The sequence below is a fragment of the Corynebacterium sp. MSK150 genome, assembly GCF_030229215.1.
Lineage (GTDB): Bacteria > Actinomycetota > Actinomycetes > Mycobacteriales > Mycobacteriaceae > Corynebacterium.
This window is the reverse complement of record NZ_JASPHM010000005.1, coordinates 1-113,885: the sequence shown is the minus strand read 5'-3', so window position 1 is coordinate 113,885 and position 113,885 is coordinate 1. Positions and strand designations below refer to the sequence as shown.

Below are 113,885 nucleotides of genomic sequence, written 5' to 3'. Positions count from 1 at the left end.
AGGTGAGGTTTCGGCCACGGCAGATAACTCGCACTTTGTACCTACAGACGTAGAAGGAATAAGCTGAGCGATGTTGAAGTTGAACAGGACAGTATCTGGAAAATAGTCCGATCTGTCCATTTTTATTTTCAAAGGAATCTTTATGTCCCAACAAGAATCTTCGCGCTCCAAGCTTCCCGGCTGGGCCACGGGATTCGGTGCTCAGGTCATCGCGGGCCTCATCATCGGCCTTATCCTAGGCTTCATTGCCTCCGGCATGGATACCGACCCAGATAACCCGGGCTGGTTGACCACCCTGCTCACGGGCGTCGGCAGCGCCTACGTCCAGCTGCTTAAGGTGATGATCCCGCCACTGATCTTCGCCGCTGTTGTTACCTCCGTCGCTAATCTGCGCAAGGTCGCCAACGCCGCGTCCCTGGCAATTTCCACGCTTGTATGGTTCGCCATCACCGCATTCTTCTCCGTCCTGACGGGCATCATCGTCGCCGTCGTGATGAAGCCGGGCATCGGCACGAGCATCGATGCTGCCACCGCGCAGGATCCTTCCCACGTCGGCTCGTGGACCGCGTTCTTTGAGCAGCTTCTGCCCCAGAACTTCATGGGCCTTACCGCCTCGCTTTCCGACGGCGAAGTATCCCTCAGCTTTGGCGCCCTCCAGCTCCTCGTCATCTCGCTGGCCATTGGTATCGCCGCCGTCAAGACCGGCAAGTCTGCTGAGCCTTTCCTGCGCTTTACCGAGTCCTTTCTGAAGGTCATTCAGGTCATCCTTTGGTGGATTATCCGCCTTGCCCCGATTGGCACCGCGGCCCTCATCGGTAAGGCCGTAGCTACCTACGGCTGGGATGCACTGGGCTCGCTGGGCAAGTTCGTCTTGGCCATGTACGTCGGCATGGGCCTGGTATTTGCCGTGGTCTACCCGGCAGTACTGAAATTCAACAAGATCCCGGTCATCGGCTTCTTCAAGCGCGTGTGGCCCGTGACCTCCCTGGGCTTTGTCACCCGTTCTTCGATGGGCGTCATGCCAGCTACCGAGCGATTCAGTGAAAAGGCTATGGGCGTTCCATCCGAGTACGCTTCCTTTGCTATTCCGCTGGGCGCGACTACCAAGATGGATGGCTGCGCTTCCGTATACCCAGCCATCGCTGCCATCTTCGTCTCCCAGTTCTATGGCATCGACCTTGACTTCACCCAGTACCTGCTCATCATCTTCGTGTCCGTTATCGGTTCCGCCGCTACCGCAGGCACCACCGGCGCAACGGTGATGCTCACCCTGACGCTTTCTACGCTCGGCCTGCCACTGGCCGGTGTTGGTCTCCTGCTTGCCATCGAGCCAATCATTGACATGGGCCGTACCGCACTCAACGTCACCGGACAGGTGCTGTGCGCCACCATCGTGGCTAAGCGCGCCGGCATCCAGGACAAAGCAACCTGGGATGCTGCCGAGAACGGCGTCAAGCACATTATGGATTCTGACTCGGCCGAGACCATCGGAGTCAAGGCTTAAACCAGTCTCCTAAAAGGCAAAAAGAAACGCCCGCAAGGTAATCCTTGCGGGCGTTTAGCTATGCGCTTTTACTTCTTGAGGCCGTCAACACCATCGGTGTCGATCTGCTCCTTGCGCAGCTCCTCAGTGTGAGTCTCGGTGTCGCGAACGGTGTCCTTCTTCAGGTTGATCTTCTCAACCGGAACGGTCTCCTTGTTCACGTTTACGCGCTCCTCGTGCAGGGTGACGGAAGCTTCCTCGGAGTCACCGGAGATAGCGCCGTTGTAGTTCTTTGCATCCTCAGCGTTGATCGGAGTGCGCTCGACGCGAACCTCTTCGCGCTCAACCGGAACCTCGACGGTCTCGGTGTCGGTCACAACGTACTTGCGCAGGCGAGCCTCACCGGTGGCCACGCGCTCCTTGTTGACGTTGAGCTGCTCCTCGGAACGGATGAGTTCGCCATCGTTGTTGGTGCGTGCAGCCGCAGCGTTGTCAGCTACGCCAGCCTTTCGCTCGGTAGCAGCGGCGTCGGTGGTGTGGGTGGCTGCCTTCTTCTCGTCAGCGTGTGCACCGGCAACGCCTGCACCTGCAACACCTGCGCCAGCACCAGCAGCGCCAGCACCTGCGGTCAGGTTGTGATCCTTGTCAGCGCCAGCCTGAACGTCGCGCTTGGAGTCAAGGTTGGAATCCTTGTAGTCGGTTACGTCGTGTGCGCTTTCCAGACCGTAGTGCTTGAAGATATCGGACTGTGCCTCAGGGGTCAGCGGCTTATCGGAGTCGAACTCCGGAGCATCCTTGATGCGATCCTTGGAGAAGCCCAGCTTCAGGTTATCGCCGGAGAAGTCGTGCCCACGCAGCGGAACCAGGCTGGAGTTCATGCCGAACAGGCCGTGGTTAACCTCAACGAAGGTAGGCTGGCCGGACTGGTCATCAACGAATACCTCGTTAACGTCGCCCAGCTTCTCGCCGTTCTTGTCGTATGCGGTTGCGTTAAAGAGGTCCTTAATGTTCTTACCCATTGTCAGTAAATCCTTTCTGCTATTGGTATAGCTATCTTCAACCAAACAAAAGGACATTTTCTAACCCCGCCACGTGGAGTGTGGGGGTGAAAATCTCCAATTGCTTGCTGTGACAACCACCATACGGAGAAATCAAAATTTTTCGACCGCTAGCGGAGATTTTTCTCGATTTTGTTCACCATATCCAAGCTTCATGCAGCTCAGAACGGTTAGTAACAGTTCTGCAACATTGGAAAATCTGCACCATAAGCACCCGAACTGCGGAAACCGGATGTCGATTCCCTCGCCCGCAGTGCCCTAGACGCACCCCCTCACGATCTCCAAATCGTCCACTGTTCACCACACCCCCAAAATGCGGTGACAGCTACCCCACAGAGTTCTTTAACGAGGGTGTACTTTTTCTCCCAATATCCACAGGCGGTATACAGGACCGTACACCCGAACAGGCCTACACACATATTGGTCTAGTGCGCATTCACCTCAGCTGTCGGCAGAAAGCTGAGAAGATTAAGTCTTAGCGGAATAGGTACGGACGCCGATTTTCCAGGCCGGCTGGTTCCACATGGATGAACGCACTGCAGCCTGGGTAAAGCTCGTCGAGGGCAATTTCCACTGCGTCTGCAACCTCGTGGGAGTGCATGACGCTCCACTCCCCTGGCACCTCCATGGTCAGGTACACCAACCGCTGGCGGCCAGAGGCCACGGTGCGACGATCCGTGAAGTTTACCGAGTGTTCCTGCTCCAACCGAGCTAGGAGCTGCCTAATGTTCTGACGCTCGTCGTCGGGAAGCGCCTCAGAAAGCAGGCTACTCACCGAATCGCGCAGGAGGCTATAGCCCGTCCATAAGATATTGATGCCCACTGCGAGCGCCACTACAGGATCCAGCCACCACCAGCCAGTAAGGAATACGGCGGCGATGCCGACAAGGACGCCGACGGAAGTCCAGACGTCGGTAAGCAAATGGTGCCCATCCGCCTCCAAGGTGGCGGAACGGTAGCGCTTACCTGCATGTATGAGCGCGATGCCCACCGCGCCGTTGAGCACGGACGAAAGGGTTGACAACGCCAAGCCCCAGCCCGGCTCTTCAATCGGCTGCGGAACAAAGAAGCGTTGGATCGCCGTGTACACGATCATGCCGGCCGCAATAAAAATCATTGCGCCCTCTACCAAGGCGGAGACATACTCGGCTTTGCCGTGGCCAAACTGGTGGTTATCGTCGGCCGGCTTAGAGGCAATCCGGAGGGCATAAAAGCCGGCGACGGCCGCGACGAGATTCACGAGGGATTCGAAGGCATCAGAGAGGAAGCCCACCGAGCCGGTAAACCAAGCGGCCAAGGCCTTGAGGATGATGGTAGCCACAGCGGCGGCGATGGATAGCTGCATGAAGCGCTCAAGAATGCGCTGCTCTGAGCCTATGGAGGACATAGTCACTTCTCCCTTCGGTTCGGTTGCGGACCGAAGGTCTCGTTCACGGCCGCGGGCACTGCGGGCGCTGGCTGGCCGGGCTAAACGCCAGTATGTCGACCAGTCATCTCGGAATTAACCGAGGGAACTACTCCCCTTCTGGAAATCCTAACTTTATAGGGCATGTGACACCGACGCAAGATCGAAAAAAGCCACGGGAAACTCCCGTGGCTTAAATTCGTGAAGCTTTAGTGCTGGCCCTCTGCAAACTCTTCTACCAGCTTGGCGTTAAAGGCTGGCAGGTCATCTGGAGTGCGGGACGAGACCAAGCCCTGGTCGCAGTGGACTTCCTCATCTACCCAGGTGGCACCTGCATTGCGCAAGTCGGTCTGCAGGGACGGGAAGGACGTCAGGGTGCGGCCCTTGAGGGCGTCAGCATCAGCCAGGATCCAAGCACCGTGGCAGATGGCGCCGAGCGGTAGATCCTTGCTCATGTGGTTGCGCACGATTTCTACTGCGGCCTTGTCCAAGCGGATGAGGTCAGCATTATCGGTACCGCCAGGAAGAATGATGCCATCGAAAGACTCGCCAGTGGAGTCAGCGGTAGCGGCGTCAACGGAAATCTCCGTACCCTTCTTGCCGGTAATAGTGCCGGCCTCTGGGGCGAGGACACGCACGGTAGCGCCTGCGTTCTTCACGGCCTCCAACGGGGAGGTCAGCTCAGAGTCTTCGAAGCCATCGGTAGCGATGATGGCAATGGTCTTGTTATCTAGTTCAGCCATGTTGCAACCTCCTTTGTTCGGGTGCGCCGCCCACAGTAACGCGGAAGGTTTGTCTTCGCTACCTTCTCTTGCGCGCGAGTGGGTGGCGCCTTCCCCCTCTAACAAAGGGCCACTTCAGAGCGGTGTGGAATTAGCCGCCGATCTTAAAATCGCACACGTCACCGTCTTGCATGATGTAGTCCTTGCCCTCTTGACGGACCTTGCCATGCGCACGAGCCTCAGCCATGGAGCCGGCGTCTACAAGATCATCGAAGGAAACGATCTCGGCCTTAATAAACTTTTTCTCAAAGTCGGTGTGGATGACTCCAGCTGCCTGCGGTGCGGCAGAGCCTTGCTTAATGGTCCACGCACGGGCTTCCTTCTCCCCGGCGGTGAGGTAGGTCTGCAGCCCCAGGGTGGCAAAACCTGCCTTAGCCAGGGTGGCTAGGCCCGGCTCATCTTGGCCTACGGCCTCGAGCAGTTCGCGGGCTTCGTCTTCTTCTAGCTCGAGCAGCTCGGTTTCGGTCTGCGCATCGAGGAATACGGCCTCAGCCGGGGCGACGAGCTGGCGGAGTTCTTCCTTCTTAGCGTCGTCGGTAAGCACTGCTTCATCCGAATTGAAGACATAGAGGAAGGGCTTAGCCGTCATCAGGTGCAGATCGCGCACGAGTGCGAGGTCAATCTCGCCTTCCTTCGCCGCGGCGAAGAGGGTGCGATCATCTTCCAGAATCTCCTGGGCCTTCTTGGTTGCTTCCACCTCGGCGGCCAAATCCTTATTCTTGCGCGCATCCTTTTCCAGGCGCGGCAGGGCCTTTTCGATGGTCTGGAGATCCGCAAGAATGAGCTCGGTATTAATAACGGAGATATCGTTGCGCGGGTCCACCTTGCCATCGACGTGAATGACATTGTCATCAGAGAAGGCGCGCACTACCTGGCAAATGGCGTCTGCCTCGCGGATATTGGCTAGAAACGCGTTGCCCATACCTTCACCCTGGGAAGCGCCGGAGACGATGCCGGCGATGTCCACGAAAGACACGGTGGCAGGAAGGATGCGCTCAGAGTTAAACATCTCCGCCAGTTGGGTCAAGCGGGAATCCGGCAGCTCCACCAGGCCCACATTGGGCTCGATGGTGGCAAACGGGTAGTTCGCCGCCAGGATCTCGGAACGGGTCAGGGCATTAAACAAAGTGGACTTGCCCACATTGGGCAGGCCGACGATTCCTAGTGTAAGACTCACGGGGCCAATCCTAACGCACCCGCCTTCTTTTAAGGCAAGATGGTGGGGTGAATTCTGATAACCAACCGCTGCCCGATGACCCCCAGGCGGGCTTGGGCGATAAGTTTGATGAAAGCTTTGACACCAGCAAGCTGGAGGATGTATCCCCACATCCACCAGGCGATCAGGTTGACCGCTCGGTCATCGCCGGCGAGGTGATTAAGTCCGCATCCCTATGGGCCGTTCGGCTGCTCATCATCTGCGTTTTCCTCTACGCCCTCTACCGTTTACTGGGCAACTTCTGGCAGGGGCTTTTGCCGGTACTTTTGGCCCTTATTATTTGCACCGTTCTGGCACCAGTAGCGAAGAAACTGCGCGATATTGGCCTTCCCGCTGCGTTGGCAGCCGCCGTAACCATATTGGTTTCCTTCACGGCTGTCGGCGGCCTCATCGCGTTTGTTGCCCCAGATTTCATGCGGCAATCCCGGTCACTGTATTTGCAGACGGTCTCCGGCATCCAAAGCCTGCAACTCTGGGCCCAGGGCCCACCGCTTAACCTCGATAGCGATGACATGAGTAGCTACATTGACGAGGCGGCGTCCTGGCTGCAGCAACGTGCCGGCGCCATCGCAGGCTCGGTCTTTACCGGCATCGGCACGGCCACATCGATCCTGGTCACCCTCTTTATTGTGCTGGTGCTGACCTTCTTCTTCCTGAAGGACGGCACTAAGTTCCTTCCCTGGCTGCGCGATGCCACGGGCAAGCGCGCCGGCTGGCACCTTACTGAGCTACTTACTCGCGCCTGGAATACGCTGGGCGGCTTCATTCGCGCGCAGGCAGTTGTCTCGCTTGTCGACGCCGTCTTTATCGGCGTCGGCCTCGCCCTTATCGGCGTTCCGCTGGCCATGGCTTTGGCGATCATCACCTTTATCGCGGGCTTCATCCCCTTCGTCGGCGCGATCGTGGCCGGCGCCCTCTCCGTCACCATCGCGTTGGTCTCCCTTGGCGTAACCAAGGCTCTGCTCGTCCTCGGCCTGGTGTTGCTGGTCCAGCAGCTGGAAGGCAATGTTCTCTCGCCATGGCTGCAGTCCAAGGCGATGGACCTGCACCCGGTCATCGTCCTGGTTTCCGTAACGGTAGGCTCAGCTCTCTTTGGCCTGATAGGTGGCTTCCTCGCGGTTCCGACGGCCGCTATGTTTGCGGTAGCCTACCGCTACGGCCAAGACATGATGAAGCTGCAGTCGGGCGAAAAGACCGCCGCGGATCTGGACTTTTCTACCGTTGCTGGTTATCTCATCGGCCGTTACACCGAAGACCAAGGGCGTTATAAGCGCGAAGCATGGCTCAAGATGCCGGACTATGCAGCCCCAGAAGGCGCGTTTGCCGACGTCTCTGCGGACGGCGATTCCTATTCCCTCGACGCCGCCCTCAACGTGGAGTCCACCCCCAAAGAACATGAAAAGCCCGGCATGCGCGCAAACCTGCGCCGCGCCCGCGACGCCTTCGAAGGCCTTTTGAACGGAGATTCGAAAAAATAGTGGGCCGTGTCGGCAGCGCGTGCCATGCTGGAAGCCATGACTTCCACTTTGCCCGTGCTGCTACTTTTTATCGGCCTCATCCTCGGCGCGGTAATGGGCTGGTTGGCCCATTCTTACTCCGCTACTCGCTCCGCGCCGAGCGCCGAGCACCGCGCGCTGCAAGACTCGCAGCGCCGCCAAGCCGAACTCCAACCGCTAGAAAAGGCCATGGACCGCTTGGGATTTCGGCTCCAAGAAATTGAGGAAGACCGCACCGCGCTGCTCGCCTCCCTCTCCAGTCAGGTGCAGGCGGTGACCCGCACCTCCTCCCGCCTGACCGAACGCACCGACAAACTAGTGACCGCTTTGCGCTCACCCAATGTGCGTGGCCGTTGGGGCGAGGTGCAATTGGAGCGCGTGGTTGAGCTCGGCGGTATGACCAAACATGTGGACTTTGATTGCCAGGTCTCCGCCCCATTGGGCGGGCGCATCGTACGCCCTGACATGCTCATCCATTTGGCCGGTGGCCGCCACATCATCGTCGATGCCAAGGTTCCTTTTACCTCTTACCTTGACGCCCTGGAAACCGATGACCCGGAAGAGCACGCCGGCTTCCTCCGCCGCCACGCGCATTTAATGCGCGGCCACGTCCAAGCACTATCGCAGAAGAACTATATTGAGGCGTTTCAACCAACGCCCGAGTTCGTTATCCTCTTCGTTCCCGCAGACCCCTTCCTTGATGCCGCATTATCGGTGGACCCGGAACTTATTGAGTACGCCTTTGAACGCAATGTAGTGATCGCCACCCCCAGCTCGCTTTTTGCCCTCCTGCGCACGGTGGCCATGGGGTGGCACCAGGAAGACATTTCCACCAAGGCTAAGGAGGTCCAGCGCTTGGGGCGCGAACTGTATACGCGCCTGAATACGCTTTCTGATCACTACGGCAAGGTGGGCCATAACCTGGAGAAAGCAGTCGAGGCTTATAACGCCACGCTTTCCTCGCTCGATTCCCGCGTGGGCGTCACCGCCCGCAAACTGCATGAGATGGATATCCCGGGCCGCACGGATCGCACCCCGCGGGAGCCCTTGCCTATTGATACCTGGCCGCGCGGGAATTCGGAACTATAAATCCGCCGCTTTCGTGCGTGGAAATAGCCATGGGCCGGCGGCAACCGGTAGGATCTTCCGACGTGTCACAAGCCAAGCAAAGAAAGTCCTCCGCCGCCCAAAGCTCCGGCCTCCCCAGCATCTCGCTGGGCAAGGGTCTTGGGCTGCTCGCGGCAATCTTGCTCACGGGCGCGTTGATTTCCATCCTCATGGGTATCATCGGGTGGGCTTACCTCGCGTTCCTCGTCATCGGCTCACTGCTGGTGGCGCTCATCGTAGAAGAACGGGGGCTCTTCCTCACCGTGGCTTCTATCCCCATTGTGTATGCCATAACGGTGGTCGTGGCCGGTTTCTTTATCACCAAGGCCAACTTGCCAGAGGGCGCATCGGCGTTTTCCAAGACGGCGATCGTCACCGCGGCTTTCCCCCTTGTCCAGAGGTTCCTGTGGCTCCTCATTGCCCTGGTGGGCGCGGCAATCATCGCCTGGCTGCGCTGGGCACGCTACCGCAAGACGGCCAAGCGCACCGCCGAAATGGAAACCGCTTCCCGCCGAGCCGACGCCGACCAAGACCGACGCAACCGCGAGGAGCGCCTATCGGTTGCAGACTTGATGGCGCGCGATAAACCGGCAAAGAACTCCAAGCAGTCTCAAGTCGCTCCGCAGCGCGCCCGCGCCTCGCACACGTTGAAGAAATCACGCCCCGCGCCCAAGGATCGCTTACGTGGTCGCGACCGTGAAGAGCGTCGCCGAATGCAACAAGAGGAACGCAACAATCCACTGCGCCCGGATCCTGCCCGGCGCGCTGGCGATTCGGTTCCGGCGTCTCAGAAAGAGAAGGAACAGCCCAAGCAAGGTTGGGACGATAACCTCTACGACGAGGATTAAAGCACAAAGAAAGGCCCGTTTCCGGGCCTTTCTTTAGTTTTAACTGCCGTATAGGCCAACGCTACTTAGGTGCGTGCTGGGCGCAGGTCGCGCGGTAGGGCGAAGGTAATCGTCTCGGTAGAAGTCGTTACCTGCTCTACGTCGCTATAACCACGCTCGTCCAGGAACTCCAGTACTTCGCGTACCAGCAACTCAGGTACCGAAGCACCACACGTTACGCCGACCGTCTGGACGCCTTCCAGCCAGGCTTCGTCGATTTCCTTGGCAAAATCCACGAGGTGGGAAGTTTTGGCGCCTGCCTCGAGCGCCACCTCAACCAAGCGCACCGAGTTGGAGGAGTTCTTAGAGCCCACCACAATCATCAGATCGCACTGTGGGGCGATGGCTTTGACGGATTCTTGGCGGTTTTGGGTGGCGTAGCAAATATCGTCTGAAGGCGGGTTCTCCAGGTGCGGGAAGCGCTCGCGCAGCTTATTGACGATGGTGATGGTCTCATCCACCGATAGCGTGGTCTGGGACAGCCAAATAAGCTTCTCATCCTGCAGGAACTCTGGCAGCTTGGCGACGCCCTCGACGCCATCCACGAGGTGGGTGACCTCAGGAGCTTCGCCGGCGGTGCCTTCCACTTCTTCGTGGCCTTCGTGGCCAACCAAGAGGATGTGGTAGCCATCGCGCTGGAAGCGCTGGGCTTCCTTGTGCACCTTGGTTACCAATGGGCAGGTGGCGTCCAAAGTAAGCTGCTTGCGCTGCGTTGCCTCTGCGCGCACGGCTGGGGAAATGCCGTGGGCGGAGAAGACTAGGTGGGCGCCTTCTGGAGCCTCAGAGGCCTCGTCGACGAAGATGACGCCGCGTTCTGCCAGAGACTCTACGACGTAACGGTTGTGCACGATTTGTTTGCGTACATAAATGGGCGCGCCGTACTTTTCCAGCGCCTTTTCTACGGTCTCGACCGCGCGGTCCACGCCCGCGCAGTATCCGCGCGGGGCCGCGAGAAGTACATTTTTACCATCAGTCATGGCTCCCAGAGTATCGAAACACTACGCAAAACAATAGCGGGGCCTAACGTCACCTTTCTGGCCACCCCGAGCGGGACAATCAACTGCGCTGGCCCCTAAACTAGACGGAAGAACACGGCAGACTGAAGAAAGGGAGGCTGTGTGAATCAACCGGCAAATACTCCGGATACTCCCTGGCCCGTTGGCAAGGTCAATGACCAAGTCAAGGGCTGGATCGAGCGCCTGGGTTACCTGTGGGTAGAGGGTCAGTTGACCCAAATCAACTTCAAACCCACCTGGAAGCTGTCCTACCTCACTCTGCGTGACGTACAGCAGGAAAAGTCCGTGCAGTTAACCTGCCCATCATCGATGCTGCAGTCATTATCGGCGCCGCTGAAAGACGGCGACCGCGTCATTGTCCACGGTAAGCCCGCCTTTTACGCGGGACGCGGATCCTTTTCGCTATGGACCACCGAAATTCGCCATGTGGGCATTGGCGATCTGCTTGCTCGCATTGAAAAGCTGCGCCAACAGCTGGCTGCTGAAGGCCTTTTCGATCCCGCACGCAAGCGGCCTCTCCCCTACCTGCCACACAAAATTGGGCTGATTACCGGCCGTGGTTCTGCTGCAGAGCGGGATGTGATGGCGGTAGCCCATGACCGCTGGCCAGCGGTGCAGTTCCGCGTCCTCAATACTGCGGTTCAGGGTGCGAATACCGTGCCGGAAGTTATCGATGCCCTCCAGCAGCTTGATGCGGACCCTGAGGTAGACGTCATCATCATCGCCCGTGGCGGCGGCTCCGTGGAAGATCTGCTGCCCTTCTCGGAAGAAGCACTGCAACGCGCAGTGGCTGCGGCAGGCACCCCAGTAGTCTCCGCCATTGGTCACGAGCCGGATAGCCCAGTGCTCGATAACGTCGCCGACCTGCGCGCTGCCACGCCTACCGACGCCGCAAAGCGCGTCGTGCCCTCTGTGGCCGAGGAACGCGCCATCGTCGCAGAGGCTCGCTCTCGCATGGCGGCCGCGCTGCGCGGCTGGGTGGAAAGGGAACGGCGCGGCCTCGACAACATTCGTTCCCGGCCTGTCATGGCAGACCCGATGACCCCTATCCGTGCGCGCCGCGAAGAGGTGGAGCGCACCCGCGCTACCATGCGGCGAGAGATTGAAGTCATGGTGGAGCGGGAAACCCGCCACGTGGAATCGCTGCGCGCCCGTGTATCAGCATTGGGACCGTCGGCGACTCTCGCCCGCGGGTACTCCATTGTCCAGGTAGTGCCCAAGGACGGTTCCGGGCCCGAGGTTGTCACCTCTTATGAGCAATCCCCGCCTGGCGCTCAACTGCGCATTCGCGTGGGCGATGGATCTATTACCGCAGTTTCTATGGCCTCCCAGGCCGCCGATTAATCACGAGACGAGGAGAAAATCATGTCCGATGACACCATTGGTACCGGCCAGCCAGGCCAGGATGCTTTTACCCCTGTAGAAGAATTGAGCTATGAGCAAGCTCGCGATGAGCTCATTGAAACCGTCAAGATTCTCGAGCTTGGGCAGATGGGCTTGGATGAGTCGCTAAAGTATTGGGAGCGCGGCGAGGCCCTTGCCCGTGCGTGCGAGGCGCACCTCGACGGCGCGGCGAAGCGTGTGGAAGACGCGCTCGATAAGGCCGAGGACGCAGACGCTGAAGGAGACGAGTAGTGCAGATTTATGGGTATCCAGGCGAGCGCGTGGACTTTGTATCGAAATCCGCGGCCGCCGGTTCCATCATGGCGGGAGACTCCCGAGAATTCGTAGAAGAATTCTTCGGCCCTGCACACACCCGCGACGATAATGAGGTGAGCTACTTCTCCCAATCCGTGGTGCTGCGCTTTACGGACGACAAAGTACGCGAGATTGCCATTTATCCGCAGCGCTCGCAGCGCGAGCGCATCGATGTCTTTGCAGGAAAAACACGCCTCAGCGGCCTGGATGCGGAGGCTTTGGCGGAGGTTATTGCCCAGGCCGGCGACGGACTTAGCGCCACCGCCGCGGAAGAAGGCTTGGGCGAGGTTATTTTTCGGCTATAGGTGCGGCGTCGATAAACGCAGCGGTAGCAGCCTCAAAGTCACTGTCGTCCGCGGCGCCGGAGATGATGAGGCGGGCATCGCCCAAATCCGTAACCCACAGGCGGCGCACGGAATCATCGTCGCTTTCTAGCACCCGCACTTGGTGCCCCTTGACCTCGCGGGCGGATTCAATGCCGCGGTAGTTGGCATCGTACGCCTCGCCTGCCTTATCGGCCGCGACCTGCGTCTGCGTAGATTCCACAAACCCTTGGTCAGCGGTCACCCAGCTGACCACGGTGGCGTTCTCGCCGCCCATATCTACGCGGCGGGCAGCATTGGCCTCCCAACCCTCCGGCATTTCGGGATTGCGAATTGCACCGACCCCTGCGCGGGCTTGGGTGTCTAGGAAGGTTTGTTCATCCACTTCCTGCACCGCTCCCTGCTGAGTTTCGGAGTTAATTGAGCACAGGCCGGTCGCTCCCACGGCGAGCAGCATCATAATCACCACGACGGCGAGGGACAGGGAGATGTCCTTCGCGCCTTCAAAAATCTTTGGTCTTTCTTCTGCAGCCACGCGCCTTAGTATCGCACGGCCTGCTTTCAAAAAGCCACACGGCCCCTTTTGCCCCGAAAGATCTGTCAATCCCCCACAAATGGGGCGCAAAATCGAACCCATTAGAGCAAAAAAGTGCGAGAATGGAAAGGTAGAGCATCAAGGGGAACACCCCTCGATGAGAAAACTATGGAAGGCAACCACTACACATGTCCGAAAATACGTCTTATCTTCCTGACCGCAACCTGGCAATGGAACTGGTTCGTGTCACCGAGGCAGCAGCGCTCGCTTCCGGCCGTTGGGTAGGCCGCGGCCAGAAGAATGAGGGCGATGGCGCGGCGGTCGACGCCATGCGCAAGCTCATCAATTCCGTAGCGATGAACGGCGTCGTTGTCATTGGTGAGGGCGAAAAGGATGAGGCCCCCATGCTCTTTAACGGCGAAGAGGTAGGCACCGGCGAGGGTGCCGCCATGGATATCGCGGTAGACCCGGTCGACGGTACCCGTTTGATGGCAGAAGGCCGCCCCAACGCTATCTCCGTCATTGCGGCTGCCGAACGCGGGACCATGTATGACCCTTCCGCAGTCTTCTACATGGAAAAAATTGCCGTTGGCCCCGAGGCAGTTGGCGCTATCGACATCAACGAGTCCGTGGAATGGAATATCCAGTCCGTGGCAAAGGCGAAGAATATTCGCCCCACCGATCTGACCGTGGTGGTTCTTGACCGTCCCCGCCACGAACAGCTCATCTCTGAAATTCGCGCCGCAGGCGCCAAGGTACGCCTCATCATGGATGGTGACGTAGCTGGCGCCATCGCCACCTGCCAGGATTCGAACTCCATCGACATGATGATGGGCATCGGCGGCACCCCGGAGGGCATCATCACCGCCTGCGCGATGCGCTGCATGGGCGGCGAGATCCAGGGCAAGCTGTGGCCGAAGGATGAAGAGGAAGCAGAAAAGGCCCGCGCCGCCGGCCATGATTTGGACCGCGTCCTCAAGACCAATGATCTAGTCTCCTCTGAGAACTGCTACTTCGCTGCCACCGGCGTGACCAATGGTGACATGTTGCGTGGTGTTTCCTACCGCAATTCCGGTGCTACGACCCGCTCGTTGGTCATGCGCTCCAAGTCCGGCACCATCCGCTATATCGACTCCATCCACAAGCTGTCCAAGCTGCAGGAGTATTCCGTCGTGGACTACGACACGCCAACCAAGAAGTAGGGTTCACCCCCGAAGGCGGCCCTTCTTTTGGTTCTCCGCCATACTGGAAAGCACACACTACCCAATTAACTGAGGTGATCTTCACATGACTGAATACCGCATTGAACATGACACCATGGGCGAAGTTAAAGTTCCTGCAGATGCCCTGTGGCGTGCACAGACCCAACGCGCAGTAGACAACTTCCCTATCTCCGGCCGTGGCCTGGAAAATGCGCAGATTCGCGCCCTTGGCCTGCTCAAGGCAGCCTGCGCCCAGGTAAATAAGGATTCCGGCAAGCTGGATGCAGATAAGGCCGATGCCATCATTGCTGCCGCCACCGAAATCGCCGAGGGCAAGCACAATGACGCCTTCCCTATCGACGTATTCCAGACCGGTTCCGGTACCTCGTCCAATATGAACACCAATGAGGTTATTGCCTCCTTGGCACATAACAATGGCGTGGAAATTCACCCGAATGACCACGTAAACATGGGACAGTCCTCCAATGACACCTTCCCCACCGCTACGCACGTAGCTGCTACGGAAGCTGCTGTTAATGACCTCATCCCAGGCCTGAAGGTCCTCCACGAATCCTTGACCACTAAGGCCAAGGAATTCGCCGATGTGGTCAAGGCCGGCCGCACCCACCTGATGGATGCCACCCCGGTTACCCTGGGCCAGGAATTCGGCGGCTACGCCCGCCAGATCGAGCTGGGCATCGAACGCATTGAGGCCACCCTGCCGCGCTTGGGCGAGCTGGCCATCGGCGGCACCGCCACCGGTACCGGCCTGAATACCTCCGCTGACTTCGGCGCCAAGGTCACCGAGGAGCTGAAGAAGCTCACCGGTGTAAAGGAACTGAAGGAAGCAGAAAACCACTTCGAGGCACAGGCTGCCCGCGATGGCTTGGTGGAATTCTCCGGCGCCATGCGCTCGATTGCTGTTTCCCTCAATAAGATTGCCAATGACCTGCGCATGATGGGTTCCGGCCCGCTGACCGGCCTGGCCGAGATTCACCTCAAGGACCTGCAGCCGGGTTCCTCCATCATGCCGGGTAAGGTCAACCCGGTTATCCCAGAGGCCGTCACCATGGTGGCGGGCCAGGTGGTGGGTAACGACGCAGCCGTAGCCTTCGGCGGTGCTCAGGGCCACTTCGAGCTCAACGTCTTCATCCCGATGATGGCGCGCAACGTACTCGAGTCCGCTCGCCTGCTGGCTAATGCTTCCCGCGTCTTCGCCGATAAGTGCATCGATCACATCGAGGCCAACGAGGAGCGCATGAAGCACTTTGCGGAGTCGTCCACCTCCATCGTGACCCCGCTCAACTCTGCCATCGGCTACGAGAACGCAGCTAAGGCGGCTAAGCACGCCCTGCACGAGAAGATCACCGTCCGCCAAGCCGTTATTGACTTGGGCTTTGTCGACGGCGAGAACCTCACCGAGGAGGAGCTGGATAAGCGCCTCAACGTGCTGAGCATGACCAACCGCGACCGCGATAACTTCTAAGTAATCGCCGCACCGCTTCCCCGCCCGGGCAAGACTCGGGCGGGGTTTTGCATGTCTGGGGTAAGGGGCGTCGACAAGCGCTATGGCTTAGCACACATTAGGGGAAACGCACCTCTAAAATCACCACTTTTGCACTTGGTGCAAGTTTGCACTGAGTGTAAAGTTGCCTGGCGTGCAAGAAGAATTATCACTACGCGAGCAGAAGCGCCTCGAGACTCGCCTGCGCATTGAGGATGCCGCCACGAAGCTGGTGGATGAACAATCCTTTAGCGCGGTCACGATTGAGAGGATCTGCGAAGTAGCCGGTATTTCTCGGCGCACTTTCTTCAATTACTTCGACTCTAAGGAATCCGCCGTACTAGGTGCTCCAAGCACCGAGTTTACGGAGGAGATGCGGGATTTCTTCCTCACTGAGCCAACGACCAGCATGGTAGGACTCGTCCTCCAGTTGGTCAGGCAGCATATGGAAGGCCACCACATCAACCCGACCATCCGGGACCGCCGCAAGCGCATCTCTAATGATCCTGATGCGGCCGCGGCGGCAATAAGCCGGAAACGGGCAAAATCCATTGAGCTTATTGACCTCATTGAAGAACGCCTCACCTCAGAACCGGAGCTTCGCGTCCTCGATAGCTGCTCCTCGAGCACCGAGGCGATGCTCATCGCCAGCCTCGTCCGCGAGGCACTGTGGCTCGCGATGGCATCCCCCGATGCAGATTGCAGCGAAGACCTCGACGCGCGACTCGATACCTCCCTCACGCTAATAACAGATTTTATGAAAGGAATGCGATGGTAGATACGGCTACTAAGGCCCCCTCGCAGGGCCAAACCCGAGCCGATAACCTCGGGCTCATCTTCTCGGCTTTGATGCTCACCATGCTGATGAGCTCTTTGGGCCAAATGATCTTCTCTTCTGCTCTTCCAACCATCGTTGGTGAGCTGGGCGGCGTCGACCACATGAGCTGGGTCATCTCCGCCTTCCTTGTCACCATGACCATCGCCATGCCTATTTCCGGCAAGCTGGGTGACATGCTGGGCCGCAAGTGGCTCTATATCGGCGGTATCGCCACCTTTGTTGTGGGCTCCACCCTCGGCGGCTTTGCAGACTCCATGACGCTGCTGATCATCGCCCGCGCTGTGCAGGGCTTTGGCGCAGGTTTTATGATGATTTCCTCCCAGTCCATCATCGCCGAGGTCACCTCTTCCCGTGAGCGCGGCAAGTTCATGGGCATCATGGGCGGTGTCTTTGGCCTGTCCTCGGTTCTCGGACCCGTCCTCGGCGGCTGGTTCACCGACGGCCCAGGCTGGCGCTGGGGCATGTGGATGAACATTCCGCTGGGCATCCTCGCCATCATCGTGTGCACCCTCGTGCTGCACCTGCGCGTGGGTGATGCCGATATGAAGCGCTTTGACTGGCTTGGTGCTACCTTCATCGCCATCACCACCGCTTCCCTTATCCTCATGACCACCTGGGGCGGCACCGAGTACGAGTGGGGCTCTTCCATGATCCTCACCCTGGGTGCCATCACCATCATCGGCGCCATCATCACCGTCTTTGTGGAGCTGCACGCTAAAGAACCGCTCATCCCGGTCCGCCTGTTCAAGAACCGCAACATGGCCCTGACCACCCTCTCCGGCGTGGTACTTGGCCTGGCAATGTTCGGTGTTCTGGGCTACATGCCAACCTACCTGCAAATGGTGCACACCCTGACCCCAACCAAGGCGGGTCTCATGATGATTCCGATGATGGTGGGCCTTATCGGTACCTCCACTGGCGTGGGCTTTATCATCGCCCGCACCGGTCACTACAAGGTCTACCCCATCATCGGCCTGGCGATTACTGCCGGTGCCCTGTTCTGGATGTCCCACCTCTCCGTGGAGACTTCTCTGACGCAGCTGGGCTGCGAATTCCTGGTCTTCGGCATCGGTCTGGGCATGGTTATCCAGGTCCTCGTGCTCATCGTCCAGAACTCCTTCCCGCTGTCCCAGGTGGGTACGGCTACCGCGGCGAATAACTTCTTCCGCCAGATCGGTTCCGCACTGGGTGCGTCCCTGGTTGGCTCCATGTTCATCCACAATATGAAGGATGAGATGGCCACCCGCATGCCCGAAGCTTTCCAGAAGATGGGACCGGAGGGTGCCGCCTACGCGGAGAAGTTTGGCGATGCCAATGGCGGTGCCAATAGCCTCACCCCGGATTTGGTTGCCTCCTTCCCTCAGCCCATCGAGGAAGCAATCCTCAACTCCTATAATGATGGCCTGACCCCGGTCATCGCCCTGATGGTTCCGCTGGTTATCGTCGCCCTCATCCTCCTCCTGCCACTGCGCGAGGAGCGTTTGAAGGAAACGATTGACTAGTGTCACTTTCACCTGCAGAAGTACAGGCCACAAGCCGAGAGCTGCACGCCTTGCGCGATGCACTCCCGCTTGCCGACGCCCCCATTGAATCCGCCCTCGGCTATGCCCCGGCGGCCTTCACGCGGCGTTGGAAATCCAGGCCGGTCCCATCGAGGCGTGGCGCAAGCCCGCGCGCACTGTACCCCGATCCCGCGCTTTAGCCGCTTGAGCGAGGAAATGCGCTCACAAGCTCAGCGTTGGTTTGGCACCTGGGACGTTCCTGCAGTGTAGCGTTTCCCTCGTTCTAAGGCCTCAGCAAAAAGCCCCTGCCATCGTTACCACGAGTGTGGTTCGAGCAGGGGCTTGTATGCGCTGGGGAAGCTACCGCTTCTTTTCCTCCGGCTTGGGCAAAAGCAGCTCATATACGTCGGTATCGCGCCACTGGCCCGCAAGCTCGCCGTAGGTCATCTTCGCCATATGCGAGTAGGTGCCTACTTTCACGAAGCCACGCGACTTGTGCAGCCCCGCAGAACCTGCATTTTCAGGGAAAATCCATGAGTGGATGGCCCACTTGTGCAGGTCCTGGCACACCTCGATCAGGCGGTCTAGAAGTGCGCCGCCAATGCCGCGTCCTTGTGCCTCGGCTCCTAGGTAGATGGAATCCTCCACTACTCCGTGGAAGACGGTGCGGGTAGATACCGGTGCCGCGGAAACCCACCCCAAGACCTTAGAATCATCATCTGCTTCAACGGCCACATGCACCGAAGGCATGATCTTGCCAGCTTTAAATTCTTCAAAGGTCAGGGATCGGGTCTCATAGGTAGCGTGCCCAGTATTGAGCCCCTGTTCATAAATCTCTCGCATCTGCGGGTAGTCCGCCGCGGTAAAGGGGCGGATGCGGAAATCTTTCTTCTTGTCGTCCGAAGACGTCTGCTTAGCGTTCTCGCTCATATACAACATTATTACTGGGCTATGCCCAGCTTCGCCACGCTGTACGCATAAGGATCGCCAAACGCGAACGAACTCGAACTAGTTGCCGCCTTCCAATAGGTCAGTGACGAGCTCCGCAATGGCAGAGCGCTCAGAACGCTGCAGCGTAATATGCGCAAAAAGCTCATGTCCCTTGAGCTTTTCAATCACTGCTTGGACTCCGTCGTGCCGGCCCACGCGAAGGTTGTCGCGCTGTGCCACATCGTGAGTAAGAACTACTCGCGAGCCCTTCCCCAACCGGGAAAGCACAGTAAGCAAGACGTTTCGCTCCAAGGACTGCGCCTCATCCACGATGACAAAAGCATCATGCAGCGAGCGACCGCGAATATGTGTTAGTGGCAAGACCTCGATGAGGCCGCGCTCGTGCACCTCTTCCATAACGTTGTCAGACACCAAGCCCTCCAAGGTGTCATAGACGGCCTGCGCCCACGGGTTCATCTTGTCCGATTCAGTGCCCGGTAGGTATCCCAGCGACTGCCCGCCCACCGCATACATCGGGCGAAAGACCACAATGCGCCGGTGCTCGCCGCGCTCGAGCACAGCCTCCAAACCGGCGCACAGCGCAAGTGCCGACTTGCCGGTACCGGCGCGGCCACCGATGGAGACAATTCCTACGTTTGGGTCCATCAGCAAATCCAAAGCGATACGCTGTTCCGCGGAGCGTCCCTGAAGGCCAAAGGCATTGATATCACCACGTACGAGCTCGACCACGCCATCAGCACTCATGCGACCCAGCGCGGATTGCGCACCCGCCGCCAAGGTCAAGCCGCAGTGCACCGGCAGATCCTCCACGGCAGTACCCTTGCCAGTTTCGACGCCGTCTAGCGTGACTTCCCCATCACGATAGAGGGCATCGATGACATCCGAGCTAGTTTGCACCGTCGCCATTCCGGTATAGCCGGTCAAGACTACGTCCTGGGCGTGGTACTCATCCGCTTGCACGCCTACCGCACCGGCCTTTACACGCAGCGGCACGTCCTTCGTGACCAGCACGGTGTCCTTCCCTTCGTGCGCAAGGTTGAGAGCGCACGCCAAGATGCGGTGGTCGCCTTCTGGCCCGCGGAACGCGGTAGGCAGCAAGGATTGGTCTTGATGGTTCAATTCCACGCGCAGGGTGCCGCCATCCACGTTGACGGGAACCGGCTGGTCTAAGGCCTCATAGGTAGCGCGCAGCTCCTCCAAAAAGCGAAGAGCTTGGCGGGCGAACCAGCCAAGCTCCGGGTGATGACGTTTTCCTTCTAGTTCAGAAATAACTACAACGGGAAGGACCACATCGTGTTCTGCAAATTTGCGCAGGGCCCAAGGGTCAGACAGCAAGACCGAAGTATCCACTACATAGGTCTTGGTAGCGACGGTGTTAGCAGTAGCGGCAAGCGGAGTAGAAAGTACAGAGGGACGAGACATGATGGCAGGGTTCTCCCTTAGTGTGCGGTAGATCAGACTTCTTCCGAATCACCCCGAATCCCCGGGGTTGCCACCCAAAGTAGGCACCGAAGGTTGAAATTACATGGGTGCAAGATGAACATTAAGAAAACGAAAAATCCCTCCGCAGCACATGCTGCAGAGGGAGGAGCTCTAAAGGAGCTTTTTACTTCTCTACGGAAGAGGTGAACTTGCCGCTCTCGTCCTGGATCCAGGAGATTACGCCATCGTCGAACTGCTGGGTCCAGCCCTTGCCCTGAGCAGCCTTTTCCTCAGCAGCCTTAGGCAGGCCTACCTCAGAGTCCAGGCCGCCCTGCTCCTTCCAGGTTTCAGCAATCTTGCCGACGATAGGCTGAGCGCCCTCATCGTCGTCGAAGGTCAGCAGGTTGCCGTTATCGAAGTTAGCGAGGAACTCATCATCGTCACCCTGCTCGATGCTCTTTACGTCGCCCCACTCAGCCTTCTTCTCTTCAATAGCGGAAGCGAAATCAGCCGGAACGTCTACGTCACCGTTAGCGGTAGCGATGGACTTGGTAGCGCCGTCCTTGTCGTCGGCGTCGTCGGAAGCGTCCGCATCGTCGGCGTCATCATTGTCGTCCGCGTCATCATTGGAAGTAGCCTCAGCAGCAGCGGAGCCAGCAGCGTCGGTAGCGTCTGCTGCTACGGAGCCGGCGGAATCCTTAGCGTCGTTAGCTGCGTCCTCGGCATCGGAGCACGCTACGAGAGCAACGGACAGGGTTGCGGCTGCAAAACCACCTGCGATGCGACGGGTCATCTTCTGCATTACTGCATCATCCTTTCATCAAGAAAGTAAGTTAATTCTAAATGTATTGTTAAATCGCCCTTCATGACGAACGACGCCCACCGTAACGACGACTCCAAGCTGGTGCCACCCACCCGGACAGGAAGTAGACAGCAAACAGTAAAGGGCTACCTACGTTTGCGCTGCTTAGGGGCCTTCTTTTTCTTTTGTAACGAATTGTTAACGTTTCTCCTCGCCTGCTTCGCCTTCGCCTTTTCCCTGGCGCTGCGCCTCGGCTTCTCTTGGCGGGAGGAACGCGCCGTGCGGCCCTTAGCGACGCCCACGAAGTCCTGAATTGCCTCCCCGTCATCGTCCTTGCGCCACACCAATGCAATCTCCGTCACCGGCACGGACTCGTCCTTAAGACTCAACGGCACCACCTGCTTTTTGCTCAGGACCTTCAACAGGGGCCGCGGCGCAATCGCAATTCCCACATTGGCCGCCACTACCTGCAGGGCGTCGCGGACTGCGGGGACATCGACAAGCCCGGAATCGGCGAGGCGGTAGTTGAGGTGTTCATCGGCGACGTCGGCAAGCGCAAGCTCCTCGCCCACCTCCGCATAGACTGAGTCTTTGGGAACGGCAATGCCAGGAGCCTCTTTATAAAGTCGCACCACATGAAAGGTTTCATCCACCCGCGCATCCGGCAAGCGCGCAAGGGCTAGGTCCACCTCGCCGGCTACCAGCGGGGCTAGCGCATCGTCCGCATCAACGGTGTACAAGCCACCATGAGCAGTATTTTCCTCGAATCGGCGGAACCACTTTCCAGGTTCTGTACCGGTGGCAAAAGCTAAGCGCAGCATAGAGGACAGTCTACTGAAAGTGCTACGGTAAAAGCGTGACTGAAGAACAAAAGCAACCATCCGGCACCGCCATGCGTGCCCAAACCGCGGCGAAGAAGCTAGGCATCTACCTGCCCGCCGCGCCGGACGAGTTCCAAAATAGTGCCATTAGCCACGAAGAGCTGCGCGAATTGCAGCATAACCCACCCGAGTGGCTACAAACCTTGCGCCGCGAAGGCCCCCATCCCCGCCCCGAGGTTGCCCATAAGCTGGGCATCTCTGTTACCGCGCTCAAGAAGAACGATATGGATAAGCCGCTGACCACAGCGGAAATCAATCAGCTCCTCCAAGAGCAGCCGGAATGGCTCCAGCAGGCCCGCGCCACCATGGCGCAGGCCCGTGGCCATGAGGTGAAGGACTAGACCAGCTTCCAGTCCTCGAGGCCCTCATACAGCGGGTAGTGCTGGGCAATCTTGTCCACACGAGCACGCAGGGCCTCTACATCGGCATTCTTGCCCTGCACCAGAGCAGTACCGATAATATCTGCAACCTCGGTGAAAGCTTCGGCATCGAGGCCGCGGGTTGCTAGCGCAGAAGTACCAATGCGCAGGCCGGAGGTGACCATCGGCGGACGCGGGTCATTCGGTACAGCATTGCGGTTAACGGTAATGCCTACCTCGTGCAGCAGATCCTCTGCCTGCTGTCCATCCAATTCGGAATTGCGCAGGTCCGCCAAGACCAAGTGCACATCGGTGCCGCCGGTCAGCACGTCCACGCCAGCCGCCTTGGCATCTTCTGCGGTAAGGCGCTCTGCCAGAATGCGAGCACCCTCCAAGGTGCGCTCCTGGCGCTCCTTGAATTCCTCGGTAGCGGCAATCTTCATAGCAATGGCCTTGGCAGCGACCACGTGCATCAGCGGTCCGCCCTGCTGGCCCGGGAAGACGTTGGAATTGATCTTCTTGGCATAATCCTGCTTGGCCAAAATCATGCCGGAGCGCGGACCACCCAGGGTCTTATGCACGGTGGTGGACACGATATCCGCGTGAGGCACTGGGCTCGGGTGCAGGCCAGCAGCAACGAGGCCAGCAAAGTGGGCCATATCTACCCACAGGTAAGCGCCGACCTCATCAGCAATTTCACGGAAGGCCGCGAAATCCATGGTTCGCGGGTAGGCAGACCAGCCGCCGATAATGACCTTCGGCTTCTCCTTCAGCGCCTGCTCGCGCAGCTTATCCATGTCCACACGCATGGTCTCTGGGTCCACCTCGTAGGCGGCGACATCATAAAGCTTGCCAGAGAAGTTCAACTTCATGCCGTGGGTAAGGTGGCCGCCGTGAGCCAGGGACAGGCCCAAAATCTTGTCGCCAGGCTCAGCAATGGTGGAAAGCACCGCGGCGTTCGCCTGCGCACCCGAGTGCGGCTGAACGTTGGCGAATTCCGCACCAAAGAGTTCCTTAGCGCGGTTGCGGGCTAGGTCCTCCACGACGTCGACATGCTCGCAGCCGCCGTAGTAGCGGCGACCCGGGTAGCCCTCGGCGTACTTGTTAGTGAGCACGGAGCCCTGTGCCTGGAGCACGGCGCGAGGCACAAAGTTCTCAGAAGCGATCATTTCCAGGGTTTCGCGCTGGCGGGAAATCTCTCCCTGAATTGCGCCGAATACATCCGGATCGAGGTCGCGGAGGTCAGAGGTAAAAGAAGCCATAAAGGTGTGGTCCCCTTCTCAAAATCATGCGGTATGGGCTGCTGCATATCTTATCGTGCCATGCAGCCTTAGGGGGCATACTTTTACCCACGGATTATGCAAGTGCGACAATAGAGCCATGGCGCGCACATTGGATTCGAGTCCCTACCTAGATTTTGACCGCGAGACCTGGCGTGAACTGCGTAAATCCATGCCTCAGGTGCTCACGGAAACCGAGGTGGAGAAACTTCGCGGCCTAGGAGACCGCATCGACCTAGACGAGGTAGCTGATGTCTACCTCCCCCTCTCCCGTCTCATCCATATGCAAGTCATGGCACGCCAGCAGCTCACCACGGCTACCGAATCCTTCTTAGGCAATCCTCCGACGCACGTTCCCTTTGTCATCGGTGTGGCCGGTTCTGTGGCAGTGGGAAAATCCACCACCGCCCGTCTCCTTCAGGTGCTGCTGCAACGCTGGGAGTCCCACCCCAAGGTGGCCCTCGTTACTACCGACGGCTTCCTCTTCCCCACCAAGACTCTCAAGGAACGCGGCCTCATGCAGCGCAAGGGATTTCCGGAATCCTATGACCGGCGCGCACTCCTCCGCTTTGTCACGGACGTAAAATCAGGAAAGCCATTTGTCAAGGCACCGCTTTATTCCCACATCACCTATGACATTGTGGACGGTGAGTACCAAGAAGTTCACCAGCCCGACATCCTCATCCTGGAAGGGCTCAACGTGCTACAAACGAGCCCCACGTTGACCGTGGCGGACCTCTTTGATTTCTCGGTCTATGTTGATGCCCGCACCGACGATATCGAGCAGTGGTATATCGACCGCTTCCTTACTCTGCGCCACACCGCTTTCCGGGAGCCCAACGCCCACTTCTCTGCCTTTGCAGACATGAACGATGAGGAAGCCCGCGCCCAAGCCCGCGAAATTTGGCAGTCCATTAACCTGCCGAACTTGGTGGAGAATATCCTGCCCACCCGTGTGCGAGCCTCTCTCGTGCTCAAAAAGGGCTCGCATCACCTGGTAGAACAGGTGCGAATGCGCAAGCTCTAGAGCCTATTTGCCAAAGCGGCGCGAACGTTGGGAATAATCCCGCAAGGCGCGAAGGAAGTCCACCTTGCGGAATGCTGGCCAGTAAGTATCCGTGAACCAGATTTCGGAGTACGCGGCCTGCCACAGGAGAAAGCCCGACAGGCGTTGTTCACCAGAGGTACGGATCACCAAATCCGGGTCCGGAAGTCCCTTGGTATACAGGTGCTCCCCAATGGATTCTGCGGTGACGCGGTCCGCCATCTCCGCTGCGGTAGTTCCCTTCTCTGCTTCCGCACGCACCAAGTTCTGCACGGCGTCCACAATTTCTTGGCGCCCGCCATAGCCCACCGCCACATTGACGATGACACCCGTATTGTCCTCGGTTTCCGCCGCCGCCGTCACCATGCGCTGGCGAACATCATCCGGGAGTAGATCGAGGTGGCCGACCAAGCGCACCTGGCAGCCGACGTCGTTATGGGATAGGTGCGTGACCACGTCCGAGATGATGTCAAAGAGCAGCTCTACTTCGTGCTCGCTGCGTTTCAGGTTCTCCGTGGACAGCAAATAAATGGTGACCACTTCGATATCGGTATCGCGGCACCACGAAATCATCTCTCCGATTTTCTTCGCGCCTTGGCGGTGACCATGGCTGATATCGGTAAACCCAGCCTCACGCGCCCACCGGCGATTGCCATCGGCCATGATGGCGATGTGCTTAGGCTGCGGCTTGCCCTTGATCAGGTGCGCCAGACGCGCTTCATAAGCTGGGTAGGCCAGCTGCTTGAGAGAACTCACGCTCATCAGTCTATCCGCCTAGAAAATGGACTTCTTGCGGTTATCGTAAATGCCGGCTTCCTTCATCGCCTCATCCACGGCTTCCTCATCGAACGGATCGATTCCGTGATCCTCCGCAAACATCATGCGACGGCGAAAGCGTGAGTAACGGCGATGGAAATTCCAGCCCGCAAACAACACCGCAACTCCCATAAGCGCCAAGATCAGCAGACCAATGGGCGAAGCTTTGCCAAATTCAGGGCCCATTGGGCCGCCTTCGGCGCCCTCGGTTCCTTGGGCGAGTACAAATACGTCATGTGCGGCAAGCACGAAAGAGCCATACATGCTCATGTCTTAGGCCTCCTCTTCCTCTTTGATGCCGGCAAAAAGGTCATTTTCTGGCAGGGAGGTAGAAACGCGAGTCTTCGCCAGCTCAAACTCCTCGGTGGGCCAAAGGCGCTGCTGTACCTCCACCGACGTCGCCAAGAAGGCACCCGCCGGGTCGATCTGCGTAGCGTGCGCCCGCAAAGCCTCCTCGCGATTGCTGAAGTAATCCGCGCATTCCACCTGGGTGGTTACACGCGCCATGATATCGCCAAAAGTGGTATCCCAGCGCGCCAGCATCGGCCCATAGGGGCTGGTATTCCCCTCTTCTAACAGCAAATCATGGAACATCTTCATGCGCTGGTAGACGAAGCCGTGCGAGTAGTAGAGCTTCAGCGGCTCCCACGGCTTACCTAGCTCTGGGTGGTACTCGGCATCGCCCGCCTTCTCCCACGCGATCATGGAAGCTCGGTGCACCATTAGGTGGTCTGGGTGCGGGTAGCCACCATTTTCGTCATAGGTAACAATGACGTGTGGACGAAATTCGCGGATAACCTGGACGTATTCCTGCGCAACGGTGTCCTCCCCCAGCAACGCAAAACAGCCCTCCGGCAGCAATTCCTCCATAGTCTTGCCTTCAACCGGGTCCGGCAATCCGGAATCAACGTGGCCCAGCCAGCGATGTTGTACGCCCAGCGCCCGCGCAGCGTTAGCCATCTCTTCCCGGCGCACCTCGCCCATCTTTTCCTTGATTCCCGGGCGATCCATGGCGGGGTTAATCACATCGCCGCGCTCGCCGCCGGTACAAGTCAGCACCAAAACCTCATTGCCTTCTGCGGCATAGCGCGCGGTGGTTGCAGCACCCTTAGATGATTCATCGTCTGGGTGCGCGTGGATAGCTAGTAGGCGAAAATCGCTCACTGAAAATCCATCCCCTTATTAATCTAGGTTCTTTGAACAGATGATTATCCTAGTAGATAATTGGAAAACAGTGGTCCTCGGCTAGAGTGGAAGCTATGACTTCCGCCGGAAAATCTCGCTCAGCCGCTCGCTACGGCTCCCGCGGCTCCTCTGAAAAGAACTCTGGTAGCTGGACTAATAGGGCGCTGGTGCTCATCTTTGTCGCCATTTTTATCGCGCTTATTTTCTTCGGATTCCGGTACTTCCAGGAAAAGGAGCGCGTGAACGCACAGGTGTCCATCGTGACCCAGGAGGTTTTGAGCGATGATTCCACCCGCGTCTGGGTCGATGTCACCCGCAATCACACCGATGAAGATGCTTATTGCATTGTCCAGGCATTTGACTACTCCAAGTCCGAAGTGGGCCGCCGCGAATTCCCTGTTCCCGCGGGCGGAAACGAAACCCAGCGCATCGCTGTCGACGTCCCGACCAACGCTCGTGCCGTAGCCGGCGGGGCCTATGGTTGTTCCGGCAATATCCCCGAATACTTGGATATGGATAACCCTGACTACGCGGAAAGCCGCTAGCCGCGTGTGCTAGGATTTGTAGCGCCTAGAACTGGGCATATGCCCGGTTCCATTTTTACTTATAGCCCCAGGGATTAGCAGGGGCTTTGACCACAATTCCTATCTACGGAAGGTTGCAGAATGGCTGAGCAGCAAAAGCAGTACATCACCCCAGAGACCAAGGCAAAACTCGAGGCCGAGCTGCAGGAGCTCATCGACCACCGCCCAGTAGTCGCGGCTGAGATCAACGAGCGCCGTGAGGAAGGCGACCTCAAAGAGAACGCCGGTTACGACGCCGCACGTGAGATGCAGGACCAGGAAGAGGCCCGCATTAAGCAGATTTCTGAGGTTCTTGCGAATGCCACCACCGAGCGCGGTGCTGTTCAGGAGGGCGTCGCCCACACCGGTTCCGTAGTTCACGTTTACTACAATGGTGACAAGGACGATAAGGAGACCTTTCTCATCGGTACCCGCGCCGCTGCTTCCGATAACAAGGACCTAGAAACCTATTCCGAGCAGTCCCCGCTGGGCGCTGCCATCCTTGGCGCACAAGAGGGCGAGACCCGCGAGTACACCGCTCCGAATGGCAAGACCATTTCGGTCACCATCGAATCCGCAGCGCCGTATGATTCTGCTAAGGCCGCTGCTCCACGCGAGTCCTAAACTTTTAACCACATACCACTCTGGAGAAAGAGCACATCCCCATGAAGAAGTTCTCCCGTTTCGCCGCCGCTGGCCTGGTCTTCACCGCTGGCCTCTCCCTCGCTGCTTGCCACCCACCTAACCAGCAGGATTCTGATTCCAAGGTAGAAAATGCCTCCACCTTCACCGGTGAGGCCCCGATGCAGAAGGATGCTGAGACCAGCTCTTCCGCACCCGAGACCGTTATTGAAGAGGAAGCACCTGTAGTCCAGTCCGGTGTTCCAGAAGAGCCAGCACAGCCGCACTTGAACGGTACCGCCACCGAACTGCCACAGCAGTAATAAGGCTTGAAGGGCCGAGGGATTCCCTCGGCCCTTTTTCATGCTATTTTTCTGGGTCCACTTCCCGCACCCAATCCCCGATGACACCGGGTACGACAGCGGGCGGCTCTCCCAGGAGGTCCCGCTTATTTGGATCCCGTTCCACCTGCGTGGTGACGGACTTTACGCGCTTTTTCTCACTATCTTTGCCTCCGCGCATCCCCATCATTGGACCATAGGCTCGCGCCCCTCCGGTTGAGCGACCTGCATTGCCACCGCGCGATGCCGCAGCACTTTCACTGCTGCCTGTTCCAAGACCAAGGCCGCCACCCACGCCGGGCCGCATACCCGAACCACCGCCGAATGCATTGCTATGGCTAGCGCGCACGCCTGAACCGACACCGGCGTAGGGCGCTCCGGCTCCTCGTCCAAAGTGGTGGCCCGACTGCGCTCCTCTTCCGGCACGCGCAATATCGGCGCTGCCACTTACCTTTCCTGCGGCGGATCCAATTCCGCCTCGTGGCGACTGACCGCCGAGTACGCCTCGGCCTGCATCCCCGGGCCGTCCGGCTGCCATCATCGGCGCCATCCCAGTATTGGGGGACTGCGCTGTAGCTGTCGGCGATATCGCACCGCTGTTATTAAGCGCGCCTGCATGTGCTCCTGCGGCAACCGGGTGCGCTGTACCACCAGGAACCTGCCCTATCGCCCCGTTAGGCGCAGTTACACCCGGCATGGATGCGCCTTGGGTGGACACTTCATTTCCGTCGATGGCTACCTGGTCTCCCAGGCCAAGCTTTTCCAGCGCATTCCTGCCGCTAGTATGCATCTGCTGGTGAAAATCATTAATTTCTTGTGGGCTCATCCCCACTGCTTCTAGCCCGTCCACATTGCCATTGACGACGTCGAAGTTCCCCGGCCCCAAATCACCTCGCGCTATCGCTTCCGCAATCTTCTTTGGCCATACCACGGCATCGGTGGTGTAGCGCTGCCCATCACCGTCAACTCCGGAAAGGCCCGCGTCGACACCGCCGCCACCCGACGCCGGCGATTGTTCCATCAAAGCGTGCTGGTACGGCATTGCCTCTACCGCGAAGCGCTGCAAGTCAGGTTGCAATGCGGCCAATGCGGCCTTTTCCGCAATCTCGCGCTCGACCGGTTCTGGAATGGCCATCACTTCCATCGCCATGGCCATCGCAGTAGGCTGCATGCCCATCAGCTTGGCGTGGAATCCGGTTAGCTTCTCCCCCATTACCTTGGCATTTGCTACAAAGTGGCTTCCCGACGCCGCCACTTCCCTAATCTTTGCCGCCGCCCTCGACGTGGCTTCACTGTCGTTCTCGCCTTCCAAAGACCCGGCTGCTTCCTGTAACCCGCTAACGATATCGTCGACTTCCGATGCCAACGAGCTCCACCGCGCATTCGCCTCCGACACATTCCAGATCTGCGTCGACATCAGGTCCGTAGCCAGCTTCACAATGTCCGTACCGACATTCACCACCGGCATGGAAAACCCAAATGGGCTGTACCCCGGCTCAGGCTGGTTCATAATCGGCATCGACTCAATGCCAATATCCCCACCCGCATCCGCGATCTCCATTCCCCGACTATTCGCGTCCTCCTGCGCCTGAAATCCTCGAGCCTCCCGCCCCAAAGAATCAGAAAGCCACTCAACCTGTGCCGCAAAATTCAATAGCGATTGCTTTGCAGATCCCGGGTCACTATCCAACACACGTTCGTGAACATCGCCTACGTGATCAATTCCAGATACTGATGAAAAACTTGCATTTAGCGGGCTATTGGCATTGTTTCTTAATTCCTGTGATCTACGAAAGAGATCCCCGATGCTGCTCGTCGTTCTGCGAATACTTGAAATGCTTACGCGCATTATTCCCCCAAATTTAGCTAAGCTGTTTTATTAATGAAGCTGTAAGATTGCACCGCTCTTTAGTGGTTGACTGGGTGCCAATGTCATTTACGCCGACGATTACTGTTCCTCGTTCAGTCGAAACATATCCGTCACACTGGGTTTCTCCGAATATTTCCGATCTATAGATCTGTATTTGTTTGCCTTCCACCCCACGACTTTTATGCTGGAGTTCCTCATTCAAATTGAAAGTATCTATTGAATTCGAATCACTGGCCAGCGAAACGAGAACACCCTCCGAAAAATTTGTCCCATTCGACTCAAAGTTACAGAAAGTGCTCCCCGAGTCCTTTCGGTAGTCAAGTGGACTAGGCTTCAACCCAATACCTTCTAATTTGTTACCCGCAATTTCCGTACACGGATCAAAAAGCTCGAAGCTCGGGTCTGCCGGATCGAATTCCCCCAGTGGCGGTAGGACGCCGGAAGTGTCTCCCGACCCCGTGGCGCCGGCCTCCCCCGGTTGGCCGGCGCCGCCCGCATTCTTCTCGCCATTGGTGTGTACCGTTTCCCCCTGATTGCCTTCCGCATCATCCCCCTGGCCCCCGTTGGTTCCCCCTGCACCGTCGGCCGAACTAATGCCGCCAGCCTCGTCCACCTTGGTGGTTTCCTCTGACGCGCTCCTCGTACCGATGTCCGCAACGCAGCTACTCAACAAAACTGTGCTGCTGACCATCAACGTTGCTACGGTGACCTGACGCTTCACAACAATCCTTCGCGCACTCACTTCCTGACGAGAGGAACAAGAAAAGTGAAACAGAGAACTTTTCACTTCATACTTCCCGTTCCGGTACACAGCATGCATGAGACTCCAAGAATTTTCTACGCAACCACAAAGGTTAACGGCAATTTAACAAAATTATTTGTCCCATATGTCACATCCATAACGTTCAAAAGGCGAAGTTTCCTGCTCATTAGCTGTATCACCTCTGTGAGTGGTTTTGTAGACCAAATGAAGGTTAAACCCGCACTTTATCCCCCAGTACTACCCCAGAAATTACACGTTTGTAAGCGATGCTCGGCAGCAAAAAGGCCCGCACCGAAGTGCGGGCCAATACAAAAGGGTCAGTTAGTCTCGCTGCAAATAGCTCAGCAGACGGAGAATCTCAGTGTAGAGCCAGACCAAGGTAACTGCGAGGCTGAGAGCCACGCCCCAAGCGTTCTTAGAGGGAGCACCGGCGCGGATCATGCGGTCAGCCTGATCAAAGTCAGTCAGGAAGGACAGAGCACCAAGAACGATGCAGACGAGCGAGAAGATGATGGCAATCGGGCCACCATCACGCAGTGGATTGAAGTCAAAGAAAATCGCGCCCAAGAAGTTAACAAGGGCCATGACAGCAACGCCGGCAATCAGGCCGAAAAGGATCTTGGTGAACTTCGGAGTCACCTTCACTGCGCCAGTCTTGTACACAATCAGCATGCCAATGAATACACCAATCGTGCCGACAATCGCTTGGCCAATGATGGCCATACCGCCCTCGCCCTGGAAGTTGACGTTGGCGAACATCAAGGAGAACCCACCGACAAATAGGCCTTCAAAGACGGCATAAATCAGGGTGACTGCAGCAGAACCCCACTTCTTGCCAAAAGAGGCAACGAGCACGGTAATGAAGCCACCGATACCACCGACCAGGGTCAAGGCCATGGCGATACCTGGGCTTACCAGCATTCCCAGGGCGAAGTTGATGACTGCGGCGACGATGATAACGCCGAGGGTAATGCCCGTCTTGGTCACTACGTCATCCACGGTCATGGGACGGGTAGATACGTCCGCGTAACCAGAATTTTGGCGGCTACTATTTTCGGTCAGAGAACTCATTACCGGATTGCTTGAACGCACGGTTGTCCTTTCTAAGAGAGGTACAAATTAGCTATCTCACCCCATTCAACGAAACACCACCCCATAAAGTTCCATATTCTTTCCATTTAGCTAGAAGCTTTGTGGGTAGCTTCCGCAAAAAGTCTGTGGAGACCTGATGAACAGAAAAGTCTCGGGACACCGACCGGAACGATGTCTCGAGACTTCACAATGGTGCCCCCAGTGGGACTCGAACCCACACTGAATCGATTTTAAGTCGACTGCCTCTGCCGATTGGGCTATGGGGGCAAGGGCAAGGAATATTTTAGGCCACCTCACCCCACGGGAGTTAACGAGGGGTACCCTCCGCAGCCAGACCAGCGATAATGCCGTCGAGAATGTCCTTTTCACTGATGAAAAAGCTGCGTGCATCGCAATTTCGCTCGATAAGCTGCATGATGCCTTCGACGGCTATCGCCCCACCACCAATGACGTCGGCACGGCCGGGGTGGATGACGGGGTTGAGGGCGCGGACGTCGGAAGGCAGGCTAATAAGCTGCTGCAAAAGCACGCGCAGGGCATCGAAGCGGAGTTCAGACCCGTGAATGGCATCGGCGTCGTAGCGCTCAAGGCCCTGAGCCAATGCAGAAAGAGTGGTGAAAGTGCCTGCGCAGCCGACGATGGTACGGGCCTTAGAAATAGGTACTATCTTCTCCACTTCTGCCGTGCGCTCGCCGACGTACTCGGAAGCGATCTCAATCTCCGACTCGGTAGGCGGATCTGTTCGCATAATGCGCTCGGTTAGCCTGACGCACCCCATGCGAGCCGAGTGGGTGCCCAAGATATCGCCATCGGCCGTGCCTACGACGAACTCGGTCGAACCGCCGCCCAGATCGATGACACAGAATGGCCCGCGGTCTGGCTCCACATCGGCCACGGCACCATTAAAGGACAACAGAGCCTCTTCCTCGCCCGAGACGACCTCGGCCTGTGCGCCAGGCTGAATTTGGCCGAGCAACTCAGCGGTCATGTCGAAGAATTCCTGTTGGTTCTTGGCATCGCGAGTAGCGGAGGTAGCGACCATCCGCACGCGGGTGACCTTCTCAAACTTCATCTGGCGTACGTAGCCTTCCAAGGCCACGCGGGCGCGGTCTAGGGCCGCAGGGGCGATTTCGCCAGTGGCATCGACTCCTTCTCCCAGGCGGATGATTTCCATGGTGCGGGTAATATCGCGAACTTTGCCGTCATCCTGAATTTCAGAGATGAGCAAGCGAATCGAATTGGTACCGCAATCAATCGCAGCAACGCGAGTCATAGCAGCCCTCCTATTCCGCATTAGAGAAATCGAATTGGGCCAGGTCAATCCCCAGTTCCTCTACGCTGGGCCAATCTTGCGGGATGGCAGAGCCTCGAAGCTTGCCGTGGTCAGCGGCCATGGCCACCGCTTCAGTTCCCAATCGGAAATGCTGTGGGCCTTCAGCAAGCGCGTACGCGATGAGCACATGCAGGCACTTGACTCGATCGGGCATGCCACCACCGGAGAAATCGGTGCCAAGGTCTTCAATATCATTGCGCTTGGCCAAGAAATATTCGTGGGCGCGCTGATAGTCGGCAGCCAATTCCTCGTCCTCACCCAAGCGGGCTTCCATCCACTTCATCACGTGGGCGACCTCCAAGCGTGAAGCTTCGGCCGTAAGCCGTGGGTCGGTGAGGTAGTAGAGGGTGGGGAATGGGGTGCCGTCGGCAAGCTTGGGCGCCGTCTTAATTACCGCGGGCTGCCCATCCGGCGTGCGATAAGAAACCTCTAGGACCCCGCGTGGAGTGCGGCCCAATTGCTCAGTTACTACAGCGATATCTGCATCAGTGACGGTCATGCGGACAATTATCGCACATCCGGGTTCTCTTCCGGCGCCGGCTCAATCGGAAGATGATTTACCTGCTCGGATGGAGCTTCCTCCTCAGGGGGCTCAGCCACGGAATCCCACAAAACCTCGTACCATTCGCGGGAATCTTCTTCCTTCTGACCATCTGTAGTGAGCTGGTCATCTGGCTTTATCTGCGGGTCAATGATGCGGTAGGCGGTCTCGCCCTCATCGACGACCCCGAATCGGCGCCGCGCCTCCTGCTTGATGTACTCATCGGACTTATATCTATCAATCTTCTCCAGCAAAGCAGCTTTCTCATCCTGCTTGGCGGCGATTGACTCATGGAGGCGGGCAATTTCGGACCGGCCGTGGTAGTAATTGCGCAGCGGAATAGCGATAGCAAACAAAACCACAAGCACGATGGCAACGATCACGCCTACTCCGGCAATGCTCATCCGATCCGGCTTCTGTTTCTGCTTCAGCTGTGCACGCTGAGCTTTACGGATATCCGCAGCACGCGAGGCCACCGGAACCCTGTTTCGGCTCCGGTTTCGCTGCGTCTTCTTTTCGCGTGCCATAGGTCTTTAATCCTAGCGCCGTCACTCCTGTAACAGGGACGTGGCACGCGCAATTTGGATACACTGAAGGAAATTCTACCTCCAGGAAGGAAGTTTCATGTCCCTCAAGCGCATCCTCCCCGTTCTCACCGCAACCCTATTCCTCGCCAGCTGCAGCCCCTCCGCCCAAGACGGCGAATATCCCGTCTACGGTGATGGCTACGACCTGAACACCACCGACGGCATGACCGAGTACCTCAAGGAGTATAAGACCCTGCCGGACGATTACATCAACCATGATGCTGACGAGCTCGAGGGAGACGATCAGCCCGAGACCTTTGAAACCAACGCGGACTCCGTCAAGAAGGCCGGCGAAGCTACCTGCGAGAATGATGAATTGCTCGACATCTCAAAGGAGTATTTCCGAGGCAACACCGACAAATTTGGGGAAGCAGTAATGTCGTCGGTCGACGGCTCTGATGGTAAATACAGTGATGTTTTTGAAGCACTGAACATCCCCGATGACGCACCAGACAATGACAAGATCATGGCTGCAGCGATGTCCCCACTCGGTGCCGTGATGTCTTGCGGCGATGAATTCAGCGATGAGGAACTGGAAGAGGTCGCTGAGGCCATCCATTCCAGCTAGAACCTCGAATCATATTCCCCACTTAAGGAATAGTAATGCCACTCAAGCGTCTCCTCCTTCTAGCCGCCGTAGGCGCCCTACTTGCTGGGTGCAGCTCGACCGACCACAAAGAAGAAGCCACCAGCGAAGCGGAATCCCCCACTAGCGAAATCCCTACCAGCAGCGAAACCCCCACCACCACAAGCAGAAAACACGACCTCAATACCAAAAGCGGCTTCATTTACCATATAAAAGAACACGGCACTATCCCGGACTTTTACCTAGACGTGTTCGGCGCTGGGGCTTCCGAAGAGGACGACGGCCCTACAAGCTACGAGGTCAATGCCACGACCCTGAAAAAGGCTGGAGCTGTTGCCTGCGAGAATGAGCAAATCCTAGACGACGCCAAGTATTTGCTAACCCATGGCGACAGCGCATCTGAAGAACTCGTCCCTAACCTTGAGGAGTTTGACAGGAAATACGCTCCCGTCTACGAAAAGCTTGAGATATCAGCGGCTTCTCCCCTTCCAGATAAGCTTTTTACCATGTACATGGCTGGCGTGGGTTCCCTCGCCACCTGCGGTGACAAGTATGACGATAAGGAACTCGAAGCAGTGGCTGACAAAATTTTCAGCTACTAAACCTCTCCCGGAGTTTCGCACAATTTTTCGTTTCGAGGCTTGCGCAAGCCAGCAGGGCGGCTTATACTAAGGGCAGAAATTCGATTGGGTGTGCGATTTATTCCAGAGGGGGAACTTTCCGTGACAGCCAGCGACGCACCACTAAAGAAAGCTTATTTTTCTACCAATAACCTCGACGATACGGTTTGCGTTTTGGGCATGCTCCAACGCATTCAATCCTGGCAGCTATACCAATCCGTACTTCCGGGATTAGAAGACGATGTCGAATGCACTACCGCTGCTTTAGCTAAACGGGTGGGCTTGAGCTACTGGCGCGTTTTATCCGCACTGCGCTCTCACCTGCGCATGCGTGAATTGCCCCTAACCACTGCAGTGCAAACCGAACATTGGATTCTAGACCTCCCGCGACTGCACGTCATCGATGCCGAGCTTTCCCCGCTTGGCGACGACGCCGAGGGCATCCAACTAGTCGATGCCGCCCTTGCAGACTTTCTCACCCCGAAGGAACCTGCTCAGCATGTACCCACGGAATCTGAAATCCGTAGATTCTTGCGCGACTACATCGATGGCATTCTCAAACCAGATATTGAGAAGGAAATCGAGCGCTCCGTTTCCATTTCTTATTCCAAAGGCCAAGCCACCATCACTCTGAAGACGGATAAAGCAACCGCCAGTGCTATTTCACGGCACATCGATAAGGCAGCGCGAAAGAAGAACATCACTAAGTCAGAGGCTTTGGAGGCGCTGATCTTTAATCGCACCCAGACAAAAGTAGTAATCAATACCTATGCAGCGGGTGACGATGCTTCTCGGGTATATATTCCGTCGGCGGGATGGTGCGTCCTTACCGAACACTTAAGCACTTACTCGATGACTCGCGAGCTGTGCCCAGAAGAAACATCATCCTACGTCCCCACCGAGCAAATCAGGACATGGGTCCACGGTCGCGATGCCACGTGCCGTTGGCCGGGGTGTTCCATGCCGGCGCATTACTGCCAGCTTGATCATCGGGTGGAGTATGCCGACGGCGGGCCGACGAGTGTCGATAATCTTGTCACCCTTTGTCAGCACCACCACAATGTGAAGACCGATGGTAGGGCCCGCTACATCATGGATCCCATCACTGGGGACGTCGCCTGGCTCTTTTCGGACGGCACCTTCGAAATTGACCGAGCGGAGGGTCCTTTGGCACCGCGAACCATGAATTGGAAGCAAACCTGGCAACAATACCTAGACATGCGAAAGCGCCCCCGCGGCAATGCGAGGGCGCTACGAAAGGAGGCGATTAAGCCTTAAAGCGCGGGAATGCGGAGCGGCCGGCGTAGACTGCGCCGTCGCCAAGCTCCTGCTCGATGCGCAGCAGCTGGTTGTACTTAGCTACGCGCTCGGAACGAGCCGGTGCACCGGTCTTGATCTGGCCGCAGTTCAGAGCGACAGCCAAGTCTGCAATGGTGGTGTCCTCGGTCTCACCGGAGCGGTGGGACATCATGGTGCGGTAACCATTGCGGTGAGCCAGCTCGACAGCATCGAAGGTCTCGGTCAGGGTACCGATCTGGTTGACCTTAACCAGCAGGGCGTTGGCAGCCTTCTTCTCAATGCCCTCCTGCAGACGAGCAGGGTTGGTGACGAAGAAGTCATCGCCAACGATCTGCACCTTCTCGCCAATTGCGGCGGTCAGGGCGGTGTAGCCATCCCAGTCATCTTCCTGCAGCGGATCCTCGATGGAGACGATCGGGTACTCGTCGATGAGGCCCTCATAGACCTTGGACATTTCTTCAGCGGTGTGCTCGCCGCCCTCGAAGTGGTACTTGCCGTCCTTGAAGAACTCGGAGGAAGCAACGTCGAGTGCGAGTGCTACGTCCTTGCCTGGCTCGAAGCCGGCCTTCTTGATGGCGTCCACGATGACGTCGAGAGCAGCCTTGGTGGAGTCAACGGACGGAGCGAAGCCGCCCTCGTCGCCCAGACCGGTGGACAGACCCTTGTCCTTCAGCACTGCCTTCAATGCGTGGTAGACCTCGGCGCCCATGCGAAGAGCCTCGGCGAAGGACTCCGCACCAATCGGAGCGATCATGAATTCCTGGACGTCAACGCCGGAGTCAGCGTGTGCGCCGCCGTTGAGGATGTTCATCATCGGCACTGGCAGTACGTGAGCATTCGGGCCGCCGATGTAGCGGTACAGAGGCAGTGCAGCGGACTCTGCAGCGGCCTTGGCTGCGGCGATGGAAACGCCCAAGATAGCGTTAGCGCCGAGCTCGGACTTGTTATCGGTACCGTCCAGCTTAATCAGTGCCTGGTCAATGAGGCGCTGGTCGTCAGCTTCGAAGCCAGCAATTTCGTCGGCAATCTTCTCGTTGATGTTCTCAACAGCCTTCAGAACACCCTTACCCTGGTAGCGCTCGCCACCGTCGCGCAGCTCGTGAGCCTCGTGCACACCGGTAGAAGCACCGGAAGGAACGCCGGCAACACCGCGGGCGCCGTCATCAAGGAAGACCTCGGCCTCAATGGTTGGGTTGCCACGGGAATCAAGAATTTCGCGGGCGAAAGTGTGAATGATATCGGCCATGCTGTTTTTCACTCCTCGTAAATAAATTCGCTCTGGACCAGCCGGCCCAGCTACGTTCTCAATTGTTGCAGAAAACTCTGCTGTGTGACACTACTTGGCACTTTGCGGAACCGAGTAGGCATTGGCGGCACGTGCAACTTTATGCAAATACTCGCTGGACTGGTTGTAATTTAGGACTGCTTCCTCCCACTGTTCTGGGTTAGAGAGATCTCTATCACCAAAGCATAGAAGTCCGGCGGCGCCGACTGCGGCGTCGTCAATTTGATTGGGATCTGCCTTCCCATCGCCGTTAGCATCAGCGCCCACCGATTCCCATGTAGTCGGGATAAATTGCATTGGGCCAACGGCACGGTCATATTCGGAATCCCCATCGATTTTGCCGTTATCGGTATCTGGGGTGTGCGCCGTATTGTTTAGTCCATCGAGGGCGATGCCGTTGATGGGTGGCTGGGGGTAGCCGGCGTCGTCAAGCTTGGAGGGCTTAAACCAATTGCCGTTGTAGGTGCCGTGGCGGGTCTCCACGTAGCCTAGGCCGGCAAGGGTATTCCAGCGCAGATGGCAATTCGGCCATTTTTGTTGAGCGATGAGTTCGGCGTTGCCATAAGCGCGCAAGGCGGCCGGTGGGATACCGGTCTGCTCAGCTAGGTCAGAGGCCCAGTAGGTGAGCTTATCCGCGGTGCGGCCGGGGGCGTTGACGTCAATGTGCGCGACCTCTTTGCCTTCAACGGGCGGAATGTTTTCCGGTACGGGCTCTTGGGAAGTGCCGTGCCCCGTCAACAGCCATGCCACCAACGCGATGATCACGGCTACGGCCACCCCGCAGCCCCCGAATATCTGCAGCAGCCTCTTCATGAGAAGTCATCCTACATTCCCTTGCCTTCGCGCCACAGCCTCTCTTGCGTGTCAACGTCGACAATCTCCGTGGTGCCATCAAAGAGGTATGGGGCGCGGGCGCGCATTTTGGTGAGGAAGCTCTGGGCGACGTCGTCAAGCGAAAAGGTAGAGATTTCCGCATGGAAGAGTACTTGGAGGAAGACATCGCCCAATTCCTTCAGCATCTCGCTTTCCGGTTCGCGGTTACGCACGGCCGCGGCGAATTCGGCGGACTCCTCCTCAAGATAGGGCAAGAGCGAGGTATGGGTTTGCTCGCGCTCCCACTCCCCAATGCGCCGCGCCATGGCCATGGTCTGGCGCGCCTGCATGATGGGATCCGCAAGGGATTCGGCGCGAATGACGGACTCGCCGCTAGCAAGGCGGGCGCGAGTTTCCGGATCGTGTTCGTCGGTGCTTACCAAGGTGCCGGTGGCGTCCTCGCCTACCAGCAGATCGGAAAAATTCCACCGCACGGACACGGGTACCTCACCCGTGAAGTGGACAGGGCCACGCAGCTTCCCGTGCGCCTGCATGGGGATCATGGTGGGCCAGCGTTCATCGAGCAACAGCACAGTCATGTGCACAAAGTCTAGCCCGAGTTCCCATAATGGGGCTATTCAAGGTATTTTAGGCCAATGACCTCCAGCCAGAATAGATCCCACTCCGTGACGTTGTGGACCCTCGTCGCGCTGATTATCGGTTCCACCGTGGGCGCGGGCATTTTCTCGCTGCCCCAAAACATTGCCTCCGTTGCCGGCCCAGGCGCGATGCTTATTGGCTGGCTGGTAGCGGGCATCGGCATGCTCTCTGTGGCGTTTGTTTTTCAAATTCTGGCCCGCCGCAAGCCGCACCTTGATTCTGGCGTTTATTCCTACGTGCGTGCCGGCCTCGGCGATTTTATTGGTTTTACCTCCGGCTGGGGCTACTGGCTGGGCTCCGTTATGGCACAGGTGGGCTATGCCACCCTCTTTTTCAATACCTTGGGCCATTACCTGCCGCTTTTCGACGCCGACCATTACTGGACCTCCGCCATCGCCGTCTCCCTCCTATCCTGGGGCATTTTTGCGGTACTTGCCCGCGGCATTAAGCAGGCCGCGTTCATGAACCTCATCACCACGATTGCCAAGATTGTGCCCATTCTGGCCTTTGTGGTGCTCATTGCGTTCCTCGGGTTCAGCTGGGATAAATTCACCTTGGATTTCTGGGGACGCGCTTCTGAGGCCAGCGTCTTTGAGCAGGTTCAGGGAATCATGCTCTTTACCGTGTGGGTATTCATTGGCGTGGAGGGCGCATCCGTTTATTCCAAGCAGGCTTCTAAGCGCACCGACGTCGGCCGCGCGACCGTCATCGGCTTCTTCTCCGTGCTGGCGCTGCTGGTTTCCGTGTCTACCCTGAGCTTTGGCGTGATGAGCAAAGAAGAACTGGCCGCGCTGCCAGATAATTCCATGGCATCCGTGCTCACCGAGGTCATCGGACCTTGGGGCGGCGCACTGGTGTCTATTGGACTGTGCTTGTCGGTTTTGGGTGCCTACGTCTCCTGGCAGATGTTGTGCGCCGAGCCCATCGTAATGATGGCCATCGACGGCCTCATTCCCCGCCGCATTGGCACCATTAACGTGGCGGGTGCGCCGTGGGTAGCGCAGCTGATTTCCACGATGGCTATCCAGCTGTTCATCATCGTCTTTTACCTCAACGAGGCGTCTTATAACGCCATGGTGCAGCTGGCAACCATCATGTACTTGCTGCCCTATATCTTCTCTTCCCTGTACCTCTTGCTCTTGGCGCTGCGGGGCAAGGGGCTGTCTCACCCGCAGGCGGGTATCAAGTTCGACCTTTCCGGACCAGAGGTGAGCCGCAAGGAAAATCGCAAGCACTTGGTCATTTCTTTGCTCGCGTTTATCTACTCCCTGTGGCTGATTTATGCGGCCGACCTCGTCTACGTCCTACTCGGCGCATTGGCCGTAGTGCCGGGACTTATTCCGTATGTCGGCACCCGGCTGTGGAAGAAGGAACGCATCTTCAATACCTTCGAGTGGTGCGTGGTGGCCATTGTCCTGGCCGGTGCCGCCACCGCCATTTGGGGCTTGAGCACCGGCTGGCTCACCCTCTAGCTACTCCCCTACGCTGACCACGTTCGAGGTGGGCTGGGCGCCGCTGACGTTGATGGGGTCGACGTCGAAAAGCGCGCTTAGGAAGTCCGCCGCCCACTGAATAAGCTCGGTATCGCGCAGCTTCGGCGAGGTGACATTGCGGCCTGCCTTGGGGAACGGCACGTTGATTGCCTTCGCCGCCGCACGGAAGCTGGAGCCTGGGTATAGGCGTTTGAGACGCACCTGCTTGGAATCCGGCAGCTCGACGGGGTGGAACTTGATGCGGGTGCCCTGCACGGTGATATCGGAAATACCGGCGCGGCGCGCCTGGTGGCGCAGGCGAGCAACGGAAAGCAAGCGCAGGACCTCTTGCGGCAGCGGGCCGAAGCGGTCTTCCATTTCCTCGATAACGGCCTTGAGATCATCGTCATTCTGCGAAGCCGCAAGCTTGCGATAGACCTCCAGGCGCAGGCGCTCGGAGTCGATATAGCCTTCCGGAATATGCGCATCCACGGGGAGATCGATGCGGATTTCCTTCGGGCCCTCATCGGTAACGGTGGGGGCTTCGCCGCGGGCGAGCGATTTGAAGGTCTCGACCGCCTCGCCCACGAGCCGCACGTAGAGATCGAAGCCCACACCGGCAATGTGGCCGGACTGTTGGGCACCGAGCACGTTACCAGCACCGCGCATCTCCAGGTCCTTCATGGCTACGGCCATGCCGGCACCAAGGTCATTGTTTTGAGCGATAGTTGCCAGGCGGTCATAGGAGGTTTCCGTGAGCGTAGCTCCCTTGGGGTAAAGGAAGTAAGCATAGCCGCGCTCGCGGGAGCGGCCCACGCGCCCGCGCAGCTGGTGCAGCTGGGACAGGCCCATATGGTGGGCGTTTTCCACAATGAGGGTATTCGCGTTAGCGATATCCAGGCCAGTTTCCACGATGGTGGTACATACCAAAACGTCATACTCGCGGTCCCAGAACCCTTGGACGGTCTGTTCGAGCACCTCCTCGTTCATCTGTCCATGCGCGACGACGACGCGGGCCTCCGGTACCAGGTCACGCAGCTCGCGGGCCTTCTTTTCGATATCAGAGACTTTGTTGTGGATGAAAAAGGTTTGACCATCGCGCAGCAGCTCGCGGCGGATGGCCGCGGCTACCTGCTTGTCCTCGTAAGCGCCAACGTAGGTCAGCACCGGGTGGCGGTCTTCCGGCGGGGTCAAGATGGTGGACATCTCGCGGATGCCAGCCATGGACATCTCCAAGGTGCGCGGGATAGGTGTTGCGGACATGGTGAGCACATCCACGCTGGCCTTAAGCGCCTTGATGTGTTCCTTGTGCTCCACGCCGAAGCGCTGCTCCTCGTCCACGACGATGAGGCCGAGGTTCTTCCAGTGCACACCGGTCTGGAGGAGGCGGTGGGTGCCGACGACGATATCGACGCTGCCATCGGCCAGGCCCTTGAAGATGTTCTTGGCTTCCTTCTGTGAGGTAAAGCGCGAAAGCACCTCAATCTTGACGGGGAAGCCGGTCATGCGCTCGCTGAAGGTATCAAAGTGCTGCTGCGCCAGCAGCGTGGTGGGCACGAGGACGGCCACCTGCATGCCGTCTTGCACGGCCTTGAAGGCGGCACGGATGGCCACCTCGGTTTTGCCGTAGCCCACATCGCCGACGACGACGCGGTCCATCGGCACGGTGGACTCCATATCGTGCTTGACGGCGTCGATAGCCAGCATCTGATCTTCGGTTTCGACGAAGGGGAAATTATCCTCCATCTCCGCCTGCCACGGATTATCCGGGGAGAACTGGTGCCCCGGTGCAGCCTGGCGCTTGGCGTAGAGCTCGACGAGCTCGCCGGCAATTTCGCGCACGGCGGCGCGCGCCTTCTTCTTGGTGTTCTTCCAGTCGGAACCGCCCATCTTGGACAGGTGAGGCGATTCGCCACCGGTGTACTTGCTGAGCAGATCCAGCGAGTCCATGGGCACCCAGAGCTGATCGGCGGGCTGACCGCGCTTGGAGGGCGCGTACTCGAGCACGATGTATTCGCGGCGGCTGGTTTCATCGCCGGACTGGATGGTGCGCTCGGCCATCTTGAGGAACTTGCCGATGCCGTGGGTCTCGTGCACCACAAAATCGCCCTGTTTGAGGGCAAGTGGGTCAACCTTATTGCGGCGCTTGGCGGGCCGACGCTTCGCCTCGGCGATATCTCCTACACGGTTACCGGTCAGATCCGTCTCGGTCACAACGACCAGTGGGAGTGCCTCGGCATCCTTAGGCTTTTTCACCTTGGGAAATACCAGGCCGGCGTGGCTTAGTGCTTGGTAGAGGGTGACTTCACCGGCGGTGGGCTCCCAGCCAGGGTTAGCCACCTTGGTGCGGATGCCCTTTTCTGCGAAGCGATCCACCATGCGCTTGATGGCACCTTGCGCCGGCGCGATGAAGGCCGCCCGGCCGCCGGCGTTGGTGTGCGCGAGGAGCTGGGCCATCATGGCATCGATTTCTTCGATGTTGCCGCGCGGGGTGGGCCCTGGTTCGAATTCGAGCGGGAGGGTCTCCTCTTCCGGGGCGGCGAGCATTCCCGGTGGGGAGAAAGTCCACAGGGGCAGGCCGGCCTCGCTTATGGAGACCTCGAGCGACTCATAGGAGCGGTAGCTGGATGCCTCGGTATCGAGCCCTTCGGTAGCCAGCGGGCCATCGGCACCCATGGCCGCGGCCTCCCAACCGGCGGCGAGGAATTCCGCATCGGTCTTTTCTAGATCTGCCACGCGGCGGCGAATCTTTTCCGGACCGACCATCACCACGTGGGTGGTGGGGCGCAAGAATTCGGGAAGGGTGCTCATGGGGGCGTCGGAAAGCGCGGGTAGGAGCGCCTCCATACCTTCGGCAGGGATGTGCTCGCTTACCTTGGTCAGCAGCTCCACCAAGGCGGGATTGCCGGGGTGCTTAACGGCGAGATCGGCCGCGCGCTTGGCAATGGCGTCCGTAATAGGCAGCTCCCGGGCAGGGAAAATGTCTACACGGCCCACCTCGATTTCCGGGATGGTGCGCTGGTCAGCTACGGAGAATTGGCGGATATCGGTAATTTCATCGCCCCAAAACTCCACGCGGACCGGATAATCCAGCGTGGTGGGGAAAATATCGATGATGCCGCCGCGCGTAGCGTACTCGCCGCGCTTAGCCACCATGTCTACGTGCTTATAGGCGCGGAACTCGAGCTCGCGGACTACCTCATCAAAGTCATATTCATGATCTTCTTCAAGGTGGACGGGAGCTCGGCCTTCTACTTCTTTGAGGATGGGCTGGGACAGGCCGCGGGCGGCGGTGACGATGACCTGCAGGCTATCGAGGTTGTGCAAAACCTCGGCGCGGCGGCCAATGATGTCTACGCCGGGGCTTAGGCGCTCGTGCGGCAGGGTCTCCCAGGCGGGGAACATGGCTACCTTCTCCCCCAGCATCGCCGTAAGCTCCGCCGTGAGGTCCTCAGCCTCGCGGCTCGTAGCGGTTACCACGAGCACTGGGGCGTGATGCGCCAAGGTACCCAAGGCCCACGGCCGGGACTGATCCAAGCCTGTGATGTGGAGGTCTTCACCCACATAAGAAATCATGCCCTTGAGCTTGGGATCTGAGGCCGCTACCTTAAGCAGGCCGGCCAGCATTGGGGTCGCCATCTATTTGCCTCCTAGCTTGGGCTTTACTTCCATACCGGACAAACCATTCCAGCATAGATTGACAATATGCGTGGCGACGACTTCCTTGTCCGGGGTGCGCTCATCCAGCCACCATTGCGCGGTGGTCGATACCATTCCCACCAGCGCTTGGCCGTAAATATCCGCCAAATCTGGGTCAATGCCACGGTGCTCGAATGCTTCTCGCAGGATATAGGAAACCTGACCCACCGCGGAATTCAACAGCGTGGAGAAGCTGCGTTCATCGCCGGGCTTGGCATCGCGCACCAGGATGAGAAAGCCATCAGTTTCTTCCTCGACATAGGTCAAAATGGCCATGACGGCCTGCTCGATGCGCTCGCGCCAGCTTCCAGTCTCCAAGGAATCAGTAATGACTTTTTCCAGTGCCAGCATCTCGCGGTCCACGACCACCGCGTAGAGGCCTTCTTTACCCCCGAAGTGCTCATAGACTACGGGTTTGGACACCCCGGCGCGTGCCGCAATTTCTTCGACGCTAGTTCCTTCAAACCCTAGTTCAGCGAATGCGGCGCGTCCGATGGAAATGAGTTGTTCGCGGCGTTCCCGGCCGGTCATCCTTTGTCGAGCCATGCCCTCTACCCTATCCTTTGCCCCGCAATTTGTGATTTACCCGGGGGCGTCAGGTACGCTATGCCTACAGCTTTTGCTGTGGTTCCCCATGGTGTAATCGGCAACACTACGGTTTTTGGTACCGTCATTCTAGGTTCGAGTCCTGGTGGGGAAGCTTTTTTAGTTTTTCTTCCTGCCGCGGCGAAAGCCTTTCAGCTCGGCTTTCTTCGCAATCGCTGCCACTTGGGCGGCGGTGTAGTTAACGGGGGCTACACCGGCGCGGGGCAGGACCCAGCCGCGCCAATAGGACACGATGGCCATGCCACTGCCGACGATCGGCGCGACCACCATGCCGAGTGCAAACTGTCCGTAATCGGCAAAGGTAACCATGACGATGCCGGTGAGGATAGAGGGCACGGCATACAAGGGGCTGCCGCCAAAGATAGACGGGATTTCCCCGGAGGCAATATCGCGTACCATTCCCCCGCCCACTGCGGTAAGCACGCCCAGGAAGACACAGGGAATAAGGGGCATGCCGTGGGTGAGCGCCTTAACGCAGCCGGTGGTGGACCACACGCCGAGAATGATGGCATCGCCGTGTTCGCGGAATAGCTCCCACGCCTTGCCCTTGAGATCAATGAGGAATGCGATGAGTGCACCGCAGCAAGCAAGGCCGAGGTACCACGGGTCTGAGATCGCTGCCGCTGCTCCATCCCCGATGAGCATGTCACGGATCATGCCACCGGCCAGCCCAGAAAAGAGGGCGAGGAACACGAAGCCCACGATGTCGAATTCACGGCGGCGGGCAAGGGTGCCGCCAATGATGCCGTTCAAAACCACGCCGAGAAGATCGAAGGCTTGGTACAGCGAATTGATGAGGGGATCGACATCGTGCATGATTCTTAGGCCTCCTGCCGCGCGGGTAGAATTTCGGCGTGACTGCGGCCGTGTTTTACTCTCCGGCGTGTCAGCATGGCTCTTATTTAACCAACTCGTTTCTCTGAAAGATCGCATTTCTCATGTCTAAATCCAACGCCCGGTATTTCATCTGGTCCAATGGCCTGCAAAATTTGGGCGATCAGATTGTTGCTGCCAAGACGGTGCTGCCTGCGCTCTTTAGTGCGGCCGGAGTGCCTGCCTTCTTTACCGGTCTGCTCACCCCTATCCGCGAGTCCGGTTCGATGCTGCCGCAGGCGGCGCTGACCCCGTGGGTGACTACGCATAGGGCCCGCAAGCGCCTGTGGATTATCGGTTCTTTGGGCCAAGCGGTATCCGCCGCGGTCATCGCGCTCGCGGCATTTTTTACCCGCGGTGCGGTATTGGGTGTGGTGGTGCTGGTGGCCTTGGCGGCTCTTTCCCTCTTCCGCGCGCTGTGCTCGATTGCGGGCAAGGACGTGCAGGCGCGCACCATTTCTAAGGGTGCGCGCGGTCGAGTGACCGGCAGCGCGGCAGCCCTTGGTGGCGGCGCCACTTTGCTGACCGGCATTATCCTCTACTTTTTGGGCGAGCTCAGCATTCCCATGATGGGCACGGTCCTCGCCATTGGTGCGGCCACGTGGGCCATTGCCGCGTGGGTCTTTTCGGGCGTGGATGAGCCGGTGCCAGAGGAAACCGAAGGGGGCATCGATAAGCGCTGGTGGCAAGATACCTGGCAGCTTTTTACTAGCGACGGCCAATTTCGCAACTTCGTCATCGTCCGCGCACTGCTGCTCGTTTCAGCGCTATCTACCTCTTTTATTGTACTGCTCAGCAGCAACCTTTCCGGGCTCTACGGATTTGTGCTTGCTTCCGGCCTAGCCTCCCTGGTGGGCGGGCGCATCTCCGGGGTGTATTCGGATAAGTCCTCTAAAAACACCATGGCCGTGGGCGCGGCCGTGGCTTCCGTCGTGCTGGTGCTTTTGGTCGCCAGCTCGCACTGGGCACCGGATGCGGTCAATGCCTGGGTCATGCCAATTGGTTTCTTTGCTGTGAACTTGGCGCACACGGCCATTCGCGTGGCGCGAAAGACCTACGTGGTGGATATGGCCGGCGGCGATAAGCGCACCCAGTACGTAGGTGCGGCCAATACGATGATGGGCATTATCTTGCTTATCGTCGGTGGCATCTCCTCCGTGGTGGCACTGGCCGGCCCCGAGGCAGCGCTGCTTTTCCTTGCCCTCATTGGTTTCCTCGGCGTGTGGCGCGCCCGCGGTCTGAAAGAGGTTTCTCACACATAAATCGCACTTGGGCTATAGGATGTAGTCCGGATAAGAATCAGACTCGACCCCAGGAGCTCAATAACCCGTGGTAGCAACAACCTCGTGTGCTGTCGTCGTCCTTGCGGCTGGCGCCGGCACCCGCATGAAGTCCACCAAGCAGAAGACCTTGCATGAGATTGGCGGGCGCACCTTGCTCGGCCACGCTCTGCACGCTGCGGCCGGGATCAACCCGGAGCGCATCGTGACGGTGGTGGGCCACCAGCGCGATCAGGTCTCCCCCGCCGTGGATGCCATCGCCCAGGAGCTGGACTGCGAGGTACTGCAGGCGGTGCAGGAGGAGCAGCTGGGTACCGGTCATGCCGTGGCCTGCGGCTTGGAGCCGATTCCGGACTTCGAGGGAACTGTCATTGTCACCAACGGCGATGTCCCACTGCTTACCCCAGAGACCATCGAGGGCCTGCGCGCCACCCACACCGAGCAAGGCAACGCGGTCACTGTGCTCTCGATGCGCCTCGATGACCCGACCGGTTACGGCCGCATAATTCGCGGCGAGGACGGCAGCGTGTCTGCCATCGTGGAGCAAAAGGATGCCACCGAAGAGCAGCGCAAGGTCGACGAGGTCAACTCTGGCGTTTTCGCGTTTGATGGGCGCGTGCTTGCCGCAGCCCTCCAGAAGCTCGACTCCAATAACGCCCAAGGCGAGCTGTATATCACCGATGTCCTTGAGATTGCCCGCACCGCAGGACACGGCGTCGGCGCGCACGTAGCAGCGGATCCGGCCGAACTCGCAGGCGTCAATGACCGCGTGCAGCTCGCCTCTGCCGGCCGAGAGCTCAACCGCCGCATGGTTGAAAAGGCGATGCGCGGCGGTGCCACCATCGTGGATCCGGAGACCACCTGGATTGGTGTCAACGTCACCGTGGGCTCCGATGTCATTATTTACCCAGGCACCCAACTGTGGGGTACTACCAGCATCGCCGATAACGCCGAGATTGGCCCCGACACCACCTTGACCAATATGCAGGTGGGCGAAGGCGCTTCTGTCGTGCGCACCCATGGCAGCGATTCCGTCATTGGTACCAACGCTAAGGTCGGCCCGTTTACCTATATCCGCCCGAAGACCGTGGTGGGAGAGGACGGAAAGCTCGGCGGCTTCGTAGAGGCAAAGAACGCCCAGATCGGCCGCGGCTCCAAGGTTCCGCACCTGACCTATATCGGCGATGCCACCGTGGGCGAGCAGTCCAATATCGGTGCCTCCTCCGTCTTTGTGAACTACGACGGCGTGAACAAGCACCACACCACCATCGGCAGCCACGTGCGCACCGGTTCTGACACAATGTTTATCGCTCCGGTCAATGTCGGTGATGGCGCATACTCCGGTGCGGGTACAGTAATTAAAGACGATGTTCCTGCGGGAGCACTCGCAGTCTCCGGTGGCAAACAGCGCAACATCGAGGGCTGGGTTCAAAAGAAGCGTCCGGGTACTCCCGCGGCTGAGGCCGCAGCCCGTGCGCAGGACAACGAAAAGTAAGGGGCATATTCTCCCATGACTGGCAAGGTAACTGGTAGCAGCAAGAACATGAAACTCTTCTCTGGGCGTGCACACCCAGAGTTGGCGGAGGCTGTGGCTAAGGAGCTCAAGACTGATCTGGTTCCTACCACCGCCCGCGACTTCGCCAACGGCGAAATCTTCATTCGCTTTGAAGAGTCCGTGCGTGGTGCCGACTGCTTCGTAATGCAGTCTCACACCCAGCCGCTCAACAAGTGGCTAATGGAGCAGCTCATCATGATCGATGCTTTGAAGCGCGGCTCCGCAAAGCGCATCACCGCCATCCTGCCCTTCTACCCATATGCACGCCAGGACAAGAAGCACCTGGGCCGCGAGCCAATTTCCGCCCGCCTGGTGGCAGACCTTCTGCAAACTGCTGGTGCGGACCGCATCGTGTCCGTGGACCTGCACACCGATCAGATCCAGGGCTTCTTCGATGGCCCGGTCGATCACATGCACGCTCAGCCCATCCTGACCGATTACATCAAGTCCAAGTACGCCACCGATAACATCACCGTGGTCTCCCCGGATGCAGGCCGCGTGAAGGTGGCAGAAAAGTGGGCCCACGACTTGGGCGATGCCCCGCTGGCCTTCGTGCACAAAACCCGCTCCAACACTGAGGCTAATAAGACGGTGTCCAACCGCGTGGTCGGCGATGTAGAGGGCAAGGACTGCGTGCTTCTCGACGACATGATTGACACCGGTGGCACCATCGCCGGCGCCGTGCGCGTTCTGAAGGACGCCGGTGCGAAGAAGGTCATCATCGCCTGCACCCACGGCGTTTTCTCCGACCCAGCCCGCGAGCGCCTGTCCGAGTGCGGCGCGGAGGAAGTTATCACCACCGATACCCTCCCGCAGTCCACCGAGGGCTGGTCCAACCTCACGGTGCTGTCCATTGCACCGCTTTTGGCACAGACCATCCACGAGATCTTTGAGAATGGTTCCGTGACCACCCTTTTCGACCGCGCCTAAGCGCAGGGCCGCCGAGATTTCCCTCGGCGGCTTTTGATTTGCCCCTGGCGCACGTGCTAATCTAACTCAGTCTCGGCGAGGGCGACCTCAGGATGAGGAAGCCGTTATCGACGCGATTGAAGTTAGAGCATGTTGCTTTTTATATACGCCTGCGATGACTCGTCCAAGACGTCCATCGGCAGGCTTTCGTCGTTTTTATCGCGTTGGCCGCGCCGCACTACTTTAACTAAGGAGAATCAAGCATGGCACAGCGCCCAGTAATCAAGGCTGAAGCACGTACCGAATTTGGCAAGGGTGTCGCACGCCGCCTGCGCCGCGAGTGGAAGGTCCCAGGCGTCATCTACGGTTCCCACCAGGAGCCGGTCCACTTCGCAGTTCCGCTGCTGGACATCCAGTCCCTCGTCCGCAACAACGGCGTCAACGCCGTTCTGGAGCTGGAGATTGACGGCGAGCAGTACCTGACCATGGTTAAGCACGTTGACCAGAACGTTCTGACCTTCGACATCGACCACGTTGACCTGCTGGCTATTAAGCGCGGCGAGAAGGTTGAGGTTGAGGTTCCGCTGACCCTGACCGGCGAGCCGGCCCCAGGCACCATGCACATCCAGGATGCTGACGTACTGCTGGTTGAGGCAGACGTACTGAACATTCCGGAGGAGATCGAGGTTTCCATCGAGGGCCTCGAGGACGGCGCAGTTGTCACCGCTGCCGACCTCACCATGCCGGAAGACACCACCCTGGTGGCAGAGGAAGACACCGTTATCGTCTCCATCTCCCTGCCTGAGGTTGATGAGGAGCTCGAGGAAGCAGCCGAGGCTGCTGAGGAAGGCGGCGCTGACGCTGGCGCCGAGTCCGTCGACGAGGGCGCAGAGTCCTCCGACTCCGAGGAGTAATCCCCTCCCCTTCACACGCAAGGCCGCCGTGAGATTCGCTTCTCACGGCGGCCTTGCCGTTTTTTCTCTCGGCCTATGAGACAATTGAGCGCGTGACTCCACTTCTCGTAGTAGGCCTTGGCAACCCCGGCCCCAAGTACGCAGGCACCCGGCACAATATCGGCTTCGATGTGGCAGACGAACTTGCAGGAGAGCTCATGAGCAGCTTTTCGGTACACAAAAAGACCAACACCGAAGTCGCTGAGGGCATAGCTAGCGGCCGCAAGATTATCTGCGCAAAGCCTCGGTCCTATATGAACCTCTCCGGCGGTCCGATCAAGGCTTTGGCCCAATACTTTCATCTCTCTGCCGCCGACATCATCGTTGTTCACGATGAGCTAGAACTCGATTTCGGCACCATTAAGCTCCGCAAAGGTGGCGGCGACCATGGCCACAATGGGTTGCGTTCAACCACAAAGTCCCTGGGCACCAAGGACTACCAGCGCCTTTCGGTAGGAATCGGTCGCCCACCCGGGCGCATGGACCCTGCGTCGTTTGTGCTCAAGCCTTGGGCAAAGCAAGAAAAGGCAGAAATCCCCATCCTTTGCGCCGACGCGGTCGAGGAAATCTTGCGCGTAGGATAGTCGCCATGAAATTGGCTACCCTACGCACTGGCTTTGGCACTTCCGCTATCCGCATCGACGGCGATAACGTGGGTGTTGAATTGGATTATGAAGACGTCGGCCAGCTGCTGCGCAGCGAGGATTGGCGCAAGGCCGCCCAACTGTCCGGCGAACCTGTGGTCTTTGACCATGCCGACTTGGAAGCCGTCGTACCAACTCCGGGCAAAGTGATCTGCGTTGGACTCAATTACGCCAAGCACATCCGCGAGATGGGACGCGAGTTCCCCGAACATCCCACCTTGTTCATCAAGTTCGCCGATGCCCTCACCGGCCCCTATGATGATGTCTCCATTCCCGAATATGGCACACAGAAGCTGGATTATGAAGGTGAATTGGCGGTCATCATCGGCGAGCGCGCCCACCGCGTCAACCGCGACGAGGCCCTAGATTATGTGGCCGGCTACGCCATCATGAATGACTACACGCTGCGTGACTTCCAGCGCCAAACTAGCCAGTTCCATGCCGGTAAATCCTTTTATCGCACCGCCGGCTTCGGCCCTTGGCTTACCACCGCGGATGAGTGGTCACCGGGGTCCGGAGCTGTCCTCACCACGACCGTAGACGGTGAGGAAAGGCAGCGCGATAATACCGATGACCTCATCTTTTCCGTAGCTGAGCTCATCGAATTCTGCTCACAGCTCTATCCGCTCAATCCGGGCGACGTCATCGTTACCGGCACGCCGGAGGGCGTGGGCTTTGCCCGCACCCCGCAGCAATTTATCGAGGACGGTCAGAACGTCACCATCGCCATCGAAGGCTTGGGGCATATTTCCAATACCACCCGCTATGGCGAACCCGGCTGCGGCCCCGGCTGTACTTGTTCCTAAGCTGTGCCCAGGTTCTCACTCCAAAGTGGGCGGTCCCGTTTTCATCCCAGCCGCTTGCGCCGGTTAAGCTGGATTAATGAGCACAAAAAGCAGTAAAGCCCCTAAGAAACTCAACAAGAAGGCCTACGAAAAGGAGCTCGAACGCCTCCAAGCAGAGCTCGTGGACATGCAGCAGTGGGTCGTTGAAACCGGCGCCCGCGTAGTCATCATCATGGAGGGCCGCGACGCCGCCGGCAAGGGCTCCGCGATCAAGCGCATCACCCAGTACCTCAACCCGCGCACCTGCCGCATCGAGGCGCTGCCCGCTCCCAACTCTCGCGAACAGGGCCAGTGGTACTTCCAGCGCTACGTGGAAAAGCTTCCCACCAAGGGCGAAATCGTCATCTTTGACCGCTCCTGGTACAACCGCGCCGGTGTCGAGCGCGTCATGGGCTTTTGCACCGATCAGGAATATGTCCGCTTCCTGCACCAAGCACCCACCTTTGAGCAGATGCTGGTCGAAGACGGAATCATGCTGCGCAAGTACTGGTTCTCTGTTTCTGATGAGGAGCAGATTAAGCGCTTTGAATCCCGCCGCAACGATCCGCTGCGCCGTTGGAAGCTCTCCCCTATGGATCTGCAGTCCATTACCCGCTGGGAGGACTACTCCCGTGCCAAGGATGCGATGTTCATCCACACCGATACCCCAACCGCGCCGTGGTACACCGTGGAATCAGAAGACAAGAAGCGCTCCCGTATTAACGTCATTTCGCACCTTCTGAGCACCATTCCGTACGAGAAACTCGAGCACGAGATGCCGGAAATTCCGCAGCGCCCGGATTCCGATGGCGAAACCTATGAACGCCCTGCCCGCGAAGAGTTCCGCTACGTTCCGGACGTCGCTGCAAAGCTTGAGCGCAAGTCCGAACAGAAGACAGCGAAGAAGACGTCCAAGAAGGGCAAGAAGAAGGATAAGAAGAAGTAGCAGCACCGGCTGTATTACTATCTTCATTCATGAGCACTGACACCGTCGCGCAAGCGCGTTTAGGAGATAAAATCCTCACTGCGGTGGCGGTGCTCATTGCGCTGTTTTATGTGATTTCTGCCGCGAAGAATCCCAGCATAATTGAGAGTATTCAGGCAGGTCTATCGTTGCTATTCCTGCCATTTATGTGGGTCTGGCGGAGCCGTCCCGTGCTCAGCGCCACGGGCTTTATTGTGCTGCTCGCGGCATGGGCCGTGGCTTGGATGAGCCAGCTGCCCACCAATCTAGGGCTTACCCCCTGGGCCCTGACTGCACCCATGGCGGTGTATGCCACCTCCCGCTATGTCACGCGCCGCGTTATTCCCCGCACGGTACTGGCTCTAACGATTCTTGGCTCCTTCATTTCGCCAATCATGTGGCGCATAGATCCGGAGTCTTTCGTTTTGCATTACCAACTGGACCGCCGCTACTTGGCCATGTTGGTCGTGCACTGGGCTGTTTTGGGCACCACCTACTTCGCCGCCGCACGCTACTTCGACTTGGCACGCCAGCGCGAGCGCCTAGCCCAAAAGCGTTTCCACCAAGCCCAAGAGGAAGAGCGATTGCTCATCGCACGAGAGTTGCATGATGTTCTGGCCCATTCCCTAACTTTGATAAAGGTTCAGGCGAATGCTGGAATCATTGCCGGGCGATCAGACGCTAAAGCTGCCGAGGAAGCGCTGGCCAGCATTCGCGATGGTGCAGATTCTGCGTTGGAAGAGGTACGCGGCATCGTCACGGCACTGCGCAGCACTGGTCCCACCACACTGAAGCCAACCACGCAGTTAGAGCACATCGAGGGAATCATCGATGGCTTCCGCGCGGCAGGCTTGGACATTTCGGCCCGCCTGCCGCAAAATTGCGAAGTTCCAGCACTCACGCAGTTGGCACTGGTGCGCATCATTTCTGAAGGCCTAACTAATGCGTTGCGGCATCAAGGAGCCGGTACACGGGTGGAAGTAGAGCTAGTGCTAGCCGACGTCGCCCAGATCGCCCTTAAATCTACCAACCCCTCCCCAACTGCCAGCCAAGTGCCCGGCAGCGGTGTGGGTCTTGTTGGCATTGCAGAACGCGCTCACGCTTTGGGTGGAAATCTAGAAACCCGGGGCGATGCCAAAAAGTTCATCGTGCGCGCCGAGCTACCGTTGCAGAAGGAAAGCCGTGTCTAAGATTCGTGTCCTGCTCGCCGATGACCAAGCGATGCTTGTTGCCGCATTGTCTACCATCCTTAACGCACAGGATGATATTGAGGTCGTGGCCACCGCCAATACCGGCTCAGATGCCGTCACCGCGGCGATGAGCCACCGCATTGATGTAGCCATCCTGGATATCCGAATGCCGGGAATGGACGGTATCGCCGCGGCCCAAGCAATCCTTTCTCGCGTCCCTGACTGCCGCGTCATCATGCTCACCACGTTTAATGAAGACGATTTGGTGGCTCAATCTATCGCCGCTGGCGCACATGGATTTCTGCTCAAAGATGCCGATCCGGAGGTGCTGGCGGGGGCTGTCCGGGACGTCGCCAAGGGCGCATCGGTACTGGCTGCTCAGGTAACTGGACCGGTCCTGGAGACCTACCGCACCGCCCTTACCCGTGGACAATTGAGCGCGCAGGAACGCCAAGGGCTTAGCCTGGTTACCCGGCGCGAGATGGAGGTACTTTCGCTCATCGCCCGCGGGGCCACGAATTCTGAAATCGCCGCCGAGATGGTCATCGCTGACACGACGGTAAAGACACATGTCTCGGCGCTACTTTCCAAGCTTGCCGCACGCGACCGAGTGGCGCTAGTTTTGCTGGCTCAGCGCGCTGGAATTGCCTAGTCTCCTACTACGGTAGGAGATGTTCGCTGCAAAGTCCGTCTTGTGGGCGGAAGATATTCGCGTCCCAGCGCGCGAGACTACGCAGTATGAATTATGAAGTCTCCTTTGAACACGTCTCCAAGTCTTTTGGGCCTCACATGGTTTTGCGCGACGTAGATTTTCGCATCGCGCCTGGTCGCGTCCACGCCTTATTGGGACGCAATGGCGCCGGAAAATCTACGCTCTTTTCGATCTTTTTAGGCCTGCTCTCCGCCGATTCCGGGATGGTTAAAGTAGATGGCGTTCCCTGGTCTCGTGAAGTCCTCGACCACGTTGGTGCCTCCGTCAACGGCCCTGCCTTTTACGCGCATCTCTCTGCTGCAGCCAATCTTCGCGTACATACTAGATTGCTCGGGCTGCCGGAGGCTGAGGTCGACCGCGTGCTCTCCATCGCCGGTCTCAGCGAAGTTGGTTCCAAAAAGGCAAAGTCTTTTTCTACCGGTATGAAGGCACGCCTCGCCTTGGCCCAGGCTCTCCTAGGCGATCCAGAAATCCTTGTGCTGGATGAACCACAAAATGGCCTTGATCCGCAAGGCATTGTAGAACTGCGGCACCTCTTGCAAAAGCTTGCTTCTGTCGGCCACACCGTAATCGTGAGCTCACATCAGCTCGGCGAGATTGTCCATCTAGCCCAAGACATCACCATCCTTGCTGAGGGTTCCATTCGCTATTCCGGCGCACTGGAGAACTTGGCTCCTAGTGGTCAACTTGAAGCAGAATTTTTCCGCCTGACGTCTCCGGATGGTGAGCGCCATGTTTAAGCGCTACCTTTCCGCCGAGCTCCTGCGCAGCCGCGGTAGCGCGCTGCAATGGCTCCCGCTCCTAGCCATACCGCTCGTGGTGATGACCGTACTATTTTCCTCCTTTGCTTCTTCCGCGAAGGACGCTACTGGCGTCTTAGGATGGCAGTCCATGTTCATCACGGGCATGTATGCACCTCTCATTGCGCTTTTTGCCACTATTCCCGAACACCGAGAGGCCCGTACCCGGAGCGGCGGTACGCTGTGGCGGAAAGTCAATCCTCACTATGAACAGGCATCCCGCTTTCTTGTCATACTCGCCAGCCTTGCGGCCTTCCATCTCCTGAATTTCGGAGTTTCCTGGGCAGTGGTCGCACTTCAAGGACGAGCGAACCATCAACTGCTACTAGTAGCTGGAGTCTATTCCTTCCTGGGCGCCATCGGTATCGCCGGTCTCGCTGCAGCGAGTGCACGTCGTTGTGGTCTTGCCGCCGCGCTCGTTGCAGGTATTGTCTGGCAGGTAGTTAGTGTTTTACCGAGCATTGTCGAAGGCAATGCGTGGTGGGCTTTCCCGCCAGCATGGCCGCTGCGGCTATTACTTCCTGCACTGCGCATTCATCAGAATTCCGTTCCTCTCGATCCGGGAGATCCGCTGCTGCATGAAAGTCCATTGCCCGCTGCGGTGCTATGTCTCCTATTGGCGGTAGTCGGTGCCTGCGCCGCAATCCTTACTCCTCGCCGCATACGACCTCTTTCTCTGCTCCGCCGCGCGGAGGCACCTGCTACTACTGCCGCACCAACTACCGCTGCTGGAACTTGGACCCCCGCAGTTATACCTCGTGCCGCCGCTCGTTCCCGGCTTTTGGGCGCGGTGCGCGGACTTCATCGTGCCGCTTTGAGCCCCGCACTCATCGCCTGCCTAGCTTTAACCGCACTGGCTCTGGTTTTCCTCTCCGCTATCTACTCGCCTAGCTATGTAGAAGGGTTCTTCCTCTTCTTATTGCTACCGGTAGGTGCGGGGATCCTTCCCGTGATGGTGTGGCCCCTTCTCGCGCCCTCGTGGCCTCTCAGTTATATTGAGTCGCGCTATAGCCCAATCGCACTCCTTTTGTGGCTACTTGGCACTGTTGTGCTCGTGTGTTCTGCCGCATCGCTCGCGATGGTCTGCTCTGGTGGTTCTGCCACGGCCGCAGCAGCACAGTTGCCTCTGGCTGTGGGGGTGGGCTTTGCCATCACAGTAGTTTCCCTAGTTATCGTGCTGCTTTTCGGTATTTTGAGCGCGCTCGCCTTCACTATCGTAGGCACGATAGTCTCCGTAACCCTCGGCGGTGATGTACTAGCCAAGACCTTCTTGTGGCTCCTTGCCTTTCCAGTGTGGCCGATGAATGCCGATTCTCCTGGACGCTACACCGTCGCGGCGCTTTTGACGTTGTTGATTGCTGTCGCTGGTTCATGGGCATCCGCACGGTTACTACGGACTACTGCTCTGCGGCCCACAGGGTAGAAACGCTACAAAGCAGCCACGATATCCGGCACTTCGGTCCGTTTTGAGTCAACAACGCGGCCGCAATATCGGCCCAGCACCGGAACACAAGGATAAAACGGCAAAAGCCCGCGGAAACCGCGGGCTAGAGCTAGGTGAACTTAGAGCTCAGAAGGAGATACGCGCTTCGGCAGAACAACCGGGCGGGTGTGCGCCAGCTCTTCTACGATGCGTACTACCTGGTTGGAGTAACCATACTCGTTGTCATACCACACGTACAGCACCAGGTGCTTGCCGGAGGCGATGGTAGCAACGCCGTCGACGATGCCGGCGTGGGTATTGCCGATGAAGTCAGAGGAAACAACCTCTGGAGAGGCAATGTAGGAAATCTGCTGGCGCAGGTCGGAGTGCAAAGAGACATTGCGCAGGAAGTCGTTGACCTCATCGCGCTCTACTTCCTTGGACAGCTCGAGGTTGAGCACGGCCATGGACACGTCCGGGGTAGGAACGCGGATGGCGTTGCCGGTGAGCTTGCCCTCAAATTCCGGCAGAGCCTTAGCCACAGCCTTGGCTGCGCCGGTAGCGGTAAGCACCATGTTCAGGCCTGCAGCGCGGCCGCGACGATCGCCCTTGTGGTAGTTATCGATGAGGTTCTGGTCATTGGTGAATGAGTGCGCGGTCTCCACGTGGCCGTGGTTTACACCGTAGCGGTCATTGATGACCTTGAGAACAGGGGTAATGCCGTTGGTGGTGCAGGATGCAGCGGAGAGAATCTGATCCTCATCGCTGATGTTGTCGTTATTGATGCCGTAGACGATGTTCTTGATATCGCCCTTGCCCGGTGCGGTCAGCAGCACGCGGGAGATGCCCTTGGCCTTGAGGTGCTGAGACAGACCCTCGCGGTCGCGCCATGCGCCAGTGTTGTCCACCAAGATGGCGTTATTGATGCCATAGGAGGTGTAATCGATCTCGGCGGGATCATTGGCATAGATCATCTGGATCTTGGTGCCGTTAGCCCAGATAACCTCGTTTTCCTCGTCCACAGAGATGGTGCCGTTGAACGCACCGTGAACGGAATCGCGGCGCAGCAAGGAAGCGCGCTTGAGAATGTCACCGTCGCCCTTCTTGCGCAGGACGATGCCGCGCAGGCGAACGCCACCGTATGCTGCCTCGCGGGCGACGAGCAGGCGGGCCAGCAGACGTCCGATGCGGCCGAAGCCGTAAAGGACGACGTCAGTGGTCTCTAGGTCAACGCCAGCACCGACGATCTCGCACAGCTCGCCTTCCAAGTACATGCGGAGGTTTTCCTCGTTGGATTCTTCCCACCCCAGGACCAAGCGGCCGAGGTCCACACTAGCGGCACCCAGATTCATGTCTGCCAATTCCACCAGGATAGGCAGGGTCTCCGCCGTGGACAGGTGGCGCTGCGCAATGCGGCGGCCGTAGCGATGAGACTTGATGATGTCGATATCGGTCTGTCCCACCAGTGGGCGGCCGAAGATGGTGGTGACAACGTTATTGTTGCGGTGCAGCTGGTGGATGAGCGGAATCATCTGCTGCGCCAGCTCGAGGCGCTCGTTCCAATCATCATGGCCAACATGTGCGTTCGCAGTCACGTAATTCATTCCTTTTCTGTCACGGGGGTGGCATTAAATCTTCAAACATAAATATTAGCGCTTACTAGTGTGGGTTTTGGCATAGATCGTTCAGGATGTTGGCCACAGTACCCCCGTTAATTTTTGCCACGTCGGTACCTACGAGGCAGTAAGCTACGGCATCATCGTGCTGCGCACGGCGTTCCTTAAGCACAGGGTTCAAGAGCGGATAAACCGGTGGAAGGTTGGGGTGACTGCGGGTGTACTGAGTTTCTAGTCCACGAGCAAAGCGGCCCGAGAAAGCACGGGTAGACACGGTCTGCCCACCACGGCGCAGTAGCTGCCGGTTGTAGTCACTCGTTCCCGCCTCTTCAGTGAGCAAAAATGCGGAACCACAGGAACATGCGGCGACGCCATCCCAGGACATAGCGGTGGCTATATCGTCTGCAGTGCGCAGGCCGCCAGCGGCGATTAGAGGAAGTTCAGGGGCTGCGGTATGCACGTCGGACACCAATTCCTCCAAGTCCCGGGAATCGGGTGTCTCGGCTAAGTCCCAGGTTCCGCGATGGCCGCCGGCGGCTGGGCCTTGGACGCAGAGCACGTCGACGCCCCGACGTGCGGCGGCGGTTGCCTCAGCAGGGGTGGTGACGGTGGTCCAGGCCTCTGCGCCCGCGGCGTGGATTCGCTCTATCTGTTCGGGTGTGAAGGTGCCAAACATAGACCACACCACGCGGGCACCGCCGCGCAACGCTAGGTCCAGCTTCTCTGCAAAGCCAAAGGAGTAATCGGGATCAGGCAGTGGCTGGTTTTCTGCTTGCGCCAGCTCGCGTGCGGCGGCACGTTGCACCCCGGAAAGCGGCTGTTGTGGGCAAAAGAGGTTTACTCCAAACGGAATACCGGCACACTGGTCAATCTGTGTGCGGGCAGTATCTATGCTCGCAGAGCCCACACCTAAGGCGCCAAAAGAGCCGGCGGCATGGGCGGCGCGCACTAGTTCCGGGGTGGTGGGCCCGCCGGCCATGGGCGCGGGGATTACGCTACGGGAAAGGGAGCTTATAACCTGACTCATAGCACCCCACCTTACTGAGAGAGGAAGCTAGTGCAGTGGCACCTTTAGGAGATTTTTTCGCGCGGTTCTTTGGCTCGAAGAATAAACCCACACCAGGCCTCAATCCGGACGAGCTAGAGGCGGAGTGGCTTATTGTGGGCCTGGGCAATCCCGGCGCGAAGTATGTCGCTACCCGCCACAATGTGGGCTATATGGCCATCGATGATCTGTTAGCCGCAGGCGGAGACGTGCTTGAGCCGGTCCGTGGGATGGATGTGCAGGTCGCGCCGCTTAGCTGGGCGGGACAGAAAGTACTTGCCGTGCGTTCAGGCACGTTTATGAATCTTTCTGGCGATCCAGTAGCGCCGCTGGCACAGGAGCTAGGCATCGCCCCAGATCACGTCATTGTTCTCCACGATGAGCTGGACCTTCCGGCCAATAAGATCCGGATCAAGCAGGGTGGAAATGAAAACGGGCACAACGGCCTCAAGTCGCTCACCGAGCGCTTAGGCACCCGCGACTATCTGCGCGTGCGCATTGGTATTGCCCGGCCGCCCAAGGGCTCGTCCATTCCGGATTACGTATTGGGCCCCGTGGATGCGGGCGCAGGCTTTGATGACGCCATCGCCACCGCGGCCGAGGCCGCCCGCCTCATCGTGACGGATGGGCTAGGCAAGGCCCAAAACCAGATCCACTCGCGCTAGCACTGGGAGAATTTTTCTAGTGCCTTGGGGCTGCCGGCGGCGACGATGAAATCGGTGGGGGTGAGCTCGGTGGCGTCGGCAAGCGGGGCCCACTCCCCTTCCGCACGGCGCACAGAGACCAATTGCACGCGGTGCGTGCGCCAGATGGCAGAAAGGTCGAGCGGCCGGCCCACCAATGAGCTAGGCACGGCCATCTGGGTCACGCCATAATCGGTGGCAATCTCCGCAAAATCACGGAAACGCCCGCCCAACAGGTAAGCCACGCGGCGGCCGGTATCACGCTCTGGCCGGATGACATGGTGGGTGCCAATCTGGCTGAGAATACGCGCGTGTGCCTCAGAATCAGCCTTGGCCCAGATGTCTTTGACCCCCAACTCCACCAGATTGGACGCGGTGAGGATGGAATCTTCCAAGTGGGAGCCGATGGCGACGATGACGCGCTCGACCTCCTCCACGCCCAGCTGGCGCAAGGCCTCTGGGTCGGTGGTATCGGCTGCAATGGTCTCGGTGAGGTAGGGCGCTTCTTCGCGCACGCGCTTTTCGTTGGAGTCGATGCCGAGGACCTCAACCCCATTGGCCATCAGCTCATGAGCAAGCGAGGAGCCAAATCGGCCTAATCCAATAACGACGACGGGTGGAATATCAATGCCGGCGCGGGTGCGTCCCAGCGCCTTGAGAATATTAGCCAAGGAACGGCCTTTCTTCGGGGAAGCTATAGCGCCGGCTGACGGATTTCGCCGCCAGCGCTGCTACCAAGGTGGTTGGGCCAACGCGGCCCAAGTACATGATGAGGCACAGCACTATCTGCGAGGGCGCAGACAGGCTTGCGGTAATTCCGGTGGACAAGCCCACAGTAGCGAAAGCAGAAAGAACTTCGAAGGAGACTTGATCACCGCTAAACTCCGGATCAAAAAAGCGCAGCGCCGCCACGCCCAGTGTGACCACCATGACTCCGGCAAAGCTCAGGGCTAGGGCCTGGCGGGTCACCGAACGCGGAAGGCTGCGGTGGCCAATGGTGGTGGTTTCCCGGCCCGAAAACTCCGCGGCCATGGCAGCCAAGAGCACGCAGGCGGTGGTGACCTTGATGCCGCCGGCCGTACCGGCCGAGCCACCACCGATGAACATCAAAATGTCGGTGCCCATCAGAGTAATGGGATGTGCCTGGCCATAATCGATGGCGTTAAAGCCCGCCGTGCGCGGGGACGCGCTGGCAAAGAAAGAGTTGAGCAGCTTATCCCCCAGCGACATCGAGGATAAAAGCCCGGTCCATTCCATGCACGCGAAAAAGACGCCGCCGGCGATCAAGAGCACGGTCGTGGCCGCTAGGGTCATGCGGGCGGTAATGGAAATGCGGTGGACCACAAGGCGATCGCGGCGTACCAACCGCACCAGCTCCGCCCACACCGGAAAACCTAAACCGCCACCGATTAAGGCGGCGGCCAAAGGCAGCAAAATCCAGGCATCAGAAACAAAGGGCACCAGGTTATCGCTATTGGTACTGAAGCCGGCATTGTTAAATGCAGATACCGCATGGAAGATACCTTCCCACACCGCTCGCGGAAAGGAGTGCCCATAGCCAATCATCAAACGTGCGGCCACAATGACAGCGATGATGGTCTCAGCCACCGCGGTAAAGACGAAGGTAAAAATCAGCGTCTTGCGGATTCCACCGGGGGCAATGGGGCGCCCCTCATAGGCACCGGTTTTGCGCGCCTTGAAGCTAATCCGGCCAGTAAATAGCAGGCCGGATAGCGAGGCGAGCGACATGATGCCCAGGCCGCCTAGTTGGATCAGCGCCAAGATGATGACCTGCCCGGCCGGGCTCCAAAAGCTGCCGGTATCCACCACGATAAGCCCGGTAAGCGAGACCGCAGACGTAGCGGTAAACAGGGCAGACAGGAAGGAAGCGCGGGCGGTGCCGGCCTCAGCGAACGGCAGCATAAGCAAAACCGTTCCCACCAGAATCAGCACGAGGAAGCCAGCCGCGGTCAAACGCGCCGGGCCCCACTGCCGTATGGAAAGCAAGTGTTTCACCAGCGGAAGTATAGACCTGCTTAAGGCGCAGGGAAACTGCTGGCCGGCGCTGCCCTCGGTGGGTGGTTAGGATTGGTGCTATGACTTCGCCAAATAGCACTGCCAAGACCATTGTGATTACCGGCGCATCCGGCGGGTTGGGGGCCGCGGCTGCTCGTCAGTTGCACCGCACCCGGCCACAAGACAACCTGGTTATCGTCGGCCGCAATCCGGAAAAGACCCGCGCGGTGGCCGAGGAAGTCGAAGGCCAGTACTTCCTGGCGGACTTCGAATCCCTAGGCCAAGTTCGCCGCTTGGCACAGGATTTGGAAGGCCTAGAGCATATCCACGCCCTGGGTAATAATGCCGGCGGCATTTTTGATGGCCCGTCTACCACCGCCGATGGATTTGAGCGCACCTGGCAGGTCAACGTGGTGGCGCCTTTCCTGTTGACCTCGCTGCTACGGGACAAGCTGCGCGCGGATAACGCAAACGTGGTCCAGACGGCTTCGCTAGCTAATTTCCTCATGTCCAACTTTGACCTGAACGATCCCAATACGCTGGAGCACTTCAGCCCCGAGCGCGCCTACGGCAATGCCAAGCTGGGCGATATCCTGCTCACCCGTTATTTTGATGCCCACGGGCTTTCCGCGGTCTCCTTCCACCCTGGCGTGCTTGCCACTGACTTTTCCAAGTCCTCTACCGGCATGATGTCCAAGATGTATTCCGGGCTGATTGGCAAGACCTTTGGCAAGCCTGCCGAAGGCGGCGATAACCTCGCCTACTTTTTGACGGGCACCGAGGGAATCCACTTTGAATCCGGCGAATACTACAACGACAAGCGCAAACTTGGCCTGCAGCGCCCCATCGCGAAGAAGCTGTCGGTGGCTCGCCGCGTCTTTGATGATTTGGGGCGCCGCCTCAATGTGGAGTGGTAGCGCGAAACCACTAGACTATGCCGCATGAGTTCTGTCGCTTCTGAGGCCTCGCGCCGCCGCACGTTTGCCGTTATCGCCCACCCGGATGCTGGTAAGTCCACGCTGACGGAGGCGCTGGCGCTGCACGCACACGTTATTAATGAGGCCGGCGCGGTCCACGGCAAGGGCAACCGCAAGTCCACCGTGTCTGACTGGATGGATATGGAAAAGGACCGTGGCATTTCCGTGGCTTCCTCGGCGCTGCAGTTCGAGTATGCGCCGGAGGGCCACGAAGGCGAGCCCTACATGATTAACCTGGTTGATACCCCGGGCCACGCGGACTTCTCAGAGGATACCTACCGCGTGCTCACCGCGGTGGATGCGGCAGTCATGCTTATCGACGCCGCCAAGGGCCTCGAGCCCCAGACCCTCAAGCTCTTCCGCGTGTGCAAGGCCCGCGGCCTGCCTATCGTTACCGTCATCAATAAGTGGGACCGCGTGGGCCGCGAGCCTTTGGAGCTTGTCGACGAAATCGTCAACGAAATCCAACTGCAGCCTACCCCGCTGTACTGGCCGGTAGGCATTGCCGGTGACTTCCGCGGCCTGGCGCACATCAACGATGATGGCGAGGCCGATGAGTATATCCACTTCATCCGCACTGCCGGTGGTTCCACTATCGCCCCGGAGGAACACTTCGATCCGGATGCCGCCGGTGAGAAGGAAGAAGACGTGTGGGAGACCGCTGTCGAGGAAGCCGAGCTGCTTGCCGCCGATGGTGCCTTGCATGACCAGGAGCTTTTTGAACAGTGCGTGACCTCCCCACTCATCTTCGCTTCTGCGATGCTGAACTTTGGCGTGCACCAGATTCTGGATACCCTGTGCGCCATCGCTCCGGCTCCGCACTCGCGCGACTCCGACCCAAAGGCAGTTGAGGCTGCCACCAGCGCCATTGATGAGGTCCGCGAGATTAGCGATGACTTCTCTGGCGTCGTCTTCAAGGTCCAGGCCGGCATGGACCAAAAGCACCGTGATAATCTCGCCTTTATGCGCGTGGTCTCCGGTGAATTCGAGCGCGGCATGCAGGTCAACCACGCCCAATCCGGCCGCAGCTTTTCCACCAAGTACGCCCTGACTGTCTTTGGCCGCACGCGCGATACCGTGGACACCGCCTATCCGGGCGATATCGTGGGTTTGGTAAACGCTGGCTCGCTTGCCCCTGGCGACACCATCTATTCCGGCAAGAAGGTGCAATTCAAGCCCATGCCGCAGTTCGCGCCGGAGGCCTTCCGCATTCTGCGCGCGAAGTCGCTGGGCAAGTACAAGGCCTTCCGTAAGGGCCTGGAGCAGCTAGCGGCCGAGGGCGTGGTCCAGATTCTCAAGAACGAGGCGCGTGGCGATGCCTCCCCGGTCATGGCGGCAGTGGGCCCCATGCAGTTCGAGGTCATGCAGGCCCGCATGGAGTTCGAATACAACGTGGAAACCGTCACCGAGCCTATTCCTTATTCCGTGGCTCGCCGCACCGATGCCGAATCCGCCCCAGAGCTCGGCCGTCAGCGTGGCGTGGAAATCTTTACCCGCCAAGATGGCGAGCTCATCGCGCTCTTTGGTGATAAGTGGAAGCTCGCCTTCATTGAGAAGGAACACCCGGAGCTGACCATGGAAACGCTTGTGGCGGATTAGACACCACACAGCTTCACACGGCAGAGAAAAAGGCCGCTTCCCGTTCTAGGAAGCGGCCTTTCCGTTGCGTGTTAGACCATCAACATCACAGGGACAACGGCAATCTTGACCACCTGCGCCACCACAATGGTGGCCGCATAACCGGTCATGATGCGCGAGTCGGAGCTCAGCCCCGTGGCGTAGTTGACCACGGCCGGCTGAGCGAAGATACCAGAGAGTCCGCCGGAGGTACGGGTTTCGGACTGACCCATGAAGCGATTCGCTACAGCGAATAGGACCGCAACCACCACGGTGACAATAGCGGCGAGGATCATGCACTTCAGACCCATCCAGGAGAAGGCGGTGGACAAGAATGCCTCGCCGGATGAGAGGCCCACAGACGCCAAGAAGATGACGAGGCCCCACTGCTGGAATGCAGTATTGATGGAGGCCGGCACCTGCCACGGAATGCGGCGGGTACGGTGCAGCGCACCGAGGATAAGGCCCGTAATCAGCGGGCCAAGCGCGAAGCCCAGCTCGAAGGAGGCGCCACCCGGCATCGGAACCACAACCTGGCCCAGCAGGTAGCCCAAGAAGAGGCCACCGCCTAGGGCCACCCAGTTCAGCTCGGAGTAGGACTTAATAGAGTCACCGAAGTAATCCTGGATATCCCCCAAGCGGTCAAACTTCACGATGAGCTCCAGCATATCGCCAGAAGCCAAGTGGGTTTCATTATTGGCCAAGAATTCCTCATCGCCGCGCTGCACGCGCACGATGCGACCGCCATAGCGAGAGAACAGGTTCAGCTCCTCCACTGTGCGGCCGGCGATATCTTGGTTAGAAATAGCCACGGTTTCGATGACCAGGCGCTTATCTACGAACGGAGTTTGCGGCTGACGCTTGCCCAGCATTTGGGTCAGTTCACGGGCCTTAGCCTTGGTGACCATAACGCGCAGGATATCGCCCTTGTGCAATTCGGGGCGATCGCCGGCAACCCGGACCTTATTACCGCGGCGAATGGTAGCGATAACAAAGTGATCCTTGAACTGTTCTTCCAAGTCATCGTAGTTCACGTCTTTGGTAACGCGAATGGTGCGGGAGCGGAAGATCTTGGAGGCAGAATTGTCCTTATCGTGCTTGGCGGGCCAATTCTGCTTGAGCAGGAATGCCACAACCAAAATGGCCACCGCCACACCCACGGGATAGCCCAGCGAGTAGCCCACGGCGGGTAGCTCTTCACCAGTTTGTTGCTGGGCAACGGCCAGCGACGGCGTCGAGGTCGTGGCACCGGCGAATACGCCAACGGAAGCCAAGGTATCCAACCCGAGCATGCCACCAAAGAGGAGGGCTGCGCCCGCGGCCACCACAATCGCAATGGCTGCGGTGAGCATGTGCTTCATCTGCTTGGAAAAGCCCTTGAAGAAGCGCTCACCGGCGGACAGGCCTTGCATATAAATAAAGAGTCCCAAGCCCAGCTCTTGTAGGGAGCTTAAGATGTCTTTATCTAGGTCAATAAACGAGCCGAAGGCCAAGCCCACAAACAGCGTGCCCGCCGCGCCAAAGCGCAGCGGACCGAAGGGGATCATGCCAAATAGCGTGCCGAGCAGCACTATGAAAAAGATGCTCAGCCATATATTTCCATCAAAAATTGCTAACACGCTGGAGTATTTTAGGCATTTTCCCCCAAAGTGCCACGTGAAAGGCACATTCTTTAACGACCACCAATGGCATCGCTACTGCTTAGACCCTTTTCGTCAGGGGCCACCCACCCCCAGCAGCGGCACATCTCACAGCAAACGCACATAGTGAACTAATCGAGGAGAAACTCCTTCCACCGTGGCCACTCCGTATAGGTCTGGGCTTTCCCCGCCTGATAGTTCGCCCGCAGCTTGTGTACGTTGCGTTCAGTGGAGGTCACCTGCATATCTTCCGGGAAAAATAATTGCGCTTTGCCTTGGCGCTCCAACTCCAAAAGCCGGTCTTTGGCCGCGTTATAGAGGGCGGGGCGGGCTATGAGGGCGTCGGCAATAGCGGGGTACCTGCGGAAGACGCGGCGGACAAAGGCTGGGCGCGCCACCTCAGGGCGCACATACCCACGCGGCTTAGTACCGATAAACAGAAACCTCTCGTATCCGGCCTCTTCTGCCTGCGCAATGGTAATGCCACCGGAAGAGCCCAAAGCACCGTCCACGTACGGCGCGCCGTCGATAAATCGCATCGGCATAATCAACGGCAGCGTGGAGGAAGCGCGCACACGCACAAAGAGATCCTCGGGGGTATGCACGTCCTCGCGCGTCCAGTAAACGGACTCGCCAGTATCGGCGCGCGCTGCAGCGAGCACCATATCGGCCGGATGCTCGCGGTAAGCCTGCCAATCAAAGGGCAAATCCTTGTCCGCGGCGCGCTCATAGATGTACTCAGCATTGAAATACCCGCTACCACGCACCAGCGAACCCACGCCGCCGAAGCTGGGGCTTTGAGCAAAGTCCGTAAAAGACTCTTCTGCGCGCCAGGCATCGCGCGACAAGTAATTAACGGTGTGCGATGCCCCGGCGGATACCCCGCCTACCCAGCCAAAGTCCACGCCCTCTTCGATGAGCTTGACCATACAGGCAGCCGTATAGGAATTGCGCATGCCGCCGCCTTCAATAACAAGTGCGGTGTTGCTGGCGTCAATCATGGTGCCCCATACTACGCTGGGCCCAATGAAGCGCATTTTCCGGCAATTGCTCGCGGACGAAGAAGGCACCTTCGATATCGAAACCGGCCAACAGCCCCGCACCGGGTTCGCCTATAACCCCACCGGGAAGGCGCTGCTGCGGGTGACGGAGCCTACCCCAGCCGCGGTGAGCAAGGCCTTGGCCTTAGCCAAGGAACACGGCGCGCGGTATCTCGGCACATGGCGCCAGCCGGATGGCCCGCTCGTCTTCCTCGCCACGGCCGTGACCCACAATGAGTCCGTGGCCCGCGAGCGCGTTGCCACTACCGGGCAGCGTGTGTACTTCGACTTGGAGCGCTGCCGCACCATCACCGTGAGCGCTCACTAGACTGGGCTCCCATGGGATTAAAAGATGCACTTGCCCGGCTGACGGGCGCGCAGTCCCCGCGCCTGGCCCGCCCCGATTCCGCCTGACTTAGGCCATTTTAGTGCGGAACAATCCCACCCCACCGCCAAATACCACCAGGTAGCAGTGTCAAGAGAAACTTTACTCACCCACACATGACCTAAGTCGGGAAGCGCCAGCTAGCCCCGTAAGTATTCGGCCGCCGCGGCGGCAAGTTCCTCTGGGGCCTCGCTGACATCCAGCACGATGCCCGCTTCCCCCGGCTGCAGTTCCTCGAGTGTCTCGAATTGCGAGTCCAGAAGGACGACCGGCATGAAGTGCCCAGAGCGTTGACTCATGCGCTCCTTGAGCAGCTCATAAGAGCCGTGCAGGCCCACAAAGATCGTATCGATGATGTCGCGGTGGGAGCGCTTGAGCGCGGAGCAGCTCACAATGGCACCGGCGTCCTGGTCCGCGAGAAAGCGGCCTAAGAACTCGAGCCAGGGCTTGCGGTCGGCGTCGTCAAGGGCCTGCACCGAGGCCATCTTCTAGATGTTCGCCGTCGGATGCATATCGTCCCCATCCCGAAAAGGCAAGCCGGTGCGCTGCGCCAGCAACTCCCCGACCGTGGACTTACCGCAGCTCGAGACTCCCTTGATCACCACGTGCTTGCGCATCATCCCTCCTTGCAGCATCCCACCAAATCGTATGCCTGACGCAGCGCGATTCAACGCAATATGACGCAACCACCGTGCGGCTCGATAAAGCGCGGTTTAACCCAGCGGCGCGTACATTAGGTTCGCGCGCTGCACCTCGCCGCGTGTGGTCGGGTCAAAGGTGGCGCACAGGGCAGCCGCCACGTAGCGCACGCCACCCACCGGAGCAGAGGAGCCGACCCGCTCGGCGCAGTTCTGCAGGGCCGGCAGGCCGATGTCGTCGCCCGGCGAAGTCATGGAGAAGAAGGACGCGGCCATCATGGTGTCACCATCGGCACGCACATACTCGGAAGAGCCCTTGATGGCCTGCCAGGCAATCGCGCCAACGGGGTCGGTACGGAATTGGTCCCGCTCAGTCTGGGTCAACTCGGCGTTGGCGGCGGGTACGGACAGAGTTGCAACGAGGAGCGCAGCGCATGCTGCGAGGAAAGAAGACTTTTTCATAGCAATATTGTATCCCCCGTGCATTGGGGTTGTCCTGGTATTCCTTCGCTATTGTCCAGAGGAACCGCTTGTTGCGCGAAGGATGGAAGCGCGCAGCTGGCGTATCTCAGTGGACCCCACGCGGCAGCACCCACCCAGCAGGCTAGCACCGGCAGCCACGAGATCCGTTACGGTCTCAGCCAGGCTCGCCGCGCCAACGGGGGCTGGCCGCCAATCATGGGCGCCGTTGTCCCAGCCGAGGCTTGTGTCCAGATCTGGCCGTGGGCGTAGTCTTCACCGGGGTTTTCCCGCCGCCAGGTTTCAATCACCTCAGGCACGGTGGAGGTTTCACCGACAAAATGTAGTGCAGACCTGCATCGATGAGTGCTTGCTTGTTCGCCGCTGAAACCATGCCCGCATCAGCAACGACGGTAACCTCGTCGAGCTGGTAGGCATCTTGGAACCGTGTGATCATCGGTAGCATCGTGTGGGTTTCTGCCGAGTTGCCAGCAAACGCGCCCACATGCAGTGGAAACCCGGTGGCATCAGTAAGCAGCCCGACAAGGATTTGTGGCTCCACACGGCGTTCTTCGGAAAATAGGGTTTTGCGAAGCTCATCAGGAGTATCGGCTTCAAAGTACAAGATGGTCACGTCGTACAAGATAAATGCGCCTGGCCCAATACCTGCATGATGGGCCAACGCTTGGGTTTGTATCTCCCCGAACGATTCGGTGGCGAAGGAGGAAAGACGCCTCTGGATGGTGCGGTAGCTTGCGCTGGTGATGCCAACCTCGGCAAGAGTCTCGATGAAATCCAGCTTTGAGCTGGGATGGATGATCCGGGCACGCACCAGAACACGAAGCACCGGATCATCGCCGCTTGCTGCTGCAAGGCCGAACTCGTTGAAACACGCATCAATACAGTCCAGCAAATATCCAGCCCGCTGACCGGCTACCGGCAGCGGGTTGGAAACGCTGCCTGTTGCCGGTGGGGTGTGTGTAACCTCGCCGAAGTCCACTGCGTGTTGGTCACCATCGACGATGCGTTGAGCCTCAGCCCGCAAAAGCGCAAGCTCAGACTCTGAATGCGCTGAGCCGATATGCTTCATTCTTTTCGCACTTTTGCGTTCAGAGAACACCACGTGCACCGCTATCGCTCCTGAGGCGGTCTTGACGGTGCGAATATAAGGACTCACCAAAATCAGACTACTGAACACCCCGGAACTACCCACTTAGTGCGGAAAAATCCCACCCCACAAACAAAACCACCAGGTAACAGTGTCAAGAGTGACGTTACTCACCCGCCCATGACCTAAGTCAGGTTAGACTAAGGGCTTATGGGATTAAAAGACGCCCTCGCCCGACTTACCGGCGCGCAGCCCCCGCGCTTAGCTCACCCCGATTTCACCGCCCCCACCGCACGGGTAGAAAAACTGGAAATCCACACCGCTGGCTCGCTTATCATTGTGGTCACTAATCAGCCCGGCGCGGAGGTACTGCTGGAGGTAGCCCGCGCCCGCGAGTCAGCCACGTTGGCCTCCCCCACCACGACGGTGCATTTTCCCGCCGCGAAAAAGGATGCCTTGCCCATCAAAGATCCCCGGCGCGGCTGGGTCATTCCGCTTACGCCCGCGCTTGCCGACGCCCTCGTAGACCACCTCCCCTACCCCGGCGACTACGAGCTTTCCCCCGCCCTAGCCGTGGTGGTGGAATAGTTTCCTTGAAAGGACTGGCATGCTGCTTTTGCCCTGTGCTGGAAAGAAGCCACGCATCCACCGCAGTGCGTGGATTGCCCCTAATGCCACCATCATTGGTGATGTAGAAATCGGCCCGGATTCCTCCGTCTTTTATGGCACCGTACTGCGCGGCGACGTGGGCGCAATTCGCATTGGCGCTAGGTGCAATATTCAGGACAATTGCGTCTTCCACGTAGAAGAGGACACGCCATGCGTACTAGAAGATGATGTCACGGTGGGACACATGGCGATGGTCCATGCCGCGCATGTGGAGGCCGGTTCCCTGGTGGGAATGTCCTCTTCACTGCTCTCGCGCTGCACTGTTGGCACCGGCTCGCTCATCGCGGCAGGCGCCGTGGTGCTGGAAGGAACCACCATTCCACCGCGCAGCCTTGCCGCCGGCGTGCCAGCGAAGGTGCGCCGCGAGCTCAGCCCGGAAGAGTCACAGGCCTTCATTGCGCATGCTGCCCGGTACGTGGACTGCGCGCGCAGCCAATCCGATGTGGCTTTGAGTCTGGAGGAGGTCACCTTTGATTAAAGGGAAAGCACGCCCATAAGGATGAGGAAGACCGCCACGAGGTAGCCGCCGAAGAGCGCCACCTGGGTGCTATTGGCGCGCGCCGCGGCAAAAAGACGGCCGGCGGCCGATTCGGGATGCGCGCGCACCACCGCAATAAAAAGGCCACAAATAGTGGGCAGGGACAAAGCCAAGCTAGCGTACCACACCAAGCCGCCGTACTGAGCGGCCGGAGCGATATCTTCGGTAGCCAGGTGCATGAGCCCGTAATAAAACGGCACCGAGGTCAGCGATTGCACCACGCCCATAATGAAACCGATAATCGCGGTAAGCAGCGATGGAGTACGCAACGGCTTGAGCAGCCGATTTACCAAGGCATTGGGCTGGCCTTGAGAGCGCCACGAGCCGAACCCCACCGCGATGCCGACTGCGACAAGTACCCAGCCGGCAATAGGTGAGCTCAAAATGGCCTCAATCTGGTCTTTTACCCCTAACAACACAAACATCACCACGGCCGCCGCGGCGAGGACGCCAATCCAGTCTCCTATCACCACTAAGGAGGCAATGCGCCGGTACTTGCCGCGGGGCAAGATGATGCCAATGGCCACGAGGATGCCAATGAGTAGCGCATTGACGGAATCCAGGAGGGCAAAACTAACGGCGTGGAGCATGCCGGTCAGTCTACCGCCCCTTGCCGCCATCGCCGATACGTCCGAGGGCACCAGACCTGTATCTCACGCGCAGCTTCCTATGGTCCACTGCACAGGTCTTTGCGCACAATCCGTTACCCTTCCAATCCGGACTCGATTTACCACATGACGAAGGTCCTGGACCAGCATCTTTTTGCCTACTACGCCAAAAAATGATGAGCTGCGCATCACCGACCTGCATCAGGGCATTGTCTGGGGCACCCACACCGCCCAGACCCAAAGGGATGAACGCCTAATTAACCGCTTTGATTATGACGGCAACTACGGAACGGTTCTGAACCGCTTCCTCGTGCAAGCCGGCATCGGCTATCTGCTGACGGTGCCACATCCAAGTCATGGTGCGCTGCATCGAGCTCGCTCTGGAAAATCCACCATCGCGCGGTGACCGCGTAAAAATCCTTAACCAAATGACCCAAACCCACCGCGTGCGTGACCTGGCGGAGCTCATCGCTAACATCCCTGGCGCCGAAGTAGCCTATGTTCCTAATCCACGCAAAGAGTCGGCTGAGAACGAGTTGCACGTATCCAATGACACTTTTCTGGGGCTCGGCCTTAATCCCACCACGCTGTCTGAAGGCCGACTCCACGAGGTCGAAGAGGTGGCCAAGAAGTACGCGGACCGCGCCGCGCGCGAAGAAGCGGAGCGCTACTCTTGGCGGGAATCAACCAAGGCTTTGGTAGCCGCCTATGAGTATGCCTGCCGGCACCCGTATCATCGTGAGCAACCATGAATGCTTACCACTCCATTGAACGCGCCGCGGCTGATGCCCGCTTTATCCGTGCCGGAATCAACGCTGCCTTTCGCGAACGCATCGGGAAGGCGACCGACGTGGAATTCAATTTCCTCGGGCCCTCGGCTGGCGATAGCGAAGGAAGCTATGCCACCGACCAGCTCGTGGAGGTACGGGTAAGCTCCGCGCAGCACGTAGCGGATTTTCGTGGCGTGCGCCTGGCCGTCATCGCCGCAGACACCTGGCACTGGACTACCGCTGCGACCGAGCATTTTGCTGACCTTCCGCAGTCAGGTACGGCCAGCGAAGACGTCGACCGCATGGTTGCTTATGCCTCCCTCATCGTGGGCAATATGCCGGTGCTACGCGCCCAGCAGGGCAAGCATGTGGCCATCGTTGCGGTAGATTTCCACCCCTACCTTGACTTTCGCCAGACCTTGCTGCGCGGTCTCCAACACAGCAACGCGGACATGGACGAGAAAGGGCCGACCCTCGCACTCGCCCGCTACCTAGACATGGATTCCACCGCGGAAGAGCCTTACCTGCATTTTTCTGATGGCACCACGGTGCGTTTTGAACAGCCAAGCCCCGAGGTACACAAGATTTCCAGCATCACCCCGGGCTTGGCGGCCGCGCGCGTCTTGGAGGACGCCTTTTACTTAAGTACCGAAAACCAGATGTTTTTCCAGGGAAACTTCCCAGATGCCACGGTAGAACTCGATGTGGATAAGGCCACCGCCACGGTGTCCTATCGCGGCGGGCAGATTGCAGCCAACGCGGTGCTTATCGCGACCATTTCGGACGAGGAGTTCACGTGGGCCTGGGCGGATCCGGTGTTTAAAGACACCGCGGCGGCGCGGTTGGCAAGAAACCTAGCGCGCTTTGGCATCGACGAGGCCGTGCCCGAACTGGTGCGCCCGCACCTTCCGCTTCCGCTGGCGCGCGAGCACCAGCTACCGCACCTAGCTTTGCCCATTTTGGGGATCTGGACGCTGGCGGGCACTACGCTTGCCGACGCCCGCGTGGGCCTCGTCCTCCTCTATGCCCCACAGCTCCACCTCCCTGAGCCGACGCCAGCCGCGACCGAAGCTACTTTGGCGGTGGCCCCTCCCGCATGGATCAACGCCGATCGCGCCCGCGCCGCCTATGGATCATTTCGCGGGGTGGACGTGTAGGGCGTTGCGGAGGGCGTCCACGTCGACGTCGGCAAGCGCGGCAGGTTCAAATGCCGCATCGTTGGTTTTATCCACCAAAACCGCTCGCACGCCCTCGGCAAAGTCACCACGCCGGTACATATAGGCGCCCAGGTTGGTCTCCATATCTAGCGCTTCGCGGATGCTGCTGCACTCCTGCTCGGCGTGGAATAGCTCCATGGCCGCCACGATGGAGGTGGGGCACGCGTGCGCGGTCAGCTTTTCTACCTGTTGTTTCAGTTCTGGGTACTTTTCCAGGGCCGCAGAAATGTCTTGCCAGGTGTTGTGGGAAAAGGCGTCCTCGATGGCGTCGATAAGCTCGGCCAAGGGGGCCTCACCGCTAGGTGCGGTTGCGTGCTGGGCTAGCGCCGTGGCTAGTCCATGCTCGATAACCGCACTAGCAAAGGCTTCGCCGTCCGCCACATAGTGGGTGGCCAGCCCGCTCCACACAAGGTCTGCGGCATGCATACGGTAGCCGGTAATCCCCCAGAACTTCGCCAACTCGGCCGAGGCCTTGCCGCGCGTTCCCACCGCACGCTGGGCGGCATAGGCCATGCCCACGTCGGTGACATATCCAATATTCATCTCTGGCATAGAAGCAAAGGACTTATCCGTAACCACGCGGTGGGAGCCATGGGCAGAAATGCCCAGACCGCCGCCCATAGCGATGCCATCGATGAGCGCCACGATGGGCTTGGGATACTCCGCGATATCACCGTTCAACGTGTATTCGGTGGCGAAGAAGGCATCGACCTCATCCACCTTGCCTTCCTTGACCCCTTCGCGGGCGTAGCGAACATCGCCGCCGGCGCAATATGCCTTGGGGCTAGTAGAGGTAAACAGCACCTGTTCCACCTCATCGTTGGCGCGCCACTGCGCCAGCGATTCCGCAATGAGGTGGATCATTTCCGGGGTGAGGGAATTGAGAGCCTTGGGGCGGTTGAGTTCAATGACTCCGGTATGGTTACGGATTGAGGAAACGATAGGTGCAGTATTAGTCATAACCCCTAGTGTGACACAGAACGCATGCACCTATCCACCATCAGCCAATTCACAGATAGGTTCGGAATTTTGCTCCCACAGCTCATCGCCCTGGATATGGACGGCACCCTACTGGACGGCAACGGCCAGCTTCCACCAGATTTCGCCGCGATCAGCACCCGTGCCCACCAGCTCGGCGTCACCCTAGTACCCGCCTCGGGCCGCCAGCTCGCCACCCTGCAAGAGATGTTTCCGCACGAGGACACCTTCATTGCAGAAAATGGCTCCGTGGTCGTCCACGATAATCGCGTCATTAGCGCCACTACCCTGCCCAGCGCAGCCGTGCGGGCCGCCATGGCCGCACTCCAGTCTGTCGAAACCCCGCATACCGTAGTGCTGTGCACGCCGGATACCGCCTATGTACACAAAGGCGCCGATGCACAGGCCCGTGCTGAGATTGCCAAGTACTACAGGTCAGTGGAATGGGTAGATGACCTCGATACACTACTAGATGCAGACATCATCAAAATCGCCGCTTACTGCGCCGACGGCAGCGAAGAGCACCTACACCAGCCCCTCCTTGCGGCCGTACCGGAACACAATATCGCCATCTCTGGCGCCGTATGGCTCGATGTCATGGCTGCTGGCGTCAACAAAGGCGTAGCACTGCAAACCATGGCCGAGCTCCTCTCGGTTCCTATGCCTCGTACCGCAGCTTTTGGCGATTTTCTCAATGACTACGAGCTCCTCCGCGAGGCGGGCACCGCCATCGCCATGGAAAATGCGCACCCAAAGTTGAAGGAAATCGCCGATCGCATCGCCCCACCCAATACCGAATATGGGGTCATGACAGTTCTGCGTCAGCTTTTTGACAGCGAAGAGTCTTAGACTCGAATTTTCGCCTCCGCCCCGCGCGCCGCACCGTTCCTCCCCGCATGGGAAGAAGTGCTGGTGCGCAGGCTAAAATAGTCCGTTTAGAAAATATACGTAGTGCTTTGGGAGTTTTTGTGAAGCAAATTTTGCGCTCACTGCTGAGGAAGAAGAAACCTGGGCGTTCGAACGAACCACGCACACCGGTCTACCAGCCAGTACAGCCCAAAGCTGGCTCTACCAGTGCGCCCCAGACCCCTAATCAAAAGGATTCTGCGCCCCAGAAATCGGCTAGCACCGAATCCACCACGGGTGCTCAATCCTCCGAGCCGAAGGGCAAGCCCCAGGATCGCACCGCTAAGGACGGCGAGTCCACGAAGCAAGCTAAGCAGGCTCCTGCGCGCAAAACCACCCCGACGAAGCCTGCACAGGCTTCCGAAGCCAAGCCAGCTGCTCCTAAGCCTAAGGATACGAAGCCTGCCGCCAAGCCCGCAGCTAAGGGCACCACTCGCCCCAGCACCGAAAATCCCCAGGCAAGCAAGGCCACTTCCGCAAAGCCGCAGCAGACTAAGTCCACCTCGAAGTCGCCTGCGGCCAAGGCGCCGAAGGCCAAGCCTGCAGCCCAAGAATCTGCCGCTAAGCCAACCGCCGCACAACAAAGCAAGGCAGAGTCCACTCCCAAAGCAGCTATTAAGAAGCAACAAGACTCGCCTGCTCAGGACAAGAAGCCACAGCGCAAAGCGCACGAACCGGTTCAGCGACCGCGCCGCGGTGCAAGCTTTAGTACTACCCCGTCTAAGTCCTCCCCAAAGACTCCTTCTGCCCGCAGTAATTCCCCGAAGCCTGTCTCTCAACCTTCTCAAAAAGGCACGGTAAAGCCCGCACAGCAGGCTCAACCCACTACCCAAAAGCCGAAGCAGACGCCCAAGCCTTCCTCTTCTTCCAGCGCGAAGAAGGCTTCGCCGCAATCGGCACAGCCGCAGAAATCCCAACCGGCTAAGTCCAAGCCGACCACCGGCCAGCAGCAGGCGCAAAAGCCACGCTCCTCCAAGCAGGTCCCGGCAAACTCGGCAAAGCAGCAACCACAGCCGCAACCTACGCCGAAGAAGAACGCGCAGCCGTCGAAGCCCTCGCAACCGTCCAAGGGCCAAGGATCAGCACGTACTCCCGGCGCTGCAAAGCAGAAGGCTGCCTCACAGGCCTCGGCGCCTAGCGCTCCAACGCCAAAGAAGGGCACCACGGCCCCCAAGCCGAAGGTCGCTGCGCCAAAGACTCCAGCCGATGCATCCCAGCAGAAAGCGGGGCCGGCGCAGAACAAGACTGCCGACAATGGAAACAAGGTAGTCCAGCCGAAATCGCAGCAAGGCACCCCCTCTAAGGACGAAAAGTCCAAGAAACAGGCGAAGAAGCAACAGCCACAGCCGAAGGCAAAGGAAGCGACGCCGCAGAATAAGGCCAAGAAGGCAACAAAGCGCCGCCCGCAGGTTAAGCCCTCCGATATCAGTCGCGGTTTGGCCCGCAAATCACAACAGGTGGGCACTCCTACCCCAGCGCAGCAAAAGCCGTCCCGAGCTACCCCAAAGCCTAAGGCAAAGCAGCAGCCTGAACAGCCCCAGCCGAAGAAGGCAGAGACTCAAGCTACTCCAAAGACGCCGCCTGCACAGAAGGGAAAGTCCGCTGTTACAGGCGCCGTAGCAGCCGGAGCGGGTACGGCCGCCGCCGCTGCCGCTGCTGAGAAGAAGCGGAATAAGGCACAGCCATCTAAATCGCCACAGCAAGCGCCCGAAAAGCCGCAGGCTCAGGCGGCACCGCGCCAGCCACAACAAGCTGCGCAAAAGCCAGCATCACAGAAAGCCTCGATCACGCAGGTAGATACTAAGTCTAAGTATCCTCTACAAAAGCAGGCCAAGGACCCTGAAGCGCTGGCTACGCCGCCAGAGAGCAAGGTAGTTAAGAAGAAGCGCCACGCCCGCCTGCGCCAGGTCAAGGGGCTGGATGGACTGCGCGGCCTCGCAGTTATTGCCGTGGTGCTGTACCACTTCTTCCCTTCCCTGCTTCCCGGTGGTTACTTGGGCGTTGACCTCTTCTTCGTCCTCTCCGGATTCCTCATCACCTCGTTGCTGGTGCGCGAATTCCGTACCTCCGGCACAATCAGCTTGAAGGACTTCTGGGTGCGTCGATTCCGGCGCATCCTCCCAGCAGCTGTATCCGTCCTGGTCATGTGTACCGCTTTGGTGGCGTGGATAGGCGGGGACCTAGCGGTCGGCTTGCGCCAGCAGTTCTTGGGTACTCTATTCTTTGTCAATAACTGGACCCAGATCGCCACCTCCCAGTCCTACTTTGCGGACAATGAGATTCAGGTCTTTGCCCACTATTGGTCGTTGGCCGTGGAGGAGCAGTTCTATGTCTTCTGGCCGCTTCTTATTACCGGCGTTTTCCTGATTTCTCGCCGCAAGCCGCGCCGGCTTCCTATCCTCGTAGCCGCAGTCTTAGCTATCGGTTCCGCCGTGGCCATGGCGCTCATCTACGTGCCGGGTGAAGACCCGACGCGCGTCTACTACGGCACCGATACCCATGCTTTTGGCCTGCTCACAGGCGCCGTGCTGTCTTTGCTGATGACCTCTACCAAGTCCGACCCGCAGGCGGATTCGTGGGCAGCGGCAGGCAAAGCCGAATCGCGCATCGCCGGAATCATCGGCACTGTGGCGCTCATCGGCTACGGTGTCCAGCTATTCCTCATGCCGGATGACGCGGAGATCACCTACCGGGGTGGGCTCTTCCTCACTAGCGTGCTTGGCGTCCTGATGGTGTGGGGCGTGGTTCGCGAATACGGCCCGATGACCCCGCTCTTTAGGACCAAGGTCATGCGCTGGTTTGGCCAGCGATCCTTCTCGCTGTATCTCTGGCACTGGCCGGTCATCATGATGCTCAAGGCGCTTTTCGAGGGCAACCAAAACTCCGATAAATCATGGATCCTGGGCCTTGTAGCCGTGCCTATTTCGCTGCTCCTGTCCGAGATTTCCTATCAGTTCATTGAGAATCCGTTCCGCCGCGGCGGCTATAAGAAGACATGGAAGACCTACTGGTCCTCCCGACCAGGATTTAGCGAATTGCGCGATGGCTTTGGCAAGACCATGTGGCCGGTAGTCCCATTCCTGGTCATTGCCTCTGTAGCTGGCGTAGTCTACGGCGTTGTTAATTCCAGCGATAAGACCGAGTTGGAGCAGCAGCTGGAGCAGCTTCAGCAGCAGAACCAGAGCAGCAACAATGCCCCAGCGCAGCCGAATGATGCTGCGCCACAGCCGCCTGCTGAGGACAACGACGATAAGGCTGCCGCGAAGGATAAGAAGACCCGCCCGATGCCGCAGGGCAAAGACATCACCGCTGTCGGCGACTCAGTGATGCTGGCTTCTAGTGGCGCCCTCAAGCAGCGCTTCCCGCAGATTTACGTCGATGCAGATGTATCCCGCCACTACACTGCGGGTATCCAGGTTCTGCAGCAGCTCAAGGATTCCGGCCAGCTGCGCGATACCGTCTTCCTCGGGTTTGGTACTAACGGCCCTGCCTTCCCAGACCAGATCAAGGAAGCGCTGGATATCATCGGCGAAGACCACACCGTTGTCATGGCTGTTCCTTATGGTGACCGTGAGTGGATGGCCCAATCCCAACAGGATGTCCTCGACGCAGCCAAGGAATACGACAACGTATATATCGCTGACTGGTGCGGACATGCACAGAGCAACCCGGAGATCCTCTACTCCGATGGTGTTCATCCAATGCCGGAACGCACCGGCGGGTACTCGGATGCCTTCTACGATGCTCTAAAGCAGTACTCGAATGGCGACAAGACTGTGTCCTCTCAGTGCGTGCCGCAGTAAAGCACAGGCCGGCGCGGGGCGGGGCGTCGGAAAGCGCCTAGTTCCCTCCCTCCCGCCCTTCGCGCTCACCGGAAGGTGTGCTCCGCTAGCAGCAGCATCCGCTGTGAGCGCGAAGGGCGCTGGTGCGCCTAGGCATAGATAAAGCTCGCCCCCTACATCACGGTAGAGGGCGAGCTTTATTCGTTGGGATTAATCGACGGAGAATTCACCCATCTTGTCCCAACCGGTGCGGCCATCGATGTGAACGTTAATGATGTCCGGGGTTTCCACGAGGTACTTCGGGAATTCCTCGCAGGAGCGCTGGAAGTGCTCGCTCTGGACGTGCTCTACGTCCTTGCCGTCTGCGTAAGACTCCAGCAGCAGGAAGCGCTGGCGGTCTTCTGGATCGCGGAACCACTTGAAGTCGATGCAGCCCGGCTCTGCATTGCAGGCCTCGGTGTACCAATTGATTTCATCGAGGAAGGTTTCTGCGTATTCGGGCTTAACGTGGAACTGTACGTTGATCAAAATCATGCCCCGATCCTACCGGCACCGTGCGGCTTCGTCATCGTCGCAGATGGATACCACGAATGCGGTGAAATCGGGGCTAGTGGAATGTGGTTTAGTTGAGGAAGAACTCCGCAACATAGATGTAGGTTCCGTCATAAGCAGTTGCTACGCCAAAGCCGTGTGGGGAACCAGCATTGACCGGCACATCGCGGTTGAACCAGTTCAGGCGGTCTTGTGCCTGCTGCTCGGTGAGACGGTGAACAGAACCCTGGCCTTCGTCCTTGTGATTCAGGCCGTGGGCTACCCCGCCCTTGTAGTCGAGCTTGCCGGCGGCACCCTGGTTGGCCCATTCCTGGGCGATGGCGGCCGCGTGGGAGTCCTTGCGGTGCCCAGCCTTCTCGAGGTGGGCGGTGGTGGCGGCCCCCAACTCACCAGCGACCTTAGGCGCGTGGCCCACCGGCTTGGCCAGGAATTCTGGCAGCGAGATATTGTACTTCTCGGCCAGCTCATAGGCCTGCGGTGGCAAGGTGAGGCGGAAATCCTGCACAGCAGAGAAAGGATCAGAAGAAAGCTGCTGAGCTTGCGAAGAAGCCTGCTGAATCTGCGGCGGCAAGGCCGGCTGAGCAGAGGCCACGGTGGATGTACCAGTAATGACAAGAGCGGTGGACAGGGCGGCTACGGTTGCACGGTGAGAAAGCTTCATGCCCTCCACCGTGCCATAGGTGGCCGGCGGTCTGGAAGGAGTTTCCGGACTGCGCAGGTAATTCGATACAACTTTGTTATGCTCCCTGTGGTTTTGAGGGAATACGGATGGTAAGACTATATCCTCACTGCGTTTTTGGAGTACTGCGAAAGGTTATTGACTGCTGCTGGACGTATTGACCGGGTTCGCGATTATTTTCGTAGTCATCGACGTCGGGTTTGTGCTGGCTCACAGGGGTGTTATCGGCAGGGCGAGGCGTGCTTGCAATTCAATCGCACGGCCTTCTGAGCGGCTACTCCGGCACTCATCTTTTCCAGCGTGGCAACATCCAATACCTCCGCGTTTGCATCCCCAGTGGTGGCCGTGATCGCTGCGGCGGCGAGCTACTAGAACTCGGTCAATATTGGCCTGCCCATTGCCACCTATGTCATTGGTGATGCCACCTACGTCATCCCGGCATTGGTTCTCCAGATGGCGGTGCTCTCCCCGTTCATCATCGCGGGTCTCCATGCGCAGGGCACGAGCCTGCGATCGATATGGAACTCCGTGCTCGCAGGGATTACCGCACCTGTGGTGTTGGCTGCGGTGGCGGGATTTATTGTCTCCGCGGCGCAGTGGCAGGTACCGGATGTGGTGATGAAGCCGCTGGAGATATTAGGTGGCGCCTCTATTCCTATGATCCTGATGAGCTTTGGTGCCTCGTTAAAGGGCGACGGGCTGCTGGAGGAGGACCGTCTGGCCACCATTACCGCGACGGTGTTGAAGTTGGTGGGCATGCCCGCTGTCGCGCTGGCCGTGGGTGCAGCGCTGGGGCTAAACGGCGTGGAGTTATATGCGGCATTGATTCTGGCTGCCTTGCCTACGGCACAGAATGTGTATAACAATGCCGCCACCTATGAGGTTTGGCTAAAGCGCACTTAGTATATGCCGACGTCGAGCGCGGCAAATTGGCGTTGCAGCTCATCGGGGTCAATGGCTCCCGCCACGTCTGGACCAGCGATGGCGGCAAAGCCGTCGAGCACCGATGCACCGTAGTTATGACCGTGCCCATCGGGTACGTCCTTTGCGCCGGGCAGATCGGCGGCAACTTGGAGGGAAGAGATGAGGGGCATCCACTGCATTACGCGCTCGGCAGAATACGGGGTCCGCTCGCGCATCCAATCCGGCTCCTTAAAGGCCATCTGTGGCGACCACCAGGCCACCGGGTCCGAGGGGTGTTGGATATAGAGCATGCGGGTGCGTCCCCACTCCTCTTCTGGCACCGTGCCCCATTGGCGCACCTGCGCGTCATCGTTGGCAAAGCGCACGACGAGGCCGCCGGCGTATTCGGGAGTTATCTCAGAAGAGCCAGGGTCGCGGCGCTCCACAAACTGGGTGCGCAGGCGATTAAAGTGCGGCGGCCCCGTCAATAGGATGCCGTCGACGGAATTGGCGATATCGCGCACCCCGGAAAAGGCCGCCTCAATGCCCGTGGTGCCCAAGGATTCGCCGTAGAGGTAGAGCTTCGGGCGTTTATCCTCCGGCAACCCGTTCCACCAGTCCACGATAGGGTTGATGAACTCCTGCCCGGCGCGTTCTACCTGACCACCGCCGGACAGGAAATGCAGGGCTGAGGGCATGGCAGAGTATTGGGCGGCCGCGATGGCGGTGTCGCCGCCGTAGAGCAGCTCGAAGGCCTGGGCGGAATAGGACGATACCCACCCCGTTCCGGTGGTCATAATGAGAAGCAGCGCCTTGCGGTCTTGGGCGTGGGTGCGCTCGAGTTCGTCGATAAGCAGCTGCGCTCGCTCCTCATTGGAGGCGCGATTGCCCAGGCCGGCATAGGCGCGAATGGGTTCTTTAGCAGGCTTTCCGGTAACCTCTTCCAATTCCGCGCGGTGCGCACCGGAGGAGAGGAAACGCGAGCCCTGCAACCCCACCCCATTCCAGTCCACGCGGGAGTCTGGGGATCCACTGCGCTCGGCAGACGTGGGACGCTGCGTTGCAGGATCGGGCTCGGCATTTTGGGCGGTAAAGATTCTCTCCCCCACACCCACAATGGCGCCGGGGATGAGGTTTTCCACGGTATACGTGCCCACCAGTGCCACGATGAGTACCGCACCCACAACGCGGTAGGCGGCGCGGAAGCGCTGGGGAAAGTGGCTGGAAAGCCAGCGCACGCAAAAGCGCAGCAGGCGCAGGAGGAAAAGAAAGGCGGTAAATACCGCCAGTGCCAGCGGAACCACCAGCACATAGCTGGCAATGGTGGGTGCCGGTGCGGACAAGGCATCTGCGAGTTGGCGCTGCCACCGCACGGCAAAGATCGCGAAGCCTATCATCCACACCACAAAAGCGGCGGTGGCGATGCGGGAGGCTAGGCGGTAGCGCCGAGCTGGCCACGTGGCGGCATCGAGCCAGGCATGCCGAGGCGCCACATAGCGCACCACCAGCCGGTACCACACGAGCTTGAGGGCGATGCCCAGCGTATAGCCCAGTCCTGCGGCGATGCCGGAGACGAGTCCTTGGTAGAGCCAATCGCGCGGCAGAATGGATGGGGTAAGCCCCAGGGTAAAAAGCGCTGCGGCGCCGATAATGCCCCACAGGTCGAGGTAGCTGACAATATCGGCGATGCGGGCTTCTACCCTTCGAGCTTCTCCCCCAACTCCAGCCATTCCATCTCCAATTCCTCGTAGGCGCTGCGGTTTTCCTTTAAGTCTCCGTCCAATTCGGTCAAGGCCTGGGTATCAACCTTTTCCGCGGCGGTCGCCATTTTCTCATTAATCTGCGCGGCCGCCTTTTCCAGCTTGTGCATCTTGCGCTCGAGGGCGTTCATCTTCTTGGTGATTTCGCGCTCTTGCTGGGACGAGAGCTTCTTTTCTGGCTTCGGTGCAGCGTTGTCTGCCTTCTTTTCTCCCAGGTTGAGCACACCGGAACTCTGCTGGGCCTCAAGTGCGGCGCGCTTGCGCAGGTACTCGTCGATGCCGCCGGGAAGGTTGGTGAGCTTGCCATCGCCAAAGAGCGCGTAGGTGTTATCCGCGATGCGCTCAATGAGGTAGCGATCGTGCGAAATGACCACCATGGTGCCAGGCCAGGAGTCCAGGAGGGATTCCAGTTCCTGCAGGGTATCGATATCGAGATCGTTGGTGGGCTCGTCCAGCAACAACACATTGGGCTCGGCCATCAGTACGCGGGTCAGCTGCAAGCGGCGGCGCTCGCCACCAGAGAGGTCACCTACCGGAGTGCGTTGACGCTTGGCGGAAAATCCCAGGCGCTCGGCCAGCTGGGAGGCGGAAAGTTCCTTTTTGCCAAGCTGAACGTAGGTGGCGACGTCCTCGACGGCGTCGATAAGCCGGCGCTCCGGATCCAAGTCATCGAGTTCCTGGCGCAGCCAACCGAGGCGCACGGTTTGACCCTCGATGCGCTTGCCTGCCGCCAGCTCGTACTCGCCGGCCAAGGTGCGCAGCAGGGTGGTTTTGCCGGAGCCATTAACACCCACCAAACCAATGCGTTCCCCGGGGGCTAGGCGCCAGGTGAGGTGATCCACTAAGGTGCGACCATCCGGGGACTGCACGGTGGCATCCTCTAGCTCGATAACCACGCGGCCTTGGCGCTGCTTGGAAAAGGCCATGAGCTCGACCTTATTGCGTGGCTCCGGCACGTCGGCGATCAGCGCCTCAGCGGCCTCGATACGGTAGCGCGGCTTGGAGGTACGCGCCGGTGCGCCGCGGCGCAGCCAGGCCAGCTCCTTGCGGGCGAGGTTCTTGCGGCGCTGCTCCATGGCGTCGGCCTGGCGGGCACGCTCGGCGCGGGCAAAGGTCCAATCGTTGTAGCCGCCCTCGTAGGTATCGACCACGCCATCGTGTACCTCCCAGGTCCACGTGGCCACGGTATCGAGGAACCAGCGATCGTGAGTAACCACGACCACGGCCAGATTGCGCTTGAGCAGGTGGTCCGCGAGCCATTGCACGCCTTCCACGTCGAGGTGGTTGGTCGGCTCATCGAGCACCACGAGGTCCAAATCCTGCACCAGCGCGGCGGCCAGGTTCACGCGGCGGCGCTCGCCACCGGAGAGCGAACCCACCGGAGTATCGAGCCCAAGATCTACAATGCCCAGCCCGCCCAAGACATCGCGCACCTTGGCATTGGAGGCCCACTCATAGGTCTCCAATTCCAGCGGCTCAATAATCACTTGCGCGATGGTCAGCTCATCGGGCAAGTCAAAGCGCTGGGTAACCACAGCCATGCGCAAATCAGAGGTATGGGATACGCGGCCGGCGTCGGGCGGCTCGATGCCGGTGAGCACCTCCAGCAGGGTGGTTTTGCCACCGCCATTAACGCCGACGATGCCGATGCGATCGCCGCTTTGCACACCTAGGGATACCCCGTCTAGGAGGGTTTTTAATCCATAAGTTTTGCTGACTTGCTCGAGGTTAATCAGGTTTGCCATAACGAGTGTCCATCTTAATACCTCCCTGCACATACCCCCGCATTCCTCCAACCTATTGCTATTGATTTTCACGTCCAATAGTGTGCCTATGTATGAAGCATTACACACTTTCCCTCTGCGCGGTGCTCTCTGCCGCGGCAGTAGCCATTACCTCCTGTTCCGCCCCCACCGAAGAGGAAAAGGACTCCCTGCACTCCCACGACCACGCGCATAGCGAGGAGGACCACGCTCACGAGCACGACCATGAGCATGAGCACGGCCATGACCACGCCGGGCACTCGCACGAAGGTTTCGAAGCCGAGGAGGGCGAGACCGAGGTAGCCCAGCTGCCCACCCGCATTGTCATTTCCCACGCGGAGGGTCTGCGAGCTTATGACGCCAAGACCGGCAAGGTAATCGGCGAGGACAAAATGAATGCCTTCCTGCGCCTGAGCGATGCCGGCGACGACCGCCACGTCATGGTCACCAAAGGCGATAGCTTCCTCACCTACGACACCGGGCGCATCACCAAGGGCCACGGCGATCACAACCACTACTACACCGCTGAGCCTTCGCTTGGCGACGCCACTATTAACGCACCCCATGCCGGCCACGTGGTCCACCACGACGGCTTTACCGCACTATTTTCCGATGGCGATGGTGTAGCGAAAATTTACAAGACCGAAGACATGGGCAAAGACGATGCCGAGCCGGTCAATACCGTAGACACCGGCGCCGCACACCACGGCGTGGCTGTACCACTGAAGGATGGCTCGGTAGTTATCACCAAGGGAACCGAGGACGAACGCCACACTATCCAGCATCTGGATAAGGAGGGCAAGGTCCTTACTGAAACCACCGAGTGCCCAGGCGTGCACGGCGAGGCCGCCGCTGGAAACGGCAATATCTTCTTCGGCTGCGAGGACGGCCCTGTAATCTTCGATGGCACAAAGTTCCACAAGGTGGACGCCTCCGCCTATGCCGGCGCAGGCGGCTACCAGCGCTCGGGCAATGCTGCCGGTTCGGAGGAATCCGATGTCATTCTGGCCGATAATAAGACCGACGAGGATGCAGAACTCGAGCGCCCCACCTCCGTGACCCTGGTGGATACTAAGGACTTTTCCGCGAAGAAGGTTGACCTCGATGCTTCCTATTGGTTCCGCTCCCTAGCCCGCGGCCCGCTGGGCGAGGCACTGGTGCTCACTACCGACGGCAAACTCAACATCATCGACCCAGATTCCGGCGAAATCACCTCGCAGATCGATGTCATCTCCAGGTGGAAGGAAAATAAGGAATGGCAGCAGCCGGGGCCCATCCTGCAGGCTGCCGATGGCTACGCCTTTATTACCGACGCCCAAAAGAAGCAGCTCGTGGTCATCGACCTTCTCCAAGAAAAGGAAGTCAACCGTTTCGACCTCGACATTGAGCCCACCGAGATGACGGTGCTCTAGCTACAGCACCACGGCGCCGCTGGCGGGTCCATGGGTAGCCACACCTTTGGTTCCGGGAATCTCTACCGTCACTTGGGAGACCACTTCCCTAGCCTCCTCTGCCCCAGCGCAGAGGAAGGCACAGGTCGGACCACTGCCGGAGACAATGCCCGCGAGGGCTCCGGCGGCCACACCCGCCTCCAGCGTCTTGCGCAGGTCCGGGCGCAGGGAAAGCGCCGCCGGCTGCAGGTCATTATGCAAGTGCTCTGCCACCCAGTGCGGGTCGCCCGAGATAAGCGCCTGCGATACCGCCGCGGTATCCATGTGTGGTTCGCCGCCGCGACCCTTTTCTCGCATCTCATCCAGCTTGTGAAAGACCTGCGGGGTAGATAGTCCGCGGTCCGAGGCGATGAGCGCCCAATGGTAGGTACCGCGCGCCATCATCGGGGTCAGCTGCTCGCCGCGCCCCGTACCGAGTGCGGTGCCACCCAACAGGGTAAAGGGAACATCCGAGCCCAGCGCCGCGCCGAGCGCGTCCAAGATCGGCTCGCCCACCGAGTCGATGTTGTAATAGCCGCCATAGCAGCGCTCGGCTAAGCGCAACGCGGCGGCCGCATCAGCAGAGCCGCCCGCCATGCCTCCGGCGGTAGGGATGGCTTTGTGGATTTCCAGCGCTACCTCCGGCAGCGCCTTCGGCCCATGGGTGGTGTATAGGTACTGCATGATGCGGTTAACCGCGGTCCACGCCAAGTTTGTATAGTCCTCTGGCACACCCTGTGCATGAGGGCCCGTAACCTTTAAGCCTTGAATGCGCGGCTTATCCACCTCGGGATTTCCCAAGTCCGTGAGCGTCACGGTGTCATGCAGCTCCAAAGACTGAAAGACACTGGCAAGCTCATGGAACCCATCCTCGCGCGGTTCCTCCACGCCGAGGTGAATATTGACCTTGGAGTGAGCGCGCGCGGTATAGACGAATGGTTCGTTATCTAGCGGTGCACTCATTTAGATTCCTGCCAATCGTACGAAGTCCTCTACGGCAAGCTTTTCACCGCGCTGCTTCGGATCGATATCCGCCGCTCGCAGCGCTTCCTCGGCCGCGGCACCCGAACCAAAGTGGCCAGACAATGCCGCGCGGAGGGTCTTGCGGCGTTGGGCAAAGGCGGCGTCGATAACCGGCCAGACATTAGCCCGCGACTCATCGGTGATCGGCCAGGGAGCATCTTCAAAGACATCGATGCGCACCAGCCCGGATTCAATATTGGGCGCGGGCCAAAAAACGTTCTTGCCAATCGTGCCAGCCTTGGAGACCTTGCCATAAAAGCCCGCCTTGACCGAGGGCACGCCATAAACCTTGCTGCCCGGCTGGGCGGCGAGACGGTCCGCCACCTCCAGCTGGACCATCACCAGCACGCGGCGAATGGAGGGAAATGTCTCCAGCAAATGCAGTAGAACCGGTACGGCGACGTTATACGGCAGGTTGGCCACGAGGGCAGTCGGCTCCGTGACATCAGAATCCGTCACGCGCAGTGCGTCCTTTTCCACTACGCGCAGGCGCTGCGCATACCCAGGGGCGCGCTCTGCCACGGTATCGGGCAGCTGCGCCGCCAGGCGGGAATCAATCTCCACCGCGGTCACGTCCCCCACGGCCTCAACCAAGCCAAGGGTCAGCGAACCCAATCCGGGGCCCACCTCGAGGACGCGATCTGTAGGCTCCAGCTCCGCCGCAGCGACGATGCGCCGGATGGTATTCGGGTCATGCAGGAAATTCTGCCCCAGCTTCTTGGTGGGCACGATGTCGAGCTTCTCCGCGAGGGCGCGGATCTCAACGGGACCCAAAAGCGCGGCGCCGGTGGAATTAGTCATGCCTTCTAACTTAGTAGAAGAGACAAAAAGGCCGCACACCACAGTGGGTGTGCGGCCAAGAAGCGCTGCGGTTTAGCGCAGGCCCAGCTTGGAAGTACATGCCGGCCATGCGCCCCAGCCCTGCGCTGCCTGCACCTTTTCTGCCACGGCAATCTGCTGCTCGCGGGAAGCCTGCCATGCCTCCGGTGCGTACTCAGTACCGCCGAATGCTGCCCAGGTGGATGGGGTGAACTGCAGGCCACCGGAGAAGCCGTTGCCAGTATTAATAGCCCAGTTACCGGTGGCCTCACACTGTGCAATGGAATCCCAGACGGAGCCATCTGCCACCGCCGGAGCAGCAGCACCGGAGTTGCCACCCTTCTCCGGCTTTTCCTCCTCGGACTTCTTGGTGCCGCGGGCAATGGTGGCAGCCTTAGGCTCGACGGTCACCTTTTCCTTGATGACGTCATTGGATTCCTTAGCGCCGTCCTTCATTACCAGCTTGTGGGTAATAACACGCTTGCCCTTAACGCCTTCCTCGCGGACCTCTTCGGTGCCCTCTTCCAGCTCCGGGTCATCGACAAAGTTGGGCTCGGCGTCAAACTCTTCTTCCGAGTCATAAACGGTGGTAGAAACCTGGTCCACCTTGATGGACATGCCTTCGGTAACCTTGGTCTCCTTGGACGGGAAGACGCGGTCATCGTCATCAACGTCGATATTGCGGGCTTTGAGGACGTCCTCGACGGTCTTAGCGGCAATCTTGGTGTAGGTTACCTTGCCGCCATCATTAATCTTGACGATCTTCGGGGACACAACCTCAAGGTCCATGCCCTCTTCCAGCTGGGCGTCCTCGTCCACGTCGGCATCGCCAGACTTCACAGAAGCACCCTTGACCACGCCGTTGAGGTTACCCAGCAGGTCAGAAACGGTGAGGTCGGTGGTGGACAGCTGCTGCTGCACACCGTCGATGGTCACGGCCACCGGCTTGGCGGTGCGCACGGAAATCTCATCGCCATCACCCACGGATTCGGACGGGGCCGGGGAGACGATGTCTTCCTCACTCACCTGCACGCCGGCTGCCTCCAGCGCGCCGTCGACATCCTTGGCAAAGGTAGCCAACTCCACCTTGTCGCCGTTGATGTCCACGGTGACGTCCTTTTGTGCCGCAACGGCTACCACGCCGCCGACGGCCAGGGTGCCCAATACGCCACCCGTTGCCAGACGCAGTGGCAGCGAGCGGGAGTTATTGAGGCGCTTGATCTGATGAGGTGACATGCTGAATGAATCTCCGGTAGTGCAGGTTTCAACAATTACAAGAGTTTAGGTCAGCAAAGAAGTCCACGCAGGCAATTCCCTTGCTCAGATCCGCTGCTGCCGCACCGAGGGTGGCGCTGCACGACCTTAGAACCTAAACGAACGATTAATAACGATACGATAACAGCAAGATAAAGTCGAGGGCTAATCCACCACACGCCTCACTGGGCACACAACCGCCACACCAAACACCCCCGCCACCTCTGACCAGCGGGTTTTATTTTTGTGAAAACCGTCACCTAGGCGTTAGCGCAGGCCGTAAACGCGATCAAAAGTATCGTTTACCTCCGCCGCTAGCGCCTGCACCGCCTGGTGGCGAACGCGAGCGATACATTCATATGTGTGCCCAATAAGAGCCGGTTCATTGCGCTGGCCCCGGTAGGGCTCTGGCGTCATATATGGCGCATCGGTTTCCACCAGAAGCTGGCCAGCCGGCGCCTTCGCCGCCGCCTGCCGCAGCTCGGCGTTGCGCTTGAAGGTGACGTTACCGGCAAAGGACAATACGTAGCCGCGCTCCAAGGCTTCCTCGGCTACCTTCAGCGGCGAGGAAAAGCAGTGCAGCATAACGGTGTCGGGTGAGGGGGCGTCGGCAAGAATGCGCATTAAGTCCGCATCCGCCTCGCGGTTGTGAATCATCAAAGTCTTGCCATGGCGCACCGCGAGGTCAATATGCCACCGCAGAGATTCCTCCTGTTGGGCCATGGTCGCGGTGGTCTCCGGCTCGTGCTGCACCCAGTAGGCATCAAGGCCGGTCTCTCCCACCGCTACGCAGCGCGGATCCGCCACCATTTCCTCCAATGCCACCTTGGTGGGTGCATCCAACTCGTTGGCGCGCACTGGGTGAATGGCACAGGCGGCATAAACATCCGGAAAGGAATGTGCAGTAGCCAGCGCCGCTGCCGATTCACGGCGGTCATCGCCCACCGTCACCATGCGGCTAATACCGGCGGTACGCGCGCGATTGACCAGCACCTCATCGGTGTCCTTGTGAGAAAACAGATGCGTATGCGCATCGATGAGGCCGCTTAGGCCCGGTGCTGGAACGGGAGTGGGACGTCGCTTCTTTTTAGCCATGTAGGCAATTGTAATATTGGCTGCCATGTTGATCAGACCCGCTGGCCTTGCGGATGTGCCCGCCATGACCGAGACCCTCAACTGGGCCATCGAGCACACCGACGTCATTTTCCGCACGACCCCGGCTAGCATCGCAGAGCGCGAAGCCTACCTGCGCCACATCTGGGAAGAGGGCTGCCCGTGCCTCATCGCGGAGTCCGATTCCGGCGCTTACCTGGGGTGGGCTCTCTACCATCCTTACCGCGATCCGCAGGTGTGGACCGGCTGTTATGAGACCACCATTTATCTCTCCCCCGCCGCTCAGGGCCAGGGAGTGGGCACTGCGTTGCTTGGGGCCTTGGTAGATGCGGCCCGCGCCGATGACAAGGTGCATTCGCTGCTCGCGCTCATCGTTTCCACCAATGTTGCATCGCTAAAGTTGCATGAAAAGTTCGGGTTTGAAAACGTGGGTACTCTTAAAGAGGTTTGCTACAAGTTCGATCACTGGTTGAGCCTCACCCACCTACAACTTCTGGTGTAAAGGAATTTCTATGCATATCCGTCCTGCTGAGCTTGCCGACGCCCCCGCACTCACCGCAATCTACAACGCCGGCTCCGCAGCGAAACCCGCCGCTAACCTGGTCACGTGGCAAGAAGATGTCTCTGACCGCGAAGAGTGGCTCAAGGAGATGTTTCAGGCCGGCTCGCCGGTCTTTGTAGCCGTGCACGATGATGAGGTCATTGGCTGGGCGGCCTACTTCCAATTCGTGACCCCCGCCATCTATTACGGCACCGTGGAAGATTCCGTCTACATTGCCCCCTCCGCTCAGGGCAAGGGCGTGGGCTCCGAGCTTCTCGACGCCCTCATGGACTTCGCCGCCGACGACGCCTACGTGCAGACGATGATCACCTATATCGTTGATACCAACGAGGGTTCTATTGCCCTGCACAAGAAGTTCGGCTTTATCGAGACCGGCCGTATGCCGAATATCCATACCAAGGATGGCGTCCGCCTCGGCTTGGTGCACCTCCAGCGCGATTTCGAGCGCTAAACCACCCTTCCCGGCAAGGATACGGGTATTTCGTGCTCCTTTTCTTGACCGGAATGCAGAAATGGCCGCGTTATGCCCTTTTCTTTGTTGAAAAGAGACAATAACGCGGCCGTTTTAGGTGCTGTTACTTAGTAACAGGCGCCCACTCTGGGCCCGTCTCGCCCAACTCTGGGTCGAGCTTTGAGATGAGCGGCTTCGGCTTGGCCAAGGCGGTGCCCGGCTCTACCTGGATGCGCTCCCACTTTGCCTGCTGCTGGGTGTAGTCACCCATGATGACCGGATACTCATGCCCCTCTGGCGGCAAGCCAGCACCAACGAGCTCTACCGGGATATCGTCCTTGACATCATGGACCTCCGGCTGGGCTGCCCACACACCGCTGCGGCCCAAGGTTTCATGGACCTTCTGCGCGGTAAACGGCAGGTACGGCGTGAGCATGACATTGCAGTCAGAAACCACCTGGAGGGCAGTCCACAGCACGGTAGCTAGGCGCTCGCGCTGGGTCTCATCCTTAGCCAACTTCCATGGCTCTTGGTCTGCAATATAAGCGTTGGCTTCGCCGACGACGTGCATGATAGCGGTAATCGCCTGCTTGAACTTGGACTGTTCCAGCAAAGAACCGGCGGTCTCGAAAGTCTCTTCCGCCAGCTGCAGGATTTTCTTATCCTTTTCTTCCAGCGCTGCTGGTGCTGGAACCTCACCGAAATTCTTAAACGCCATAGAAACGGTGCGGTTGACCAGGTTGCCCCAGCCATTGGCCAGCTCATTATTGATACGGCGGACGAATTCATCCCAGGTAAAGTCCGTGTCATTGTTTTCCGGACCGGCCACGGCGATGAAGTAACGCAGGGCATCTGGGCCAAACTCCGCCAAGAAATCCTTGACATAGATGACAACGCCCTTGGACGAGGAGAACTTGGAACCAGACATGGTCAAGTACTCAGAGGAGACAATTTCCGTTGGCAAACTCAGCTCGCCGTACTGGTGAAGCTCACCGCCCTTGTTGCCCTTGCCTGCATAGCCCAAAAGCTCGGCCGGCCAGATCTGGGAGTGGAAGGTGATGTTGTCCTTGCCCTGGAAGTAATAGTGGCGGGCCTCCGGGTTCTGCCAGAAGTCCTTCCAGGCTTCAGGCTGACCAGTGCGGTATGCCCACTCGATAGAGGAAGACAGGTAACCGATGACCGCATCGAACCACACGTAGAGCTTCTTGGCGTTATTGTCCTGCCAGCCCTCAACGGGGATCGGAATGCCCCAGTCAATATCGCGCGTCATGGTGCGCGGGCGCATATCCTCCAACAGGTTTAGGGAGAACTTCAGGACGTTCGGGCGCCAGTCCTCACGGGTGGACAGCCACTTTTGCAGCTCATCCTTGATGGAGGGCAGATCCAGTAGGAAGTGCTCGGTTTCAATGAACTTTGGGGTCTCGCCGTTGATCTTGGATACGGGGTTGATCAGGTCCACCGGGTCGAGCTGGTTTCCACACTCATCGCACTGGTCACCGCGGGCGCCATCCGCGCCGCAGATGGGGCAGGTGCCCTCAATATAGCGGTCCGGCAGGGTGCGCCCGGTAGACGGCGAAATAGCACCCTGGGTGGTCTCTTTGAGCATGTAGCCATTGGCATACAGGCCCTTGAAGAGTTCCTGTACCACGGAGTAGTGGTTACGGGTGGTGGTCCGAGTAAAGAGATCGTAGGACAGGCCGAGGTTGGCTAGGTCAGTGACGATCTGGCGGTTGTAGCGGTCTGCGAGCTCGCGAACGGACACGCCTTCTTTGTCCGCTTGAACCAATAGCGGAGTGCCGTGCTCGTCCGTACCGGAGACCATGAGTACGTTGCGGCCACGCATTCGCTGGAAACGTGCAAAGACGTCAGAAGGAACACCAAAGCCGGCCACATGGCCGATGTGGCGCGGGCCGTTGGCATAGGGCCAGGCAACATTTACTACTACAGACTCAGTCATGGGTTCTACTGTATCGAAGCCAGCTCGTGCCCACACGATTAGGGCAGACATTTACTCCGCAGGTGAACCGCATTTTCAGAACAAAGCGCCCACCGCTTCCCCACTGCTGAGGAAACGATGGGCGCTATGAAAGCAACCGCAAAGGACGCGAATTACTTGCGCTTCATCGGGTGCTTGAGACGCTCGTTGCGGCGCTTCTTAAGTACCTGCGTGCGCTGGTATTCGCGGTGCAGGCGGCGCTCGCGGGCCATCTTGCGCTGGAACTGCTGTGCCTCGCGGTACTCGAGGTAAATAACATCCTCGCTCAGCGCCTTGTAGATGGCGAACATCAGGCCAACGACAATGAACAGGAACGGCAGTGCAGCGACGATGGTGACGTTTTGCAGGTTAGACAGCGCGTCTTCATTAGCCAAGAGCAGGGTCAGGCCTACCAAGGCAGTCAGTGCGCCCCATGCCGCGGATAGCCACGGCTTAGCGGTAGAAGCACCATTTTGGGACATAGAGCCCATAACCGTGGACGCGGAGTCTGCAGAGGTTACGAAGAAGGTAGCCAGAAGGACCGCTGCAACAATACCGGCAACGAAGCCGCCGGGCATGGACTGCAGGAGATTAAACAGCTCTTCCTCAGCCGACTCGCCGGTAATGGATTCACCGTTTTGCTCCATGTGGATAGCAGTGCCGCCGAAGATAGCGAACCACAGGGTGGATACGCCGGCTGGGATGAGCAGGACGCCCAGGCAGAACTCGCGGACGGAACGGCCACGGGAGATGCGCGCCAGGAACATGCCCACGAATGGGGACCAGGAAACCCACCATGCCCAGTAGAAGATGGTGTAGCCGGACAGCCACTCACCGGCGGTGCCGTTTTCGGACTCGGCGGTGCGGCCGATCATCTCGGTGAAGTAGTTGAGGTAATTACCAATGGAGCCAGGAATCTGGTTCAGGATGGTAACGGTCGGGCCCAAAATGAACACGAAGATCGCCAACACTGCGGCGAGGACCATATTCGCATTGGAAATGTACTGAATGCCCTTGCCCACACCGGACATCGCGGACAGAAGGAATGCGAGGGTAAGGACCAGCACGATGCCGATAACCACGGAATTGGTGGGGTTATCGATGATTCCGGATGCCTTCAGGCCGGCCTGAATCTGCAGGGCACCCAGGCCCAGGGAGCAGGCGGTACCGAAGACGGTGGCGAAGATGGACAGGACATCGATGAACTTGCCCACCGCACCGTTGGCGTTACGCTCGCCGATAAGCGGCACGAAGGCCTGGCTTAATAGCTGCTTGCGGCCAATGCGGAAGGTGGAGTACGCGATGGCCAAGCCAACGATGGCGTAGACCGCCCAGGGATGCAGCGTCCAGTGGAACATGGCATAGGCCATGGACGAACCCACGTTGCCAGTGCCCTCGCCCGGGGTGCCGTCACGGTAGTTGGCCAACGGCTCGGAAGCGCCGTAGAACATCAGGCCAATGCCCATGCCGGCGGCGAACATCATGGCAATCCACGATGGGGTGGAAAATTCCGGCTCCTCATTAATGTGGCCCAACTTGATGGAGCCGAACTTGGAGGCGGCAATAAAGACAACGAACACCACGAAGACGGTGCCGAAGAGGATATAGGCCCAACCGAAGTTATCCACGACCCAGGTCAGGGCCGAAGAGGAGAAGTTGGCAAAGTTATCCGGGGCGGCCAGGCCCCACACAACGATGGCGGCGATCAAAACACCGGCGATGCCCACGATGGACCAATCGATTGGCATATTGTCACGATCGGCTGCGATTTCCACCTCAGGATCGTCATAGCGCTCCGGGTGGAAACCATCGGAGTGAATCATATCCTGAAGCTGGCCGGTGGCAGATTGTGCGTCCAGCTGTTCGTCTACAGTCTGATAATTCTCAATAGGCTGCCCGCTCGAAGAAGCAGAGGCCGGCTGCGCCTGGGCGCCGACCGGTTCCTTTCCTTCTTCTGGCACGCCTGTGCCCATGTTTTCCGAGTTTGTCATGAGCTATACAGTGGTGCGGAACTACTCAATTATCAAACGAAGCGCGTAGAAACTTCGCTGCTCAACGCCGTTTCCCAGGGATTTTCCACGATAATTTGAAAGGTTTTTACGCTTCATTTCCCCATGTAAATACCGCTTTAAGCCACCCACACGCCCGCGCACTATAACAATTCAATTACAAAGCCCCCGTTAGTGAAGCCTTCTACGAGTGCTACTGGGTGTGACGTAATCGAATAAACGGTGGGGACTAGTCCTTGCGGGCTGCTAAAGCGGCATCATAAAGCTCGCGATTAGAGACCTCGGTGCCTTTGGTGACCTGCTTACACGCGTCCTTCAGCCGCATCCCTGCCTCCGCTAGCTCGAGCGCCTTGGGCACCAAGTCCGCGGCGGTAGCGGCAGCGGCCGTACCGCCCTCGATCACCACGGTGATCTCTCCCCGAGCACCGTCTACTGCCCACTCGGCAAGCTCGCCCAAATTCCCGCGGCGGATTTCCTCATAGGTCTTGGTCAGTTCCCTGCACACTGCGGCCGGGCGGTCGGCGCCGAGAATTTCCGCTGCCTCGGCCAGGGTTTCGGCCACGCGGTGAGGAGATTCAAAGAAGACGATGGCTCGCTTTTCGTTACGCAGTGACTCCAGCCAGGCCTTGCGGGGACCGGGCTTGCGAGGAGGAAAGGCGTCGAAAAGGAAGTGCCCCACGCCCAGGCCCGAAAGCGCCAGGGCCGTCGGCACTGCGGAGGGGCCAGGAAAACAGGTCACGGGAATATCGCGCTCGGCCGCCGCGGCCACAAGGGACAGGCCTGGATCAGAAATAATCGGCATGCCGGCATCGGTGACGACGAGGACGGTGCCTGACGCGGCGGCGTCGATAAGCTGCTGGACTCGGTCCTTTTCATTGTGATCAAAATTGGACACTACCCGCCCGGAAATCTCGATCCCTAAGGCCTGGGCCAGATTACGCACGCGCCGCGTATCTTCGGCCGCGATGACGTCCGCATGCTGCAAGGCATGCATTAAACGCGCGGAGGCATCTCCTACGTTTCCCAGCGGCGTAGCGGCGAGGATTACCCCGCGCGGTAGTGGATCCAGACCTAAAACAGACATGCCTCTAGCATTCCATACTCTCTAATGCGCGGTCGCGCTACGTTGTCGCCTAGACTCAACCAAGTGACTATTGCTACCGCTGCCCCATCGCGCACCACGCACGACATCGTGGCTCCGCCAGCTCCCCGCGCCTATCAGTGGGGCAAAGCTGACTGGATAAGCACTAGCGTCGTCGGCGTCCTTGCGCTCATTACCCGCTTTGTCGGACTTACCGCGCCCGTTTCCAAGGGCACGCCCGTCTTTGATGAAAAGCACTACGTTCCCCAAGCCTGGGACATGGTACGAAGCTGGGATAACCTATTTATCGGCGGCATTGAAACCAACCCCGGCTATGGGCTGGTGGTACACCCACCACTGGGCAAGCAGATCGTGGCACTTGCCGAATGGATCTTTGGTTACTCCCCTCTGGGCTGGCGTTTTATGACGGCCCTTTTTGGTGCAGCCACCGTGCTCTTGACGATGTCCCTGGCCCGCCGAGTCTCTTCATCCTGGCAGGTAGCAACCCTAGCCGGCCTCATCGCCGTATTTGATGGTGTGCTCTTGGTCTCTTCCAAGTTCGGCATGCTGGATATCTTCCAAGTCTTTTTCGTGGTAGCCGCCGCCTGGGCGCTCGCACGCGATCACAATCAGATGCGCGAGCGCCTCCACAACGCGTTTGTGAAGGATCGGATGGGCTCTTCCGCCTTTGGTCCGCGCTTTGGATTCCGCTGGTGGCGCCTCCTTGCAGGTGTCTGCCTTGGTCTTTCCCTGGGCGTGAAGTGGTCCGGCCTGTACTTCATTATGTTCTTTGGCCTGATGTCTGTCTTTAGCGACCTTGCCTTGCGCAAGCGCTATGGGGTACGCCGCTATATCCTCGGCACACTGGTGCGCGATACCCCTGCTGCCCTGGCCTCCCTCGTGCTCGTGCCGGTACTGCTCTACGCCTGGACCTGGCGGGCTTGGTTTGCCTCCGAAACCGCCGTGTACCGCCATGCCAAGGTGGATGGCACCATCGAGGATGGATCGTGGCTGCTAAACCTGCCTGATTCCTTGGCCGGCTGGTTCTACTATCACTCCTCTGTCTTGGAATTCCATGCCAGCCTAACTTCTTCCGGCGGCCACCATCACCCGTGGGATTCCAAGCCCTGGGCTTGGCTCGTGGCCGCCCGCCCCATCTTGTACTACTCCTCCACCGACCTGCAGTGCGGTGATGGCAGTAACGAATGCCGCAAGATGCTCTACCTCTTTGGCACCCCAGCCATCTGGTGGCTGGTCATCCCGGCCGTATTGTGGGGCCTGTGGTCGCTCATTATTCGCCGCAACCGCGCCTTCCTTATCCCCTTGGTGGGCTTTGCGGCAGGCTTCTTGCCTTGGCTCGCGGCCTTTGACCGCCAAATGTACTTCTTCTACGCCACGGCTTTTATCCCCTTTGTCATCGTGCTTATTTCGTTAGCTTTAGGCCAGCTCATCGGGCATGGCAGGCCTGTGCGGTGGGGATGGCTAAAGAGCTTGGCCGGCGGCCCCGTACGTTGGGGTACCATCGCCGCCGTGTTCTACCTAGCCCTGGTAGTGGCAATGTTCTTCTACTTCTCCCCCATTTTGTACGGCTACAAGATTCCAGATTCCTGGTACCACTCCATGATGTGGCTGCCGAGCTGGACCTAACCCCGCCTGAACGAAAGTTTATTGCGGCTGTGCGTTGAGAGACTTCCACCACGCGCGCACGAGGTAGCCTTTTTCCGCCGCCCAGGCCCACGCCAGGCTAAGAGTCGCCAGCGCGGTGGCGATAAGGAAATACACCTGCTCAATGGTTACGGTACCCAGCGCTATATCGCGCATGCCAAAGCCGAAGAGGAAGGCAAACATCGTGGCCGATACCGGAAGCAGTCCGGTGACCGCCGCGGGGCGCCAGGCGCTGAAGAATAGACCACAGGCCATGCCAAAGCGCACTGCCGCGCCCTCCATCAGCAGGTTGGCTCGCTCCGGATCCGCAGTGGGATCTAGAACTTTTCCTTCCGCACCCAACGGTACGAGCCCGGAGGCGTGCACGATGAGCACCACTGCCCAGATTGCAAAGATGGCCCCCATAAGAACCATGGCGGCGCGCGCGACCGTGAGGTTGGCTTGGCGAGCGCTCGAGGTACGTCGCCATTCCGGCTCCACGCCGGCCAAGATGACATCAGAAAGATCCGTGGGCGGAGCCATGCCGGAATCCACGGGCTCCACAAAGCTCAATGAACGCGATAGCGCGGCCGCCTTGTCGCGAAAAGCGCGGCATTCGGCGCAGCTTTCCAGATGAGTATCAATGACGTCCTGGGACAGATCGGAGTGCTCTCCATCCATGTGCGCGGAGATTGCCGCTTGGACCTGGCTATGCGTCAACATTGCTGAGCACCCCGTCCATGCTGGCTCTACCGGAGCCAAAAATTACGATCATCAGCAGGGATAACAGCAATACCAGTGGGTATTCGATTCCACCATCGGCAGCAAATAACCCGTGGCCCAGGTGCACGAAATACAGGGCACACCCCATGAGCAATGCGAGTGCCCCGGCGACAAAAGTGGTGAGCAGACCAACGACGAGGAATGCACCGCCGGCCATCTCCCCGATGGCGGCGATATAGCCGGAAAGCTGTGGCTGCGGCACCCCCAGGGCGGAAAATTGCCCCACGGTTTCATCCATGCCGGTCATAAACATCTTGTCCACGCCGTGTGCGATAAAGATTAATCCGAGGACCGCTCGAAAAAGAAGCAGTGCGGCATCGCGTACGGCAGGTCTATTCATGCTGAACAGATTACCCTGAACCCCTCACCCGATGCGAAGGCAATGGACTACACCCATACTCCTGGGAAATTCGCCCTTTGGCGGGGGAAGGAAAAGACCACGGCCGCGCGGGCTGTTTCAATGGAAACCACGCACAAAAGATAAAAGGAGAACACACCTTGAGCGAACCAACTACGCAGTCCGAAGAGCGCACCACCTTGGTCTATGACGATGATGGTCTGGGCCGCCCGCCTTGGGCGATGTCCTCGCCGATGTTGAAGGAGTATTACGACACCGAATGGGGCCTGCCCATTTTCGATGAAGCTGGACTTTATGAGCGTTTGAGCCTCGAGTCCTTCCAGTCCGGCCTGTCCTGGGCTGTGGTGCTCAAAAAGCGCGAGGCGTTTCGCGCGGCCTTTTGCAACTTCGATCCGGACAAGGTCGCCCAATTCGGCGAGGCAGACGTGGAGCGTTTGCTTGGCGACGCCTCCATTATCCGCAACGAAACCAAAATCCGCGCCGCGATTAATAACGCCAAGGCGACCATCGCTCTGCGCGAGGAAGGCGGGCTGGCGGAGTTCATTTGGGCCTACCAGCCTCCGGAGAACCTCTACCCCACCGTGATGGAGGATATTCCGAAAAAGAGCTACGAGTCCAAGCTCATGTCCCGCGAGCTTAAGAAGAAAGGCTTTCGCTTCGTTGGACCGGTTACCTGTTTCGCCCTCATGGAGGCCATCGGCATGATTGATACCCACCTTATCGGCTCCCATCGCCGCGGTACCTCCGGGGTTTGGCTGGAGAGCGGTGTGCCGAATTATGGCCTAGCGCAGGAATACAACGCGCTCACGAACTCGCAAACAGCGAGCGCCGACGAGTTCCACGGCGCTGCTAGCTAGTGCGCCACGCGCGCTTATCCAGCGCGACGAGCAGCTAAGTCATCGCGGCGGCTGTAACCATCAGGCCCGGTGTGCGGGCCGTCAAAGTCGCCGTCCTCACCATCGCTATAGCTCAGCGGAAGGTGCACGAAGTCTGGGCTCTCATCGTCGATTTCCACAACCACGGCACCTGGGCGGCGCAGATTACGCGGAATCTTCAGCTCTTCATCCTCGGCGTTGCGCACGCCCAAGCGGGCGCGGCGCAGGTGGCGCACGCGACGGCGCATTAGCGCCTGTTCCTGGCGTACCTGGGAGCGAAGGGCGATCAAGTAGGCCACGGTGAGCACGCCAGCGACGGCAGCCAACCACCAAGTCCAACCACCGACCACGATGCCGAGGGCTACCGTGAGTACCACAGCCACGGCCAGCCCCAGCAGAGTGCGCTGACGGCGCTGGTAGCGCGTTGCAGACTTTTCCTTTTCCGCTACCGGATCCCAGCCACCGCGGCCCAAACGACGCTGGGCAAACTCGACCTCGTCCTCGGACAGGTCGGTATCCATGCCGGCGTCGTCTGCTTCGGCGGTCTCAGCGAGTTCTTCAGCTCCCTCGGTATCCACCGTTTCTGCAGATGCAGGCTCGGCATCATCCGCGCTGGCAGAATTTGCGGAGTCGTTTTCACTGTCCTCGGCCTTGTCTACGGCACCCGGATACATGAGGTCTACCGGCGAGGTATAGGTTTCGTCATAGGCATAAGCATCGCTCGCCACGCTAGAGACAGCTGGGGCGCTAAAGACCTCAGCCTCGGCGGCGGCAACATCGGAGGCTTTGTCCTTAGCGGACTCGTCCGCGGCGTCGTCCTCGTCCTCCAGGAGCACGTCATCGACATCGTCCGCCTCTGCGGTGCTGGCTTCCTTGTCCGCATCTGCCTGCTGGGAGACAGGAACCGCAGCTGCCTGTGGCTCGACTGCAGACTCGTCTTCTTCTGCAACCGCTTCTTCCACCAATTCACCATCGATGGTTTCTGCCTGTTGCGTGGATTCTTCACCAGCGGTGGAGGCGGATGCTGCAGTAAACGCACGGCTACCGCTACCGAAGGGCTGGGACTTGGCCCGGCGTGCGGCACCGGCAATAGTTACGGAGCGCGACGAGGACTTGGTGGCCTTACTATCGGATTCACTGTCGGCAGCGTCTGCGGCCTCGACGACTTCGTAGTCCGCCTCGGCCTCATCGTCACGGCGGTGGACGTCGCCGGCGCGCAGGCGCGGACGGCGCCGGCCAGCGACCTTGCCGGAATCTCCTTCAAAGAGGACACGGGTATCTTCAAAGGCCTCACCGGTATGGCTCATTGGGCGATTATTCCTACCCAATAGCCACGGTGCGAGCACGAAGAGCCACACCACGATGATCGCGATAATCGGCACAGCTGTCGACACGAAAAGGACCTTCCCCTTGAATACAGATGATTACTCCACCTTAAACGGTGAAACCGCACCGTAGCACCCCAAATTCGCACAAATTACAATGTTGTGACTTATGTGAAAATTGAGGTGGAAATCCCAGCGATTGGGACGCTATTTCACGCCAGTCGTCCAGCTTGACGCAGGCGCTCCACCGCCGTAGAGGCAAAGTCTTCTTTCACCAACGCCACGTAGTGGTGGTCCTGCCACGCGCCGTCGATATGCAGATTGCGCCGCAAATACCCCTCATGCCGGAACCCGTTGGCGGCCAAGACGCGACCCGAGGCCGGGTTGTGCTCCAGATAGGTAGCGGTCACGCGGTGCAAACCCACCCGCCCAAAGGCATGGTCCACGCCCAAGGCAGTGGCGGCCGTAGCCACCCCGGCGCCATGAACCGCGGAATAGACCCAGTAGCCAATCCAGCAATCGCGAATGCTTCCATGCTGAATATTTCCCAGGGTCACCTGCCCCACGAATTTCCCCTCCACCTCAATGACGAGCGGGACCACCAGCGCCTCACGCGCGGCGGTGCGCAGGTACATCAGGTGATTCCACCACGCCTGCTGGCTATGCGCCTCCGCCCACGGTGCGGCTTGGGTCGGCTCAACCGGGCGGAGGAAACTTTCATCGTCGATGCGCTGACGCCGCCACTCATGGCCGTCAGAACGCAGCAGGGGGCGCAAACGCATCCGCGCCCCCGAGGGAAAGACAGAAGAGGGGGGAAGCTGGACAAAAGGAGTAGATTCCGGCCACCCCGGATGCATGGCATCGGTGGGGCCGGTAGCAGGATGGCGGAACCTATCCGCCGCGTTGCCGAAAGGATCGAGCATTAGCTGCGCTGGGTCAAAAACAACACATCAACCACATCGCCCGGGCGGATTTCCGTGACCTCTTCCGGCACGCGAATCATGGCGTTGGCCTCTGAAAGGCCGGCCAAGAGGTGTGCCGGGGCCCCTGCGGCACCGCCGAGGCCTTCCACCAAGTAGTCCGCGGTTTCGGCATCGCGCATCAGACGAGCACGGATGAAGCCGCGCCGGCCAGGACGAGAATCGATGTGGTTTAACGCGCGGGCACGCACCACGCGACGGTGCGCATTGCGCTTGCCCAGCGCCAAGCGGATGAGCGGGCGGATATACACCTCAAAGACCACAAGCGCGGACACCGGATTGGACGGCAGCAAGAAGGTAGGAATGCGCTCCTCGCCCACCAGTCCAAAGCCCTGAACGGAGCCGGGATGCATGGCCACGCGGGAGGTATCGACATCACCAAGGTCGTCGAGGATCTCGCGGATAGCCTCGGCACCAGCGCCACCCACTGCGCCGGAGATTACCAGCACCTCGCTGCGGGCAATGTGCTTTTCCAACGCTTCGCGGATGCGGCGCGGCTCGCCCTCGGCAATGCCTACGCGGTGCACCTCTGCCCCGGCTTCACGGGCCGCGGCAGCTAAGGAATAAGAGTTCACGTCAAAAACCTGACCCAGTGCCGGTTCTTGATCCAAGTCAACCAACTCGCGGCCAAAGGAAATGATGGTAATACGCGGCCGCGGATACACCAGCACCTTTGAGCGGCCCACCGCGGCTAGAAGGCCAATCTGCGCAGGCCCCAAGACGGTGCCGGAAGATACGGCGACATCGCCAGGCTGAATATCGTCGCCCACTCGGCGCACAAAGTCACCAGAACGCACCGGGCGGTGGGCGGTAACGCGCTTGCGGCCGCGGTCAGTCCACTCGAGGGGAAGGACGGCGTCGGCAAGCGTGGGCAAAGGCGCACCCGTATATACGCGCACCGCTTGCTTAGGTTGCAGGCGCAGCGGCTGCTTGGAGCCGGCCGGAACCTCGCCCACCACGGGCAAGGAACGCTCTACCTCCGGCTGCGGGGAATCCGCATCCTCTTCGCCCTCTGCGGACTGTTCTTCCTGGTCCTTGTGGCGGCGCACCCGCAGGCCCCGCTCGCCTCCAATATCCACGGCGCGCACCGCGTAACCATCGATCGCCGCCTGCGGGAAGCCTGGCAGGGGCTGGTTAGCCTGTACCTGCTCGGCGCACATCAAACCCAGCGCGTTGGAAATACCGATGCGCACCGGCTCCGGCGTCGTCGCCGCATCCGTTACCAGCGCCAACTGGTCATCAACTGAACGCATAAGGTCTATGCCCGCCCTTTCTTCGCTTCCACGTCCTTGGCCACCGGGAAAATCCCTAGGCTAGGCCGTGCTCGTCCTCATACTCGGCCATGATTTGCTTAATCGCTTTATACAGCGTGGGACCATACTTTTCATCGCGCAGGCCAAAGTCCACGTTGGCGGGGATATAGCCGCCGGGATTGCCCAAATCATGGCGCTTTCCTTGGTGGACTACCACGTGGACGGGCTCACCTTCCTCAATGAGGAGCTCGATGGCGTCAGTAAGCTGCAGCTCGCCGCCCTTGCCCGGCTTAATGCGGCGCAGGGCATCAAAGATCTTGCGGTCCAAAAGGTAGCGGCCGGTGGCCACGAGGTTAGAAGGAGCATCCTCTACTGCCGGCTTTTCCACCATGCCAACGACCTTCTTCACGCCAGGGGCATCGGTATCCTCCACGTCGAAAACGCCGTAGTTGTAGGTCTGCTCGCGCGGGACCTCGAAGGCACACAGCACGCTGCCGCCCAATGCCGCGCGCACACGCGCCATATCCGCCATGACGGTGGCGGGCAAGACAATGTCATCAGGGAGCATGACGGCGAAGGAATCCTCGTCTTCCCCAAGCACCTCTTCGGCAAGGCCCACCGCGTGGCCCAAGCCCAGCGGCTTTTCCTGCTCCACCGCAACGGGGTGAATGATCTGGTTGGCGCGCTTGACCTTGGCCACCTGTTCGTCCTTGCCGCGAGATTCGAGGGTCTCTACCAGCTCGGGGAAAGCCTCGAAGTGGCGCATGACTTCTTGCTTATCGGGCGCGGTAATCACCGCAAGGCGGCGCGCGCCGACAGACGCTGCCTCCTCTGCGATGAGTTCGATACCGGGAGTATCAACAACGGGCAGCAGTTCCTTTGGAACCGTCTTGGTGGCGGGCAAAAATCGGGTGCCCATACCTGCCGCTGGAACTACAACCGTGGTGATTCCGCGGGCGGAATCTTCGCGTTCTATAGCCATGCACAATAGCGTACAACGCCACATTATTTTCCTGTGCACCGCTACGCCGTGGGGTTATGATTTATTTATGACCTCTTCCATCACCGCCAAAAACGAGCTGCGCGCCCGCTTGGTCCAGGCCCGCCGCCAACTTTCCTCCGAGGACCACGATGCTTTTACCGCCGCCGTGCGCAAGCATCTCGAATCCGAGCTCACCGAGTCCATGACCGCGGCCGCCTACTGGCCTTTGGGCTCTGAGCCTGGTGGTGCGGACTTTGTGCCGTGGCTCAAGGCACATGTCTCCCGCGTCCTCCTGCCAATTTCCGGTGAGAATGGCACGTTGACCTTTGCCGAATACCGCGGCAAGGAAGCCATGCACACCAGCCCATTGGGTTTGAATGAGCCCCAGGGCCCAAGTTTTGATAGCAGCGTGCTGGCCGAGTGCGATTTGGTGCTTGCCCCCGCCATGGCAGTAGACGCCAAGGGCAATCGCATGGGCAAGGGCGGCGGCTACTATGACCGCGCGCTGGAGCCACTTCCCCACGGCAAGCCGCCGGTTTTCGCCATGGTCTACCCCTCCGAATTCCTAGACGAGCTGCCTACCGAGGACCATGACCGCAAGGTTGATGCCGCCGTCACCGCCGAGGGCATTACCCGCTTCTAGTTTTTAGGGCGCGGGAACCATGCGCGGTTTCGGGCAGTCTAAAAGAGTATGCCCACTTCGCGTATGCCCCGTCTCGTTTCCACCCTTCGTACCCCTGGCCACCGCCGCGGCGTTGTAGTGCGCCGCGCCATTGCGGTGGCCCTTCTTATTGCCGCGCTGGCTTCGGCTCTTTCGGCGGCCAAGGAGTTACCGCGCGTTCCCGTCTTTAGCCGCGATCTGCCGGCAGGGGCGGAGCTGGCGCTTGCCGACGTCGACCTAGCCCGCCTTCCTACCTCCTCCATCCCCGATTCCGCGGTAGCGGCAAAGCCAGAAGAACTTACTGGCCGCGTGATAACCGCCGCAGCCGGCAAGGGTGAGGTAGTCACTGATGCACGCCTTTTGGGAGAAGACCTCGTCTCCAGCTTGGTTAGCGGCTCCGACGCCGCGGCCGCGCGGATGATCCCGGTCAAGCTCGCCGAGCCAGACATCATCCCCCACCTACACCATGGCGATACCGTGGACGTGGTAACCGCCGTCGATGCCGCCTCCTCCCCTGCCGGGGAGGGCGAGGCGCCCGCAACGCCCACCGCGCGCGTTATCGCCACCGGCGGGCGCGTGGTGTCGACCTCTAGTTCCGAGGGCGAGGCCTCTTCCTCTACTGTTTTGCTCGCGCTGCCCCATGACCACGCCAATGATGTAGCCGCGGCGTCGCTAAGCCAACCACTCACGGTGGTCATTGTTGGTGACCGCGCTCACCCGCAACAACGCTAGACCATTTCAGCCACAACAGTTGTGGTTGGTTAACAGCTGCACTAAAGTTTCGCCATGTCCATGGTTTCTAACTACCCTTAGTTATTCCCAGAAAGGTTCGTGCATATCACTATGCTCAAGGGTTTCAAAGACTTTATTATGCGTGGCAACGTCATCGAACTTGCCACCGCGGTCATCATCGGCTCCGCCTTCACCGCAATCGTCACCGCCGTTACTGACTCGATCATCCAGCCGATCATCAATTCCCTTGGCTCCGCTGAGGTGGACGGATTGGGCTTCCAAATCACCGACAACAAAAACACCCTTGTTGACTTCGGCGCAGTAATCACTGCAGCGATTAACTTCCTCATCATCGCCGCCGTGGTCTACTTCCTCATCGTCATGCCGATCAACAAGCTCACCGAGGCTGCGAAGCGCCGCCAAGGCGTAGACCCTGAGGCTCCGGCACCAACCTCCGAGGAACTGCTTGCGGAAATCCGCGACCTGCTCGAGGCCCAAAACGTCTCCGATAAGGACATCGCAGGAACCGGCATTGACGGTTCCGCCCGCGGCGCTACCGACGCCGATAACGGTTCCACCGGCGGCGGCCGCCACCAGGCCTAGTTCCCTTCGCTGCATATACAGCGCAGAGCCCGCGGTTTCACTTCTTCGGAAGCGAAACCGCGGGCTTTTATGTACCGCTATGGCTCCAGACCTGCATCCTGCCTTAGGCACTAGCCGCCGTAGTGTGGGGGCTGATTCTCTCGGTAGAACTGTTCATCGCGCTGGCCGGACTCCCCCTCTACCGCCACCGAATCCGCGTCATCGACGGTAACGATTCTCTCTTCATCAACACCGTGGGCAGCGGGTCCGCCGGGCTTATCAGCACTACGGTCATAGCCGGCAGCATCCGATTGGCGGAATGCTCGCCGGCGGTTTCTCCGCGACGTCATAGTAAATGCCCTGCGCCTACTGGACGCTCGATTGCTGCAGCTGGTCAATCAGGTGGTGCACCAGAGGCGCCAAGGTAGCCATACCATCGCGGACGGCAGCGCGGGAGGAGGCAAGGTTGACCACTACGGTAGAGCCCGAAACACCCGATAGACCGCGGGACGTGCAGGCATCCACCGCGCCACAGGCTTGGCCAGAAGAACGCAGCGCCTGCGCCACGCCCGGAACCATCTTGTCGATGACAGACCGAGTAGCCTCCGGAGTCTTATCGCGCGGGCCCACGCCGGTGCCGCCGACGGTGAGGACCAAGTCCACGCCACCGACCACAGCGGTCTCAATGGCCTGGCGGATCTTGGATTTCTTGGAACGCACCACGATGGCGCCATCAACGCGGAAATTGGCCTCCGCGAGCAGCTCACTTACCAGCTGCGAAGTGCTATCGGATTGCTCACCGGGATGATCGGTGACAATAACGATGAGCCCACGGCGCGGGGCGGCAAGGCTATCCTCCTGCTCGCTCGCCAACAGGAAGGCATCATCGGGTTCGGCAACATCCATCAAGGAATCGCGCTTATTCGCGCCGTCGGGCTGCGCGGAGTCGGTCACATCGTGCTGCGAATCTGGCATTTTTCTCCTTAAGTTAAGGCAGTACAGCCTTGTGGCGGGGTGAGGTACGGCGCATTCAGCACCTAATGAGGTCTTGCACAGTAATTTACTCGCCCGAGAGGGTTACCTCTACCTGACGAGATTCATCCGAGTCTTCGCGGGTAACTTCCAAGGTCACCGTCGCGCCAAAGTCTTGGGATCGCGCCGCCGCGATGAGCGCATCAGCGTTTTCAATCAGGCGGTCGTTGACGCGGGTGACAATGTCGCCATCCTTCAAGCCCGCCTTATCTGCTGGACCGCCCGGCTCTACCTCGGCGATGCGGGCACCATTGCCGTCGTCGCGCGCTAGCACCTTCACTCCAAGGGTTGGGTGGGAAACTTTGCCGTCATTGATGAGCTCATCTGCCATGCGCTTGGCAAAGTTGGATGGAATTGCAAAGCCCAAGCCAATGGAGCCGCCCTCGCCGGAGGAGTTATTAGACAGCGAAGCAATCATGGAGTTCATGCCCACGATATTGCCGTCTCGATCCACCAACGGGCCGCCGGAGTTGCCAGGGTTAACTGCAGCATCGGTCTGAATGGCGTCAATCAATGAGGACTCGCCACCCTCCTGGGATGCGCGCACGGGACGGTTCTTTGCCGATACGATGCCGGAGGTCACGGTAGCGTTCAGGCCCAAAGGAGAACCCACGGCCACCACCTCTTGACCCACGGCAACGGAATCGGAGTCGCCGAACTGCAAGAAGGGCAAGTCCTTGACGTCCTTGATTTTCACGATGGCCACGTCCGTATTCGCATCCGAGGCCACCACGTCAGCTTCATGCTTGCTGCCGTCATTCATGGTCACCTGCATCATGCCACCCTGCTCAGCACCGGCAACCACGTGGTGGTTGGTCAGTACATAACCATCTGGGGAGATGACAGAACCGGAGCCTTCAGCCCCACCAGTTCGAGTCATCGTCTGGATAGAAACCACCGCCGGCAAAACCTTAGAGGCAACTTCTTCAACGGAACCCTGCTCCGGTTCCTTACCGGTGCTATTGTTGGCCGGCTCAGCCTTGAGGGCTTCATTGACTACAGAGGTATCGTTATTGCCTCCCCCGGAACTCATGCCGACCACAGCACCGGCAATCGAGCCTGCGGCGATGGCGGCAACGGCCGCCAGAGCGGTGGCGGCGCCCAAGCCAATTTTCTTCTTTTGCTCCGGCTGCGGAGGCAGCGGAGTGACCATCGGGCCTTCCTGCCACTGACCGCTAAAGCTTTGTGTTTGTGGGGCATCCGGATAGGGCCCCAGCGAACCTAGCGTTCGCGGGTCAGTGCCTTCAGCACCGCCGCGCGGTTGGTTCCAGCCTTGCGAATAGGAGCCGGTCTCTTGTGCCTGCGCGCCAGCGCCGCTGTGAAGACCAAATCCGTCACTGTAGGGGCCAGCGTTGCCAGCCACGGCATCTTGCTGGTTGGTTTCTCCAAAGTTCGGACCACCCTGAACCGGCTCGGCCCTACCCGGACCTTCCTGGGACGCTCCCTCCGGGGAGTTTCCATCAAAGCCGCGGTAATCGTCATTCCTCATGTTCATGAGAAAACTATGCCTCACTTCGCTTGGTCAAGACTGATACTGATCTGCCAACCTACTAGGAATTCCTGAAAGGTTGCTGTATTACCTCACCAGTATAAACGCTTATACGCTAGCCCTGATTGAACCAGCGCTGCGCAAAGATTTCACCGCGGTCGCTCGGGTCTTCCTTACCACCCGACAGCCCCTCATGCGGATCTGCCAAACCGTCCACGAAAACCTCACCCGACACAGGCTTGCCCGGCAAGATGACTTCCATGCGGGTACCACCATCATTAGACTCGCGGATCTTGATGGTGCCATCGTGACGTTCAATCACCGATTTCACAATGGCCAGGCCCAAGCCTGAGCCCGGCATGGAGCGCGCTTCTGCCGAACGGTAGAAGCGCTCAAAGACCTTCTCCCTCTCCTCCGGTGCAATGCCAGGCCCGGAGTCATCAAAGCGCAGGCGCACCTCGTGGGTGGATAGCTGCTCCATAGACACGCGCACCGTGCCAGTAGCCGGCGACCACTTAGCCGCATTATCCATAAGATTAAGCGTGGCACGGCCCAATGCGAAGGGGTCGCCGTCCAGCTCCCACGGGATAAAGCGCACCAAGAACTCCACATCGGGACGGCGGCGGCGCGCACGCTCCAGCGAAGCCATCATGACTTCACAAAGGTCCACCGGCTCCGGTTCGCGCTCATTGCCGTCCTCACGCGCCAAATCAACGAGGTCTCCAATCAAGGTGGAGAGCTCATTCATCTGGGACATGACGTCATCTTCGAGGTCCTTGCGGTCCTCATCGCTCATACCAAAGCCACCACCGGCGCGGTTGAGCATCATCAAAAGCTCAATATTGGTACGCATAGAGGTCAGCGGGGTCTTCAGCTCGTGTCCGGCATCGGCTACGAATTGAGACTGCTGCGAACGGGATTCCTGCAGTGCCTCCAGCATCTGGTTAAAGGAGGTGGTCAACTGCGCCATCTCGTCGTTATTAGAGACCTCAATAGGACGCAGGTCGTTGGTCTGCGTCACGTAATCCACCGCTCGCTTCAACCGGGCGATGGGTTGCATACCGGTTTTGGACACGATGAGGCCTGCAAAAATGGCGAGCAAGATGCCAAGGCCAACGATAATCAGAAGCACCGTGCCCAAGATGGCTATGAGCCCTTGCGTAGGAGCGAGAGACTGAGCGACGACCACGGTAGAACCGAGATCATGGCGCTTGGCCAACACCCGCTCGCCACCGACGGTACGCACGGAAGTTTCCGTGTAATCCTCCGTCCGGTGGAAGTCCCCGCCCACAGGAATGGTGTCGCCGTAGGAAAAGCTCATGGAGGGCGGCGATAGGGCTACGCGGGTGCCGGGGTTATAGGACTTAAAGTCCTCGATTTCCTGATCCACGTTATCCATGAACCGCGGGTCTTGGCTTTGCCGCAACAAGACATCGGCCTTGGCCTCCAAGCGGTCATCGACGGAGGCAGTAAGGGACATAGAAACAACCCAATACGTTGCCAACGTCATCAAGGCAACGGCTACGGCCACCACAAGGCCAGTAACAGTAGCAAGGCGCCACCGCAGTGGCGCCCGTGAAGCCCAACTCCCCTGACGCTCAGAGAACTCGGTAAGAGGGGTGGACTGTACTTTCCCGGAAGCCACCGCAGGGGAAGCGGGCTTCCTTAAAATCACGGATTAGACTCCCTCAAGACATAACCCACGCCACGGACGGTGTGGATGAGGCGAGCATCGCCCTCGCCCTCGGTCTTCTTACGCAGGTAGCCGATATAGACCTCGAGAGCATTGCCGGAGGTAGGGAAATCATAACCCCAAACTTCTTCCAAGATCTTGCTGCGAGAGAGAACCTTGCGGGGATTTTCCATCAGCAATTGCAGCAGCGCGAACTCGGTACGGGTCAAGGAAATGGCGCGGCCCCCGCGGCTGACTTCGCGAGTATCAGCGTCGAGTTCAAGGTCCTCGAAGCTCAGCTTGCTTTCCACTGGGGTTTCAGCCGCGATGGAATCTGCGGAGGCGCGGCGCACCAAGGAGCGCACACGGGCCAAGAGCTCCTCCAAAGCGAACGGCTTTGGCAGGTAGTCATCAGCGCCGGCATCGAGGCCAGCCACTCGGTCCGAAACACCATCGCGCGCAGTTAGAACGAGGATCGGACGGTCCCAACCCTCACTGCGCAGGCTGCGGCACACCTCAAGGCCATCCATGTTGGGCATCATGACGTCCAGAATAAGCAATTCGGGATTCTCAGCGCGCACCGTCTCCACAGCCTCCAAGCCGTCGTTAGCGGTCAGCACTTCGTAGCCGTTAAAGCGTAAGGAACGGCGTAGCGATTCGCGGACGGCTTGTTCATCATCCACCACAAGGATTTTCATAGTCCTAATTATTACTTATGGCAGTCAACTTCATGAAGTTAAGGGAAATATTTACCCCCACAGTCCCCCAAATACGGCTAAAACATGCGGGTTAAGGGTCAAAAAGTGTGTCCGGAATCGCGGATTTTCACGGATTGACCTGTAGGTTTCCGGAAAGTATATGCTCCGGAAGCATATATCTAGCCCCCGACGGGAAATCCTCGGTGTGGCAGCCGTGATGTGCTATGCGCGGCGTGGTGTGGTGTCGCAATGTCGAAGAACCAACCACGCTGCCACTGCGGCGGTGAAATGAAACGCAACGGCACCACCAGCAAAGGCACCACCAGATGGCGCTGCAAACAATGCGGCGCCTCCAGCGTCAAACGTCGAAACGACATCACCAACGCGGCAGTGTTCACCCAGTTCATCGAGCATTGCACCACCGCAATATCACTCGACGACCTAGCCAAACGAAACGGTGTTAGCCGCGCCACCATGAAGCGGCGCTTCAAGTGGTGCTGGCTCGTTGATGTGCCTGACCCCACCGCCGGCCACCACAAGCGGATCTACGACCAGGTATTTCTCGATGGCACCTACACCGCCGGTGGCTGCCTGATCGTCGCGGCGACCATCGACCACGTGATCGCCTGGCACTGGTGCAAACACGAAACCACCCGCGACTACCAACTGCTGCTTGAACGCATCGAAGCCCCACTCATCGCCGTCATCGACGGCGGCCAAGGCGCATACAGCGCAATCAAAAAGTGCTGGCCGACTACGAAAATTCAACGCTGCCTCGTCCACGCCCAACGCGTGGTCCGCCGCTACACCACCACCAACCCACGCACCGATGCCGGGCGCACCATCTACCGACTTGCGCTGAAACTGACCCGGATCACCACACTGGATGAAGCCGCCGCGTGGGGTGTGCAACTGCACGAGTTTTCAACGATCTACCGGGAATGGATGAACGAGAAAACCATGATCAAAGACCCCAAAACAGGTGCATGGACCCGCGTGTGGACCCACCACAACGTGCGCAAGGCCTACAACAGCCTCAACCATCTTTGGCGGTCCGAGATGCTGTTTGTCTACCTCAACCC

At 59.1% G+C, this 113,885-nt stretch carries 107 protein-coding genes, 1 tRNA gene and 4 pseudogenes; 51 read left to right on the top strand and 61 right to left on the bottom strand.

The genetic code is table 11. The features are described from left to right. The first annotated feature begins 142 nt into the window (after positions 1-142). The gene (locus tag QP941_RS04765) at positions 143-1,504 is read left to right on the top strand and encodes a dicarboxylate/amino acid:cation symporter (RefSeq protein WP_238801626.1); all 1,362 of its coding nucleotides are present in this window, start codon (positions 143-145) and stop codon (positions 1,502-1,504) included. A gap of 68 nt (positions 1,505-1,572) precedes the next feature. Here QP941_RS04765 and QP941_RS04760 read toward each other — a convergent pair whose 3' ends face one another. From QP941_RS04760 to ychF, 4 genes are all read right to left on the bottom strand, one after another. After that, positions 1,573-2,502 (bottom strand): PRC and DUF2382 domain-containing protein, encoded by a 930-nt coding sequence (locus tag QP941_RS04760; RefSeq protein ID WP_284868178.1) that lies wholly within the window; start codon positions 2,500-2,502, stop codon positions 1,573-1,575. Positions 2,503-3,016: 514 nt separating this feature from the next. Further along, a complete protein-coding gene (locus QP941_RS04755; RefSeq protein WP_198492809.1) occupies positions 3,017-3,928 on the bottom strand; it encodes a cation diffusion facilitator family transporter in 912 nt (303 codons plus the stop codon). A gap of 227 nt (positions 3,929-4,155) precedes the next feature. Further along, the gene (locus QP941_RS04750; protein WP_284836404.1) at positions 4,156-4,689 is read right to left on the bottom strand and encodes a type 1 glutamine amidotransferase domain-containing protein; all 534 of its coding nucleotides are present in this window, start codon (positions 4,687-4,689) and stop codon (positions 4,156-4,158) included. A 130-nt stretch (positions 4,690-4,819) separates the two neighbouring features. Next, positions 4,820-5,905 (bottom strand): redox-regulated ATPase YchF, encoded by a 1,086-nt coding sequence (gene ychF, locus QP941_RS04745; protein WP_225747179.1) that lies wholly within the window; start codon positions 5,903-5,905, stop codon positions 4,820-4,822. Between the two features lie 47 nt (positions 5,906-5,952). Between ychF and QP941_RS04740 the strand changes: the two genes are divergently transcribed. The 3 genes from QP941_RS04740 to QP941_RS04730 all read left to right on the top strand — a co-directional run bounded on the left by QP941_RS04740 (position 5,953) and on the right by QP941_RS04730 (position 9,395). After that, entirely contained in the window at positions 5,953-7,422 is a 1,470-nt protein-coding gene (locus tag QP941_RS04740) for an AI-2E family transporter (RefSeq protein ID WP_284868177.1), read from the top strand. A 36-nt stretch (positions 7,423-7,458) separates the two neighbouring features. Next, positions 7,459-8,529, top strand: coding sequence for a DNA recombination protein RmuC (locus tag QP941_RS04735; RefSeq protein ID WP_284868176.1), 1,071 nt, complete (start codon positions 7,459-7,461; stop codon positions 8,527-8,529). Between the two features lie 62 nt (positions 8,530-8,591). Next, positions 8,592-9,395 (top strand): Yip1 family protein, encoded by an 804-nt coding sequence (locus QP941_RS04730; protein WP_284868175.1) that lies wholly within the window; start codon positions 8,592-8,594, stop codon positions 9,393-9,395. Between the two features lie 65 nt (positions 9,396-9,460). Here QP941_RS04730 and QP941_RS04725 read toward each other — a convergent pair whose 3' ends face one another. Continuing rightward, positions 9,461-10,411 (bottom strand): 4-hydroxy-3-methylbut-2-enyl diphosphate reductase, encoded by a 951-nt coding sequence (locus QP941_RS04725; RefSeq protein WP_239277857.1) that lies wholly within the window; start codon positions 10,409-10,411, stop codon positions 9,461-9,463. Positions 10,412-10,552: 141 nt separating this feature from the next. Between QP941_RS04725 and xseA the strand changes: the two genes are divergently transcribed. From xseA to QP941_RS04710, 3 genes are read left to right on the top strand one after another with little or no spacing between them, the layout of a single operon-like run. Beyond that, positions 10,553-11,794 (top strand): exodeoxyribonuclease VII large subunit, encoded by a 1,242-nt coding sequence (xseA, locus tag QP941_RS04720; protein WP_284868174.1) that lies wholly within the window; start codon positions 10,553-10,555, stop codon positions 11,792-11,794. 21 nt (positions 11,795-11,815) lie between these two features. Beyond that, complete coding sequence (locus QP941_RS04715) at positions 11,816-12,085, top strand: exodeoxyribonuclease VII small subunit (protein WP_005327444.1); 270 nt, start codon at positions 11,816-11,818, stop codon at positions 12,083-12,085. Further along, positions 12,085-12,453 carry a hypothetical protein gene (locus QP941_RS04710; RefSeq protein WP_284868173.1) on the top strand — a complete coding sequence of 123 codons (369 nt, stop codon included), beginning with the start codon at positions 12,085-12,087 and terminating at the stop codon, positions 12,451-12,453. The genes QP941_RS04715 and QP941_RS04710 overlap by 1 nt, the downstream gene beginning before the upstream one ends. Here QP941_RS04710 and QP941_RS04705 read toward each other — a convergent pair. Beyond that, on the bottom strand, positions 12,437-13,006 hold the full coding sequence (locus tag QP941_RS04705; RefSeq protein ID WP_200435108.1) for a DUF4245 domain-containing protein: 570 nt from the start codon (positions 13,004-13,006) through the stop codon (positions 12,437-12,439). The two genes, QP941_RS04710 and QP941_RS04705, sit on opposite strands and share 17 nt — an antisense overlap. A gap of 188 nt (positions 13,007-13,194) precedes the next feature. Between QP941_RS04705 and glpX the strand changes: the two genes are divergently transcribed. The 4 genes from glpX (at position 13,195) to QP941_RS04685 (ending at position 18,052) form a co-directional block, all read left to right on the top strand. Then, the gene (gene glpX, locus QP941_RS04700; protein WP_239280113.1) at positions 13,195-14,208 is read left to right on the top strand and encodes a class II fructose-bisphosphatase; all 1,014 of its coding nucleotides are present in this window, start codon (positions 13,195-13,197) and stop codon (positions 14,206-14,208) included. 85 nt (positions 14,209-14,293) lie between these two features. After that, positions 14,294-15,694, top strand: coding sequence for a class II fumarate hydratase (locus QP941_RS04695; RefSeq protein WP_225747189.1), 1,401 nt, complete (start codon positions 14,294-14,296; stop codon positions 15,692-15,694). Positions 15,695-15,866: 172 nt separating this feature from the next. After that, positions 15,867-16,490 carry a TetR/AcrR family transcriptional regulator gene (locus tag QP941_RS04690; RefSeq protein WP_284868172.1) on the top strand — a complete coding sequence of 208 codons (624 nt, stop codon included), beginning with the start codon at positions 15,867-15,869 and terminating at the stop codon, positions 16,488-16,490. Beyond that, positions 16,484-18,052 (top strand): MDR family MFS transporter, encoded by a 1,569-nt coding sequence (locus QP941_RS04685; RefSeq protein ID WP_284868171.1) that lies wholly within the window; start codon positions 16,484-16,486, stop codon positions 18,050-18,052. The genes QP941_RS04690 and QP941_RS04685 overlap by 7 nt, the downstream gene beginning before the upstream one ends. 360 nt (positions 18,053-18,412) lie before the next feature. On the opposite strand, the gene QP941_RS04680 is transcribed toward QP941_RS04685, so the two are convergent. The 4 genes from QP941_RS04680 to QP941_RS04665 form a co-directional block, all read right to left on the bottom strand. Continuing rightward, positions 18,413-18,982, bottom strand: a complete 570-nt coding sequence (locus tag QP941_RS04680) for a GNAT family N-acetyltransferase (RefSeq protein WP_049378460.1) — start codon at positions 18,980-18,982, stop codon at positions 18,413-18,415. A 78-nt stretch (positions 18,983-19,060) separates the two neighbouring features. After that, positions 19,061-20,425, bottom strand: coding sequence for an RNA 5'-3' helicase PhoH2 (gene phoH2 / locus QP941_RS04675; protein ID WP_284868170.1), 1,365 nt, complete (start codon positions 20,423-20,425; stop codon positions 19,061-19,063). Positions 20,426-20,609: 184 nt separating this feature from the next. Continuing rightward, positions 20,610-21,227 carry an LGFP repeat-containing protein gene (locus QP941_RS04670; RefSeq protein WP_284791790.1) on the bottom strand — a complete coding sequence of 206 codons (618 nt, stop codon included), beginning with the start codon at positions 21,225-21,227 and terminating at the stop codon, positions 20,610-20,612. Positions 21,228-21,373: 146 nt separating this feature from the next. Then, positions 21,374-22,048 (bottom strand): LysR family transcriptional regulator substrate-binding protein, encoded by a 675-nt coding sequence (locus QP941_RS04665; protein WP_049378457.1) that lies wholly within the window; start codon positions 22,046-22,048, stop codon positions 21,374-21,376. A 71-nt stretch (positions 22,049-22,119) separates the two neighbouring features. Between QP941_RS04665 and QP941_RS04660 the strand changes: the two genes are divergently transcribed. Beyond that, positions 22,120-22,449, top strand: a complete 330-nt coding sequence (locus tag QP941_RS04660) for a DUF5997 family protein (RefSeq protein ID WP_023021891.1) — start codon at positions 22,120-22,122, stop codon at positions 22,447-22,449. Here QP941_RS04660 and glyA read toward each other — a convergent pair. Continuing rightward, positions 22,446-23,729 (bottom strand): serine hydroxymethyltransferase, encoded by a 1,284-nt coding sequence (glyA, locus tag QP941_RS04655; protein WP_236882514.1) that lies wholly within the window; start codon positions 23,727-23,729, stop codon positions 22,446-22,448. The two genes, QP941_RS04660 and glyA, sit on opposite strands and share 4 nt — an antisense overlap. Before the next feature lie 118 nt (positions 23,730-23,847). On the opposite strand from glyA, the gene coaA reads away from it, so the two are divergent. Then, entirely contained in the window at positions 23,848-24,774 is a 927-nt protein-coding gene (gene coaA, locus QP941_RS04650) for a type I pantothenate kinase (protein WP_239277844.1), read from the top strand. A 3-nt stretch (positions 24,775-24,777) separates the two neighbouring features. Here the strand turns inward: coaA and QP941_RS04645 are convergent, their stop codons facing one another. From QP941_RS04645 to mca, 3 genes are read right to left on the bottom strand one after another with little or no spacing between them, the layout of a single operon-like run. After that, a complete protein-coding gene (locus tag QP941_RS04645) occupies positions 24,778-25,554 on the bottom strand; it encodes an isoprenyl transferase (protein ID WP_239277843.1) in 777 nt (258 codons plus the stop codon). A 12-nt stretch (positions 25,555-25,566) separates the two neighbouring features. Next, on the bottom strand, positions 25,567-25,878 hold the full coding sequence (locus QP941_RS04640) for a hypothetical protein (protein ID WP_204609642.1): 312 nt from the start codon (positions 25,876-25,878) through the stop codon (positions 25,567-25,569). A gap of 3 nt (positions 25,879-25,881) precedes the next feature. Next, on the bottom strand, positions 25,882-26,772 hold the full coding sequence (mca, locus tag QP941_RS04635; RefSeq protein ID WP_284844083.1) for a mycothiol conjugate amidase Mca: 891 nt from the start codon (positions 26,770-26,772) through the stop codon (positions 25,882-25,884). A 95-nt stretch (positions 26,773-26,867) separates the two neighbouring features. Here mca and QP941_RS04630 point away from each other — a divergent pair, with 95 nt between their 5' ends. The 3 genes from QP941_RS04630 to QP941_RS04620 all read left to right on the top strand — a co-directional run bounded on the left by QP941_RS04630 (position 26,868) and on the right by QP941_RS04620 (position 28,300). Continuing rightward, positions 26,868-27,338 carry a DUF4307 domain-containing protein gene (locus QP941_RS04630; protein WP_239277841.1) on the top strand — a complete coding sequence of 157 codons (471 nt, stop codon included), beginning with the start codon at positions 26,868-26,870 and terminating at the stop codon, positions 27,336-27,338. 120 nt (positions 27,339-27,458) lie between these two features. Next, positions 27,459-27,980, top strand: coding sequence for a transcription elongation factor GreA (gene greA / locus QP941_RS04625; protein ID WP_005323614.1), 522 nt, complete (start codon positions 27,459-27,461; stop codon positions 27,978-27,980). 41 nt (positions 27,981-28,021) lie between these two features. After that, positions 28,022-28,300 (top strand): thiamine biosynthesis protein X, encoded by a 279-nt coding sequence (locus tag QP941_RS04620; protein ID WP_284766383.1) that lies wholly within the window; start codon positions 28,022-28,024, stop codon positions 28,298-28,300. Between the two features lie 43 nt (positions 28,301-28,343). Here QP941_RS04620 and QP941_RS04615 read toward each other — a convergent pair whose 3' ends face one another. The 7 genes from QP941_RS04615 to QP941_RS04585 all read right to left on the bottom strand — a co-directional run bounded on the left by QP941_RS04615 (position 28,344) and on the right by QP941_RS04585 (position 34,444). Continuing rightward, entirely contained in the window at positions 28,344-30,167 is a 1,824-nt protein-coding gene (locus QP941_RS04615) for a TrbL/VirB6 family protein (protein ID WP_284868169.1), read from the bottom strand. Positions 30,168-30,180: 13 nt separating this feature from the next. Next, positions 30,181-30,909 (bottom strand): DUF3558 family protein, encoded by a 729-nt coding sequence (locus tag QP941_RS04610; protein ID WP_284868168.1) that lies wholly within the window; start codon positions 30,907-30,909, stop codon positions 30,181-30,183. 363 nt (positions 30,910-31,272) lie between these two features. Continuing rightward, positions 31,273-32,043: a Bax inhibitor-1/YccA family protein gene (locus QP941_RS04605; RefSeq protein ID WP_284868167.1), complete on the bottom strand. Its 771-nt coding sequence runs from the start codon at positions 32,041-32,043 to the stop codon at positions 31,273-31,275. A 190-nt stretch (positions 32,044-32,233) separates the two neighbouring features. Beyond that, positions 32,234-32,310 (bottom strand) — tRNA-Leu (locus QP941_RS04600). A 40-nt stretch (positions 32,311-32,350) separates the two neighbouring features. Further along, positions 32,351-33,316, bottom strand: a complete 966-nt coding sequence (locus QP941_RS04595) for a Ppx/GppA phosphatase family protein (protein ID WP_284868166.1) — start codon at positions 33,314-33,316, stop codon at positions 32,351-32,353. Positions 33,317-33,326: 10 nt separating this feature from the next. Further along, complete coding sequence (locus tag QP941_RS04590) at positions 33,327-33,875, bottom strand: DUF501 domain-containing protein (RefSeq protein ID WP_284766909.1); 549 nt, start codon at positions 33,873-33,875, stop codon at positions 33,327-33,329. An 8-nt stretch (positions 33,876-33,883) separates the two neighbouring features. Beyond that, positions 33,884-34,444 (bottom strand): FtsB family cell division protein, encoded by a 561-nt coding sequence (locus tag QP941_RS04585; RefSeq protein ID WP_284868165.1) that lies wholly within the window; start codon positions 34,442-34,444, stop codon positions 33,884-33,886. Between the two features lie 97 nt (positions 34,445-34,541). On the opposite strand from QP941_RS04585, the gene QP941_RS04580 reads away from it, so the two are divergent. From QP941_RS04580 to QP941_RS04570, 3 genes are all read left to right on the top strand, one after another. Next, positions 34,542-35,072, top strand: a complete 531-nt coding sequence (locus QP941_RS04580; protein WP_284868164.1) for a ribonuclease — start codon at positions 34,542-34,544, stop codon at positions 35,070-35,072. Between the two features lie 35 nt (positions 35,073-35,107). Then, complete coding sequence (locus QP941_RS04575) at positions 35,108-35,692, top strand: hypothetical protein (protein WP_284868163.1); 585 nt, start codon at positions 35,108-35,110, stop codon at positions 35,690-35,692. A 120-nt stretch (positions 35,693-35,812) separates the two neighbouring features. Then, on the top strand, positions 35,813-36,988 hold the full coding sequence (locus QP941_RS04570) for an HNH endonuclease signature motif containing protein (RefSeq protein WP_284868162.1): 1,176 nt from the start codon (positions 35,813-35,815) through the stop codon (positions 36,986-36,988). On the opposite strand, the gene eno is transcribed toward QP941_RS04570, so the two are convergent. The 3 genes from eno to QP941_RS04555 form a co-directional block, all read right to left on the bottom strand. Further along, a complete protein-coding gene (gene eno / locus QP941_RS04565; protein ID WP_239277829.1) occupies positions 36,978-38,255 on the bottom strand; it encodes a phosphopyruvate hydratase in 1,278 nt (425 codons plus the stop codon). The genes QP941_RS04570 and eno overlap by 11 nt on opposite strands. Before the next feature lie 90 nt (positions 38,256-38,345). Then, the gene (locus QP941_RS04560) at positions 38,346-39,107 is read right to left on the bottom strand and encodes a lytic transglycosylase domain-containing protein (RefSeq protein ID WP_239277828.1); all 762 of its coding nucleotides are present in this window, start codon (positions 39,105-39,107) and stop codon (positions 38,346-38,348) included. Positions 39,108-39,118: 11 nt separating this feature from the next. Further along, positions 39,119-39,706 carry a MazG nucleotide pyrophosphohydrolase domain-containing protein gene (locus QP941_RS04555; RefSeq protein WP_239277826.1) on the bottom strand — a complete coding sequence of 196 codons (588 nt, stop codon included), beginning with the start codon at positions 39,704-39,706 and terminating at the stop codon, positions 39,119-39,121. 57 nt (positions 39,707-39,763) lie between these two features. Here QP941_RS04555 and QP941_RS04550 point away from each other — a divergent pair, with 57 nt between their 5' ends. Further along, positions 39,764-41,239 (top strand): amino acid permease, encoded by a 1,476-nt coding sequence (locus QP941_RS04550; RefSeq protein ID WP_239277825.1) that lies wholly within the window; start codon positions 39,764-39,766, stop codon positions 41,237-41,239. On the opposite strand, the gene mfd is transcribed toward QP941_RS04550, so the two are convergent. The 3 genes from mfd to QP941_RS04535 form a co-directional block, all read right to left on the bottom strand. Further along, positions 41,240-44,878 carry a transcription-repair coupling factor gene (mfd, locus tag QP941_RS04545; protein WP_284868160.1) on the bottom strand — a complete coding sequence of 1,213 codons (3,639 nt, stop codon included), beginning with the start codon at positions 44,876-44,878 and terminating at the stop codon, positions 41,240-41,242. Then, positions 44,879-45,484, bottom strand: a complete 606-nt coding sequence (locus QP941_RS04540; RefSeq protein ID WP_239277823.1) for a TetR/AcrR family transcriptional regulator — start codon at positions 45,482-45,484, stop codon at positions 44,879-44,881. Positions 45,485-45,643: 159 nt separating this feature from the next. Next, entirely contained in the window at positions 45,644-46,360 is a 717-nt protein-coding gene (locus tag QP941_RS04535; protein ID WP_225747260.1) for a trimeric intracellular cation channel family protein, read from the bottom strand. Positions 46,361-46,482: 122 nt separating this feature from the next. Here QP941_RS04535 and QP941_RS04530 point away from each other — a divergent pair, with 122 nt between their 5' ends. The 11 genes from QP941_RS04530 to QP941_RS04480 all read left to right on the top strand — a co-directional run bounded on the left by QP941_RS04530 (position 46,483) and on the right by QP941_RS04480 (position 57,671). Continuing rightward, complete coding sequence (locus QP941_RS04530; protein ID WP_284868159.1) at positions 46,483-47,679, top strand: MFS transporter; 1,197 nt, start codon at positions 46,483-46,485, stop codon at positions 47,677-47,679. Between the two features lie 67 nt (positions 47,680-47,746). Further along, on the top strand, positions 47,747-49,192 hold the full coding sequence (gene glmU / locus QP941_RS04525; protein ID WP_284868157.1) for a bifunctional UDP-N-acetylglucosamine diphosphorylase/glucosamine-1-phosphate N-acetyltransferase GlmU: 1,446 nt from the start codon (positions 47,747-47,749) through the stop codon (positions 49,190-49,192). Positions 49,193-49,207: 15 nt separating this feature from the next. Continuing rightward, positions 49,208-50,182: a ribose-phosphate diphosphokinase gene (locus QP941_RS04520; RefSeq protein WP_239277820.1), complete on the top strand. Its 975-nt coding sequence runs from the start codon at positions 49,208-49,210 to the stop codon at positions 50,180-50,182. Positions 50,183-50,424: 242 nt separating this feature from the next. Beyond that, entirely contained in the window at positions 50,425-51,075 is a 651-nt protein-coding gene (locus QP941_RS04515; RefSeq protein ID WP_284767628.1) for a 50S ribosomal protein L25/general stress protein Ctc, read from the top strand. A 92-nt stretch (positions 51,076-51,167) separates the two neighbouring features. Continuing rightward, positions 51,168-51,698 (top strand): aminoacyl-tRNA hydrolase, encoded by a 531-nt coding sequence (pth, locus tag QP941_RS04510; protein ID WP_239277817.1) that lies wholly within the window; start codon positions 51,168-51,170, stop codon positions 51,696-51,698. A 5-nt stretch (positions 51,699-51,703) separates the two neighbouring features. Beyond that, a complete protein-coding gene (locus tag QP941_RS04505; protein WP_284868156.1) occupies positions 51,704-52,564 on the top strand; it encodes a fumarylacetoacetate hydrolase family protein in 861 nt (286 codons plus the stop codon). Between the two features lie 76 nt (positions 52,565-52,640). Next, positions 52,641-53,528: a polyphosphate kinase 2 gene (ppk2, locus tag QP941_RS04500; RefSeq protein WP_284821648.1), complete on the top strand. Its 888-nt coding sequence runs from the start codon at positions 52,641-52,643 to the stop codon at positions 53,526-53,528. Positions 53,529-53,557: 29 nt separating this feature from the next. Then, a complete protein-coding gene (locus tag QP941_RS04495; RefSeq protein ID WP_284868155.1) occupies positions 53,558-54,736 on the top strand; it encodes a sensor histidine kinase in 1,179 nt (392 codons plus the stop codon). After that, a complete protein-coding gene (locus tag QP941_RS04490; protein WP_284844097.1) occupies positions 54,729-55,388 on the top strand; it encodes a response regulator transcription factor in 660 nt (219 codons plus the stop codon). Before QP941_RS04495 ends, QP941_RS04490 begins: the two co-directional genes overlap by 8 nt. A gap of 86 nt (positions 55,389-55,474) precedes the next feature. Further along, positions 55,475-56,188 carry an ATP-binding cassette domain-containing protein gene (locus tag QP941_RS04485; protein ID WP_284844098.1) on the top strand — a complete coding sequence of 238 codons (714 nt, stop codon included), beginning with the start codon at positions 55,475-55,477 and terminating at the stop codon, positions 56,186-56,188. After that, complete coding sequence (locus tag QP941_RS04480) at positions 56,181-57,671, top strand: ABC-2 family transporter permease (protein WP_284868154.1); 1,491 nt, start codon at positions 56,181-56,183, stop codon at positions 57,669-57,671. Before QP941_RS04485 ends, QP941_RS04480 begins: the two co-directional genes overlap by 8 nt. Before the next feature lie 140 nt (positions 57,672-57,811). Here QP941_RS04480 and QP941_RS04475 read toward each other — a convergent pair whose 3' ends face one another. Together QP941_RS04475 and QP941_RS04470 are read right to left on the bottom strand one after the other, a co-directional pair. Continuing rightward, complete coding sequence (locus tag QP941_RS04475; protein WP_371744497.1) at positions 57,812-59,266, bottom strand: glyceraldehyde-3-phosphate dehydrogenase; 1,455 nt, start codon at positions 59,264-59,266, stop codon at positions 57,812-57,814. 64 nt (positions 59,267-59,330) lie between these two features. After that, positions 59,331-60,314, bottom strand: a complete 984-nt coding sequence (locus QP941_RS04470; RefSeq protein WP_284868153.1) for a nitronate monooxygenase — start codon at positions 60,312-60,314, stop codon at positions 59,331-59,333. 35 nt (positions 60,315-60,349) lie between these two features. Here QP941_RS04470 and pth (QP941_RS04465) point away from each other — a divergent pair, with 35 nt between their 5' ends. Further along, positions 60,350-60,997 (top strand): aminoacyl-tRNA hydrolase, encoded by a 648-nt coding sequence (gene pth, locus QP941_RS04465; protein ID WP_284868152.1) that lies wholly within the window; start codon positions 60,350-60,352, stop codon positions 60,995-60,997. Here the strand turns inward: pth (QP941_RS04465) and QP941_RS04460 are convergent. Further along, positions 60,994-61,686, bottom strand: a complete 693-nt coding sequence (locus tag QP941_RS04460) for a potassium channel family protein (RefSeq protein ID WP_284868151.1) — start codon at positions 61,684-61,686, stop codon at positions 60,994-60,996. The genes pth (QP941_RS04465) and QP941_RS04460 overlap by 4 nt on opposite strands. Then, entirely contained in the window at positions 61,679-63,031 is a 1,353-nt protein-coding gene (locus QP941_RS04455; protein WP_284868150.1) for a TrkH family potassium uptake protein, read from the bottom strand. Before QP941_RS04455 ends, QP941_RS04460 begins: the two co-directional genes overlap by 8 nt. An 80-nt stretch (positions 63,032-63,111) precedes the next feature. Between QP941_RS04455 and QP941_RS04450 the strand changes: the two genes are divergently transcribed. Together QP941_RS04450 and QP941_RS04445 are read left to right on the top strand one after the other, a co-directional pair. Then, a complete protein-coding gene (locus QP941_RS04450) occupies positions 63,112-63,948 on the top strand; it encodes an SDR family NAD(P)-dependent oxidoreductase (RefSeq protein WP_284868149.1) in 837 nt (278 codons plus the stop codon). Positions 63,949-63,972: 24 nt separating this feature from the next. After that, complete coding sequence (locus QP941_RS04445; RefSeq protein ID WP_284868148.1) at positions 63,973-65,607, top strand: peptide chain release factor 3; 1,635 nt, start codon at positions 63,973-63,975, stop codon at positions 65,605-65,607. A gap of 71 nt (positions 65,608-65,678) precedes the next feature. Here QP941_RS04445 and QP941_RS04440 read toward each other — a convergent pair whose 3' ends face one another. Together QP941_RS04440 and QP941_RS04435 are read right to left on the bottom strand one after the other, a co-directional pair. Beyond that, positions 65,679-67,244 (bottom strand): aspartate-alanine antiporter-like transporter, encoded by a 1,566-nt coding sequence (locus tag QP941_RS04440; RefSeq protein ID WP_284868147.1) that lies wholly within the window; start codon positions 67,242-67,244, stop codon positions 65,679-65,681. 152 nt (positions 67,245-67,396) lie between these two features. Beyond that, positions 67,397-68,266: a patatin-like phospholipase family protein gene (locus tag QP941_RS04435; RefSeq protein WP_284868146.1), complete on the bottom strand. Its 870-nt coding sequence runs from the start codon at positions 68,264-68,266 to the stop codon at positions 67,397-67,399. A gap of 25 nt (positions 68,267-68,291) precedes the next feature. Here QP941_RS04435 and QP941_RS04430 point away from each other — a divergent pair, with 25 nt between their 5' ends. Further along, a complete protein-coding gene (locus QP941_RS04430; RefSeq protein WP_284868145.1) occupies positions 68,292-68,633 on the top strand; it encodes a hypothetical protein in 342 nt (113 codons plus the stop codon). Positions 68,634-68,830: 197 nt separating this feature from the next. Here the strand turns inward: QP941_RS04430 and QP941_RS04425 are convergent. The 4 genes and pseudogenes from QP941_RS04425 to QP941_RS04410 all read right to left on the bottom strand — a co-directional run. After that, a pseudogene (locus tag QP941_RS04425) lies at positions 68,831-69,307 on the bottom strand (gluconokinase). 96 nt (positions 69,308-69,403) lie between these two features. Beyond that, positions 69,404-69,790: a hypothetical protein gene (locus QP941_RS04420; RefSeq protein WP_284868144.1), complete on the bottom strand. Its 387-nt coding sequence runs from the start codon at positions 69,788-69,790 to the stop codon at positions 69,404-69,406. A gap of 48 nt (positions 69,791-69,838) precedes the next feature. Next, the gene (locus QP941_RS04415) at positions 69,839-69,973 is read right to left on the bottom strand and encodes a homocysteine S-methyltransferase family protein (RefSeq protein ID WP_284868214.1); all 135 of its coding nucleotides are present in this window, start codon (positions 69,971-69,973) and stop codon (positions 69,839-69,841) included. A 50-nt stretch (positions 69,974-70,023) separates the two neighbouring features. Next, positions 70,024-70,964, bottom strand: a pseudogene (locus QP941_RS04410) (IS1634 family transposase); the annotation flags it as partial. Positions 70,965-71,105: 141 nt separating this feature from the next. Between QP941_RS04410 and QP941_RS04405 the strand changes: the two are divergent. After that, positions 71,106-71,483, top strand: a complete 378-nt coding sequence (locus QP941_RS04405; RefSeq protein ID WP_284868141.1) for a hypothetical protein — start codon at positions 71,106-71,108, stop codon at positions 71,481-71,483. A gap of 19 nt (positions 71,484-71,502) precedes the next feature. Beyond that, positions 71,503-72,042 carry a gamma carbonic anhydrase family protein gene (locus QP941_RS04400; protein WP_284868140.1) on the top strand — a complete coding sequence of 180 codons (540 nt, stop codon included), beginning with the start codon at positions 71,503-71,505 and terminating at the stop codon, positions 72,040-72,042. Here the strand turns inward: QP941_RS04400 and QP941_RS04395 are convergent. Continuing rightward, entirely contained in the window at positions 72,039-72,692 is a 654-nt protein-coding gene (locus QP941_RS04395; RefSeq protein ID WP_284868138.1) for a hypothetical protein, read from the bottom strand. The genes QP941_RS04400 and QP941_RS04395 overlap by 4 nt on opposite strands. Positions 72,693-72,800: 108 nt before the next feature. Between QP941_RS04395 and QP941_RS04390 the strand changes: the two are divergent. Continuing rightward, positions 72,801-73,462: pseudogene (locus QP941_RS04390) on the top strand (Rossmann-fold NAD(P)-binding domain-containing protein); the annotation flags it as partial. After that, positions 73,459-74,637: a DUF6882 domain-containing protein gene (locus QP941_RS04385; protein WP_284868137.1), complete on the top strand. Its 1,179-nt coding sequence runs from the start codon at positions 73,459-73,461 to the stop codon at positions 74,635-74,637. The pseudogene QP941_RS04390 and the gene QP941_RS04385, both read left to right, overlap by 4 nt. On the opposite strand, the gene QP941_RS04380 is transcribed toward QP941_RS04385, so the two are convergent. Then, the gene (locus QP941_RS04380) at positions 74,614-75,657 is read right to left on the bottom strand and encodes a 3-hydroxyisobutyryl-CoA hydrolase (protein ID WP_284868136.1); all 1,044 of its coding nucleotides are present in this window, start codon (positions 75,655-75,657) and stop codon (positions 74,614-74,616) included. The two genes, QP941_RS04385 and QP941_RS04380, sit on opposite strands and share 24 nt — an antisense overlap. A 24-nt stretch (positions 75,658-75,681) precedes the next feature. Here QP941_RS04380 and QP941_RS04375 point away from each other — a divergent pair, with 24 nt between their 5' ends. Both QP941_RS04375 and QP941_RS04370 read left to right on the top strand, forming a co-directional pair. Further along, positions 75,682-76,524, top strand: coding sequence for an HAD family hydrolase (locus tag QP941_RS04375; RefSeq protein ID WP_284868135.1), 843 nt, complete (start codon positions 75,682-75,684; stop codon positions 76,522-76,524). A 119-nt stretch (positions 76,525-76,643) separates the two neighbouring features. Further along, on the top strand, positions 76,644-80,384 hold the full coding sequence (locus tag QP941_RS04370; RefSeq protein ID WP_284868134.1) for an acyltransferase family protein: 3,741 nt from the start codon (positions 76,644-76,646) through the stop codon (positions 80,382-80,384). 189 nt (positions 80,385-80,573) lie between these two features. Here QP941_RS04370 and QP941_RS04365 read toward each other — a convergent pair whose 3' ends face one another. Then, positions 80,574-80,897 (bottom strand): putative quinol monooxygenase, encoded by a 324-nt coding sequence (locus tag QP941_RS04365; RefSeq protein WP_225747280.1) that lies wholly within the window; start codon positions 80,895-80,897, stop codon positions 80,574-80,576. Between the two features lie 88 nt (positions 80,898-80,985). Next, a complete protein-coding gene (locus QP941_RS04360) occupies positions 80,986-81,576 on the bottom strand; it encodes a hypothetical protein (protein ID WP_284868133.1) in 591 nt (196 codons plus the stop codon). Between the two features lie 163 nt (positions 81,577-81,739). Between QP941_RS04360 and QP941_RS04355 the strand changes: the two are divergent. After that, positions 81,740-82,479, top strand: a pseudogene (locus tag QP941_RS04355) (AEC family transporter); the annotation flags it as partial. Positions 82,480-82,493: 14 nt separating this feature from the next. Here QP941_RS04355 and QP941_RS04350 read toward each other — a convergent pair. After that, entirely contained in the window at positions 82,494-84,227 is a 1,734-nt protein-coding gene (locus QP941_RS04350; protein WP_284868132.1) for an alpha/beta-hydrolase family protein, read from the bottom strand. Continuing rightward, the gene (locus tag QP941_RS04345; protein WP_225747284.1) at positions 84,194-86,002 is read right to left on the bottom strand and encodes an ABC-F family ATP-binding cassette domain-containing protein; all 1,809 of its coding nucleotides are present in this window, start codon (positions 86,000-86,002) and stop codon (positions 84,194-84,196) included. The genes QP941_RS04350 and QP941_RS04345 overlap by 34 nt, the downstream gene beginning before the upstream one ends. Positions 86,003-86,094: 92 nt before the next feature. Here QP941_RS04345 and QP941_RS04340 point away from each other — a divergent pair, with 92 nt between their 5' ends. Next, the gene (locus tag QP941_RS04340) at positions 86,095-87,432 is read left to right on the top strand and encodes a hypothetical protein (protein WP_284868130.1); all 1,338 of its coding nucleotides are present in this window, start codon (positions 86,095-86,097) and stop codon (positions 87,430-87,432) included. Here the strand turns inward: QP941_RS04340 and QP941_RS04335 are convergent, their stop codons facing one another. From QP941_RS04335 to QP941_RS04320, 4 genes are all read right to left on the bottom strand, one after another. Further along, on the bottom strand, positions 87,433-88,413 hold the full coding sequence (locus QP941_RS04335) for a 4-(cytidine 5'-diphospho)-2-C-methyl-D-erythritol kinase (RefSeq protein WP_284868128.1): 981 nt from the start codon (positions 88,411-88,413) through the stop codon (positions 87,433-87,435). Continuing rightward, positions 88,414-89,274 carry a 16S rRNA (adenine(1518)-N(6)/adenine(1519)-N(6))-dimethyltransferase RsmA gene (rsmA, locus tag QP941_RS04330; protein ID WP_284868127.1) on the bottom strand — a complete coding sequence of 287 codons (861 nt, stop codon included), beginning with the start codon at positions 89,272-89,274 and terminating at the stop codon, positions 88,414-88,416. It abuts the gene before it with no gap. A 72-nt stretch (positions 89,275-89,346) separates the two neighbouring features. Continuing rightward, complete coding sequence (locus QP941_RS04325) at positions 89,347-90,528, bottom strand: resuscitation-promoting factor (RefSeq protein WP_239273875.1); 1,182 nt, start codon at positions 90,526-90,528, stop codon at positions 89,347-89,349. A 285-nt stretch (positions 90,529-90,813) separates the two neighbouring features. Further along, complete coding sequence (locus QP941_RS04320; protein WP_284868126.1) at positions 90,814-91,641, bottom strand: TatD family hydrolase; 828 nt, start codon at positions 91,639-91,641, stop codon at positions 90,814-90,816. Between the two features lie 25 nt (positions 91,642-91,666). Here QP941_RS04320 and QP941_RS04315 point away from each other — a divergent pair, with 25 nt between their 5' ends. Together QP941_RS04315 and QP941_RS04310 are read left to right on the top strand one after the other, a co-directional pair. After that, positions 91,667-92,161 carry a GNAT family N-acetyltransferase gene (locus tag QP941_RS04315; RefSeq protein WP_284868124.1) on the top strand — a complete coding sequence of 165 codons (495 nt, stop codon included), beginning with the start codon at positions 91,667-91,669 and terminating at the stop codon, positions 92,159-92,161. Between the two features lie 10 nt (positions 92,162-92,171). Further along, positions 92,172-92,672, top strand: coding sequence for a GNAT family N-acetyltransferase (locus tag QP941_RS04310; RefSeq protein WP_284868122.1), 501 nt, complete (start codon positions 92,172-92,174; stop codon positions 92,670-92,672). Between the two features lie 124 nt (positions 92,673-92,796). Here the strand turns inward: QP941_RS04310 and metG are convergent, their stop codons facing one another. From metG to rsmI, 3 genes are all read right to left on the bottom strand, one after another. Further along, the gene (gene metG, locus QP941_RS04305; protein ID WP_284868121.1) at positions 92,797-94,629 is read right to left on the bottom strand and encodes a methionine--tRNA ligase; all 1,833 of its coding nucleotides are present in this window, start codon (positions 94,627-94,629) and stop codon (positions 92,797-92,799) included. A gap of 152 nt (positions 94,630-94,781) precedes the next feature. Then, complete coding sequence (locus tag QP941_RS04300; protein WP_284766861.1) at positions 94,782-96,638, bottom strand: BCCT family transporter; 1,857 nt, start codon at positions 96,636-96,638, stop codon at positions 94,782-94,784. A gap of 247 nt (positions 96,639-96,885) precedes the next feature. Continuing rightward, positions 96,886-97,740: a 16S rRNA (cytidine(1402)-2'-O)-methyltransferase gene (rsmI, locus tag QP941_RS04295; RefSeq protein ID WP_284868120.1), complete on the bottom strand. Its 855-nt coding sequence runs from the start codon at positions 97,738-97,740 to the stop codon at positions 96,886-96,888. A 24-nt stretch (positions 97,741-97,764) separates the two neighbouring features. Between rsmI and pmt the strand changes: the two genes are divergently transcribed. Then, positions 97,765-99,384 (top strand): protein O-mannosyltransferase, encoded by a 1,620-nt coding sequence (gene pmt, locus QP941_RS04290; RefSeq protein ID WP_284868119.1) that lies wholly within the window; start codon positions 97,765-97,767, stop codon positions 99,382-99,384. Positions 99,385-99,402: 18 nt separating this feature from the next. Here pmt and QP941_RS04285 read toward each other — a convergent pair whose 3' ends face one another. Together QP941_RS04285 and QP941_RS04280 are read right to left on the bottom strand one after the other, a co-directional pair. Further along, complete coding sequence (locus QP941_RS04285; protein WP_284868118.1) at positions 99,403-100,104, bottom strand: zf-HC2 domain-containing protein; 702 nt, start codon at positions 100,102-100,104, stop codon at positions 99,403-99,405. Next, complete coding sequence (locus QP941_RS04280) at positions 100,091-100,504, bottom strand: DoxX family protein (protein WP_284767690.1); 414 nt, start codon at positions 100,502-100,504, stop codon at positions 100,091-100,093. The genes QP941_RS04285 and QP941_RS04280 overlap by 14 nt, the downstream gene beginning before the upstream one ends. Before the next feature lie 158 nt (positions 100,505-100,662). Here QP941_RS04280 and QP941_RS04275 point away from each other — a divergent pair, with 158 nt between their 5' ends. Then, positions 100,663-101,379 carry a DNA-3-methyladenine glycosylase I gene (locus tag QP941_RS04275; RefSeq protein WP_284868117.1) on the top strand — a complete coding sequence of 239 codons (717 nt, stop codon included), beginning with the start codon at positions 100,663-100,665 and terminating at the stop codon, positions 101,377-101,379. 14 nt (positions 101,380-101,393) lie between these two features. Here QP941_RS04275 and sepX read toward each other — a convergent pair whose 3' ends face one another. The 4 genes from sepX to QP941_RS04255 all read right to left on the bottom strand — a co-directional run bounded on the left by sepX (position 101,394) and on the right by QP941_RS04255 (position 105,937). Next, complete coding sequence (sepX, locus tag QP941_RS04270; protein WP_284868116.1) at positions 101,394-102,791, bottom strand: divisome protein SepX/GlpR; 1,398 nt, start codon at positions 102,789-102,791, stop codon at positions 101,394-101,396. A 143-nt stretch (positions 102,792-102,934) separates the two neighbouring features. After that, complete coding sequence (locus QP941_RS04265; RefSeq protein ID WP_284868115.1) at positions 102,935-103,645, bottom strand: GNAT family N-acetyltransferase; 711 nt, start codon at positions 103,643-103,645, stop codon at positions 102,935-102,937. After that, positions 103,645-104,955: a molybdotransferase-like divisome protein Glp gene (glp, locus tag QP941_RS04260; protein ID WP_005329134.1), complete on the bottom strand. Its 1,311-nt coding sequence runs from the start codon at positions 104,953-104,955 to the stop codon at positions 103,645-103,647. Before glp ends, QP941_RS04265 begins: the two co-directional genes overlap by 1 nt. A gap of 55 nt (positions 104,956-105,010) precedes the next feature. After that, positions 105,011-105,937, bottom strand: a complete 927-nt coding sequence (locus QP941_RS04255; RefSeq protein WP_179386230.1) for a UTP--glucose-1-phosphate uridylyltransferase — start codon at positions 105,935-105,937, stop codon at positions 105,011-105,013. A gap of 67 nt (positions 105,938-106,004) precedes the next feature. Here QP941_RS04255 and QP941_RS04250 point away from each other — a divergent pair, with 67 nt between their 5' ends. From QP941_RS04250 to mscL, 3 genes are all read left to right on the top strand, one after another. Next, on the top strand, positions 106,005-106,580 hold the full coding sequence (locus QP941_RS04250; protein ID WP_284868113.1) for a 5-formyltetrahydrofolate cyclo-ligase: 576 nt from the start codon (positions 106,005-106,007) through the stop codon (positions 106,578-106,580). Positions 106,581-106,643: 63 nt separating this feature from the next. Then, positions 106,644-107,330 carry an SAF domain-containing protein gene (locus QP941_RS04245; protein WP_250409864.1) on the top strand — a complete coding sequence of 229 codons (687 nt, stop codon included), beginning with the start codon at positions 106,644-106,646 and terminating at the stop codon, positions 107,328-107,330. A gap of 111 nt (positions 107,331-107,441) precedes the next feature. Further along, positions 107,442-107,933 carry a large conductance mechanosensitive channel protein MscL gene (gene mscL, locus QP941_RS04240; RefSeq protein ID WP_284868213.1) on the top strand — a complete coding sequence of 164 codons (492 nt, stop codon included), beginning with the start codon at positions 107,442-107,444 and terminating at the stop codon, positions 107,931-107,933. A 110-nt stretch (positions 107,934-108,043) separates the two neighbouring features. Here mscL and QP941_RS04235 read toward each other — a convergent pair whose 3' ends face one another. The 5 genes from QP941_RS04235 to QP941_RS04215 form a co-directional block, all read right to left on the bottom strand. Next, entirely contained in the window at positions 108,044-108,262 is a 219-nt protein-coding gene (locus QP941_RS04235; protein WP_284868112.1) for a hypothetical protein, read from the bottom strand. Positions 108,263-108,278: 16 nt separating this feature from the next. Then, complete coding sequence (locus QP941_RS04230) at positions 108,279-108,887, bottom strand: MogA/MoaB family molybdenum cofactor biosynthesis protein (protein WP_179386229.1); 609 nt, start codon at positions 108,885-108,887, stop codon at positions 108,279-108,281. 85 nt (positions 108,888-108,972) lie between these two features. Further along, on the bottom strand, positions 108,973-110,439 hold the full coding sequence (locus QP941_RS04225) for a S1C family serine protease (RefSeq protein WP_284844127.1): 1,467 nt from the start codon (positions 110,437-110,439) through the stop codon (positions 108,973-108,975). 109 nt (positions 110,440-110,548) lie between these two features. Next, entirely contained in the window at positions 110,549-112,108 is a 1,560-nt protein-coding gene (locus QP941_RS04220) for a HAMP domain-containing sensor histidine kinase (RefSeq protein WP_284766850.1), read from the bottom strand. Further along, positions 112,105-112,803 (bottom strand): response regulator transcription factor, encoded by a 699-nt coding sequence (locus QP941_RS04215; RefSeq protein ID WP_284844129.1) that lies wholly within the window; start codon positions 112,801-112,803, stop codon positions 112,105-112,107. The genes QP941_RS04220 and QP941_RS04215 overlap by 4 nt, the downstream gene beginning before the upstream one ends. 249 nt (positions 112,804-113,052) lie before the next feature. Here QP941_RS04215 and QP941_RS04210 point away from each other — a divergent pair. Next, a partial coding sequence (locus QP941_RS04210) for an IS256-like element IS1249 family transposase (protein WP_284868111.1) occupies positions 113,053-113,885 on the top strand: 833 nt, incomplete at its 3' end.

What these genes read in the sequence shown, in the direction of transcription:
- QP941_RS04245 (WP_250409864.1), top strand. Translation starts at nt 106,644, where the DNA reads ATGCCCCGTCTCGTTTCCACCCTTCGTACCCCTGGCCACCGCCGCGGC.
- QP941_RS04345 (WP_225747284.1), bottom strand. Translation starts at nt 86,002, where the DNA reads ATGGCAAACCTGATTAACCTCGAGCAAGTCAGCAAAACTTATGGATTA.
- QP941_RS04550 (WP_239277825.1), top strand. Translation starts at nt 39,764, where the DNA reads ATGACCTCCAGCCAGAATAGATCCCACTCCGTGACGTTGTGGACCCTC.
- QP941_RS04350 (WP_284868132.1), bottom strand. Translation starts at nt 84,227, where the DNA reads ATGGCTGGAGTTGGGGGAGAAGCTCGAAGGGTAGAAGCCCGCATCGCC.
- rsmA (WP_284868127.1), bottom strand. Translation starts at nt 89,274, where the DNA reads ATGACTAATTCCACCGGCGCCGCGCTTTTGGGTCCCGTTGAGATCCGC.
- rsmI (WP_284868120.1), bottom strand. Translation starts at nt 97,740, where the DNA reads ATGTCTGTTTTAGGTCTGGATCCACTACCGCGCGGGGTAATCCTCGCC.
- QP941_RS04280 (WP_284767690.1), bottom strand. Translation starts at nt 100,504, where the DNA reads ATGAATAGACCTGCCGTACGCGATGCCGCACTGCTTCTTTTTCGAGCG.
- QP941_RS04360 (WP_284868133.1), bottom strand. Translation starts at nt 81,576, where the DNA reads ATGAAGCTTTCTCACCGTGCAACCGTAGCCGCCCTGTCCACCGCTCTT.
- QP941_RS04255 (WP_179386230.1), bottom strand. Translation starts at nt 105,937, where the DNA reads ATGGCTATAGAACGCGAAGATTCCGCCCGCGGAATCACCACGGTTGTA.
- mfd (WP_284868160.1), bottom strand. Translation starts at nt 44,878, where the DNA reads ATGGCGACCCCAATGCTGGCCGGCCTGCTTAAGGTAGCGGCCTCAGAT.
- QP941_RS04445 (WP_284868148.1), top strand. Translation starts at nt 63,973, where the DNA reads ATGAGTTCTGTCGCTTCTGAGGCCTCGCGCCGCCGCACGTTTGCCGTT.
- QP941_RS04680 (WP_049378460.1), bottom strand. Translation starts at nt 18,982, where the DNA reads ATGAGCGAGAACGCTAAGCAGACGTCTTCGGACGACAAGAAGAAAGAT.
- QP941_RS04450 (WP_284868149.1), top strand. Translation starts at nt 63,112, where the DNA reads ATGACTTCGCCAAATAGCACTGCCAAGACCATTGTGATTACCGGCGCA.
- ppk2 (WP_284821648.1), top strand. Translation starts at nt 52,641, where the DNA reads ATGAGCACAAAAAGCAGTAAAGCCCCTAAGAAACTCAACAAGAAGGCC.
- QP941_RS04685 (WP_284868171.1), top strand. Translation starts at nt 16,484, where the DNA reads ATGGTAGATACGGCTACTAAGGCCCCCTCGCAGGGCCAAACCCGAGCC.
- QP941_RS04310 (WP_284868122.1), top strand. Translation starts at nt 92,172, where the DNA reads ATGCATATCCGTCCTGCTGAGCTTGCCGACGCCCCCGCACTCACCGCA.
- QP941_RS04435 (WP_284868146.1), bottom strand. Translation starts at nt 68,266, where the DNA reads ATGATTGACGCCAGCAACACCGCACTTGTTATTGAAGGCGGCGGCATG.
- QP941_RS04665 (WP_049378457.1), bottom strand. Translation starts at nt 22,048, where the DNA reads ATGCTGCGCTTAGCTTTTGCCACCGGTACAGAACCTGGAAAGTGGTTC.
- QP941_RS04315 (WP_284868124.1), top strand. Translation starts at nt 91,667, where the DNA reads ATGTTGATCAGACCCGCTGGCCTTGCGGATGTGCCCGCCATGACCGAG.
- mscL (WP_284868213.1), top strand. Translation starts at nt 107,442, where the DNA reads ATGCTCAAGGGTTTCAAAGACTTTATTATGCGTGGCAACGTCATCGAA.
- QP941_RS04760 (WP_284868178.1), bottom strand. Translation starts at nt 2,502, where the DNA reads ATGGGTAAGAACATTAAGGACCTCTTTAACGCAACCGCATACGACAAG.
- QP941_RS04215 (WP_284844129.1), bottom strand. Translation starts at nt 112,803, where the DNA reads ATGAAAATCCTTGTGGTGGATGATGAACAAGCCGTCCGCGAATCGCTA.
- glp (WP_005329134.1), bottom strand. Translation starts at nt 104,955, where the DNA reads ATGCGTTCAGTTGATGACCAGTTGGCGCTGGTAACGGATGCGGCGACG.
- QP941_RS04520 (WP_239277820.1), top strand. Translation starts at nt 49,208, where the DNA reads ATGACTGGCAAGGTAACTGGTAGCAGCAAGAACATGAAACTCTTCTCT.
- QP941_RS04695 (WP_225747189.1), top strand. Translation starts at nt 14,294, where the DNA reads ATGACTGAATACCGCATTGAACATGACACCATGGGCGAAGTTAAAGTT.
- QP941_RS04735 (WP_284868176.1), top strand. Translation starts at nt 7,459, where the DNA reads ATGACTTCCACTTTGCCCGTGCTGCTACTTTTTATCGGCCTCATCCTC.
- QP941_RS04595 (WP_284868166.1), bottom strand. Translation starts at nt 33,316, where the DNA reads ATGACTCGCGTTGCTGCGATTGATTGCGGTACCAATTCGATTCGCTTG.
- QP941_RS04660 (WP_023021891.1), top strand. Translation starts at nt 22,120, where the DNA reads ATGCGTGCCCAAACCGCGGCGAAGAAGCTAGGCATCTACCTGCCCGCC.
- QP941_RS04420 (WP_284868144.1), bottom strand. Translation starts at nt 69,790, where the DNA reads ATGAAAAAGTCTTCTTTCCTCGCAGCATGCGCTGCGCTCCTCGTTGCA.
- eno (WP_239277829.1), bottom strand. Translation starts at nt 38,255, where the DNA reads ATGGCCGATATCATTCACACTTTCGCCCGCGAAATTCTTGATTCCCGT.
- QP941_RS04750 (WP_284836404.1), bottom strand. Translation starts at nt 4,689, where the DNA reads ATGGCTGAACTAGATAACAAGACCATTGCCATCATCGCTACCGATGGC.
- QP941_RS04470 (WP_284868153.1), bottom strand. Translation starts at nt 60,314, where the DNA reads ATGAGTCAGGTTATAAGCTCCCTTTCCCGTAGCGTAATCCCCGCGCCC.
- QP941_RS04230 (WP_179386229.1), bottom strand. Translation starts at nt 108,887, where the DNA reads ATGCCAGATTCGCAGCACGATGTGACCGACTCCGCGCAGCCCGACGGC.
- QP941_RS04715 (WP_005327444.1), top strand. Translation starts at nt 11,816, where the DNA reads ATGTCCGATGACACCATTGGTACCGGCCAGCCAGGCCAGGATGCTTTT.
- QP941_RS04265 (WP_284868115.1), bottom strand. Translation starts at nt 103,645, where the DNA reads ATGCTCGATCCTTTCGGCAACGCGGCGGATAGGTTCCGCCATCCTGCT.
- QP941_RS04485 (WP_284844098.1), top strand. Translation starts at nt 55,475, where the DNA reads ATGAATTATGAAGTCTCCTTTGAACACGTCTCCAAGTCTTTTGGGCCT.
- metG (WP_284868121.1), bottom strand. Translation starts at nt 94,629, where the DNA reads ATGACTGAGTCTGTAGTAGTAAATGTTGCCTGGCCCTATGCCAACGGC.
- QP941_RS04645 (WP_239277843.1), bottom strand. Translation starts at nt 25,554, where the DNA reads ATGAGCGTGAGTTCTCTCAAGCAGCTGGCCTACCCAGCTTATGAAGCG.
- QP941_RS04395 (WP_284868138.1), bottom strand. Translation starts at nt 72,692, where the DNA reads ATGCTCCACGCCGTTAGTTTTGCCCTCCTGGATTCCGTCAATGCGCTA.
- QP941_RS04540 (WP_239277823.1), bottom strand. Translation starts at nt 45,484, where the DNA reads ATGGCTCGACAAAGGATGACCGGCCGGGAACGCCGCGAACAACTCATT.
- QP941_RS04385 (WP_284868137.1), top strand. Translation starts at nt 73,459, where the DNA reads ATGAATGCTTACCACTCCATTGAACGCGCCGCGGCTGATGCCCGCTTT.
- phoH2 (WP_284868170.1), bottom strand. Translation starts at nt 20,425, where the DNA reads ATGTCTCGTCCCTCTGTACTTTCTACTCCGCTTGCCGCTACTGCTAAC.
- QP941_RS04225 (WP_284844127.1), bottom strand. Translation starts at nt 110,439, where the DNA reads ATGAACATGAGGAATGACGATTACCGCGGCTTTGATGGAAACTCCCCG.
- QP941_RS04755 (WP_198492809.1), bottom strand. Translation starts at nt 3,928, where the DNA reads ATGTCCTCCATAGGCTCAGAGCAGCGCATTCTTGAGCGCTTCATGCAG.
- glyA (WP_236882514.1), bottom strand. Translation starts at nt 23,729, where the DNA reads ATGGCTTCTTTTACCTCTGACCTCCGCGACCTCGATCCGGATGTATTC.
- QP941_RS04620 (WP_284766383.1), top strand. Translation starts at nt 28,022, where the DNA reads ATGAAGAAGTTCTCCCGTTTCGCCGCCGCTGGCCTGGTCTTCACCGCT.
- QP941_RS04575 (WP_284868163.1), top strand. Translation starts at nt 35,108, where the DNA reads ATGCCACTCAAGCGTCTCCTCCTTCTAGCCGCCGTAGGCGCCCTACTT.
- QP941_RS04615 (WP_284868169.1), bottom strand. Translation starts at nt 30,167, where the DNA reads ATGCGCGTAAGCATTTCAAGTATTCGCAGAACGACGAGCAGCATCGGG.
- QP941_RS04340 (WP_284868130.1), top strand. Translation starts at nt 86,095, where the DNA reads ATGAAGCATTACACACTTTCCCTCTGCGCGGTGCTCTCTGCCGCGGCA.
- pmt (WP_284868119.1), top strand. Translation starts at nt 97,765, where the DNA reads ATGCGCGGTCGCGCTACGTTGTCGCCTAGACTCAACCAAGTGACTATT.
- QP941_RS04585 (WP_284868165.1), bottom strand. Translation starts at nt 34,444, where the DNA reads ATGGCACGCGAAAAGAAGACGCAGCGAAACCGGAGCCGAAACAGGGTT.
- QP941_RS04495 (WP_284868155.1), top strand. Translation starts at nt 53,558, where the DNA reads ATGAGCACTGACACCGTCGCGCAAGCGCGTTTAGGAGATAAAATCCTC.
- QP941_RS04505 (WP_284868156.1), top strand. Translation starts at nt 51,704, where the DNA reads ATGAAATTGGCTACCCTACGCACTGGCTTTGGCACTTCCGCTATCCGC.
- QP941_RS04555 (WP_239277826.1), bottom strand. Translation starts at nt 39,706, where the DNA reads ATGACTGTGCTGTTGCTCGATGAACGCTGGCCCACCATGATCCCCATG.
- QP941_RS04515 (WP_284767628.1), top strand. Translation starts at nt 50,425, where the DNA reads ATGGCACAGCGCCCAGTAATCAAGGCTGAAGCACGTACCGAATTTGGC.
- QP941_RS04235 (WP_284868112.1), bottom strand. Translation starts at nt 108,262, where the DNA reads ATGACGTCGCGGAGAAACCGCCGGCGAGCATTCCGCCAATCGGATGCT.
- QP941_RS04580 (WP_284868164.1), top strand. Translation starts at nt 34,542, where the DNA reads ATGTCCCTCAAGCGCATCCTCCCCGTTCTCACCGCAACCCTATTCCTC.
- coaA (WP_239277844.1), top strand. Translation starts at nt 23,848, where the DNA reads ATGGCGCGCACATTGGATTCGAGTCCCTACCTAGATTTTGACCGCGAG.
- QP941_RS04365 (WP_225747280.1), bottom strand. Translation starts at nt 80,897, where the DNA reads ATGATTTTGATCAACGTACAGTTCCACGTTAAGCCCGAATACGCAGAA.
- QP941_RS04640 (WP_204609642.1), bottom strand. Translation starts at nt 25,878, where the DNA reads ATGAGCATGTATGGCTCTTTCGTGCTTGCCGCACATGACGTATTTGTA.
- QP941_RS04405 (WP_284868141.1), top strand. Translation starts at nt 71,106, where the DNA reads ATGGGATTAAAAGACGCCCTCGCCCGACTTACCGGCGCGCAGCCCCCG.
- QP941_RS04335 (WP_284868128.1), bottom strand. Translation starts at nt 88,413, where the DNA reads ATGAGTGCACCGCTAGATAACGAACCATTCGTCTATACCGCGCGCGCT.
- QP941_RS04590 (WP_284766909.1), bottom strand. Translation starts at nt 33,875, where the DNA reads ATGACCGTCACTGATGCAGATATCGCTGTAGTAACTGAGCAATTGGGC.
- QP941_RS04480 (WP_284868154.1), top strand. Translation starts at nt 56,181, where the DNA reads ATGTTTAAGCGCTACCTTTCCGCCGAGCTCCTGCGCAGCCGCGGTAGC.
- QP941_RS04320 (WP_284868126.1), bottom strand. Translation starts at nt 91,641, where the DNA reads ATGGCTAAAAAGAAGCGACGTCCCACTCCCGTTCCAGCACCGGGCCTA.
- greA (WP_005323614.1), top strand. Translation starts at nt 27,459, where the DNA reads ATGGCTGAGCAGCAAAAGCAGTACATCACCCCAGAGACCAAGGCAAAA.
- QP941_RS04400 (WP_284868140.1), top strand. Translation starts at nt 71,503, where the DNA reads ATGCTGCTTTTGCCCTGTGCTGGAAAGAAGCCACGCATCCACCGCAGT.
- QP941_RS04530 (WP_284868159.1), top strand. Translation starts at nt 46,483, where the DNA reads ATGTCTAAATCCAACGCCCGGTATTTCATCTGGTCCAATGGCCTGCAA.
- QP941_RS04380 (WP_284868136.1), bottom strand. Translation starts at nt 75,657, where the DNA reads ATGACTAATACTGCACCTATCGTTTCCTCAATCCGTAACCATACCGGA.
- QP941_RS04430 (WP_284868145.1), top strand. Translation starts at nt 68,292, where the DNA reads ATGAAGCGCATTTTCCGGCAATTGCTCGCGGACGAAGAAGGCACCTTC.
- QP941_RS04300 (WP_284766861.1), bottom strand. Translation starts at nt 96,638, where the DNA reads ATGACAAACTCGGAAAACATGGGCACAGGCGTGCCAGAAGAAGGAAAG.
- QP941_RS04375 (WP_284868135.1), top strand. Translation starts at nt 75,682, where the DNA reads ATGCACCTATCCACCATCAGCCAATTCACAGATAGGTTCGGAATTTTG.
- QP941_RS04670 (WP_284791790.1), bottom strand. Translation starts at nt 21,227, where the DNA reads ATGCAGAAGATGACCCGTCGCATCGCAGGTGGTTTTGCAGCCGCAACC.
- QP941_RS04630 (WP_239277841.1), top strand. Translation starts at nt 26,868, where the DNA reads ATGACTTCCGCCGGAAAATCTCGCTCAGCCGCTCGCTACGGCTCCCGC.
- QP941_RS04250 (WP_284868113.1), top strand. Translation starts at nt 106,005, where the DNA reads ATGACCTCTTCCATCACCGCCAAAAACGAGCTGCGCGCCCGCTTGGTC.
- QP941_RS04535 (WP_225747260.1), bottom strand. Translation starts at nt 46,360, where the DNA reads ATGCACGATGTCGATCCCCTCATCAATTCGCTGTACCAAGCCTTCGAT.
- glpX (WP_239280113.1), top strand. Translation starts at nt 13,195, where the DNA reads ATGTCCGAAAATACGTCTTATCTTCCTGACCGCAACCTGGCAATGGAA.
- QP941_RS04325 (WP_239273875.1), bottom strand. Translation starts at nt 90,528, where the DNA reads ATGTCACCTCATCAGATCAAGCGCCTCAATAACTCCCGCTCGCTGCCA.
- QP941_RS04725 (WP_239277857.1), bottom strand. Translation starts at nt 10,411, where the DNA reads ATGACTGATGGTAAAAATGTACTTCTCGCGGCCCCGCGCGGATACTGC.
- QP941_RS04765 (WP_238801626.1), top strand. Translation starts at nt 143, where the DNA reads ATGTCCCAACAAGAATCTTCGCGCTCCAAGCTTCCCGGCTGGGCCACG.
- QP941_RS04560 (WP_239277828.1), bottom strand. Translation starts at nt 39,107, where the DNA reads ATGAAGAGGCTGCTGCAGATATTCGGGGGCTGCGGGGTGGCCGTAGCC.
- QP941_RS04285 (WP_284868118.1), bottom strand. Translation starts at nt 100,104, where the DNA reads ATGTTGACGCATAGCCAGGTCCAAGCGGCAATCTCCGCGCACATGGAT.